Source organism: Streptomyces sp. A01, from assembly GCF_059026195.1.
In genome coordinates, this window is record NZ_JBWLKN010000011.1 from 57672 (window position 1) to 172096 (window position 114425).

100 protein-coding genes, 3 tRNA genes and 2 pseudogenes (2 of these 105 cut by a window edge) are annotated in these 114425 nt (G+C 71.5%); 65 read left to right on the forward strand and 40 right to left on the reverse strand.

Annotated features, from left to right (window positions below; translation table 11 throughout):
* Positions 1 to 203, forward strand: partial view of a 2-isopropylmalate synthase gene (gene leuA, locus AC5P1B_RS16830; protein ID WP_493887991.1) — the 3' portion only. Its footprint begins 1591 nt before the window's first position; 203 of the gene's 1794 nt are visible here — the last part of the coding sequence; the start codon falls outside the window, past its left edge; it ends in the stop codon at positions 201 to 203.
* Positions 204 to 517: 314 nt separating this feature from the next.
* Positions 518 to 1252, forward strand: coding sequence for a TerB family tellurite resistance protein (locus tag AC5P1B_RS16835; RefSeq protein ID WP_493888216.1), 735 nt, complete (start codon positions 518 to 520; stop codon positions 1250 to 1252).
* Positions 1253 to 1380: 128 nt separating this feature from the next.
* On the opposite strand, the gene AC5P1B_RS16840 is transcribed toward AC5P1B_RS16835, so the two are convergent.
* Entirely contained in the window at positions 1381 to 1986 is a 606-nt protein-coding gene (locus AC5P1B_RS16840; protein ID WP_493887993.1) for an acyl-CoA-like ligand-binding transcription factor, read from the reverse strand.
* 82 nt (positions 1987 to 2068) lie between these two features.
* On the opposite strand from AC5P1B_RS16840, the gene AC5P1B_RS16845 reads away from it, so the two are divergent.
* From AC5P1B_RS16845 to AC5P1B_RS16865, 5 genes are all read left to right on the forward strand, one after another.
* Complete coding sequence (locus AC5P1B_RS16845) at positions 2069 to 3007, forward strand: oxidoreductase (protein WP_493887994.1); 939 nt, start codon at positions 2069 to 2071, stop codon at positions 3005 to 3007.
* Positions 3008 to 3352: 345 nt separating this feature from the next.
* Positions 3353 to 5461 carry an MMPL family transporter gene (locus AC5P1B_RS16850; protein WP_493888217.1) on the forward strand — a complete coding sequence of 703 codons (2109 nt, stop codon included), beginning with the start codon at positions 3353 to 3355 and terminating at the stop codon, positions 5459 to 5461.
* Between the two features lie 142 nt (positions 5462 to 5603).
* Positions 5604 to 6989 carry a sensor histidine kinase gene (locus tag AC5P1B_RS16855; RefSeq protein ID WP_493887995.1) on the forward strand — a complete coding sequence of 462 codons (1386 nt, stop codon included), beginning with the start codon at positions 5604 to 5606 and terminating at the stop codon, positions 6987 to 6989.
* Entirely contained in the window at positions 6986 to 7684 is a 699-nt protein-coding gene (locus AC5P1B_RS16860) for a response regulator (RefSeq protein ID WP_493887996.1), read from the forward strand. The genes AC5P1B_RS16855 and AC5P1B_RS16860 overlap by 4 nt, the downstream gene beginning before the upstream one ends.
* A 167-nt stretch (positions 7685 to 7851) precedes the next feature.
* Complete coding sequence (locus AC5P1B_RS16865) at positions 7852 to 8100, forward strand: SCO4226 family nickel-binding protein (RefSeq protein WP_493887998.1); 249 nt, start codon at positions 7852 to 7854, stop codon at positions 8098 to 8100.
* Positions 8101 to 8207: 107 nt separating this feature from the next.
* Here AC5P1B_RS16865 and AC5P1B_RS16870 read toward each other — a convergent pair whose 3' ends face one another.
* Complete coding sequence (locus AC5P1B_RS16870; protein WP_493887999.1) at positions 8208 to 8795, reverse strand: hypothetical protein; 588 nt, start codon at positions 8793 to 8795, stop codon at positions 8208 to 8210.
* A gap of 460 nt (positions 8796 to 9255) precedes the next feature.
* Between AC5P1B_RS16870 and AC5P1B_RS16875 the strand changes: the two genes are divergently transcribed.
* The 3 genes from AC5P1B_RS16875 (at position 9256) to AC5P1B_RS16885 (ending at position 11918) form a co-directional block, all read left to right on the forward strand.
* Entirely contained in the window at positions 9256 to 10194 is a 939-nt protein-coding gene (locus AC5P1B_RS16875; protein ID WP_493888000.1) for a serine/threonine dehydratase, read from the forward strand.
* 72 nt (positions 10195 to 10266) lie between these two features.
* Positions 10267 to 11013 carry a DNA repair protein RecO gene (gene recO, locus AC5P1B_RS16880; protein ID WP_493888001.1) on the forward strand — a complete coding sequence of 249 codons (747 nt, stop codon included), beginning with the start codon at positions 10267 to 10269 and terminating at the stop codon, positions 11011 to 11013.
* 62 nt (positions 11014 to 11075) lie between these two features.
* The gene (locus tag AC5P1B_RS16885; protein ID WP_493888218.1) at positions 11076 to 11918 is read left to right on the forward strand and encodes an isoprenyl transferase; all 843 of its coding nucleotides are present in this window, start codon (positions 11076 to 11078) and stop codon (positions 11916 to 11918) included.
* Between the two features lie 124 nt (positions 11919 to 12042).
* On the opposite strand, the gene AC5P1B_RS16890 is transcribed toward AC5P1B_RS16885, so the two are convergent.
* The 4 genes from AC5P1B_RS16890 to AC5P1B_RS16905 form a co-directional block, all read right to left on the reverse strand.
* Positions 12043 to 12459 (reverse strand): Fur family transcriptional regulator, encoded by a 417-nt coding sequence (locus AC5P1B_RS16890; protein WP_493888002.1) that lies wholly within the window; start codon positions 12457 to 12459, stop codon positions 12043 to 12045.
* Positions 12460 to 12638: 179 nt separating this feature from the next.
* Positions 12639 to 13532 (reverse strand): metal ABC transporter permease, encoded by an 894-nt coding sequence (locus AC5P1B_RS16895; protein ID WP_493888003.1) that lies wholly within the window; start codon positions 13530 to 13532, stop codon positions 12639 to 12641.
* The gene (locus tag AC5P1B_RS16900; RefSeq protein ID WP_493888004.1) at positions 13532 to 14452 is read right to left on the reverse strand and encodes a metal ABC transporter ATP-binding protein; all 921 of its coding nucleotides are present in this window, start codon (positions 14450 to 14452) and stop codon (positions 13532 to 13534) included. The genes AC5P1B_RS16895 and AC5P1B_RS16900 overlap by 1 nt, the downstream gene beginning before the upstream one ends.
* Before the next feature lie 92 nt (positions 14453 to 14544).
* A complete protein-coding gene (locus AC5P1B_RS16905) occupies positions 14545 to 15531 on the reverse strand; it encodes a metal ABC transporter substrate-binding protein (protein WP_493888006.1) in 987 nt (328 codons plus the stop codon).
* A gap of 183 nt (positions 15532 to 15714) precedes the next feature.
* Between AC5P1B_RS16905 and AC5P1B_RS16910 the strand changes: the two genes are divergently transcribed.
* Complete coding sequence (locus tag AC5P1B_RS16910) at positions 15715 to 17097, forward strand: glycine--tRNA ligase (protein WP_493888007.1); 1383 nt, start codon at positions 15715 to 15717, stop codon at positions 17095 to 17097.
* A gap of 589 nt (positions 17098 to 17686) precedes the next feature.
* On the opposite strand, the gene AC5P1B_RS16915 is transcribed toward AC5P1B_RS16910, so the two are convergent.
* A complete protein-coding gene (locus AC5P1B_RS16915) occupies positions 17687 to 19219 on the reverse strand; it encodes an MFS transporter (protein WP_493888219.1) in 1533 nt (510 codons plus the stop codon).
* A 53-nt stretch (positions 19220 to 19272) separates the two neighbouring features.
* Between AC5P1B_RS16915 and AC5P1B_RS16920 the strand changes: the two genes are divergently transcribed.
* The 4 genes from AC5P1B_RS16920 (at position 19273) to AC5P1B_RS16935 (ending at position 26396) form a co-directional block, all read left to right on the forward strand.
* Positions 19273 to 20172, forward strand: coding sequence for a helix-turn-helix transcriptional regulator (locus tag AC5P1B_RS16920; RefSeq protein ID WP_493888008.1), 900 nt, complete (start codon positions 19273 to 19275; stop codon positions 20170 to 20172).
* Between the two features lie 231 nt (positions 20173 to 20403).
* Positions 20404 to 21669 carry a tRNA dihydrouridine synthase DusB gene (gene dusB, locus AC5P1B_RS16925; RefSeq protein ID WP_493888010.1) on the forward strand — a complete coding sequence of 422 codons (1266 nt, stop codon included), beginning with the start codon at positions 20404 to 20406 and terminating at the stop codon, positions 21667 to 21669.
* Between the two features lie 440 nt (positions 21670 to 22109).
* Positions 22110 to 24845 carry a pyruvate, phosphate dikinase gene (gene ppdK, locus AC5P1B_RS16930; RefSeq protein WP_493888011.1) on the forward strand — a complete coding sequence of 912 codons (2736 nt, stop codon included), beginning with the start codon at positions 22110 to 22112 and terminating at the stop codon, positions 24843 to 24845.
* Positions 24846 to 25562: 717 nt separating this feature from the next.
* The gene (locus AC5P1B_RS16935; protein ID WP_493888013.1) at positions 25563 to 26396 is read left to right on the forward strand and encodes an ArsR/SmtB family transcription factor; all 834 of its coding nucleotides are present in this window, start codon (positions 25563 to 25565) and stop codon (positions 26394 to 26396) included.
* Here AC5P1B_RS16935 and AC5P1B_RS16940 read toward each other — a convergent pair.
* The 6 genes from AC5P1B_RS16940 to AC5P1B_RS16965 form a co-directional block, all read right to left on the reverse strand.
* Positions 26362 to 27522: a PhoX family protein gene (locus AC5P1B_RS16940; RefSeq protein ID WP_493888014.1), complete on the reverse strand. Its 1161-nt coding sequence runs from the start codon at positions 27520 to 27522 to the stop codon at positions 26362 to 26364. The two genes, AC5P1B_RS16935 and AC5P1B_RS16940, sit on opposite strands and share 35 nt — an antisense overlap.
* Before the next feature lie 376 nt (positions 27523 to 27898).
* Entirely contained in the window at positions 27899 to 28837 is a 939-nt protein-coding gene (locus tag AC5P1B_RS16945) for an oxidoreductase (protein WP_493888015.1), read from the reverse strand.
* Positions 28838 to 29095: 258 nt separating this feature from the next.
* A complete protein-coding gene (nirD, locus tag AC5P1B_RS16950) occupies positions 29096 to 29482 on the reverse strand; it encodes a nitrite reductase small subunit NirD (RefSeq protein WP_493888016.1) in 387 nt (128 codons plus the stop codon).
* Positions 29482 to 32088: a nitrite reductase large subunit NirB gene (gene nirB / locus AC5P1B_RS16955; RefSeq protein ID WP_493888220.1), complete on the reverse strand. Its 2607-nt coding sequence runs from the start codon at positions 32086 to 32088 to the stop codon at positions 29482 to 29484. The genes nirD and nirB overlap by 1 nt, the downstream gene beginning before the upstream one ends.
* A 40-nt stretch (positions 32089 to 32128) precedes the next feature.
* The gene (locus AC5P1B_RS16960; RefSeq protein ID WP_493888017.1) at positions 32129 to 33640 is read right to left on the reverse strand and encodes an NAD(P)/FAD-dependent oxidoreductase; all 1512 of its coding nucleotides are present in this window, start codon (positions 33638 to 33640) and stop codon (positions 32129 to 32131) included.
* 68 nt (positions 33641 to 33708) lie between these two features.
* On the reverse strand, positions 33709 to 34974 hold the full coding sequence (locus AC5P1B_RS16965) for a cytochrome P450 family protein (protein WP_493888018.1): 1266 nt from the start codon (positions 34972 to 34974) through the stop codon (positions 33709 to 33711).
* 305 nt (positions 34975 to 35279) lie between these two features.
* Here AC5P1B_RS16965 and AC5P1B_RS16970 point away from each other — a divergent pair, with 305 nt between their 5' ends.
* The 8 genes from AC5P1B_RS16970 (at position 35280) to AC5P1B_RS17005 (ending at position 40227) form a co-directional block, all read left to right on the forward strand.
* Positions 35280 to 36227 (forward strand): TauD/TfdA family dioxygenase, encoded by a 948-nt coding sequence (locus AC5P1B_RS16970; RefSeq protein WP_493888019.1) that lies wholly within the window; start codon positions 35280 to 35282, stop codon positions 36225 to 36227.
* Positions 36228 to 36325: 98 nt separating this feature from the next.
* Positions 36326 to 37105 (forward strand): sulfite exporter TauE/SafE family protein, encoded by a 780-nt coding sequence (locus AC5P1B_RS16975; RefSeq protein WP_493888020.1) that lies wholly within the window; start codon positions 36326 to 36328, stop codon positions 37103 to 37105.
* 138 nt (positions 37106 to 37243) lie between these two features.
* Positions 37244 to 37453 (forward strand): hypothetical protein, encoded by a 210-nt coding sequence (locus AC5P1B_RS16980; RefSeq protein ID WP_493888021.1) that lies wholly within the window; start codon positions 37244 to 37246, stop codon positions 37451 to 37453.
* Positions 37446 to 37970 (forward strand): DUF6879 family protein, encoded by a 525-nt coding sequence (locus AC5P1B_RS16985; protein ID WP_493888022.1) that lies wholly within the window; start codon positions 37446 to 37448, stop codon positions 37968 to 37970. Before AC5P1B_RS16980 ends, AC5P1B_RS16985 begins: the two co-directional genes overlap by 8 nt.
* A gap of 29 nt (positions 37971 to 37999) precedes the next feature.
* Entirely contained in the window at positions 38000 to 38845 is an 846-nt protein-coding gene (locus tag AC5P1B_RS16990) for a helix-turn-helix domain-containing protein (RefSeq protein WP_493888023.1), read from the forward strand.
* A 25-nt stretch (positions 38846 to 38870) separates the two neighbouring features.
* A complete protein-coding gene (locus AC5P1B_RS16995; protein ID WP_493888024.1) occupies positions 38871 to 39473 on the forward strand; it encodes a DUF5753 domain-containing protein in 603 nt (200 codons plus the stop codon).
* 107 nt (positions 39474 to 39580) lie between these two features.
* On the forward strand, positions 39581 to 39823 hold the full coding sequence (locus AC5P1B_RS17000) for a DUF397 domain-containing protein (protein WP_493888025.1): 243 nt from the start codon (positions 39581 to 39583) through the stop codon (positions 39821 to 39823).
* Positions 39824 to 39837: 14 nt separating this feature from the next.
* Complete coding sequence (locus tag AC5P1B_RS17005; RefSeq protein WP_493888026.1) at positions 39838 to 40227, forward strand: hypothetical protein; 390 nt, start codon at positions 39838 to 39840, stop codon at positions 40225 to 40227.
* 177 nt (positions 40228 to 40404) lie between these two features.
* Here the strand turns inward: AC5P1B_RS17005 and AC5P1B_RS17010 are convergent, their stop codons facing one another.
* On the reverse strand, positions 40405 to 41346 hold the full coding sequence (locus AC5P1B_RS17010; protein ID WP_493888027.1) for an NADP-dependent oxidoreductase: 942 nt from the start codon (positions 41344 to 41346) through the stop codon (positions 40405 to 40407).
* A 67-nt stretch (positions 41347 to 41413) separates the two neighbouring features.
* On the opposite strand from AC5P1B_RS17010, the gene AC5P1B_RS17015 reads away from it, so the two are divergent.
* Positions 41414 to 41821 (forward strand): winged helix-turn-helix transcriptional regulator, encoded by a 408-nt coding sequence (locus tag AC5P1B_RS17015; protein WP_493888028.1) that lies wholly within the window; start codon positions 41414 to 41416, stop codon positions 41819 to 41821.
* Between the two features lie 25 nt (positions 41822 to 41846).
* On the opposite strand, the gene AC5P1B_RS17020 is transcribed toward AC5P1B_RS17015, so the two are convergent.
* A complete protein-coding gene (locus AC5P1B_RS17020; RefSeq protein WP_493888029.1) occupies positions 41847 to 42317 on the reverse strand; it encodes a cupin domain-containing protein in 471 nt (156 codons plus the stop codon).
* Between the two features lie 75 nt (positions 42318 to 42392).
* Positions 42393 to 43373: a winged helix-turn-helix domain-containing protein gene (locus tag AC5P1B_RS17025; RefSeq protein ID WP_493888030.1), complete on the reverse strand. Its 981-nt coding sequence runs from the start codon at positions 43371 to 43373 to the stop codon at positions 42393 to 42395.
* Between the two features lie 85 nt (positions 43374 to 43458).
* On the opposite strand from AC5P1B_RS17025, the gene AC5P1B_RS17030 reads away from it, so the two are divergent.
* Positions 43459 to 44763 (forward strand): alpha/beta hydrolase family protein, encoded by a 1305-nt coding sequence (locus AC5P1B_RS17030; protein ID WP_493888031.1) that lies wholly within the window; start codon positions 43459 to 43461, stop codon positions 44761 to 44763.
* Positions 44764 to 44816: 53 nt separating this feature from the next.
* Here AC5P1B_RS17030 and AC5P1B_RS17035 read toward each other — a convergent pair whose 3' ends face one another.
* The 3 genes from AC5P1B_RS17035 to AC5P1B_RS17045 are packed head-to-tail and all read right to left on the reverse strand — an operon-like array spanning position 44817 to position 46047.
* Entirely contained in the window at positions 44817 to 45005 is a 189-nt protein-coding gene (locus tag AC5P1B_RS17035) for a DUF397 domain-containing protein (RefSeq protein WP_493888032.1), read from the reverse strand.
* Positions 45002 to 45193, reverse strand: a complete 192-nt coding sequence (locus AC5P1B_RS17040; RefSeq protein ID WP_493888033.1) for a DUF397 domain-containing protein — start codon at positions 45191 to 45193, stop codon at positions 45002 to 45004. The genes AC5P1B_RS17035 and AC5P1B_RS17040 overlap by 4 nt, the downstream gene beginning before the upstream one ends.
* Positions 45194 to 45195: 2 nt before the next feature.
* Positions 45196 to 46047 carry a helix-turn-helix domain-containing protein gene (locus AC5P1B_RS17045; protein ID WP_493888034.1) on the reverse strand — a complete coding sequence of 284 codons (852 nt, stop codon included), beginning with the start codon at positions 46045 to 46047 and terminating at the stop codon, positions 45196 to 45198.
* 268 nt (positions 46048 to 46315) lie between these two features.
* Between AC5P1B_RS17045 and AC5P1B_RS17050 the strand changes: the two genes are divergently transcribed.
* Both AC5P1B_RS17050 and AC5P1B_RS17055 read left to right on the forward strand, forming a co-directional pair.
* On the forward strand, positions 46316 to 46783 hold the full coding sequence (locus AC5P1B_RS17050; protein ID WP_493888035.1) for an ATP-binding protein: 468 nt from the start codon (positions 46316 to 46318) through the stop codon (positions 46781 to 46783).
* A 126-nt stretch (positions 46784 to 46909) separates the two neighbouring features.
* A complete protein-coding gene (locus AC5P1B_RS17055; protein WP_493888036.1) occupies positions 46910 to 47296 on the forward strand; it encodes a VOC family protein in 387 nt (128 codons plus the stop codon).
* Between the two features lie 5 nt (positions 47297 to 47301).
* Here AC5P1B_RS17055 and AC5P1B_RS17060 read toward each other — a convergent pair whose 3' ends face one another.
* On the reverse strand, positions 47302 to 48321 hold the full coding sequence (locus tag AC5P1B_RS17060; protein ID WP_493888037.1) for a helix-turn-helix domain-containing protein: 1020 nt from the start codon (positions 48319 to 48321) through the stop codon (positions 47302 to 47304).
* 71 nt (positions 48322 to 48392) lie between these two features.
* Between AC5P1B_RS17060 and AC5P1B_RS17065 the strand changes: the two genes are divergently transcribed.
* Positions 48393 to 48758, forward strand: a complete 366-nt coding sequence (locus tag AC5P1B_RS17065) for a cupin domain-containing protein (protein ID WP_493888038.1) — start codon at positions 48393 to 48395, stop codon at positions 48756 to 48758.
* Positions 48759 to 48837: 79 nt separating this feature from the next.
* On the opposite strand, the gene AC5P1B_RS17070 is transcribed toward AC5P1B_RS17065, so the two are convergent.
* Positions 48838 to 49680 (reverse strand): NAD(P)H-binding protein, encoded by an 843-nt coding sequence (locus AC5P1B_RS17070; RefSeq protein WP_493888039.1) that lies wholly within the window; start codon positions 49678 to 49680, stop codon positions 48838 to 48840.
* A gap of 114 nt (positions 49681 to 49794) precedes the next feature.
* Here AC5P1B_RS17070 and AC5P1B_RS17075 point away from each other — a divergent pair, with 114 nt between their 5' ends.
* Together AC5P1B_RS17075 and AC5P1B_RS17080 are read left to right on the forward strand one after the other, a co-directional pair.
* Entirely contained in the window at positions 49795 to 50754 is a 960-nt protein-coding gene (locus AC5P1B_RS17075) for an AraC family transcriptional regulator (protein WP_493888040.1), read from the forward strand.
* A gap of 270 nt (positions 50755 to 51024) precedes the next feature.
* Entirely contained in the window at positions 51025 to 51450 is a 426-nt protein-coding gene (locus AC5P1B_RS17080) for a nuclear transport factor 2 family protein (RefSeq protein ID WP_493888221.1), read from the forward strand.
* Between the two features lie 84 nt (positions 51451 to 51534).
* On the opposite strand, the gene AC5P1B_RS17085 is transcribed toward AC5P1B_RS17080, so the two are convergent.
* Complete coding sequence (locus AC5P1B_RS17085; RefSeq protein WP_493888041.1) at positions 51535 to 51885, reverse strand: cupin domain-containing protein; 351 nt, start codon at positions 51883 to 51885, stop codon at positions 51535 to 51537.
* Between the two features lie 335 nt (positions 51886 to 52220).
* Between AC5P1B_RS17085 and AC5P1B_RS17090 the strand changes: the two genes are divergently transcribed.
* The 3 genes from AC5P1B_RS17090 to AC5P1B_RS17100 all read left to right on the forward strand — a co-directional run bounded on the left by AC5P1B_RS17090 (position 52221) and on the right by AC5P1B_RS17100 (position 55051).
* Positions 52221 to 52799, forward strand: a complete 579-nt coding sequence (locus AC5P1B_RS17090) for a gamma-glutamylcyclotransferase family protein (RefSeq protein WP_493888042.1) — start codon at positions 52221 to 52223, stop codon at positions 52797 to 52799.
* Positions 52800 to 53393: 594 nt separating this feature from the next.
* Positions 53394 to 54380 carry an adenosine deaminase gene (locus tag AC5P1B_RS17095; RefSeq protein WP_493888043.1) on the forward strand — a complete coding sequence of 329 codons (987 nt, stop codon included), beginning with the start codon at positions 53394 to 53396 and terminating at the stop codon, positions 54378 to 54380.
* Between the two features lie 221 nt (positions 54381 to 54601).
* Positions 54602 to 55051 carry a MarR family winged helix-turn-helix transcriptional regulator gene (locus AC5P1B_RS17100; protein ID WP_493888044.1) on the forward strand — a complete coding sequence of 150 codons (450 nt, stop codon included), beginning with the start codon at positions 54602 to 54604 and terminating at the stop codon, positions 55049 to 55051.
* 52 nt (positions 55052 to 55103) lie between these two features.
* Here AC5P1B_RS17100 and AC5P1B_RS17105 read toward each other — a convergent pair whose 3' ends face one another.
* Entirely contained in the window at positions 55104 to 57506 is a 2403-nt protein-coding gene (locus tag AC5P1B_RS17105) for a molybdopterin oxidoreductase family protein (RefSeq protein ID WP_493888045.1), read from the reverse strand.
* Positions 57507 to 57927: 421 nt separating this feature from the next.
* Here AC5P1B_RS17105 and AC5P1B_RS17110 point away from each other — a divergent pair, with 421 nt between their 5' ends.
* The 6 genes from AC5P1B_RS17110 to AC5P1B_RS17135 all read left to right on the forward strand — a co-directional run bounded on the left by AC5P1B_RS17110 (position 57928) and on the right by AC5P1B_RS17135 (position 66333).
* Positions 57928 to 59136, forward strand: a complete 1209-nt coding sequence (locus AC5P1B_RS17110) for a CbiX/SirB N-terminal domain-containing protein (protein ID WP_493888046.1) — start codon at positions 57928 to 57930, stop codon at positions 59134 to 59136.
* Positions 59133 to 60554 carry a deoxyguanosinetriphosphate triphosphohydrolase gene (locus AC5P1B_RS17115; RefSeq protein WP_493888047.1) on the forward strand — a complete coding sequence of 474 codons (1422 nt, stop codon included), beginning with the start codon at positions 59133 to 59135 and terminating at the stop codon, positions 60552 to 60554. Before AC5P1B_RS17110 ends, AC5P1B_RS17115 begins: the two co-directional genes overlap by 4 nt.
* Positions 60555 to 60846: 292 nt before the next feature.
* Positions 60847 to 62136 carry an NAD(P)/FAD-dependent oxidoreductase gene (locus AC5P1B_RS17120; protein WP_493888048.1) on the forward strand — a complete coding sequence of 430 codons (1290 nt, stop codon included), beginning with the start codon at positions 60847 to 60849 and terminating at the stop codon, positions 62134 to 62136.
* Between the two features lie 86 nt (positions 62137 to 62222).
* The gene (locus tag AC5P1B_RS17125) at positions 62223 to 62762 is read left to right on the forward strand and encodes a GNAT family N-acetyltransferase (RefSeq protein WP_493888049.1); all 540 of its coding nucleotides are present in this window, start codon (positions 62223 to 62225) and stop codon (positions 62760 to 62762) included.
* Between the two features lie 214 nt (positions 62763 to 62976).
* The gene (dnaG, locus tag AC5P1B_RS17130; RefSeq protein WP_493888050.1) at positions 62977 to 64935 is read left to right on the forward strand and encodes a DNA primase; all 1959 of its coding nucleotides are present in this window, start codon (positions 62977 to 62979) and stop codon (positions 64933 to 64935) included.
* Between the two features lie 54 nt (positions 64936 to 64989).
* Positions 64990 to 66333 (forward strand): RNA polymerase sigma factor, encoded by a 1344-nt coding sequence (locus AC5P1B_RS17135; RefSeq protein ID WP_493888051.1) that lies wholly within the window; start codon positions 64990 to 64992, stop codon positions 66331 to 66333.
* Here AC5P1B_RS17135 and AC5P1B_RS17140 read toward each other — a convergent pair.
* Entirely contained in the window at positions 66330 to 67775 is a 1446-nt protein-coding gene (locus AC5P1B_RS17140) for an FGGY family carbohydrate kinase (protein ID WP_493888052.1), read from the reverse strand. The two genes, AC5P1B_RS17135 and AC5P1B_RS17140, sit on opposite strands and share 4 nt — an antisense overlap.
* 103 nt (positions 67776 to 67878) lie before the next feature.
* Positions 67879 to 68178, reverse strand: coding sequence for a YtxH domain-containing protein (locus AC5P1B_RS17145; protein WP_493888053.1), 300 nt, complete (start codon positions 68176 to 68178; stop codon positions 67879 to 67881).
* A 203-nt stretch (positions 68179 to 68381) separates the two neighbouring features.
* On the opposite strand from AC5P1B_RS17145, the gene AC5P1B_RS17150 reads away from it, so the two are divergent.
* The 5 genes from AC5P1B_RS17150 to AC5P1B_RS17170 all read left to right on the forward strand — a co-directional run bounded on the left by AC5P1B_RS17150 (position 68382) and on the right by AC5P1B_RS17170 (position 69779).
* Positions 68382 to 68454, forward strand: a tRNA-Asn gene (locus tag AC5P1B_RS17150).
* Positions 68455 to 68459: 5 nt separating this feature from the next.
* Positions 68460 to 68532 (forward strand) — tRNA-Asn (locus tag AC5P1B_RS17155).
* Positions 68533 to 68718: 186 nt separating this feature from the next.
* Positions 68719 to 68792 (forward strand) — tRNA-Ile (locus tag AC5P1B_RS17160).
* Between the two features lie 343 nt (positions 68793 to 69135).
* Positions 69136 to 69369 carry a type II toxin-antitoxin system VapB family antitoxin gene (locus tag AC5P1B_RS17165; RefSeq protein ID WP_493888054.1) on the forward strand — a complete coding sequence of 78 codons (234 nt, stop codon included), beginning with the start codon at positions 69136 to 69138 and terminating at the stop codon, positions 69367 to 69369.
* Entirely contained in the window at positions 69366 to 69779 is a 414-nt protein-coding gene (locus AC5P1B_RS17170) for a PIN domain nuclease (protein ID WP_493888055.1), read from the forward strand. The genes AC5P1B_RS17165 and AC5P1B_RS17170 overlap by 4 nt, the downstream gene beginning before the upstream one ends.
* A gap of 103 nt (positions 69780 to 69882) precedes the next feature.
* On the opposite strand, the gene AC5P1B_RS17175 is transcribed toward AC5P1B_RS17170, so the two are convergent.
* The 4 genes from AC5P1B_RS17175 to AC5P1B_RS17190 form a co-directional block, all read right to left on the reverse strand.
* On the reverse strand, positions 69883 to 70290 hold the full coding sequence (locus AC5P1B_RS17175) for a PIN domain nuclease (RefSeq protein ID WP_493888056.1): 408 nt from the start codon (positions 70288 to 70290) through the stop codon (positions 69883 to 69885).
* Positions 70287 to 70514, reverse strand: a complete 228-nt coding sequence (locus tag AC5P1B_RS17180) for a type II toxin-antitoxin system VapB family antitoxin (protein WP_493888057.1) — start codon at positions 70512 to 70514, stop codon at positions 70287 to 70289. The genes AC5P1B_RS17175 and AC5P1B_RS17180 overlap by 4 nt, the downstream gene beginning before the upstream one ends.
* Before the next feature lie 151 nt (positions 70515 to 70665).
* A complete protein-coding gene (locus AC5P1B_RS17185) occupies positions 70666 to 71310 on the reverse strand; it encodes a LysE family translocator (protein WP_493888058.1) in 645 nt (214 codons plus the stop codon).
* Between the two features lie 253 nt (positions 71311 to 71563).
* Entirely contained in the window at positions 71564 to 71926 is a 363-nt protein-coding gene (locus AC5P1B_RS17190; RefSeq protein WP_493888060.1) for a cupin domain-containing protein, read from the reverse strand.
* A 2177-nt stretch (positions 71927 to 74103) separates the two neighbouring features.
* On the opposite strand from AC5P1B_RS17190, the gene AC5P1B_RS17195 reads away from it, so the two are divergent.
* The 15 genes from AC5P1B_RS17195 to AC5P1B_RS17265 all read left to right on the forward strand — a co-directional run bounded on the left by AC5P1B_RS17195 (position 74104) and on the right by AC5P1B_RS17265 (position 95111).
* A complete protein-coding gene (locus tag AC5P1B_RS17195) occupies positions 74104 to 76116 on the forward strand; it encodes an AfsR/SARP family transcriptional regulator (protein WP_493888061.1) in 2013 nt (670 codons plus the stop codon).
* 170 nt (positions 76117 to 76286) lie between these two features.
* Positions 76287 to 76460 carry a hypothetical protein gene (locus AC5P1B_RS17200; protein ID WP_493888063.1) on the forward strand — a complete coding sequence of 58 codons (174 nt, stop codon included), beginning with the start codon at positions 76287 to 76289 and terminating at the stop codon, positions 76458 to 76460.
* A 113-nt stretch (positions 76461 to 76573) separates the two neighbouring features.
* Positions 76574 to 77452 carry an alpha/beta fold hydrolase gene (locus AC5P1B_RS17205; RefSeq protein ID WP_493888065.1) on the forward strand — a complete coding sequence of 293 codons (879 nt, stop codon included), beginning with the start codon at positions 76574 to 76576 and terminating at the stop codon, positions 77450 to 77452.
* A gap of 187 nt (positions 77453 to 77639) precedes the next feature.
* The gene (locus tag AC5P1B_RS17210) at positions 77640 to 78803 is read left to right on the forward strand and encodes an SDR family oxidoreductase (RefSeq protein WP_493888067.1); all 1164 of its coding nucleotides are present in this window, start codon (positions 77640 to 77642) and stop codon (positions 78801 to 78803) included.
* A gap of 102 nt (positions 78804 to 78905) precedes the next feature.
* The gene (locus tag AC5P1B_RS17215; RefSeq protein ID WP_493888068.1) at positions 78906 to 79193 is read left to right on the forward strand and encodes a hypothetical protein; all 288 of its coding nucleotides are present in this window, start codon (positions 78906 to 78908) and stop codon (positions 79191 to 79193) included.
* A complete protein-coding gene (locus tag AC5P1B_RS17220; protein ID WP_493888069.1) occupies positions 79190 to 80740 on the forward strand; it encodes a class I adenylate-forming enzyme family protein in 1551 nt (516 codons plus the stop codon). Before AC5P1B_RS17215 ends, AC5P1B_RS17220 begins: the two co-directional genes overlap by 4 nt.
* A 13-nt stretch (positions 80741 to 80753) precedes the next feature.
* A complete protein-coding gene (locus AC5P1B_RS17225) occupies positions 80754 to 81740 on the forward strand; it encodes a transglutaminase domain-containing protein (RefSeq protein ID WP_493888071.1) in 987 nt (328 codons plus the stop codon).
* 72 nt (positions 81741 to 81812) lie between these two features.
* Positions 81813 to 84056, forward strand: coding sequence for an MMPL family transporter (locus tag AC5P1B_RS17230; protein ID WP_493888072.1), 2244 nt, complete (start codon positions 81813 to 81815; stop codon positions 84054 to 84056).
* A gap of 281 nt (positions 84057 to 84337) precedes the next feature.
* Positions 84338 to 84604: a phosphopantetheine-binding protein gene (locus AC5P1B_RS17235; protein ID WP_493888073.1), complete on the forward strand. Its 267-nt coding sequence runs from the start codon at positions 84338 to 84340 to the stop codon at positions 84602 to 84604.
* Positions 84605 to 84609: 5 nt separating this feature from the next.
* Positions 84610 to 86139, forward strand: a complete 1530-nt coding sequence (locus tag AC5P1B_RS17240; RefSeq protein ID WP_493888074.1) for a class I adenylate-forming enzyme family protein — start codon at positions 84610 to 84612, stop codon at positions 86137 to 86139.
* Between the two features lie 6 nt (positions 86140 to 86145).
* Positions 86146 to 87786 (forward strand): FAD-dependent monooxygenase, encoded by a 1641-nt coding sequence (locus AC5P1B_RS17245; RefSeq protein WP_493888075.1) that lies wholly within the window; start codon positions 86146 to 86148, stop codon positions 87784 to 87786.
* A 52-nt stretch (positions 87787 to 87838) separates the two neighbouring features.
* Complete coding sequence (locus AC5P1B_RS17250; RefSeq protein ID WP_493888076.1) at positions 87839 to 90067, forward strand: anthranilate synthase component I; 2229 nt, start codon at positions 87839 to 87841, stop codon at positions 90065 to 90067.
* 283 nt (positions 90068 to 90350) lie between these two features.
* Entirely contained in the window at positions 90351 to 92351 is a 2001-nt protein-coding gene (locus AC5P1B_RS17255; protein ID WP_493888077.1) for an FAD/NAD(P)-binding protein, read from the forward strand.
* Between the two features lie 26 nt (positions 92352 to 92377).
* Positions 92378 to 93856 (forward strand): nitrosuccinate lyase, encoded by a 1479-nt coding sequence (locus tag AC5P1B_RS17260; RefSeq protein ID WP_493888078.1) that lies wholly within the window; start codon positions 92378 to 92380, stop codon positions 93854 to 93856.
* A gap of 28 nt (positions 93857 to 93884) precedes the next feature.
* Positions 93885 to 95111 (forward strand): acyltransferase family protein, encoded by a 1227-nt coding sequence (locus tag AC5P1B_RS17265; protein ID WP_493888079.1) that lies wholly within the window; start codon positions 93885 to 93887, stop codon positions 95109 to 95111.
* A gap of 376 nt (positions 95112 to 95487) precedes the next feature.
* On the opposite strand, the gene AC5P1B_RS17270 is transcribed toward AC5P1B_RS17265, so the two are convergent.
* Complete coding sequence (locus AC5P1B_RS17270) at positions 95488 to 95931, reverse strand: FAS1-like dehydratase domain-containing protein (RefSeq protein ID WP_493888222.1); 444 nt, start codon at positions 95929 to 95931, stop codon at positions 95488 to 95490.
* Positions 95932 to 96612: 681 nt separating this feature from the next.
* Here AC5P1B_RS17270 and AC5P1B_RS17275 point away from each other — a divergent pair.
* The 6 genes and pseudogenes from AC5P1B_RS17275 to AC5P1B_RS17300 form a co-directional block, all read left to right on the forward strand.
* A pseudogene (locus tag AC5P1B_RS17275) lies at positions 96613 to 96873 on the forward strand (potassium transporter TrkA); the annotation flags it as partial.
* A gap of 360 nt (positions 96874 to 97233) precedes the next feature.
* A complete protein-coding gene (locus AC5P1B_RS17280; RefSeq protein ID WP_493888080.1) occupies positions 97234 to 98148 on the forward strand; it encodes a LysR family transcriptional regulator in 915 nt (304 codons plus the stop codon).
* Positions 98149 to 98192: 44 nt separating this feature from the next.
* Positions 98193 to 98330: a hypothetical protein gene (locus AC5P1B_RS17285; protein ID WP_493888081.1), complete on the forward strand. Its 138-nt coding sequence runs from the start codon at positions 98193 to 98195 to the stop codon at positions 98328 to 98330.
* A gap of 463 nt (positions 98331 to 98793) precedes the next feature.
* On the forward strand, positions 98794 to 99177 hold the full coding sequence (trxA, locus tag AC5P1B_RS17290; RefSeq protein ID WP_493888082.1) for a thioredoxin: 384 nt from the start codon (positions 98794 to 98796) through the stop codon (positions 99175 to 99177).
* Positions 99170 to 99823, forward strand: coding sequence for a histidine phosphatase family protein (locus tag AC5P1B_RS17295; protein WP_493888083.1), 654 nt, complete (start codon positions 99170 to 99172; stop codon positions 99821 to 99823). Before trxA ends, AC5P1B_RS17295 begins: the two co-directional genes overlap by 8 nt.
* Positions 99824 to 100089: 266 nt before the next feature.
* Positions 100090 to 100710, forward strand: a complete 621-nt coding sequence (locus AC5P1B_RS17300; protein WP_493888084.1) for a helix-turn-helix domain-containing protein — start codon at positions 100090 to 100092, stop codon at positions 100708 to 100710.
* Positions 100711 to 100796: 86 nt separating this feature from the next.
* Here the strand turns inward: AC5P1B_RS17300 and AC5P1B_RS17305 are convergent, their stop codons facing one another.
* From AC5P1B_RS17305 to pgfA, 10 genes and pseudogenes are all read right to left on the reverse strand, one after another.
* A complete protein-coding gene (locus AC5P1B_RS17305) occupies positions 100797 to 101531 on the reverse strand; it encodes a hypothetical protein (RefSeq protein WP_493888085.1) in 735 nt (244 codons plus the stop codon).
* Positions 101515 to 102318 (reverse strand): FkbM family methyltransferase, encoded by an 804-nt coding sequence (locus AC5P1B_RS17310; RefSeq protein WP_493888086.1) that lies wholly within the window; start codon positions 102316 to 102318, stop codon positions 101515 to 101517. Before AC5P1B_RS17310 ends, AC5P1B_RS17305 begins: the two co-directional genes overlap by 17 nt.
* 200 nt (positions 102319 to 102518) lie before the next feature.
* Positions 102519 to 102725 (reverse strand): annotated as a pseudogene (locus tag AC5P1B_RS17315) (Trm112 family protein); the annotation flags it as partial.
* On the reverse strand, positions 102712 to 103827 hold the full coding sequence (locus AC5P1B_RS17320; RefSeq protein WP_493888087.1) for a hypothetical protein: 1116 nt from the start codon (positions 103825 to 103827) through the stop codon (positions 102712 to 102714). The pseudogene AC5P1B_RS17315 and the gene AC5P1B_RS17320, both read right to left, overlap by 14 nt.
* A gap of 4 nt (positions 103828 to 103831) precedes the next feature.
* A complete protein-coding gene (locus tag AC5P1B_RS17325; protein WP_493888088.1) occupies positions 103832 to 104671 on the reverse strand; it encodes a class I SAM-dependent methyltransferase in 840 nt (279 codons plus the stop codon).
* Positions 104668 to 106386 (reverse strand): condensation protein, encoded by a 1719-nt coding sequence (locus AC5P1B_RS17330; protein WP_493888089.1) that lies wholly within the window; start codon positions 106384 to 106386, stop codon positions 104668 to 104670. Before AC5P1B_RS17330 ends, AC5P1B_RS17325 begins: the two co-directional genes overlap by 4 nt.
* 308 nt (positions 106387 to 106694) lie before the next feature.
* Positions 106695 to 111212, reverse strand: a complete 4518-nt coding sequence (locus AC5P1B_RS17335; protein ID WP_493888090.1) for an alpha-(1->3)-arabinofuranosyltransferase domain-containing protein — start codon at positions 111210 to 111212, stop codon at positions 106695 to 106697.
* A 225-nt stretch (positions 111213 to 111437) separates the two neighbouring features.
* Positions 111438 to 112163 (reverse strand): class I SAM-dependent methyltransferase, encoded by a 726-nt coding sequence (locus tag AC5P1B_RS17340; RefSeq protein ID WP_493888091.1) that lies wholly within the window; start codon positions 112161 to 112163, stop codon positions 111438 to 111440.
* A gap of 7 nt (positions 112164 to 112170) precedes the next feature.
* Positions 112171 to 113508 carry a glycosyltransferase family 4 protein gene (locus tag AC5P1B_RS17345; protein ID WP_493888223.1) on the reverse strand — a complete coding sequence of 446 codons (1338 nt, stop codon included), beginning with the start codon at positions 113506 to 113508 and terminating at the stop codon, positions 112171 to 112173.
* Between the two features lie 475 nt (positions 113509 to 113983).
* Positions 113984 to 114425, reverse strand: the final stretch of a protein-coding gene (gene pgfA / locus AC5P1B_RS17350; RefSeq protein ID WP_493888092.1) for a cell envelope lipid trafficking protein PgfA. 512 nt of this gene lie beyond the right edge of the window; 442 of the gene's 954 nt are visible here — the last part of the coding sequence; its start codon lies off the right edge, out of view; it ends in the stop codon at positions 113984 to 113986.

Genomic DNA, 114425 nt, shown 5'->3' on the forward strand with positions numbered 1-114425 from the left:
ACGCGCTGCAGGCCATCGGCATCGACGTACGGCTGCTGGACTACCAGGAGCACACGATGAGCGAGGGCGCGAGCGCGCAGGCGGCCTCGTACATCGAGTGCGCCATCGACGGCCAGGTGCTGTGGGGCATCGGCATCGACGCCAACACCACGCGCGCCTCGCTGCAGGCGGTCGTCTCCGCGGTCAACCGCGCCGCCCGCTGACCGCACGTGTCGATTCCGGTGCGCCCGGCCGGACATTCTCCGACGTTCTTCGGACATCGTTTCCGGCCTCGGCCGACGCGCTGACGGGGCCCCGCCCGCCGTTTTGGCAGGCGGGGCCCCGTATGCGTACCCCGGTAGGCGTACGCCGCGGGGCGTAGCCGGACTTGCCTCCCTACGGGGTACTGACGCCGCCTCCCGGATGTGGCTAACATCACGTCAACGCAACGACTCTGCGTCAATGTTCTCCAGCGGGAGCACAGCGGCGCGGCGGAGCGCAACGGAGCGCTGCCGAAGCGTGAGGGAGGTGCGACGTGATGCACACGCGAGACCGGCGTGGGCGGAACCTGTGCGTCGTCGGCGTCCGCACCGTGTGGAACACGGTCGGCGACGGCGAGTTCTTCTGTACCGACTGCGGAGGCGACCGCAACTACCGCCGCCGCACCGGCCGCCGCCGCTTCGTCGTGCTCGGCCTCCCCCTCCTGCCGCGTGGTGCCGTGGCGCCGGTCGTCGAATGCACCGCGTGCCACTCCCAGTTCGGTACCGAGGCTCTCGACCACCCCACGACCACGCGCTTCTCGGGAATGCTGCGGGACGCCGTCCACACCGTCGCCCTCGCCGTGCTCGCGGCGGGCGGCACCGAGGCCAGACCGGTGCGTCAGGCGGCGGTCGGCGCGGTGCGCGCCGCCGGGTACGCCGACTGTGACGAGGAGCAGCTGCTCACGCTCATCGAGGCGCTGGCCGCCGACACCGGCCGCCTGCCGGGCGCGCAGCGCGGCGGCGACGGCTTCGAAGCCGCCCCCGCCTTTGGCATGGGTGATCCCAGCACCGCGCTCGCCATCGAGCTGCACGAGGCACTGGAGCCGCTGGCTCCGCATCTGGCCCCGGCCGGGCGCGAGAGCATCCTGCTCCAGGGCGCCAGGATCGCCATCGCCGACGGCCCGTACTGCGCGGCTGAGCGCGCCGTCCTCGAAACGGTCGGCCGGGCGCTGACGATCTGCCCCGACGACACCGCCCGCCTGCTGCTGGCCGCGCCGCGCGCCTCGTGGTGAGACCGGGTCTCGCGGACGACGCGGACGGCGGGGGCGTGTCATCGTGAGGTCCCTGGCGGACGGACCTCGGCGGCTGTAGCGGCGGTTCCCTCAGCTACCACGACGCACGCGTGCCAGAGGCCCGCGGTTCAGACGGCGTCCAGCGCCGGGGCGATGACGGCGAAGGCCCGGTCGAGCAGTTCGGCGGGGTCCTCGGCGCCGTCACTGTCGCTCCACCGGCGCAGCACGGTGTTGAACGCGGTGAGCGCCATCCCGGCGGCCAGCTGCGGGTACAGATCGGTGTCGGGGGTGAGCCCCTGGCGGCCTGCCAGCTCCGCCGTCAGGTCATCGCGCCACTGCGCCTGGCGCTCCAGGAAGCGAGCGGCCAGGGCGGGCGTACGCAGAATCAGCTGCACCACGCGCAGTGCCCGGTCGGGGTGGTCGGCGCAGGCGGCGATGGGGACGGAGACGGCGTGCCGCAGCGCCACGGAGGGCCGCTCCTCGCCGGGGCGGGCCGCCAGCTCCGCGCGCATGCCGGTGCCCATGTCGGCCAGGAACTGGACGACCACGTCCTCCTTGGACGCGAAGTACCGGAAGAACGTCCGCTTGGACACCCCGGCGGTGGTCGCGATCTCGTCGATGGTGACCACGTCGAACCCCTTCAGCGCCAGCAACTGCAGGGCCGCCTCGCTCAGTTCGTCCGAGACGAGCTGACGTTTGCGCTGGGCCAGGCTGACTTCGGGGCGGGAGCTCACCGGGTCATGGTACACGCCATGCCTTGCATGGCACTCGGCAGCTTTCTTGACACCGAGTGACACCGACGGCAATGTACGCCACATGACACGACAGCAGCACTGGACCGCCGAGCAGATCCCGGACCAGACCGAGCGGGTTTTCCTCGTCACCGGAGCCAACAGCGGCCTCGGCCTGGCGACGACCCGGGCGCTCGCCCGCCGGGGCGGGCATGTGATCCTCGCCGTACGGGACGAGGAAAAGGGCCACCGGGCGGTCGCGGAGATCACCGCCGAGCAGCCGGGCGCCCGCCTTGAGGTGCGCCACCTCGACCTGGCCGACCTCGACTCGGTCCGGGCGTTCGCCCACCGATTGCGTACGGACCATCCACGCCTCGACGTGCTCGTCAACAACGCGGGCATCATGGCGCCGCCCCGGTCGCTCAGCGCGCGGGGCCACGAGTCGCAGTTCGCCTGCAACCATCTCGGCCACTTCGCACTCACCGGGCTGCTGTTCGACCTGCTGTCCGCCGGGCGCGACCCCCGCGTGGTCACAGTGAGTTCGGTCAACCACCGCAAGGGCCGTCTCCGCTTCGACGACCTCACCGGCGAGCGCGGCTACTCACCCATGGCCTTCTACAACCAGTCGAAGTTCGCCAACGCCGTCTTCGGACGGGAACTCCACCGGCGGCTGACCGAGGCCGGCAGCCCGGTGCGCAGCGTGCTCGCCCATCCCGGCTATACCGCCACCAACCTCCAGACGAGTGCGCCGATCGGCCTGTGGCGCGTGGTGTTCGGCCGCATCGGCAATCCGCTCCTCGCCCAGACTCCGGCCCGTGGCGCGCTGCCGCAGTTGTACGCGGCGATCGACCCGAGTGTGGAGGGCGGTGAGTTCATCGGGCCGGACGGCCCGGCCGAGCTGCGCGGCGGGCCGACGCGGGTGCGGCTGTCTTCCGCGGCCGCCGATGCCGGGACCGGCCGCCGTCTGTGGGAGGTCTCGGAAGAACTGACCGACGTACGCTTCGTGTTCCCGTCCCCCGTCTGACCGGCCGTTTCACTTCCGCCCGCCCCGGCGCCGCGCCCCGCCCCGGCGCCCCGGTCCGCGCTCTGCCGGAAGGAGACGCGGGGAGTACTCCCCCGGGAGTAATGGGCCTCCGGAGCACCCCGCGCAGTAGCCGTGATCTCCCTCGCCGTGCTGACGATTCCCCCGCTCCCCGCCGGAAGTCTGGGATGAGACACGACAGTCGGCACGAGAGGGGAGGCCTGGATGGCGGTCACACCGACCACCAAGGGCGCTGCGGTCACGGGGGCCGCGCGGGACCCGCGAAGTGAAGCGGGGGCGGGGGGCGATGTGGGCGGGGGTCCAGGGGGCGGCGCGGCGCGGCGGGTCATGCCGTGGGCGCTTGTCGCGCTGTGGATCGCGGTACTGGTGGTCGCCATGCCGTTCGCGGGCAAGCTCAGCGGCGTCCAGGATGACAAGGCCGTCAACTACCTGCCCGCGAGCGCGGATTCGACGCGGGTCGCCGAGTTGCAGGAGAGCCTGCCCGGAGGCGACACCACCGACCTGATCCTCGTCTACCACCGGGACGGCGGCCTGACGGCCGACGACCGGGCCGTCGCCGGCGAGCGGATGGCGGAGTTGGCCGGCACGTATGAGTTCGCCGGTGGCGAGCGGCCGAAGGCGGTGCACTCCAAGGACGGCACCACCGTGATGTACGGCATGTCGCTCAGCGGCCTGCCCGACGCGGACGGCCAGGTCCAGGCGGTCGACGACATACGCGACGCCGTCGCTGACCACCCGGACGGGCTGAGTGTGGAAGTCGGCGGAGCCGGTGGCATATCCGCCGACGCGAACAAGGTCTTCGAGGCCGTCGACGGCACGCTGATGTACGCCACAGCGGCCGTGGTCGCCCTCCTGCTGATCCTGACGTACCGCAGCCCGTTCCTGTGGCTGGTGCCGCTGGTCGTCGTCGGCTTCGCCACCATGACAGCGATGGCCGTCGTCTACGGCCTCTCGCAGGCGTTCGACCTGACGATCACCGGCATGAGTTCGGCCGTGATGACCGTCCTCGTCTTCGGCGCGGGAACCGATTACGCCCTGCTGATCACCGCCAGATACCGCGAGGAACTACGCCGTCACCCACGCCCCTACGACGCGATGGCCGCCGCCCTGCGTGGCTGCGGCCCCGCCGTGATCGCCTCGTCGGGGACGGTCGCCGCCGGACTGCTGTGCCTGCTCGCCGCCGACCTGAGCAGCAGCAAGGGGCTCGGTCCCGTGGGTGCGGTGGGTGTGGTGTGCGCGCTGGCGGCGATGATGACGCTGCTGCCCGCCATCCTCGTCCTGCTCGGCCGCAAGGTCTTCTGGCCGCTGATCCCCGCGTACGGCAGCGAGCCCGCCAAGCGGCGCAGCGTGTTCGCCGCCATGGGGGGATCGGTCAGCCGACGCCCCGTCACGTTCCTCGCCAGCGGGCTGCTGCTGCTCGGCGCGCTCGCCCTCGGGGCGCTGAACATGCCGGGCGACCTCAAGCAGGAGGACGCCTTCACGGACAAGCCCGAGTCGGTCTCCGCGATGGAGACCGTGGCTTCCGCCTACCCGGAGCGCGGCAGTCAGCCCATCACGATCCTCGCCCCCTCCGGCAGCGCGGACGCCGTGCTCGCCAAGACCCGAGCCGTGGACGGCATAGCCGGGGCCGAGCGCGGCCGGAGCGCCCACGGCTGGACCGAGATCAACGCGTTCGCGAAGAACGCCCCGGAGTCGGCGGGTGAGAACCGCGCCATCAAGGAACTGCGCTCCCGAGTAGGCGACATCGACGGGGAGAAGGCCCTGGTCGGCGGCGTCAGCGCGGAGCAGATCGACCTGGAGACGACGAACTCCGACGACCGGAAGGTCGTCATCCCCCTGGTGCTGGTCGCCGTGCTGCTGATTCTGATAGCCCTGCTGCGCAGCCTGGTCGCGCCGCTGATGCTGGTGTTCGCCGTGGTCGCCGTATGGGGAGCGGCGACAGGTCTTGGCGGGCTGGTCTTCGAGCCGCTCTTCGGCCTGGACGGCATCGACCCTGGCCTGCCGCTGATCACCTTCGTCTTCCTGGTCGCTCTCGGCGTCGACTACGGCATCTTCCTGATGCACCGGATGAGGGAGGAGGCCGTGGCGGGCGCGAGCACCCCCCAGGCGGCGCTGACCGCACTGCACAAGACGGGTGGCGTCATCGCGTCGGCCGGGCTCGTACTGGCAGCGACGTTCGTGGTCCTCGGGAGCATGCCGCTGACGATGATGCTCGAAATGGGCTTCATCATCGCTGTCGGCGTGCTGCTCGACACCTTCCTTGTCCGCACCTACCTGGTGACTTCGGCCAGCTTGCTGCTGGACCGCTGGGTGTGGTGGCCGGGCAAGCTGTTCCGCCGCCAGTCGGCACGGGACGCGGGTGCGGACGGCGGAAGCGGCGCGGACGACGCGGCGGCCGTCACCGACACGAAGCAGGTCAGCCCCGCCAACACGTAAGCCCGCAGAGAAGGAATCCCGCAGGGCCCAGCGGAGAGGCCGCCGAAAAGGCGAACCGGCAACGCGCGGGGCAGCAGATGGGTCCGGCACCTGGTGAGCACTCTCGCTTCCCGGTGCCGGGCCCGTACCGCACGATGGGAGCGTGCAGTTGACCGGAATCACCGCAGCCGTCCCCAGAGTTGGCCTCGTACCGCGCGGGCTCGCCCTTCCCAAGCCGACCGGCCGGGATGTCGCGCTCGCCCTTGTCGTGCTCGTCACCCAGGCCGCGCTGGCCGTGGTGGTGCGAGGCGACGGCGAGACACCGGACGCCCTGGGCTGGGCGCTGCTCATCCTCAGCGCCCTGTTCCTCGTGACCCGCCGCGGGGCCCCGATGACCACGGCCGTGCTCGTCATCCTCGCCGTCGGCCCGTACCACTCCCTGGACTACGCGCACACGGCGACGGTGCCCGCCGGGGTGGTCGCGCTGTACGCGCTGGCCGTGGGGGCGCCCCCGCTCAGGTCGCTGCTCGCTCTCACGGTGATCGTCGGGGCGATGGCCGCGGCGATGTCGAAGTCACCCGACGAGCGCGCCGTCCCGGAGATGCTGCGCGGCTCGGGCTGGCTGCTCGCGGTCGTCCTGGTCGGCATTGCGATCAGGATTCACCGCAACTACGTGGCCGCGATCGTCGAGCGCGCCGAACGCGCGGAGCGCACCCGTGAGGAGGAGGCCGCCCGGCGTGTGGCGGAGGAGCGGCTGCGCATCGCCCGCGACCTGCACGATCTGCTCGCGCACAGCATCACCCTGATCGGCGTGCAGACGTCGGTGGCGGCGCATGTCCTGGTCGCCGACCCGGACCGGCTCGACCGGGACACCCTCGCCAAGGCGCTCGACTCCATCGCCGATACCTGCCGCGACGCCCGCGCCGAACTCCGCACCACCCTGCGCGTCTTGCGGGCGGGTGAGAGCGAGGCGGCGTCCGACGCGACCGGACCACCGCCGGGTCTGGCGGGCCTTCCGGACCTGGCCAAGTCAGCGGAGGCGGCGGGCGCGCACGTCACGCTGTCCCTCGCGATCCCCCCTGACGCCGCGGCCGCGATCCCCCCGGCCGTGGGTGCGGCAGCGTACCGCATCGTCCAGGAGGCGCTGACCAACGCCGTGCGCCACGCCGGCCGCGACGTTCTCACCCGTGCCGCCGTCGAGCCCATACCCAACCCGTGGGCGGAGGGGCACGCGCTGCGCGTGACCGTCGTGGACGACGGCCCCCCACCCGCGCACGCCACGCGCCGCGGTAAGCAGCCCGCGCCCGCGGTGGCGGCGGCCCGGGAGGCTCCGGTCCCCACCGACGGCTACGGCATCGCGGGAATGCGCGAACGCGCCCGCAGCGTCGGCGGCTCGGTCACCGCGCGCAGGCGCGTCGACGCGCCGGGTTTCGTCGTCACCGCGATCCTGCCGCTCAACGGCGACACGACCACGATCCGCACCGATCCGGCGGGCTCCCCGCGCGACGCCCAGGGAGCCCCCGCGAAAGCCAAGGAGAACACGCCATGAGCGCGCAGGAGCCCATCCGCGTACTGCTCGCCGACGACCAGAACCTGGTCCGTGCCGCCTTCGCGATGCTGGTCGAGTCGGCCCGCGACATGGAGGTCGTCGGCCAGGCCGCCAACGGCAGAGAGGCCGTCGAACTGGCCCGTACGGTCGGCGCCGACCTCATCGTCATGGACATCCGCATGCCCGACCTCGACGGCATCGAGGCGACCCGCCGCATCGCCGAGGACAAGACCCTCAGCGAGGTCAAAGTCCTCGTGCTGACCACCTACGACTCCGACGAGTGCATCGTCGACGCACTGCGGGCGGGCGCGTCCGGCTTCCTGGTCAAGGACACCAAGCCCGCCGAACTCCTCGACGCCATCCGCACCGTGGCGGCGGGCGAGGCCCTCCTCTCCCCAGGCCCCACCGCCCGCCTGATCGCCCGCGTCCTCCGGCTCCCCCCAGCCCCCTCGCCCACGGCCCCACTCCCCAGCACCCTCACCACCCTGTCCGACCGCGAACGCCAGGTCCTCACCCTCGTAGGCCACGGCCTGAACAACGCGGAAATCGCCGAAGCTCTGGTCCTCAGCCCCCTCACAGCCAAGACCCACGTAAGCCGCATCATGGGCAAACTAGCCGCCCGCGACCGGGCCCAACTGGTCGTCGTCGCCTACGAATCGGGCCTGGTGACGCCGTCGCGATCGGAGGTGCCGTGACGGTGACGGGGGCCTGGGGGGCGGGCGCGCGACGGCTGCGGCTGGTTCGATGTCGCTCACGCGGCGTGACGAGAGTGGCGGCGAGGACCGGCGCTGGCAGGTCGTGGCCGAGCGGCGCAGCATGGAGGTATACGGCAGGGTCGAAAGCGTGTGGAGGTGCGAAAGCGATGACGAAGTTCATGGACGTTCACCATGGCATGGTCGGGATCACGCCTGAGCAGTTCATGGAGGCGCACAAGGCGGACATGGCGATCGAGGCAGAGGAAGGGGTGCGCTTCGAGCACGCGTGGGCCGACCCGGACTCCGGGACGGTGTACTGCCTTTCCGAAGGACCGTCCGCGGAGGCGGTGCTGCGCACCCACGAGCGCGCGGGCCACCCCGCGCAGGAGATCCACCCGGTGCCGCTCTCGGTGTGAGACCGCCGGCTAGCGAAGATTCACAGAACCCGCGCCCAAGCCCCCCTCAGAGACGCTGCCCGACAGCGTCTGGCGGTCGCGAGGCGTCCCACACCGGTCGTCGTCGCCTATGAGTCGGGGCTGGTGACTCCGTCGTGGCCGTGGGTGCCGTGAGCGGGTCCTCTTCGTGGGGCGGAGGTGGACGTGTTCCTGGGTGTGACGTACACCGGTGGCTGGTTGGTCTTCACCGGTCGCAGGTCTTGCCGGACGTAGCCCTGCCACAGCAGGACCCCGTGCTGCCGCTCCCAGCGGGCCGTGCGCTCGGCGCGCATCAGCGATTCCACCGACCACAGGAGCGGCATGAAGATGAGGGGCGGTGCGCAGACGATGAGTGCCGTGGTCGTCGCGGCCATGAAGACGAGGAGCGTGCTGTAACGCCGTACGAGGTGGTGCCGTGATGCGTCCGGCGCGGCGCGTGCGACGACAGGGTCGAGGATGGGCACGGCAGCCTCGAAGAGGGGGATATCGCCCATCGTCTTCGACCTCGATGTGGCGACGAAGCCGTACGCGACCGACATGGCGAACATCGCGGCCATCCACTTCCAGCCGGGCAGATCGATGGGTCCCCGCACGGCGATCGTCACGCCTCCGGCGATGATCGCTGTCAGCACGATCGCCAGGCCGTACGCCAGCTGCTTGTGGACGAACCTGAGCATTGCCGTGCCCCCGTGACTCACTCCCCGCTACGCCTGGCGGGTGGTGCGGGGAGTGTGACCGGCGAGGGTGGCCGGTCGCTGTCAGGCGGATGAGCGGCGGGTGTACATCTCGGCCGGGGGCCGGCGCGCCTGCTGCCGCTGCCGGGCTGGTGCCGCGGTTGGATACCGTGCGGTTCGTCGCAACCACGGGTATGTCGTTCCGAACCACCGGAAGGGCCTGGACCGGACGGAGGAGCTCTCCCTTTCTCTCCCCGGCGACGCGCGTGATCCCGTCACGCGGTCGCCCATCGACTCCGAAGGCGCAGGAGATGTCCGCAACGCTGTCCGCATCGATGTCTGAAACAACGTGGCAGGTTTTTTCCTCCGCGTGGGAAGTCCCCGAAAACGCCTGCCCGGGACCCGCCCGCCCCGCGGCCATCGCGGCGGCCAAGTCCGGCACCTTCGACCGGCCGGGCCGCCGATGACGGCCACCCAGCTGTCGTACGACGACGTCAAGACCGCCGTCGACCGCGTCGCCGGGCTCATCCGGCCGGTGACCGTGGCGCAGGTCGGTGACAGTCGGTGGCTCGCGCTGGAGTACATGCAGCACACCGGGAGTTTCAAGGCGCGGGGTGCGGCCAACTTCGTCGCCGCGCATGTGGAGGCGGGCACGATGCCCGAGTCCGGGGTTGTGATCGCCTCCGGGGGGAACGCCGGGCTTGCCTGCGCCTGGGCGGCCGCTCAGTACGGCGTTCCGGCCACCGTGTTCACGCCGACGACCGCGCCGGCCGTGAAGGTGGACCGGATTCGGGCGCTGGGCGCGGACACGCGGCTTGTCGGGGTCGAGTATGACGAGGCGCTGGCCGCGTCCCGGGTGTACGCCGCTGAGACGGGGGCGCTGCTCTCGCACGCGTACGACCTGCCGTTGGTCGCCGCCGGGGCGGGGACGCTGCTGGAGGAGATCCATCAGGTCGTGCCCGAGGTGGACACCGTGATCGTCGCTTGTGGTGGCGGGGGGCTGTTCGCCGGCGTGGCGGCGGCCGCGTACGAGCATGGGGTACGGGTGACCGCCGTCGAGCCGGTCGGCTGCCCGACGCTGCACGCCGCGGTCGAGGCGGGAGAGGCCGTGGAGGTGGGCGTGGAATCGGTCGCCTCCGACGCGCTGGGCGCGCGGCTGGTCACCGGCGCCGCGCTGCACTGGGCGCGGCGCGGTGGCAACCGTGCCCTCCTCGTGAGTGACGAAGCGATCATCGCCGCGCGGCGCGCGCTGTGGGAGGAGCGCAGGATCGTCGTCGAGCACTCGGCCGCCGCCGCGTTCGCCGCCCTGCGTTCAGGGGCCTACACGGCGGCGCCCGGTGAGAGGGTCTGCGCCGTGCTGTGCGGCGCGAACACCGATCCGTCCGATCTTGTGACCTCGTGACCCCCGGCGGCCCTCGGCCGGAGGCCGGGAACCCCGGGTCGGTGGCCGCCGCGCGTACGGGACAATGGAGCCATGAGTCTGTTCCGCGACGACGGCATTGTGCTGCGCACCCAGAAGCTGGGTGAGGCGGACCGGATCATCACGCTGCTCACCCGAGGGCACGGCCGGGTGCGGGCCGTGGCCCGGGGGGTGCGGCGGACGAAGTCGAAGTTCGGGGCGCGGCTGGAGCCGTTCTCGCATGTCGATGTGCAGTTCTTCGCGCGCGGGAGTGAGCTGATCGGCCGGGGGCTGCCGCTGTGTACGCAGAGCGAGACGATCGCTCCGTACGGCAGTTCCATCGTCACCGACTACGACCGGTACACCGCCGGGACGGCCATGCTGGAGACCGCCGAGCGGTTCACCGATCATGAGGGTGAGCCCTCCGTGCAGCAGTATCTGCTGCTGGTCGGGGGGCTGCGGACGCTCGCCGCGGGGGAGCATGAGGCGCGGCTGGTCCTCGACGCCTTCCTGCTGCGGTCGCTGGCCGTCAACGGTTACGCGCCGAGCTTCGGGGACTGCGCGAAGTGCGGGATGCCAGGGCCCAACCGGTTCTTCTCGATGGGGGCGGGCGGGGTGGTCTGCGCGGAGTGCCGGGTCCCCGGGAGCGTCGTACCCTCCTCGGAGTCACTGGTGCTGCTGGGCGCGCTGCTGACGGGGGACTGGGCGACGGCGGACGCCTGTGAGGCGCGCCATGTCCGGGAGGGCAGCGGGCTCGTGGCGGCGTATCTGCACTGGCACCTGGAGCGAGGGCTGCGCTCGCTCCGGTACGTGGAGAAGTGACGAAACCGGCTCAGCCCGGACGGCTGACACTCGGCTAAGCGAGATTTGGAGACGTGGCACGCATGGCACGACGCGGATTTATGGGCCGTTCCCGACGCGAGTACCGGGTTCCGGACCCGCACCCGTCCGGCGCGCGGCCGCCGAAGATCCCCGGCGAGCTGGTGCCCAAGCATGTGGCGGTCGTCATGGACGGCAACGGCCGGTGGGCGAAGGAGCGCGGGCTGCCGCGCACCGAGGGGCACAAGGTCGGTGAGGGCGTCGTCCTCGACGTGCTCAAGGGCTGCCTGGAGATGGGCGTCAAGAACCTTTCGCTGTACGCCTTCTCCACCGAGAACTGGAAGCGCTCGCCCGATGAGGTGCGCTTCCTGATGAACTTCAACCGCGATGTCATCCGCCGCCGCCGGGACGAGATGGACGAGCTGGGCATCCGTATCCGGTGGACGGGCCGGATGCCGAAGTTGTGGAAGTCGGTCGTCCAGGAACTCCAGGTCGCACAGGAGCAGACCAAGGACAACGACGCCATGACGCTGTACTTCTGCGTCAACTACGGCGGTCGGGCGGAGATCGCGGACGCGGCGGCGGCGATGGCCGTGGACGTCAAGGCGGGGCGGCTGGACCCGTCGAAGGTCAACGAGAAGACACTGGCGAAGTACCTGTACTACCCGGACATGCCGGATGTGGATCTTTTCGTGCGACCGTCCGGCGAGCAGCGGACATCGAATTACCTGATCTGGCAGAGCGCGTACGCCGAGATGGTGTTCCAGGACGTTCTGTGGCCGGATTTCGATCGCCGTGATCTGTGGCGCGCGTGTCTGGAATTCGCCCAGCGGGACCGGCGGTTCGGCGCGGCCGAGCCGGTTTCCCCTGCTGAGCCGGTTTCCCCTGAGGGCGGCGACGCGCGGTAGGCGCTCGCCCGCGCGGTGGCCGCCCGGTCCCGGTCCTGATCCCGGTCCGGGACCGAGACGGCGAGCGCCGGGCGGACTGGAGATCCAGCCCGCCCGGCGCTCGCGGACGCGGGAAGGCCGGGGTTCAGGCGCGGGCCGCCGCGCAGTCGCCGCAGGTGCCGAAGATCTCGATCGTGTGGGCCACGTCGACGAAGCCGTGCTCCGCGGCGATCGAATCGGCCCACTTCTCCACGGCCGGGCCCTCGACCTCGACCGCCTTGCCGCAGGAGCGGCACACCAGATGGTGATGGTGGTCGTCGGTGCTGCACCGGCGGTACACGGACTCGCCCTCGTCCGTGCGCAGGACATCGACCTCGCCCGCGTCGGCGAGGGACTGAAGCGTGCGGTACACCGTCGTCAGGCCGACTGAATCGCCACGGTGCTTGAGCATGTCGTGGAGTTCCTGCGCGCTCCTGAACTCCTCCACCTCGTCAAGAGCCGCCGCCACCGCGGCGCGCTGCCTGGTGGACCGGCCGCGTACTGGGGGACCAGCGGTCACCACAGTTGCCTCCTCAATCGCCTGCTCGCCTGTCCGCACATCTGGCGGCACATTGTGCCAGTGTGCCAGGTGGTGCTGTGGGCACTAAGGCGCCTTCTCGCCCCTTACATCAGACCCGGTCGACCATCAGTCCGGGAAGAGGTCCGGAAACAGGTCCCGCGAGACCTCAGACCCGGACGTCGTCAGACCCGGACGTCGTCGGCTGGGCCGCGGCTGGCGGGGATCTCCAGCGCGCACTGCTCCTCGGCCACCGCGGCCAGCCGGGCTCTCCTTCGGCTCAGTGGCGCGGCCAGCACGGTGATCACGGCGAACACCCCGATGGCCAGGACGACGATGCTCGCGCCCGGCGGCACGTCCTCGTAGTAGGAGTACGTCGTCCCCGACAAGGTCACCAGCAGTCCGATGACGACCGACATCGCCAGCGTCATCGCGAAGCTGCGGGTGGCCTGCTGGGCGGCGGCGACGGGGACCACCATCAGCGCGCTGACCAGCAGCAGGCCGACCACGCGCATGGCCACGGTGACGGTCACGGCCGCGGTGACCGCGAGGAGCAGGTTCAGCAGCCGCACCGGGAGGCCGGTGACGCGGGCGAACTCCTCGTCCTGGCAGACCGCGAACAGCTGCCGCCGCAGCCCCAGTGTGATCGCGATCACGAAGGCGGCCAGCACGCAGATGGTGTGTACGTCCTCTTCGGAGACCGTCGTGATGGAGCCGAAGAGGTACGAGGTGAGGTTGGCGTTGGAGCCGGTGTCGGACATGTTGATCAGCAGGACGCCACCCGCCATGCCGCCGTAGAACAGCATCGCCAGCGCGAGATCGCCGCGCGCCTTGCCGTACCAGCGGATCAGCTCCATCAGTACGGCGCCGAGCGAGGCGACGCCGACGGCGGTCCACACCGGGTTCGTGCCGGTGAGGAAGCCGAGCGCGACGCCGGTCAGGGCGACGTGCCCGATGCCGTCGCCCATGATCGCCTGGCGGCGCTGGACGAGGTAGATGCCCACGGCGGGGGCGGTGATCCCGACGAGGACGGCGGCGAGCAGCGCCCGCTGCATGAAGGCGTAATCGAGCATTTCCATCAGGTCAGCAGTCCCGTCCTGATCGGTTCCGCGTGAGGCGCGGCGTGCGGGTGTACGTGGTCGTGGCCCGGCAGCGCGTGCTGCCCGACGGCCTTCGGCGGCGGCCCGTCGTGGACCACGCAGCCGTCGCGCAGCACCACGGCCCGGTCGATCAGGGGCTCAAGCGGCCCGAGCTCGTGGAGGACGAGGAGCACCGTGGTGCCTGCGGCGACCTGCTGGCGCAGGGCCTCGGCGAGCACTTCCTGGCTGGCCAGGTCCACCCCGGCCATCGGCTCGTCCATGATCAGCAATTCGGGTTCGCCCGCCAGGGCGCGGGCGATCAGCACCCGCTGGTGCTGGCCGCCGGACAGCGCGTTGACCGAGCCCTTGGCGCGGTCGGCCATCCCCACGAGGTCCAGGGCGCGGTCCACGGCGGCCCTGTCGGCCTTGCGGGGCCAGCCCAGCCGGGTGTGGGCGAGGCGGCCGGAGGAGACCACCTCGCGCACGGTCGCGGGGACGCCGCTGGCCGCGGTGGTGCGCTGCGGCACGTAGCCGACGCGCGCCCACTGCCGGAAGCGGCGCCGGGGCGTGCCGAACAGCGTCAGCTCGCCGCCGGTGAGCGGGACCTGGCCGACGATGGCGCGAACGGCTGTGGACTTGCCCGAGCCGTTGGCGCCGAGCAGCGCGACGACCTCGCCGCGCCGCACGGTGAGGTCCACGCCGCGCAGCACGGGCCGGGAGCCGAGCGAGGCGGTCGCCCCGCGGACGGTGATGACCGGCTCGCCGGGGGGGTGCGGCGCACTCGCCGCCGAGGCCCCGGTCGCCGGGCCGGCTATGAGCGGGTCGCCCTGCTCAGCCATGGCCGCTGCCCCGTCCTTGGCCCCGCCCTCGGCCTCGTCGCGTATGACGTCGGCGGGCCCTTCGCTTCGCTTGCTCGCCATGCCTGCCTCCGGTACTCGTGCTGCCCGCCGCCCGCCCCGTACGGTGGGCGCCGGTTGATCCCGCGCGTCAACTCGGCGCGCTGCCCCGCGTGTTACTTGGCGCCGAGTGCCTTCTGTAGGGCGCTGAGGTTCGCTCGCATGACCGCGAGGTAGTCATCGCCCTTGGACTTGTCGTTGATGCCCTCGATCGGGTCCAGGACGTCGGTCTTCAGGCCGGTGTCCGCCGAGACGGTCTTCGCGGCCTTGTTGCTGCCGAGGGTCTCGAAGAAGACGGTGGTGGCCTTCTCCTTCTTCGCGATCTCCTGGATGTCCTTGATCCGGGACGGGCTCGCCTCGGCCTCGGGGGAGAGGCCGGTGATGCCCTCTTGATCCAGACCGTACCGCTCGGCGAGGTAACCGAACGCCGTGTGGGTGGTGATGAAGGTGTCCGTGGTACGGCTCTTCAGGCCGCTCTTGAACTCCGTGTCCAGCGCGGTCAGCTTCTTGACCAGCACGTCGGTGTTCTTCTGGAAGTCGGCCTTGTGGTCGGGGTCCGCCTTCGCGAGTGCCTTGTTCACGCCCTTCGCGACCTCGGCGTACTTCACGGGGTCGAGCCAGATGTGCGGGTCGGTGCCCGACTCGGCCTCGTCGTGGCCGTGCTCTTCTTCTTCGTGCCCGTGCTCTTCCGCGCCGCCGTGGTCGTGGCCGTCGCCGCCGGAGCCGTGGTCTTCGAGGGAGGTCAGGGACGTGGCTTCGGCGGTGTTGTCCACGCCGGACTGCTTGACGGCCTCGTCCACGGCGGGCTGGAGGCCCTTCAGGTACACAATGAGGTCGGCTTCACTCAGTTCGGCGACCTGGCGCGGCTTGAGCTCCAGATCGTGCGGCTCTACGCCGGGCTTGGTGAGGCCGCTGACGTGGACGTGCTCGCCGCCGATCTGCTTGGCGAGGTACTCCATGGGATAGAACGACGCTACGACCTGCGGTTTTCCGTCCTTGCTGCCGCCGCCGGGGCCGCCGGAGCAGGCGGAGAGCGTGGCCAGGGTGATGGCGGTCGCTCCGGCGATGGCAGCGGCGGGTATCAGGCGTCGTCGTACGTTCATGACACTCATTTTCAACTAAAGTGGAAACGATTGTCAACTAGGCTGGTTGAAGGCTGTCATATCAGAACCGATTTGATCCCAGGGGTGTCGCCGCCGGTAATCTGGGTCATTCGCTGGGGCGCGCGGGCGAGTACCGGCGGACCCCCGCACTGACCGCTTCGTCGTCGTAATGAAGAGAGCACCGTGGCCGCCGACAAGATCGACACCATCGTCAGCCTGAGCAAGCGCCGTGGCTTTGTCTATCCGTGCAGCGAGATTTACGGCGGCCAGCGGGCCGCTTGGGACTACGGACCGCTCGGCGTGGAGCTGAAGGAGAACATCAAGCGCCAGTGGTGGCGCTCGATGGTCACCTCGCGCGACGACGTCGTCGGTCTCGACTCGTCCGTGATCCTCGCTCGCGAGGTCTGGGAGGCGTCCGGTCACGTCGCCACCTTCACGGACCCGCTGACCGAGTGCACCTCCTGTCACAAGCGCTTCCGCGTCGACCACCTGGAAGAGGCGTACGAGGCGAAGCACGGCCACCTTCCGGCCAATGGCCTCGCCGACCTGAACTGCCCGCACTGCGGCAACAAGGGCACCTTCACCGAGCCCAAGCTGTTCTCGGGTCTGCTCTCCACGCACCTCGGCCCCACGCAGGACGCGGGCTCGCTCGCGTACCTGCGCCCCGAGACCGCGCAGGGCATCTTCACCAACTTCGCCTCCGTGCAGCAGACCTCGCGCAAGAAGCCGCCGTTCGGCATCGCGCAGCTCGGCAAGTCCTTCCGTAACGAGATCACGCCGGGCAACTTCATCTTCCGGACCCGCGAGTTCGAGCAGATGGAGATGGAGTTCTTCGTCAAGCCGGGCGAGGACGAGCAGTGGCACGAGTACTGGATGGAGCAGCGCTGGAACTGGTACCTGGACCTCGGTCTCCGCGAGGAGAACATCCGCTGGTTCGACCACCCGGCTGAGAAGCTGTCGCACTACTCCAAGCGCACCACCGACATCGAGTACCGCTTCAACTTCGGCGGCACCGAGTTCTCCGAGCTCGAAGGCGTGGCCAACCGCACCGACTTCGACCTCAAGGCGCACTCCAAGGCGTCCGGCCAGGACCTGTCGTACTTCGACCAGGAGGCGGGCGAGCGCTGGACCCCGTACGTCATCGAGCCCGCGGCCGGTGTCAACCGCGCCATGCTCGCCTTCATGCTCGACGCGTACATCGAGGACGAGGCGCCCAACGCCAAGGGCAAGCTGGAGAAGCGCACCGTGATGCGGCTCGACCCGCGCCTCGCGCCGGTCAAGGTCGCCGTGCTGCCGCTGTCGCGCAACCCGCAGCTGTCGCCGAAGGCGAAGGGGCTGGCGACCGACCTGCGGAAGAACTGGAACATCGAGTTCGACGACGCCGGTGCGATCGGGCGGCGTTACCGCCGCCAGGACGAGATCGGTACGCCGTTCTGCGTCACGGTCGACTTCGACACGCTCGACGACAACGCGGTGACGGTGCGCTCGCGCGACACGATGGCGCAGGAGCGGGTGTCCCTGGACCAGATCCAGGCGTACCTGGGGAGCCGACTGCTCGGCTGCTAGGCGCCGTCCGGCGGAGCGGCGTGCTGGGGGCGGCCCCTGTGCGTGTGTCCGCGGGGTGCGGGTGTGTTGTGGCTGGTCGCCCAGTTCCCCGCGCCCCTGATGGGGCACCCGTGTGCCGCTGGGGCAGGGCTGGTTCTTCTGGGCCTGGGGGCTGGGCGGCCCGTGCGCGGCCTGCTGTCGGGCATGGTTCGCCAGGAGTGGGGCCAGGCCGTCGTCCGGCGGAGCGCGTGCTGAGGGAGTCCCTGTGCGTGCATCGCGGGGTGCGGGTGTGTTGTGGCTGGTCGCGCAGTTCCCCGCGCCCCTGATGGGGCACACTCCTGCGTCGCTGGACCTGGACCGGGGCTGGTGCGCTCCGCCGGGGTGTATGCGTGGCATGGAGCGCCGGGCGGACTCAGCACGCGAGTCCGCCCGGCGCTCCTTCGCTTTTCGGGCGGGCTGGCGGGGCGGCGCGTCGGCGGGTCGGCGCGCCAGCGCGGTGTGCGGACGTAGGCGTGCGGGGGGCGGCCGCCGTGCGCGCGCCGGTGTCCGTGCGCTGGTGCCTGTGCGCCGGTGTCCGCGTGCTGGTGCCCGCGCGCCCCGCCAGGGCGTCTCACCGCACCGTGCGCGGCAGCCGCAGGCTGAGCAGCACCGTCACCGCGATCCCGGCGAGCTGCACCAGCAGCGTGGTGACGAGCGCGTCCCGCATGCCCACCGACGCGGCGCGCGACAGGAACAGCGTGCCGAGCGTCGCCACGCCCAGCGCCAGCGCCGACTGCTGGGTCGTGATCATCACGCCGCTGCCGACCCCGGCCCGCTCGCCGGGCACGTCGGCCAGCACGATCCGGAACAGCACCGGCAGCTGCATGGCCTGCCCGACCCCCGCCAGCGCGACGCTCGGCGCCAGCTCAAGCACGCTGAGGTCGGGCCAGCCGCGCAGCACGGTCAGGGTGAACAGCACGACGCCGAGCCCCTGGATGACGCCTCCGGCGGTCACCACCCGGCTGCCGTACCGGCGGATCAGGCGCGGCCCGGCCAGCGAGATCGCGAAGAACGCCGCAGCCATCGGCACCAGGGCCATCCCGGCGGCGATCGGCCCGTAGCCCAGCCCCTGCTGGAGCGCCACGGCGATGACGAACATGAAGCCGCCGAAGCCGACGGAGAACGGCACGAGCAGCACGAGACCCCGGCTCAGCCCCGGCAGCGCGAACAGGCTCGGCGGCACCAGCGGCGTCTTCCCCGCCCGCTCGGCCCGGCGCTCCACCAGGTAGAAAGCGGCCGCGGCGAAGGGGAAGGTGCCGAGCGAGAGCCAGGTCCACAGCGGCCAGCCCGCCGCCCGGCCCTCGGTCAGCGGCAGCAGCAGGGTGACCAGCGAGACGGCCAGCAGCAGGGTGCCGGACACGTCGATGGTGGCAGGGCGGTCCGAACGGGTCTCGGGCACCGAACGGAACGCCAGCACCAGGCCGATCAGCACCACCGGCACGTTGACCAGGAACACCGCGCGCCAGCCGGTGCCCGCGATGTCGGCGGCGACGAGCACGCCGCCGAGGATCTGCCCGGCGACCATGGACAGGCCCGCCGTCGCCCCGTACAGGCTGACGGCGCGGGCCCGCCGCTGTCCGGTGGTCGAGGAGTGGATGGTGGCGAGCACCTGCGGCAGCATCAGCGCGGAGGCGGCGCCCTGCGCCACCCGGGCCGCGACCAGCGACCAGGCGTCCGGCGCGAGCCCGCAGGCCAGCGACGTCAGCCCGAAGGCCGCCATCCCGGCCAGGAACAGCTTGCGGCGGCCGAACATGTCGCCGAGACGCCCGCCGAGCACGAGCAGTACGGCGTACGCGACGCCGTATCCGGCCACGACCAGTTCCAGCACGGCCGGGCTGGCGTCCAGGTCGTGCTCCATCGTGGACAGGGCGACGTTGACGATGAAGAAGTCGATCAGCGGCAGGGCGGCACCGAGCAGGACGGTGAACAGGCCGAGCCCGCCGAGCAGCGAGGCGGCGGCGCCGGATGGCGCCCTCTTCCCCGCCGTGCCGGACGCACCGGCGGCAGGGGTGATCGGGGATGGGGGGACGATGGTTCGCACACGGGTCTGACTCACAGGTACGACATTCGTCGTACTTGGAGACTGGTACCAGAGTCTCTTTATCCTGGTACCAGCAGTACCTGGCAACAGGCTCCGCGATGCCGCACCCTGGGGGCATGACGATCACGGCACACAGTGTGGAAGCCGGCGTGCGGCGCGATGAGCTGGCCGGTTTCCTGCGCAGCCGTCGCGAGCGGATCACCCCCGAGCAGGTCGGACTGCCGCGTGGCAACCGCCGCCGCACCCCGGGCCTGCGCCGCGAGGAGGTGGCGCAGCTCTCGGCGGTCGGTGTCACCTGGTACACGTGGCTGGAACAGGCCCGCGACATCCAGGTCTCGGCGCAGGTGCTCGACGCTATCGCCGGAGCGCTGCTCCTCGACCCCAACGAGCGCGCTCATCTGTTCACCCTGGCCGGGGTGGCCGACCCGTCGCCTGGCAGGGAGTGCCCCAGCATCTCCGAGCCGATCCGGCAGATGCTGCGACGGCTTGAGCCGTTTCCGGCCACCGTGCAGAACAGCCGCTACGACCTGAGCGCGTACAACAGGACGTACGGGCACCTGTTCGGCGACCTCGACGCGCTGCCGCAGGCCGACCGCAACTGCATGTGGCTGGCCTTCACCAACCCCGACTGGGCGGCGGCGCTGGTGGACCGGGAGGAGGTGATCCGCTCGATGGCGGGCAAGTTCCGTTCATCCATGGCCGAGCACATCGCAGAGCCCGCGTGGAAGCACCTGCTCAAGCGGCTCCAGCAGGCTTCGCCCGAGTTCCGGGAGATCTGGGAGCGGCACGAGGTGATGCGGGCGGGGGACCGGACCAAGAGGTTCCGTAACGCCCACGTCGGGCTGCTGCACCTCAACTTCACGACCATGTGGCTGGGCCCGCGCCAGGGCCCGCGCATGATCACCTACGTACCGGCGGACGCGGAGACCGCCGAGCGCCTGGAGCGGCTCCAGGAGCTCGTGGTCTCCGGCGCGCTGACGTCCGGCGCGGCCTCCGGGGCACCGGCCATGGCCTGACCGGCCGACCGCCTGATCAACTGCCTGGCCGGCCGACTGCCTGGCCGGCCGCCCCTGATCAACTGTCCGGTCGACCGCCTGACCGGCCGGGCCGCGCGGCCGTACGGCGGCCGTACGCCCCCGTAGACCGTCTGCGGCGTCCGCTGTCATGGAGGCCACACCGGGGCGTGGCGCCGATGGGGGACAATGAGAGGTCTGCCCCACCCGCGAATTCCGAAGGACGCGACCTCCATGACCGGTGACCCCAGGCCGCTGTACATCGGCACGCACGCGGTGCGGCCGCCGGTGATCCTCGCCCCGATGGCGGGCATCACCAACGCGCCGTTCCGCACCCTGTGCCGGGAGTTCTCCGGCGGCAAGGGGCTGTTCGTCAGCGAGATGATCACCACCCGGGCACTGGTCGAGCGGGACGCCAAGACCATGCGGCTGATCCACTTCGACGGCAGCGAGAAGCCGCGCTCCATCCAGCTGTACGGGGTGGACCCGGTCACCGTCGGCAAGGCGGTCCGCATGATCGTCGAAGAGGACCTGGCCGACCACATCGACCTGAACTTCGGCTGCCCGGTGCCGAAGGTGACCCGCAAGGGCGGCGGGTCGGCTCTCCCGTACAAGCGCAACCTGCTGCGCTCGATCCTGCGGGAGGCGGTCGCCGGAGCTGGTGACCTGCCGGTGACGATGAAGATGCGCAAGGGCATCGACGACGACCATCTGACGTATCTCGACGCCGGGCGGATCGCGGTGGAGGAGGGCGTACGGGCCATCGCGCTGCACGGGCGCACGGCGGCGCAGCACTACGGGGGCGAGGCCGACTGGTCGGCCATCGCCCGGCTGAAGGAAGCGGTGCCGGAGATCCCGGTGCTGGGCAACGGCGACATCTGGTCGGCGGACGACGCGCTGCGGATGATGCGGAAGACGGGCTGCGACGGGGTCGTGGTGGGCCGTGGCTGCCTGGGACGGCCCTGGCTGTTCGCCGATCTGGTGGCCGCCTTCGAGCAGACGGCGACACCCGGTGCCATGCGGGAGGGCGCCGTACGGCAGCCGGCCGCCTCCGACGGGGCCGGGAGCGCGTACCCGGGCGGACAGGGCGTGCCCTCCGAGCGCGCCTGGGTCTCCGGCGGGGGCCAGGCCGGGTATGCCGCGCCCACGCTCAGGGATGTCTCCAGGGTCATGCTGCGGCACGCGGAGCTGCTGGCGGAGTGGCTGGCTGACGAGCAGCGGGGCGTTATCGACTTCCGTAAGCACGTCGCCTGGTACACCAAGGGCTTCTCTGTCGGCTCGGAGATGCGCAAGCGGCTCGCTATCGCCTCATCCCTGGGCGAACTGGGCGCTCTGATGAGCGAACTGGACCTTGACCAGCCCTGGCCGGTGGGTGCGGACGGTCCGCGCGGCCGGACCTCTGGCCGAAACAGGGTGGTTCTTCCGGAGGGGTGGCTCGATGACCCCTACGACCGCGCGGCCGTCGGCGCGGAAGCCGAGCTGGACACCTCAGGCGGGTGATTTCGCCGCAGGGCGGGCGTGATTCTCGCCACGCCTGATCGCTAGTTTGCTCATATGAGCACGCTCATTTGATGATCCGATGTGCCGTCTGAGCGGGCACACCTCTCCAATGCGTGGCACTCAGTGCCACTCCTTGTTCGTTCGACATGTCAACGCATGGCCGCGCTCCGCATGCGCATCCTCGCCATCCGTAGTCACAATCGGGCATTACGGGCGCGATGTTGTCAGGAAGTGTGGTCATGGCGAAGGGGTGTGGTTTCTCTATGGATCACAGGTCTCGTGGCCTGGATCACTTTCGATCTCGTGGCGGCCGGTGAGTTACGTCCGAATGACGGCGGAGTGGACGTACCCATGCGCCTTCGATCTGGGTACGCTCCCCGCCGTCAGGGCAGCCTCCCCTGGACATTGTCCGGGGGTACCTCAGCGAGGTGTTGAGAACCGTGTCGGAAAACAACGATCCCCACGTATCCCAGCCTGGGTCACAGAAGTTCGTCTACGACTTCACCGAGGGCAACAGGGACCTCAAGGATCTGCTGGGCGGGAAGGGCGCCAACCTCGCCGAGATGACCAATCTCGGACTGCCCGTCCCGCCGGGGTTCACCATCACCACCGAGGCGTGCAAGGTCTACCTGGACAGCGGCGACGAGCCACCCGCGCTGCGCGAAGAGGTGAGCGCGCACCTCGACGCCCTCGAAGCGAAGATGGGCAAGAAGCTCGGCCAGGCGGACGATCCCCTCCTGGTCTCGGTGCGCTCGGGTGCCAAGTTCTCGATGCCCGGGATGATGGACACCGTCCTCAACATCGGGCTCTCCGACGCCTCGGTCGCCGGGCTCGCCGAGCAGTCGGGCAGCGAGCGGTTCGCGTGGGACTCCTACCGGCGCCTGATCCAGATGTTCGGCAAGACCGTGCTCGACGTCGACGGTGAGCTGTTCGAAGAGGCGCTGGAGAACGCCAAGCAGGCCAAGGGCGTACGCGTCGATGTCGATCTCGACGCGGCCGACCTGAAGAACCTCGTGGACGAGTTCAAGGGCATCGTGGCCAAGCACACCGGCCGCGACTTCCCGCAGGACCCGCGCGAGCAGATGGACCTCGCTGTCCGGGCCGTCTTCGACTCGTGGAACACCGACCGCGCCAAGCTCTACCGCCGCCAGGAGCGCATCCCCGGCGACCTGGGCACCGCCGTCAACGTCTGCTCGATGGTCTTCGGCAACCTCGGCCCCGACTCCGGCACCGGCGTCGCCTTCACCCGCGACCCCGCCAGCGGCCACCAGGGTGTCTACGGCGACTACCTCCAGGACGCGCAGGGCGAGGACGTCGTGGCCGGTATCCGCAACACGGTGCCGCTCGCCGACCTTGAGGGCATCGACAAGGCGTCGTACGACCAGCTGATGCAGATCATGGAGACGCTGGAGACGCACTACAAGGACCTCTGCGACATCGAGTTCACCATCGAGCGCGGCAAGCTGTGGATGCTCCAGACCCGGGTCGGCAAGCGCACCGCCGGTGCCGCCTTCCGGATCGCCACCCAGCTCGTGGACCAGGGCCTGATCGACGAGGCCGAGGCCCTGCAGCGGGTCAACGGCGCGCAGCTCGCGCAGCTGATGTTCCCCCGCTTCGACGAGAGCGCCGCCGCGGAGAAGATCGGTCGCGGCATCGCCGCCTCGCCCGGCGCCGCCGTCGGCAAGGCCGTCTTCGACTCGTACACCGCCGTCAAGTGGTCCCGCTCCGGCGAGAAGGTCATCCTGATCCGCCGGGAGACCAATCCGGACGACCTCAACGGCATGATCGCGGCCGAGGGCATCCTGACCTCGCGCGGCGGCAAGACCTCGCACGCCGCCGTCGTCGCGCGCGGCATGGGCAAGACCTGCGTCTGCGGTGCCGAGGAGCTTGAGGTCGACACCAAGCGCCGGTGCCTGACGACGAAGGACGGCACCGTGGTCGAGGAGGGCGACGTCGTCTCCATCGACGGCTCGTCCGGCAAGGTCTACCTCGGTGAGGTGCCGGTCGTCCCCTCGCCGGTCGTCGAGTACTTCGAGGGCCGCATGCACGCGGGCGCCGACGACGCCGACGAGCTGGTCAAGGCCGTGCACCGGGTCATGGCGTACGCGGACCGGGTGCGCAGGCTGCGCGTACGGGCCAACGCGGACAACGCCGAGGACGCCGCACGCGCCCGCCGCTTCGGCGCGCAGGGCATCGGCCTGTGCCGCACCGAGCACATGTTCCTCGGTGAGCGCCGCGAGCTGGTCGAGCGGCTGATCCTCGCCGACACCGACGACGACAGGGACGCCGCCCTCGGCGCCCTGATGCCGCTCCAGAAGAGCGACTTCGTGGAACTGTTCGAGGCGATGGACGGGCTGCCGGTGACGGTGCGGCTGCTGGACCCGCCGCTCCACGAGTTCCTGCCCGACATCACCGAGCTGTCCGTACGCGTCGCGCTCGCCGAGTCCCGCAAGGACGCCAACGAGAACGACCTGCGGCTGCTCCAGGCCGTGCACAAGCTGCACGAGCAGAACCCGATGCTGGGCCTGCGCGGCGTGCGCCTCGGCCTGGTCATCCCCGGCCTGTTCGCGATGCAGGTACGGGCCATCGCCGAGGCCGCCGCCGACCGCAAGGACGCCAAGGGCGACCCGCGCGCGGAGATCATGATCCCGCTCGTGGGCACCGTCCAGGAGCTGGAGATCGTCCGCGAGGAAGCCGAGCGGGTCATCGCCGAGGTCGAGCAGGCCCGTGGCGTCAGCCTGAAGCTCACCCTCGGCACGATGATCGAGCTGCCGCGCGCCGCCCTCACCGCCGGTCAGATCGCGGAATCCGCCGACTTCTTCTCGTTCGGCACCAACGACCTCACCCAGACGGTGTGGGGCTTCTCCCGCGACGACGTGGAGGCGAGCTTCTTCACCGCGTACCTGGAGAAGGGCATCTTCGGCGTCAGCCCCTTCGAGACGATCGACCGGGACGGCGTGGGCGCGCTCGTGCGCTCCGCCGCCGAGGCCGGGCGCGCCACGCGGCCCGACCTCAAGCTCGGCGTCTGCGGTGAGCACGGCGGCGACCCGGACTCGGTCCACTTCTTCCACGAGGTGGGGCTCGACTACGTCTCCTGCTCGCCGTTCCGGATTCCGGTGGCGCGCCTTGAGGCGGGCCGGGCGGCGGCGGAGAGCCGCGGCAGCGACAGCCGCTGACGTAGCGGCCCGCGGGTGCCGGACGGTCTGGGCCCCTGGCCCGGCCCGCCGGCGCCGCACGGGCGGCGCGTGACACGAGAGAGACCACCCAGAGACCACCGGAGCCGCTTCCTCGCCCCGGGTGGGGATCTCGGCCGGGACACCCCGACCCTCAGTTCCGGCAGAGGTCCCCTCGCCGACGGCGACCGGCGGCGGGGGAGCGGTTCCGGCGTACGAAAGGGGGCGGCGCCTGTGCGGGGCGCCGCCCCCTATAACTCCCCCCACGGGAGCCGTTGCCGCCTGCCAGAAGCGGCGGCAACAGATGCTCAGTAGCCGTACGGGCACTCGCTACCCCCCACGGGAACGAGCTATCCGGACTGAGCACCCACCGGGAAAATGCCCCTGCCTTTTCCCGCTGCACAGCATTCCTCTTGGACATGTTGGCGCGCGACCCGTTTCAACTGTGGCCAAAAGGGCGTGGTAACTGCACGTGTTGGCATGCATACTCAGGGATCGGGGGGAACTACGGATGCCACATGTGGGGGTTTGGTGCTGCGCGTCCATTTCACGGGCGTAGATCTCGCGCGGCTGAGGATGGCCGTGCGACCAGACGCGCTCTGGGAAACCGTTTTAAGTTTCCACCGATTGCGAGAGAAACAGGCGGAGCTGGTCTTCGGTGAATGGCGTTCACAAACGCGTGCCCGACTCAATTCAGAGACCCGGTTACTTGCGCCTCTGGTGCCCCAACGCGGCTATTTCCCCGACTTCCTGACGCCACCCGAAGGGGTGCTCGGTGTCGAGGAGGCGATGGAGGCCGTACGGGCCACGCCGGCCGCACGGCTGCGCGCGGAGCTCCTCCGGCTGCCCGCCGGGCGCGCGCTCCCGGCGTGGATGAGGCCGATGGCCGAGGGGGAGGGCGAGGACCGGGCGCTGGCCCGGCTCGTGGACACGCTGCGGGACTACCACCGGGCCGCCGTCGCCCCGTACTGGTCGCATCTGCACGCCCGCGTGGAGGCCGACAGGGCCGCGCGCGGCCGGGCCCTGCTCGACGGCGGCGTGGACGGGCTGCTGGCCTCGCTGCCCCCGACGATGCGCTGGCGCGCGCCGGTGCTCGAAGTGGACTACCCGGTCGACAGGGATCTCTACCTGGAGGGGCGGGGGCTGTTGCTGCTGCCGTCGTTCTTCTGCCGCCGCACCCCGGTCACCTTCCACAACCCGGCGCTCACGCCGGTGCTGGTCTACCCGCTGAACCACGCGCCGGGCTCCGCGCTCATCGCCCCCGCGCGCTCGCTCGTCAAGCTCGTCGGCTCCACACGTTCCGCCGTGCTCCAGGGCATAGGCGCCGGATGCACCACCAGCGAACTCGCCCGCCGCGTCGGCGTATCGCTCGCCTCGGCCAGCCAGCACGCCACCGTGCTGCGCGACGCCGGACTGCTCGTGACGCTGCGCCAGGGCAGCGCCGTGCTGCACACGCTGACCCCGCTGGGGGCCGCCTTGCTGCGCGGCGGCGGCACCCCAGCGGACCGTCCGTCGGTGGTTACGAGCGGAACGGGCCCGTCACCTCATACGTGATGCCGCCCGAGGAACTGCCCGACGTGCCGCGCTGGCTGGAGAAGTACAGCCGCTTCCCGTCGGGCGAGAAGGCCGGGCCGGTGATCTCCGAGCCGGACTGGCCGCCTATCCGCAGGAACGGTGCCACCACGTCATCCGGGGTGATCAGACAGATCTCCATGGTGCCGCCGTCCTCGGCGATGTAGAGATCGCCGGAGGCGGTGCCCGTCACGTTGTCCACGCCGGTCAGCGGGGCGCTGCCGCTCACCAGCGAGTCGTCGTAGGCCAGTTCGTAGGTGCTCGTGGCCAGATTCAGCCGCCACACGCGGTTGTCCCCCTTGGTGGTGAACCAGACGGTGTCGTTCGCGTAGTGGCAGCCCTCCCCGCCGCTGAACCTCTTGGCGCCCGAGACCTGGTCCCGGGTCGCGGTCGGGGAGCCGTCCGGGTCGGGCACCGTGGCCCAGGTGAACGAGCCGGACGTGCCGCTGCCCGCCTTGAGTACCTGGAGGGTGCCGGAGGACAGGTCGCCCCAGATGGCCGGAACGAAGCGGTAGAGGCAGCCGTTGGACTCGTCCTCGGTCAGGTAGACCACCTTGCGCACCGGGTCGGCGGCGGCCGCCTCGTGCTTGAAGCGGCCCATCGCGTCGCGGCGGGTGGCGGCGTTCACGCCCCACGGGTCGGTCTCGTAGACGTAGCCGAGGCTCACCTCCTCGCAGGAGAGCCAGGTGTTCCACGGGGTCTTGCCGCCCGCGCAGTTCTGCCGGGTGCCCGAGAGCACGCGGTGCGCTCCGGTGATGGTGCCCGCCGCGTCGAACTTCACGGCGCCGGCGCCACCACCGGGGTTGATCTCCGAGTTGGAGACGTAGATCCAGCCTCCCCCACTCTCGGCGAAACAGGCGCCGCCGTCGGGAGCGTTGTGCCAGGTGTAGGAGGTGCCGGAGACCTGCTGCCCGGAACGGGCTATGACGCGGCTGGTGAAGCCCTGCGGCAGTTGGATGCCGTTGCCGTTGGCCGGGCCGAGCGCGCCGTACGGGCCGGGGCCCGGCTGCGCCGGGGCGGCGTAGGCGGCTCCGCGCATGAGGGTGCCGCCGAAGGTCGCTGCTGAGGTGCCGATGATCGCGCCGCGTAGGAAAGTACGTCGTTCCACGAGCCACTCCACGGGTTCGGTGAAGGCCGACGGACCGGGTGGCCCACCGGTCTGACACCCCCGGCGCCCTGGCTGTCTGGCCGGGGCGGTACGTCCGGGGATGCCTTCAGCGCGCGGAGACTATAGGCGGCAAATTGACAGTACAGCAACAACCGGTGACGGGCGGTGGGCGGTGCGTGCGCCACCGTGCGCCGGGTGCGCCGGGTGTCGGCCGGGCGCGGGCCCGCGCCGGGGCGTAGGCCGTGTCCGGCGGGTCATGCCAGGGAGGGGGAGCCGCTGTCCGTGCGTCGCGGGCTGCGGGTGCGTTGTGGTTGGTCGCGCGGTTCCCCGCGCCCCTGGTGGGGCGCGCCTCTGCGCTGGGCCAGGGCTGCTTCGCCTAGCCCTGGCCCTCCAGTGCCTCGTAGGTCACCCCGGTCAGCCGGGACGACGCCTCCCACAGGCGTTCGCCCGCCGGGTCGCTGAGGGTCCACTTCGCCCGCCAGGAGCGGGTGGGGGCGCCGCGCCACAGCTGGAGGCGGGGCCCGATGAACTCGTCAGGGCGTACACCCGGCGCCGTCGCCGCGTACAAGGTGGGCAGCGCGCCGTTCTCGGCGCTCTGCGCCACGACGCTGTTGCCCAGCTGCACCACCCGCTCGGCGATCCGGCGGTTCTCCATCTTCGCGCCCCGGGTCTGGAGGTTGGTCGAGGCGTAGCCGGGCTGGGCGGCGGCAGCGACGACCTCGGAGCCGGCCGCCCGCAGCCGGCGGGCCAGCTCGTGGATGAACAGCAGGTTCGCGCTCTTGGAGCGGGCGTAGGCGACCCAGCGCCGGTAGCGGCGGTCCATGTTGAGGTCGGTCACATCGACGTTGCCCGCGAAGTGCAGACCGCTGGAGACGCTCACCACCCGGGCGCCGCGCCCCGCCGCGAGCAGTTTCGGCAGCAGCAGCCCGGTCAGGGCGAAGTGGCCGAGGTGGTTGGTGCCGATCTGCATCTCGAACCCGTCGGCGGTGCGGCGCTGCGGCAGTGCCATCACGCCCGCGTTGTTCACCAGCAGGTCGAGCCGGTCGCCGGACAGCTGCACGGTGTCCGCGAAGTCCCGTACGGACGCGAGGTCGGCGAGGTCGAGGGACGCGGTGGACACCTGCGCGCCGGGCACCTCGCGCCTGATCCGCTCCTCGGCTTCCCGGGCGCGGGAGGCCGACCGGCAGGCGAGCACGGTGTACGCGCCCTTGCGGGCCAGCTCCCGGGCGGTGACGAGCCCGATGCCGCTGTTGGCGCCGGTCACGATGGCCGTGCGACCGGTCTGGTCGGGGATGTCACGTGAGGTCCAGCCCATCGGAATCGCACTCCTCGGCATTCGCACCGCTGTCCGCGTGCCATGGCCCAGCCGCCACGGCGCACGTGCCCTGACGCACGTGCCACGGCGCCGTACCGCACCATCCGGTACCCGCCGGTAACGCTGTCGGGCCCAGGTTAGGCCAGCGGGCGCGCGCGGTGAAGAGGCGACGGGTGACACGCGTGACACGGACCGGCCGTCCCCCTGACGGATGCGGCCGGTCCGTGTCGCCGGGCCGTGCGGGGCGGCGGCGCCGGGTCACCGCGTCCGGACGGTGTAGGCGGGGACGCTCACCGACGAGTCGTCAAGGCATGCCCCCGTCGTCAGGTCGAACCGCTGCTTGAGCAGCGGTGACGCCACGAAAGGGCGGCCTTCGGCCGAGCCGAGCAGCCCCCGGGAGAGCACGTAGGCGCCGGTGAACGGGTCCTGGTTGCCGATCGCGTACGCCCGGCCCGCGCGGTCCAGGAAGACGGCGACCTGGTGGCCGTCGGGGAGCAGCGCGGCGACGCCCCGGCCCGGGATGAGGTCGGCCAGCGCGCACAGCGCGTACCAACGCTGCTCAAGCCGGATCTCGACGCGGGCGGTGGAGTCCTCCCCGGCCGGGCTGAGCGGGCGGGAAGCGGTCGTTTCGGGTGCCAGGGACATCAGGCGTTGCTCCCTTCGAGCGTGCGGACGGGGATGGCCGGTCCTGACAGCAGCGGCAGGTCGGGCTTGACCTGGTCGCGTTCGGCGACGAAGCGGACCGAGGGGTCGGGCGCGTCGGGGGCGTTGACGAAGGAGACGAAGCGGCGCAGCCGCTCCGGGTCCTCCAGGGTGGCCGCCCACTCGTCGTGGTAGTGCGAGACGTGCTCGGCCATCAGCGACTCCAGTTCGGCACAGATCCCGAGTGAGTCGTGGACGACGACGTCCCGTACGTGGTCGAGCCCGCCGTCGATCCGCTCCAGCCAGGCCGAGGTGCGCTCCAGGCGGTCGGCGGTGCGGATGTAGAACATCAGGAAGCGGTCGATGAGCTGGATCAGGCCCTCGTCGTCGAGGTCCTGGGCGAGCAGGTCGGCGTGGCGGGGGTCGGCGCCGCCGTTGCCGCCGACGTAGAGGTTCCAGCCGTTGGAGGTGGCGATGACACCGAAGTCCTTGCCGCGTGCCTCCGCGCACTCGCGGGCGCAACCGGAGACGGCGGACTTCAGCTTGTGCGGCGAGCGCAGGCCCCGGTAGCGCAGCTCCAGGTCGATGGCCATCCGGACCGAGTCCTGCACGCCGTAGCGGCACCACGTCTGCCCCACGCACGACTTCACGGTGCGCAGCGACTTCCCGTACGCGTGCCCCGACTCGAACCCGGCCTCCACCAGCCGCGACCAGATCAGCGGCAGCTGGTCGACGCGGGCGCCGAACATGTCGATCCGCTGCCCACCGGTGATCTTCGTGTAGAGGCCGAAGTCGCGCGCCACCTCGCCGATGACGATCAGCTTCTCCGGGGTGATCTCGCCGCCGGGGATGCGCGGCACGATCGAGTACGAGCCATTGCGCTGGAGGTTGGCGAGGAAGTGGTCGTTGGTGTCCTGGAGGGCCGCCTGCTCACCGTCGAGCACGTAGCCGCTGGCGCCCAGCGTCGGTGCGAGGGAGGCGATGATGGAGCCGATCGCCGGCTTGCAGACCTCGCAGCCCTCCCCGCTGCGGGCGGCCTCGCGGCCGTGGCTGTCGAGGAGTTCGGCGTAGCTGCTGATACGCAGCGTGCGGACGACCTCGTACAGCTCGGAGCGGGTGTACGCGAAGCAGCCGCACAGCCCCTTGTCCACGCTGACCCCGGACGCCTCCAGCTCGTCATTGACGAGTGTGGTGAGCGCCTTGACGCAACTGCCGCAGCCGGTGCCCGCCTTGGTGCACTTCTTCACCTCGGGGACGGTCGCGCACTGGTGGTCGGTGACGGCGGCGCGGATGCTGCCCTTCGTGACGCCGTGGCAGTTGCAGATCACCGCTTCGTCGGGCAGTGCGGAGGGGCCGAGCGCGGCGGGCGCCCCGGCACCGGCGGGAATCACCAGCTGCTCGGGCGCGACGGGCGGCACCGAGCCGGTGAGCGGACGCAGCGTGCCGTACGCGTCGGCGTCACCGACCAGCACACCGCCGAGCAGCACCCCGTCCGGGCTGACGACCAGCTTCTTGTAGATGCCCGAGCGGGAGTCGGAGTAGACGACGTCGAGACAGCCGTCGGCGGCGCCGTGCGCGTCGCCGAAGCTCGCCACGTCCACGCCGAGCAGCTTCAGCTTGGTGGACAGGTCGGCCCCGGTGAACGCGCCCTCCTGGCCCGGCTCGGCGAGGCATCCCGCGACCGTCTGCGCCATCTCGTACCCGGGGGCGACCAGCCCGTACACCCGGCCGTCGGCGGCCAGCGCGCACTCGCCGATCGCGAACACGGCGGGGTCGGACGTACGGCAGCGCTCGTCGACCACGATGCCGCCGCGCTCGCCGACGTCGAGGCCGCAGTCCCTGGCGAGCTGGTCCCGGGGGCGTACGCCCGCCGAGAAGACGACCAGGTCGGTCGCGAGCGCCGAACCGTCCGACAGCGCCATGCCGTCGACCGCGCCGTCCTCGCCGGTGGTGACCTCCTGTGTGCCGACCCCGGTGTGGACCGTCAGGCCCATGCCCTCGATGGTGCGCAGCAGCGCGGCGCCACCGCCCTCGTCCACCTGCACCGGCATCAGCCGGGGCGCGAACTCCACGATGTGCGTGTCCAGGCCGAGCCCCTTCAGCGCCCCCGCCGCCTCAAGCCCCAGCAGCCCGCCGCCGACGACCGCTCCGACGCGGGCGTTCTTCGCGTACTCCTCGATGGCCAGCAGGTCCTCGATGGTGCGGTAGACGAAGCAGCCCGTGGCGTCCTTCCCCGGCACCGGCGGTACGAAGGGGTACGAACCGGTGGCGAGGACGAGCGAGTCGTACGTGAACGTCAGCCCGGCGCGCGAGGTGACGGTGCGCGCCGCGCGGTCCACGGCGACCGCCGGGTCGCCCAGACGCAGCTCGATGCCGTGCCGCGCCATGAACCCGTCCTCGACGAGGGAGAGGTCATCGGCGCCGCGCCCGGAGAAGTACGAGGTCAGCTGCACCCGGTCGTAGGCGGGGCGGGGCTCCTCGCAGAGCACGACGACCCGCGCGCGACGCGTGACGCCCTGGTCGGCGAGGGCTTCGAGGAAGCGCTGGCCGACCATGCCGTGACCGACGAGGACGATGGTGGGCGGGGACGTGTCAGCCATCTCCGGCATCCGTGACGCCTCTGACGATTCCGGGGTCTCGGTGGGCATCTCAGCAGCCTCCATCGTTGGTGAGCAGGTGGAGCAGGGGGGCGGAGGGCAGCGGCTCGTCGCCCTCCCAGGTACGGGCGAGGGCGCCGACGGCGCCGAGATCGCCGAGCAGGATGCCGCCGACGAGCCGGTCACCGCGCACGATGACCTTGCGGTACGCGCCGCGCGTGGCATCGGCGAGCCGCACCACGTCGTCACCCGGCGCGGGCGAGGTCTCGCCGAAGACGGCCAGGTCGAGGGCGCCGGCCCCGTCGGAGCCCGGCGGCCCCAGGTCGGTCAGGGTGAGCCGGGTCAGCGCCCGGGTGCCGGTGTAGCGGGGCGGCACATCACCGGTGGCGGTCGCGGGTCCGGCCGCCGCGTCGTCGGCCGTGCGGGGATCGTCCTCCGCTGTGCGGGGGTCGTCTTCCGCGCGGGGCGCGGGCACGGCGGAGCCGCTGGGCGCGGGAGTCGCGCTGGGGGTGGGAGCCGCGCCCCGCGCGGGGGCTGGCCGCTGCCGCAGCAGCCGGGCCGCCAGCAGGTCGGCCTGCTCCAGCGCGGGACCGGCGAGCCCGTAGACCACCCCGTCGTGCTCGGCGCAGTCGCCGATCGCGTACACCCGCGGGTCCTCGGTGCGCAGCGCGTCGTCGACGACGATGCCGCGCTCCACCCGCAGCCCGGCCGCGCGGGCCAGGCCGACGCGCGGGCGCACCCCGCAGGCCAGCACCACCAGCTCGGCGGTCAGCTCGAAGCCGTCGGCGAGGGTGACGGCGCGCACGCCGTCAGGCCCGGTCAGCAGCCCCCGCGCCCGGCAGTGGGTGTGGACCTCCACGCCGAGCTGTTCGAGGTGGCGGCGGAGCAGCCCGGCCGAGTCCGTGTCGAGCTGGCGCTCCATGAGATCCTCGCCCTGGTGGGTCAGCACCACCTGGGCCCCCAGCTGGGCCAGGGCGCGGGCCGCCGAGACGCCGAGCAGTCCGCCGCCGATGACGACGGCCCGTGGGGCGCCGCCGTGGGCGCGTACCGCCTCGGCGAGCCCCTGGCAGTCGTCCATGGTGCGGAAGGCCCACACGCCGTCGGGCAGTTCGCGGGCCCCGCCGATGCCGGTGCCGGGCGCGGCGGCCGTCGGGAACAGGCCGCGCAGCGGCGGCAGCACCGGGTTGGAGCCGGTGGCCAGCACCAGCGTGTCGTACGGCACCCGCTGCCCGCCGTCGCACACCACCTCGGCCGGGCCACGGTCCACGCGTACGGCGCGCACCCCGCGCAGGTGCCGGACGGCGGCGGGCGCCGGAAGCTCGATGACCTCGGGGGCGTACCGTCCGGCGAGGACCTCCGCGAGCAGCACCCGGTTGTACGGGGCGCACGGCTCCTCACCGATGACGGTGACGGCGAACCCGTCCGCCGCCCCCGGGGCGGCGGAGGCCGGGGCGACGGGCCCGGCGGCCGTCAGCTGCTGGACGAACCGCGCGCCCGCCATGCCTCCGCCGATCACCACCACCCGGTGGCGACGGTCCCGCTGTGGCTCCGTTCGCGACTTCATGCCTCGCAGCGTGCGCTGCCGCTGTTACCCGACCGCATCACCGTCGTTTCCCCCAGGCAACGCTGCCCTCAGCGCGGGCGGCCGCCGCCTGTGAGCCGGACCGGAAGCGTCTCCGTGCTGTTGCCGATGAAGCTCGCATGCGGCGGCAGCTCCGCCTCGGGCACCGCCAGCTCAAGACCGGGGAACCGCCCGAACAGCGCCTCCAGCGCGATCGTGGCCTCCATACGGGCCAGGGGAGCACCGAGGCAGAAGTGCGCCCCGTGTCCGAAGGACAGATGCCGCACGTTGGTGTCGCGCGTCACATCGAACCGGTCGGCGCCTGGCCCGTACGCCAGCGGATCACGCCCGGCGGCGCTGTACGAGGCCAGCACCGGGGCCCCGCGCGGAATGACCGCGTCGCCGACCGGCACATCGGCGGTGGGGTAGCGGAAGGGGAAGAAGCCGACCGGGCTGTCGTAACGCAGCGTCTCCTCGACCACGGCGCCCCAGCCGACCGCCCCTGACACGACGAGCGCGAGCTGATCGCGGTGGCCGCACAGGGCACGGACCGCGTTGCTGATCAGATGCAGCGTGGTCTCGTGCCCGGCGATGACCAGCAACAGCAGGGTGGCGACCAGCTCCTCTTCGCTGAGCCGGTCATCATCCTCCTCGCGGGCGGCGATCAGCGCGCTGGTCAGATCGTCCCCCGGCGCGGCCCTGCGGTCGGCCGCCACCCGCGACAGGATGCCGACCATTCCCTGATTCGCGGCCTTGGCCCGCTCCGGGGTGGACGTGGTGCTGACGACGTCGTGCGACAGTTCGTGCAGCCGGGCCTCATAGTCCGGATCGATCCCGAGGAGTTCGCAGATCACGCCGAGCGGCAGCGGCAGGGCGAAGTGCTCCCGCAGATCGACCACCCCCTCCGGTGCCGAGGCCGCCGCCGAGGCCAGAGCGTCGAGCAACCGTCGGGCGCGCTCAGCGACGCGTGGACGCAGCGCGTCCACGCGGCGCGGCGTGAGCACCCTGGTCACCAGGCCGCGCAGCCGCCGGTGGTCGGCACCGTCAGCGGTACTCATGCCCGGCGCGACGGCGAACGCGGCCAGCGGCCAGCCCCGGGGGAGCTCCCCGTTCCGCATCGCCGCGAAGTGGCAGACGTCCTTCGCCACGGCGGGGTCACCGAGGAACTCCCTCAGCGCCTCATGCCGGACGACGGCGTACGCGCCCACCTCACCGGGCAGCACCACCGGCACGGCGGCACCGTGGTCGCGCAGCCGGGCGTTGACGCCGTGCTGGTCGGCGCCGCCGGGGTCGAGACGGTGCGGGAGAGGCAGCGGGACGGGGCAGCGTTCGGTCATCGATGGCCTCCGTATACGGCGCTGACGCGTTGCGGAACCGGCAGGGCCAGCGTAACGGGGGCGTACCGGCGCGGAGTTGACCAAAATCGGGCAGAAGAGGAAGCGGCAACCGGGGTCGCGCCGAGCCGGACGGAAGCCGGATCGAAGCCGGACGGAAGCCGGGCAGAAGCCGGGCAGAAGCGGGACGGAAGCCGGGCAGAAGCGGGACAGACAGGACGCCGGAGGGAGTAAGGCGAACCTCAGAACTAGCTCAAGAGTTCCACGGTTCGCGAACGCGGCGCTCCCGCGTTCCTACGCTCGTGATCATGACTGCCATACCGGCCGGGTCCCTCGACACGCTAAGCCCCGCCGCGACCCCCCACGCCCCGTACCCGCCCGTCCCCGACGCGGACCCGGAGCACTACCTGGAGCACGGTGCCCGCATGCTCCGCGCCCAGTTGCCCGCCGAGACCCTGGAACAGCTCGCCCAGTGGCGCAGCGCGCCCGCCCCCTGGCTGGCACTCGCCGACCTCCCGCAGATGGCGCGCCCCGTGCCCACACCACGCCACGGCTTCTGCGACGAGTCCCAGCTGACCATCCCCAACCTCGTCCACTTCGGCCTGCTGCGGCTCCTGGGCCTGGCCCCCGTCGCGTACCGGTGGGAGAACGACGGCCGCCTCATCCGCAACGTCGCCCCCCGCGCCGACTCGGCCCGCACCCAGACCTCCTGGGGTTACGCGCAGGGCCTCGGCTGGCACACGGACGACTCGGTACTCGACCACCGCCCGGGCGCCGCCCCCGCCGAGGCCATCCCGCACTTCCTCTCCTTCTACGGCATGCGCAACACGGAGCGCGTGCCGACCGGGCTCCTGTCGGTGGACACGGTGCTCGCCGCACTCCCCGCCGACACGGTCGAGGAGCTGCGGCGGCCGAGGTTCGACGTCAGCGCCCCCGAGTCGTACGCGGCGGGAGACAGCGGAAAGCCCCTGGCGCGTACGGGCGTCCCCATGCTGTGGACCCTCCCCGACGGAAACACCGGCCTGCGCTACGGCCCCGGCCGAGTCACCGGCCGGACGGCGACGGCGCACGCGGCGCTGGCCCAGTTCGAGGAGTGCGTGGCGGGCATGGAAGGCGTGCCGGTCACGGTGGAGGCGGGCGGCTTCCAGATCTTCGACAACCGTAGGGTGATGCACCGGCGGCTCCCCTTCGAGCCCGCCGCGCCCGACAACGCGCGCTGGCTGCGCCGTTGCTACGCGCGCGAGACCAACGGCTGACGCCTGGCCTCCGGCCAGGGCCGCGTCGTCCTCGCTCCCGGGCTCCCGGGCTCCCGGGCTGGATCGACGACGGTCGGACGACCGCCGGAAAGGCGACGATGCACGACATATCCCTGCTGACGCTGGCCGCGCTGTGCCTGGCGGCGGCCGCTGCCGGCTGGATCGACGCGGTGGTGGGCGGCGGCGGCCTCCTCCAGCTCCCGGCCCTGCTGGTGGGCCTCCCGCACGTACCCGCCGCCCATGTCCTCGGCACGAACAAGGCGGTCGCCATCGTCGGCACCTCGGCGGCGGCCGTCACGTACGTACGCAAAGCCCCGGTGGACGTGCCGACCGCCATCCGCATCGGCCTGGCGGCCGTAGCGGGCTCGCTGGGCGGCGCGTTCTTCGCCGCAGGCATCAACAGCGATGTGCTGCGCCCGCTGATCATGGTGATCCTGCTGGCCGTCCTCGCCTTCGTCCTCTTCCGCCCGGCCTTCGGCGCGGCCCCCGGCACCGGCCCGGTGACCCGGCGGCGCGTCCTGCTGGCCATCGGCGTGGCGGGCCTGGGCATCGGCTTCTACGACGGCCTGATCGGCCCGGGCACCGGCACGTTCCTGGTCATCGCCCTGGCCGCGATCCTCCACATGGACCTGGTCACCGCCTCCGCCACGACGAAGGTCGTCAACACCTGCACCAACCTGGGCGCCCTGATCATGTTCACCGCCCAGGGCGCCGTGATCTGGTCCATCGCCGCCCCGATGGCCTGCTTCAACCTGGCGGGCGGCATGGTCGGCGCACGGATGGCACTGAAGCGGGGGAGCGGTTTCGTACGGGGCGTGCTGGTGGTGGTCGTGGTGACGCTGGTCTGCAAGCTGGGGTACGACCAGTGGGGGGCTTGAGGGGGCTTGAGCTGGCGGGTGGCTTGATTTCGCGGCTGTGGTGATCTTCGTGGCGCAAGTTTCCGCAAGTCGGTGGCGGTGACTGTGCGTTGTCGGCAAGTGTGTCCTCGGTGATCGCCGACTGAGCGGGAGGCTCGCATGGCTATGACGTTCTTGGGCAAGGACCCGGAGAGTCCTGTCAATGGATCTCCGACGGTGTGGGATGACGGCGACACTTACGTCATCCAGGGGTGGCGGATCACCGATCAGCAGGCGCTGGCCGAGGTTGGCGACGTACCCGCGCACGAGACCGTGCTGCGCATCCCGAAGCGCATGATGCAGTTCTTCCCGGAGGTCGACGGTGGCTGAGGTACCGGCGTTCGAGGAGTTGTTCCGCGACTGTCAGAGGTCGGCGCTGCACTTGGAAATGCGCGACGGCTATATGCGAAGCGACCCCATGTTCATCGCCTGGCAGAAGGACAGCGGCATTGACCATGCGGCTGATCCTGAGTGGCAGCCGTGGCTGGACCTCATGGGAGAGGCCACCGGCCGAGGGGTCGAGGTGCGGCGCGCTCGTATCGTGTCCGAACCGGTGAGTGAGTACATCCGCTTTGAATACGAGGTCACGGACATGAATGTCGGTGCGGGGGAGCAAGTGCGCTGGCTCCCCCGGCGTCGGGCCACCGATCTGGCGCTTCCCGGGAACGACTTCTGGTTGTTCGACGGGGAAACTCTGCTCGTCAACCATTTCAACGGAGACGGCGAGTGGACGCCGGGGCACGATAAGGAACTGATCACCGACCCGGCAGTGGTGAAGCTGTGCGCGACGGCGTTCGAGTCCGTATGGGAGAGGGCGACACCGCACGCTGAGTACCATCCGGTCTGACGGGCGCGGGGAACCAGCAAACTAGGACCGTGTCGTCTCCATCATCCAGTGTCCAAGCCGCAAGGCAGGCCCTCGGTCAGCGTCTCCGCGAGGTCCGGAAGGAATCCGGGCTCACCGCGCGAGCACTGGCCGAGCGCGCGGGTTGGCATGAGTCGAAGTGTTCCCGCGTCGAGAACGGCAGAGCCGCGCCGTCGGAGGACGACATCCGCGTCTGGACCTCGCTATGTGGAGCGCAGGATCAGGCCGCTGACCTCATCGCCACAGCTCGGGGCGTTGAGGGTATGTACATCGAGTGGCAGCGGATGGAGCAGTCGGGGCTGAGGAGAGCTCAGGAGTCGGTACTCCCCCTGTGGCAGCGGACGAAGCAGTTCCGTGCTTACGCCTCTTGGTTGATTCCCGGGCCGTTGCAAACGACCGATTACATCCGGGCCGTGCTGTCATCGATCAGGGACCGCAGAGAGCTGCCCGATGACCTTGACGCGGCCGTGCGTGTTCGCGTCGAGAAGCGACACGTCATTTACGAGGGAGATCACCGTTTCGCCATCCTCCTGGAAGAGAGCGTTCTGCGCAGCCGGATCGGCGGAGCCGAAACGATGGCCGCGCAGCTCGGCCACCTTCTTGTCGCGGCGTCGTTACCGTCGATCAGTTTGGGGATTATTCCGCAGCATGTCGATCGGACCGCCCACTGGCCGGTTGAGGACTTCTGGATCTATGACGAAGCGCAAGTCAACGTGGAACTGGTGTCGGCATACCTGACGATCACCCAGCCCCGCGAAATCGCCATGTACGCACAGACGTTCCGCGCGCTGAGCACATTCGCTGTGTACGGGGCAGAGGCCCGTACCGTCATCACCTCAGCTATCAACGCCTTGTAGTGAGGCACGAAAGAGGGGCATTGCGATGAATGAAACGTACTCGGCCTGGTCGCTCAAGACGAAGCAGGGCCTGCGCCCACTACAGGAAGCCCTGGCCCCGAAGGAGCAACAGACCAAGCTGTTCCGCTGTTATCAGTCACACCTCGTGCCGGGACTGCTCCAAACGCCCGCGTACGCCACTGCGGTGATGGGCGCGATCATCGCCTTCGAGGGCATGCATGACGACACCGAGGAAGCGGTGGTCGCCCGGATGGACCGGCAACGTGTCCTGCATGAAGGGGACCGTCAGTTCACGCTGCTCATTGAGGAGTGGGTGCTGCGCGCTCGCATCGGTGGGGCGGAGGTCATGGCCGGGCAGCTCGACCACCTCGCGGTGTCCGCGTCCCTGCCGCGTGTGACGTTCGGGATCATCCCGATGAACGCCGACCGCCCTATGCGACCACTGGCCGGGTTCTGGATCTTCGACGAGAGCGAGGTGACACACGAACTGATCACAGGGAAGGTCACCGTCACCGAGCCGACCGAGATCGCCATCTACGCCCGTACCCACGCCGAACTCGCCAAGATGGCCGTCTACGACGAGCGCGCGCGTGCGCTCATCGAGGACGCGCGCACCGCACTCGGGTGAACCCCGCGCAAGTTCCCGCAAACCGGTAGAAGCCCATCGTTTCTGCTTCGTACCTTCCTGTTCAACGCGGCGCGGACGAGCGACCGCCGAGCAGGAAGGTCACCCTCATGGCACCTCTCGACCTCTACGAACTCGACCTGACGGGCGCCAGGTTCAGCGGCCCGCACGCCTGCGGCGGCAACCCGCCCGACGCGCCGGAGACCTGTGTGACGCTGGCGCCGATTCCCGGCGTGGATGGTGCGTACGCCCTCGGCGACAGCAAGCGGCCCGGCGCTGCGCCGCTGCGCTTCACCGCTGAGGAGTTGCTTCTCGCCGGTATCGAGCCCGCCCGGTTCGGCCTCTCCGCCTGACCGGCGGCGGGGCCGTGCACTACCACGCCTATGCGTGGGCCGGGCAGAAGTCGGACTACGACCGGGAAGGCGACCGCCGCCCGGAGAGCCCGGCATTCGCCGCGTCGGAGCTTCCGCCGCTCCAGGTCGCGCACTGGCTGCGTAAGCCCGCGCGGCTGATCCGCACCACCCGCGACGAACCGCGCGAGGCGGCGGCGTGGCTGGCGGAACGGGTGGAGGAGAGCGTCGCGGTGGACCGGCTTCAACCGCCGCTGGAGACGCGCACCATCTTGGCGGCGGAGACGCTGGGCTGGGGTGGTGACGTCTCGTTGGGGTTCTACCTCGGGGGGACGCGGTTCCTCTCGCTGGCCCTGGTGTCCTGCCCGAACCGGGCCGACCCCGGCATCCCGTGTCCGTTGCGGTAGTTGCCCCCTCCCCGCGACAGGCAAGCGGGGAACGGCTTTCCGCACCGGGTGAGCGAATGACCCGACGACCGGATGAGGGGGCCCGGGGGTGGTTCCCTGGGCCCCTGCTCATCCACGCCGCCTGACGTGACCGAAGGTGGCCACGGGGCGGTGGGCCGTCGCCCGGGCATGACCGGATCAGAGGGTCAGGACGATCTTCCCGGTCGTACGGTTGCTCTCGCCCAGCTCGTGCGCCTTCGCCACGTCCGCGAGCGGGAACGTCTCGGCGATCAGAGGCCGCAGCTTGCCCTCGTCCACGAGTGCGGCGATCTGCTCCAACGCGGTGTGGTCCGGCGCCACGAGGACCGCGCTGCCCCGCGCGCCCGCCGCAGCGGCCTTCGCCGCGGTCTCCTCGACCCCGAACGGGTTCGGGACGTTGATGAGAAGACCTCCCGCACGCAGGGTCCGCACGGAACGGTCCTCGTACTCGCCGCCGATCAGGTCAAGAACAACGTCTACGTCCCGTACGACCTCGGCGAAGTCCTGCGATGTGTAGTCGATCAGCTCGTCCGCCCCGAGCTGCCGCAGCACCTCGTGCTTGCCCGCGCTGGCCGTGCCGATGACGTACGCCCCATGGGCCTTGGCGATCTGGATCGCCAGGTGCCCGACGCCACCGGCCGCGGCGTGGATGAGCACCCGCTGCCCCGGGCGTATCCGCGCGATGTCCACCAGCGCCTGCCAGGCCGTCAGCGCGGCGAGCGGCAGAGCGGCGGCCGCAACGTGGTCCAGGCTCTTCGGCTTCAGCGCGAAGTGGCGTGAGGGCCCCACGACATACTCGGCGTAACCACCGGCGGCGGCCGGGAAGCGCGGCATCCCGTAGACCTCGTCACCGACCGAGAAGCGGCTCTCGCCCGGCGCCACCGCCGCCACCACGCCGGAGACGTCCCAGCCGACGGAGAAGGGCGGGGTGAGCCAGTGCCCGTCCTGCCGGATCTTCCAGTCGACGGGATTGACGCCCGCGGCACGTACGTCGACCAGGATCTCGGTCGCGTCGGGGGTGGGGCGTTCGGTCTCGATCAGGCGCAGGACTTCCGGGCCGCCGAGGGTTTCCTGCTGCACACTTCGCATGGTCGCTGTCATGTGATCAAGGATCGTGGGCGGTGGTATCCCTTGCATAGAAGGCACCTGATTGGTATCTAGGTACCTCATGGATACCATCCCTGACCTGCGGTCCTACGGTGGCGCTGACGCGTACCTCCGCGACTGTGCCTCCCGTGCGGTCCTTGACTTCCTCGCCAGCAAATGGGTCTGCCTGACCATCGGCGCTTTGCGCCCCGGCACCAAGCGGTTCGGTGAACTGCGCCGCCGGCTGGACGGCATCACCCAGAAAATGCTCACGCGGACGCTGCGCGAGCTGGAGCGCAACGGGCTGGTCCACCGGGCGGTCTACCCGAGCGTTCCGCCCCGGGTGGAGTACAGCCTCACCGAACTCGGCGAGAACGTCGCGGGACTGATGGACGCGATCCGCGCCTGGTCCGAGACGCACATGACCGACATCCAGTCCGCACAGGGGCGCTACGACGAGCGGGCGGCCCGTGAGCTGAAGCCGGTCTGAACGGGTCGGCTCACGTCCGGTTGGCTCACGCCGGGTGCGCGGTGGTGTCGTAGCGGCTGCGGAACTCGACGAGGAGTTCGTCGGTGATCTCCGCGCCCGCCGCCATGGCGGCGTGCACGTCACGGAAGTAGCCCTCGTATCCGGCGGGGGTGTAGAGGCACAGGCCCCGCACGGTCTTCTCGCTGGCGTTACGGAAACCGTGTGGCGTCCCGCGCGCGGCGGCCAGCAGGTGCCCTGCCCCTACGCTGATCTCCCCGTCCCCGTTGTGAAGGGTCAGCTCACCCTCCAGGACGTAGAAGTACTCGTCGTGCGCCCCGTGTACATGCGGCCGGGCGCCGACGATGCCCGGCGCCAGGGTGAACTCCTCCATGGCGAAGTGACCTTCGGTGTGCTCGGCGGTCAGCCGGAAGAAGTGCTGCACTCCCGCGACGTCGATCAGCTCACCGTCCTCGGGACGGTGGAGCAACGGGCGTGGTTCGGGGCTCTGTTCGATCATTCCTCGATCTTGCCAGAGCGCCCGGCGGACGCGCGCTTAACCGGGTCGGCGAACGTACGCCACGCGCCTGCGCTGTCAGCCTCCCGCGTCCCACGTACGTCGCTGAACGAGCAAGCTCCCCAGGGCGGTGCGCTGGTGCAGGACCGCCCGTCCGGCGCGGACCGTGGTGATCAGGCCCGCGCCGCGCAGTGCGGTGGCGTGGGTGGAGGCGGTGGCGTTGCTGACGCGCAGCCGTCGGGCGAGCTCGCTGGTCGTGTGCTCCTCCGCGAGCAGGAGCAACATGTCGCGGCGGGTCCGCCCGAGCACCCCGGCCAGGGCGTCGTTCGTGCCGCCCGCCCCGGTCGGCAGGGGCGGCAGCCCTGGACCGGCCGGGTAGGTCAGGAACAGGGGGCTGCCGGGCTGGTCCGAGATGAGGGGATGGCCGGTCCAGTGGAAGGTGGGCACAAGCACCATGCCGCGTCCGCGCAGGGTGATGTCCCGCTCGCCGGGTGCGTCGAGTGTCCAGACGCCGTCGCGCAGCCGGGCACCGGGAAGGAGCCGGGTCAGTGCGGAGCCGATGCCGTGCTCGGCCACGGTCAGCGCGTGGCGGGTGAACTCCGCCTGGTGCAGGTCCTGCACCAGGGACCACACAGGCCGTACGACCGTCTCGAACGCCGCGTGCTGGGCGCGGAGGAGGGGCTGCCACGCGTCAGCGTCGCCTCGGTGCAGATCACGGACCCACAGCGGCGCGGGGGCCGTGTGCCTGGCGTACACGCGCTCGATCTCGGAGCGGACCAGCTCCGGGTTCGCAGACCGGACGTTGTCCAATCCGTCCTGCAAAGTGTCGCTGAACTCGTCGATGAAACAGGGGGGTTCCGCCGCCGGTACGAGGTCCGCCAGCGGCAGGGCGGTGACCGGCAGGGAACGGAGTACGCGCCGTCTCCACCGGCCGAAAAGCAGCTCGTCGCGGGGCTGGACCATCATCATCAGCGCTGTGTTCAGCGCTTGCAGCGGAGCGGGACGGGGCGCGAACCGGACTCGGGCGAAGTCGGCGGCCGTGAAATGTATCCGGATCACTACTCTCCCCGGCGGTGCTTCGCCATCGTTTCGGACGAGCCCTAAACCATCGCCCGTCCTCCCCCCGACCGCCAGCATTCAGCGCATGGCATATCCCCTCATTCACTCAGGGGTTGCCGGAAGGCGCAAGGACATCGATCACAGCGGCACAGGGGAGAGCGAGACCATGATTCCACGGCGGACCGTCACTAAATCGGCCGTGCTGGCCACTGCGCTGCTGCTCGGCGGCGGAGGCGGTGGTACGCAGGCATGGGCTGCGGGCGACCGCACCCTGCGGTTGCCGGTGCCGACCGGGCCGCACAGGACCGGGGTCGCCACGCTGTATCTGGTCGACCAGTGCAGACGCGACCCGTGGAGCCGGTTTCCCGTCCGGGAACTGATGGTCACGGTGTTCTATCCGGCCCGCACCGTGCACGGCTTTCCGGTCGCTCACCAGATGACCCCGGGCGCGGCCGCGTCGTTCGGTGACATCGACGTCCACGTGCACGACCTGCCGAAATCCGGCGTCGACTGGGCAGCCACCACAACCCATTCGTACGCGAACGCGCCCGCCCAGGCCGTCCGGCGACCGGTGCTGCTGTACAGCCCGGGAGGTCTTGACCCGCGCACTCTCGGCACGGGACTCGCCGAAGATCTGGCCAGTCACGGCTATGTCGTGGTGAGCATCGATCACCCCGGTGACGCCAGTGCCGTCGAGTTTCCCGTCACCACGGCCTTCCGCCCCGACAAGGTCCGCGAGACCGTCTTCCGGGGAGACCCCCGGGCGGACGCGAGCCAGTTCCGCACCGCGATCGAAACGCGGATCGCGGACACCCGGTTCGTACTGGACCAGTTGGCGGAACTGGCGGCCGGGCGAAACCCGGACGCGGCGGGACGCGCCGTGCCGCAGCACCTCGGCCGGGCGCTGGACCTGCGGCGGGTGGGCGTCTACGGCCACTCGGCAGGCGGTACGACGGCGGCCGAGGCCATGTACGAGGACCGCCGCATTCACGCGGTGGTCAATATGGAGGGCTATCTGGACTACACGCCGCAGACGCCCGGCAAGGTCGGCGAGTTGTTCCCGGTCGCCCGCTACGGGGTGGACCGTCCCTTGCTCCTGCTGGAAAGCGAGGGCTTCATCGGCAAGGAAGCGGAGAAGAAAGCGTTGGATCTCTCCTGGTCGGCCATGCTCTCCCATCGGCGGGGGCGCGCCCGCCGATGGGGGATCGACCATGCCATGCACTGGGTCTTCACCGACTACGCCGCCATGGCCCCGCAATTGCAGGCCGCCGGTCTCATGAGCGAGGACGCCCGCAACAGGCTCGTGGGCACGGTCGCCCCGGACATCGCGGTGGCCGAGGTCCGCGACCAGGTGCGCGCGTTCTTTGGCCGCCAGTTGGCGCTTTGCTGACCAGCTTGTGCTGGCTCACGGCAGAGGGGTCCTCGTGAGGGCCCCTCTTCGCCCTACTCGAACCGGCCCGCCGCGACGTCGGCGGCGAATGCCGCCCAGGCGGCAGGCTCGAAGTGGAGCGCTGGACCCTGCGGGTCCTTGGAGTCGCGCACGGCGACGGTGTGGGGGATGTTGGTGGCTACCTCGACGCATTCGTGGTCCGGGGTGCTGTAGCTGGACTTGCGGAACCCAAAGGACGTCATACGCCGAACCGTCCTTCCGAAATCGCTTCGGTGAAGTCCGCCCAGGCGCTCGGATTGAAGCGGAGTGCTGGGCCGCGCGGGTCCTTGGAGTCGCGTACGGCGATGGTGTGGGGAATGTTGGTGGCCACCTCGACGCACTCGCGGACGCCGTCGCTGTAGCTGGACTTGTGGTACTCGAACTCAGGCATGGTCACAGGTCTTTCTTCATGTCGGCGATGAACGTTCGAGATTCGCCCTCATCAAGAGCTCCATGAGCAATCGATTCGAATAGCTCATCGTGTAGGGCGGCTCCCTTCTTGTCCTCGATCCACAGATGAGTGGAGGGGACTTCCACGTAGGCCACGTCCAGGGCCCCGGGCTCGGCAAGCGAGAGGATGTTGAACGAGCCAGACAGCATGGGGTGGCCCCCGGAGGTGAAGGGGCGCACGTGGACACTGACGTTCGGTCTCTGGGAGACGGCATCCAGGTGCTCCAACTGCTCCCGCATTACTTCCGCGCCGCCGACAACATTCCGAAGAGCAGCCTCGGAGATCACAGCTCGCACCAACAGCGGAGGGTCGTCGGCAAGCCGCCTTTGCCGTGCGATCCTCGTCATGACGAACTGCTCGTCACTGTTCAGTGCGCGCACATAATCGGCCGTCTGTAGCAAGCCAGGAATGTACGAAAGCTGCCATGCTCTAATGATCGTTGCCGCGTTCTCCAGGGGCACATACTCCCTCATGGTCGGAGTGAGAGGTACGTCATTCCACCAGCCCTTCGCCTTGCGCAGCTCACGATCGAGTTTGGCTAACTCCAGCAACTCCTTGGCAGCTGAGGAGCCGTGCAAGCCGTAGAGCTCGCACAGGGCGCGTACGTCGAGATCGCGCATGGGTACCCAACCGCGTTCCATCTTCGCGACTTTGGCAATGGAAGAGCCCAAAGCTTCTGCCGCGTGAGGCTGCTTTAGCCCGCACCCCTCGCGGAGACGGAGTAGTTCGCCGCCCAGCCTTCGGCCAAGAACTGTCGACACCGAAACACCTCGGCTTGATCGACTGTCCGTCATCGTTCCATCACCTTCCCGAGAGTCGCCTCAGTCTGCCGCCGAGCGTCTCCGTATCACAAGCAGTGCTGGCGGAAAGATTTCTGGCAGTTGGGGTTGATGGAAGCCGAAGAGGGGCGCTACGTTCGGTAGCGAACCGCTCGCACAGTGGCGTCGACAGACGGAAGTGCACCGCTACCGCCATGCCTAGGCCCAGGCCCGGCATGGCGTACGCGGCAACGCCACCAGGACGTATCACCGCGCGAGCACCGGCCGATCCCGGAGGTGTGCGATGACGCTCGCGCCCCAAGACCCGCAAGGTTCCGACGGTCCCCCCAGCGCGGACGGCGAACCCGATCAACCCGCCCTTGCCACCGACCGCCTCAACTACACGCCCGTGCCGGGCAGTGTGCGGATCGCCCGCAAGCGCACGGCGCGGCTTGTCGCCGAGTGGGGCTTTCCCGCGCTCGCGGATGACGCGGCGCTGGTCGTCTGCGAGTTGGGGAGCAACGCCATACGGCATGGGGTGATCCGGGGGCGGCTCTTCCGGGTTCAGCTCACGCTCACCAAGACGACGTTACGGATCGCCGTGACCGACCCGAGGGGTGAACGTCTTCCGCGTCCGCGCACGCCCTCGCCCAGTGACAAGCACGGGCGGGGGCTGGTCATCGTCGCGGCGCTCGCGACCCGTTGGGGCGTACGGGAGCGGACCATCGGCAAGGAGGTGTGGGCCGAGTTCGACCTCGGGACTGGTCGCTGACCGGCCACGTCGGCCCGCGTAGGCCAAGCGTGGCAGCCGCGTGCGGCTCCATAGAATGCCCAGGCCAGAGGGCCGCACGTACGCGTCCCGTAAGCCATTGAGCCCTTGAACTCCCCCGGAGGAACCATGCGCGTGATCGGCTTCGACCACCTTGTCCTCAACGTCACCGACGTCGAGCGCTCCCTCGACTTCTACTGCGGGCCCCTCGGGCTTGAGCCGGTCCGCGTTGATGAGTGGCGCGCGGGCAAGGTGCCGTTCCCCTCGGTGCGGGTGAGCCCGACGATGATCATCGACCTCGTGCGGGCGCCGGACGGCTCGCCGCAGGGCTCCAACGTCGATCACATCTGTCTGGTGGTCGAGCCGCTGGACTGGCAGGAGGTCATCGACTCCGGCACGTTCACGGTCGTTGACGGGCCGGGGGAGCGCTTCGGGGCGCAGGGGACCGCCGTGTCCCTGTATGTGACCGACCCCGACAGCAACACCGTCGAGCTGCGCTGGTATCCGGCGGCTTGAGGCGCCTACCCGCGCGCGTGCGCGCGGGAAAGCTCCGGCCTCGGCGCGGCCCCGGTCCCTGTGCCGGTCTCGGCTTCGGTTCCGCCGAAGATCCGGCGGTACGCGCCGGGGGTGGTGCCCAGGGCGGCCCGGAAGCGGCGCCGCAGGTTGACGGCGGAGGCGAGCCCGACGCGGGTGGCGATGGCTTCGACCGGAAGGGCGGTCTGTTCGAGCAGGGCGCGTGCCGCGTCGGTGCGCTGGCCCAGCAGCCACTGTCCGGGGCTGGTGCCAAGTTGCTCGGCGAACCGGCGGGTGAGGGTGCGGCCCGACACACCGGCGCGCTCGGCGAGCCGGTCCACGGTCAGCGGTGTGCCGAGTCTGGCGGTGGCCCAGTCCAGCAGTGGGGCCAGTGACTCGTCCACCCTGGCGGGCGCGGGCTGCGTGGCGTACTGGAGTTGGCTGCCCTCGCGGTGTGGCGGCAGGACCATGTGCCGGGCGATCTGGGCGGCATACGCGGCGCCGTGATCGGCGCGTACGAGGTGCAGGCACAGGTCGATACCGGCGCCGGTACCCGCGCTGGTGGCCACGTCGCCGTGGTCCACGTACAGCACGTCCGCGTCGACCCGCACCTGGGGGAAGGCGGCGGCCAGCTGGGCGGTCCGCCGCCAGTGGGTGGTGGCGCTTCGCCCGTCGAGCAGTCCGGCTTGCGCCAGGACGAAGGCGCCGGTGCAGATGGCGGCGATCCGCGCCCCGCGCCTGTGCGCGGCCCGCAGCTCGTCCAGGACGCCCGCCGGTACCGGCGCGCCGGGCGGCTGCCAGCCCGGGACGATGACGGTGTGCGCCGTCCGTAGGGCAGACAGCCCCGCGTCGACGAGCATCGAGTAGCCGACCGTGGTCCGCAGCGGGCCGGGGTGCTCGGCGCACACCTGGAAGTCGTCGTGGACGGGAAGTTCCAGCCGGGGAGTGCCGAAGACCTCAGCGGCGCAGGCGAGTTCGAAGGGCGACTGCGGCTCGTTGAGCAGCGCCACCACCCGACGACGAGTCATGGCAGGAATATACCTCTGGGTGTCTTTCCAGACTTTCGCCTGTGTGTCAGCACCGGACCCACAGTGGCCTCATGAGCGACATCACCGATACGAGCATGACGAGCAAGACGAGCAAGCTGAAGACCGTCGTCCAGGCTGACGAGGTCGAACCCGCCGAGGTGGCTCCCGGGATCGTGCGCCGCAGGCTGCCGGGGACCGCGTACGCCCGTGGCTGGCTGATCGACTTCGCGGCGGCCACCGAGTGGCCCGAAGTCGACGTGCACGCGACCGAGGAGCGGTACTACGTCCTCAGCGGGGAGGTGATCGAGGACGGGGAACGCCACGGCCCCGGCGCGTATGTGGTGTTCGCCCCGGGCAGTCGGCACCGGCCGCGCACCGAGACGGGCGCGCGGATGCTCGGCATCACCGTGCTGGCCGGTCCAGCTGAGACGGGCTGAGCCGGGGCAGGGGCGGGTTCTGAGCCGCGAATGGGCCCTCGTCACCGCGACGAGGGCCCGTTGACGCGCGCGCGGCGCGCTACTTCGGTTCCGCCCAGACGCCGGACGCCGCCGTCGTCTTCACGTAGTCGCTGATGTCGCGCGGCTCGCGGCCCAGCGCCCGCTGGACACCGTCCGAGAGGTAGTCGGTCTTGCCGTCCCTGGTCACCGCGAACAGCCGCAGCAGCATCGCGATGAACTCCGGCGGTACTCCGGCCGCCGTCATGTCAGCGGTGAACCGCTCGTCGGTGACCGGGGTGTAGCGGATGTCCCGGCCGCTCGCGGCGGCGATCTCGGCGACCACGTCGCCGAAGGTCATGAGGCGGGGCCCGGAGAGGTCGTAGACCTGCCCGCCGTGACCGTCCTCCGTCAGCGCGGCCACCGCGACGTCCGCGATGTCCTCTACGTCGATGAACGCCTCCCGGCCGCTACCGGTCGTCAGGCGCAGCTCGCCGCCGAGGACGGGCCCCAGGAGGAAGTCCTCGCTGAAGTTCTGCGCGAACCAACTCGGCCGCAGCACCGTCCAGCTGGCGACCCCCGACTCCCTCACCGCCCGCGCGTCCACGATTTCCAGCTCTTCCTCGCGCGCCGACAGCAGCACGAGCCGCCGCACGCCACCGGCCACCGCCCGCTTGGTGAAGGCGCGCACCGCCGCCATCGACTCCGGGCTGGTCAGCTCGCCAGGGGGTACGACGTAGACGGCGTCCACCCCGGCAAGCGCGGGCCCCCACGTCTTCTCGTCCTCCCACACGAACGGCTGCCGCCCGCCCTCTGCGGACCGCGACGCGACCCGCACGGTCTTGCCCCGCGCTGTCAGGCGCTCTGCCACCCGGCGGCCGGTCTTGCCGGTGCCGCCCAGGACCAGGATGTCTTTCTCTGTCATGGCTCCAGTCAAGCCTCGCCGCCCGGCCCGGACCATGGCTGACAGGCTCTCGCGCATGTTCGTGCGTCTACGCGGACGCCGCGACCGGCGCCTCCGTCCGTCTACGCTGACGCCATGGACGCGCTAGCCGATCTGCTGGACGGGGCCCGGGCACGGGGGGCCGTGTTCCATCAGTCGATCCTGACTCCCCCCTGGTCGCTCCGGTTTCTGCGCGGCGCACCGCTCGTCCTGGTGACGATGGTGCGGGGCGAGGGATGGATCGAGCTGGACGGCGCGGCACCCGTGCGGCTGCGCGCCGGCGACATCGCCATCGTGCGCGGACCGCAGCCGTACACCATCGCCCACCAGCCCGGGACCCCACCGCATGTGCTGATTCACAGCACCGACCACTGCACGACACCGAGCGGCGAGGACATCAGCGAGTCGATGACGCTCGGGGTCTGTACGTACGGCCAGAGCATGGACGGCTCGGCCCTGATGCTCAGTGGTGAGTACCAACTCCTCAGCGACGTCGGCGAACGGCTGCTCGCCACGCTGCCGCCGCTGCTCGTCCTCACCGAGGACTGCTGGGACTGCCCGCTGATGCCGGTCATCGCCGAGGAGATCGTCCGGGACGCGCCGGGCCAGCAGATCGTTCTCGACCGGCTGCTCGACCTGCTGCTCATCTCGACGCTGCGCGCTTGGTTCGCCCGCCCCGGAGCTGAGGCACCTGCCTGGTACCGGGCGCAGAGCGATCCCGTCGTCGGGCGTGCCCTGCGGCTGCTGCACGACAACCCGGCACACAGCTGGACCGTCTCCAGCCTCGCCACCAAGACCGGCGTCTCCCGCGCCGCCCTGGCCCGGCGCTTCACGCGGCTGGTGGGGGAGCCGCCGATGGCGTATCTGACGGGCTGGCGGATGACGCTGGCCGCTGAGCTGCTGCGCGAACCGCACGCGACGGTGGCTTCGGTCGCCCGGCGGGTGGGGTACGCGAACGCCTTCGCGCTGAGTGTGGCGTTCAAGCGCATACGGGGCGTCAGCCCGAGCGAACACCGGAACGTGGCGCTGAGGCCCGTCACGAGCCGCGCGAGCTGACTTGTCATCGCCGGTGGCGGGCTGGGCCGGTGGCGGCCGGGATGCGGTGTGGGACTCGGTGCGGGATTCGATGTCCGTTGACCGCCAGCGCTGTCCGCCTCCGACGGCCACGCTGATCACATGACAGCGACACCCATAACGCCTCCGTCACCCGCGTCACCCGCGTCACCCGCGACGCCCTTGGCATCCGTCCCTTCCGTCCCTTCCGTCCTTTCCGAGCCTTCCGCACCGTCCACCACCGGCTCCGCCTCCGTGGCCGTCCTCACCGGCATGTACGCGGCCGAGGCCGAGTATCTGGCGGCCGGGGGCCCGGGCAGGGCCTCGTTCGACCTGCTCGCGCCCTTCTTCTCGCCCGATGTCGTGCTGCATCAGGCCGAGTCGCTGCCGTACGGCGGAACATGGCACGGGCACGCGGGCATGGCGCGCTTCTTCCTCGCGATGAGCGAGGCGTGGGAGACCTTCGACATGGTGGAGCAGGAGTTCCTGGCGACGGGGGAGACGCTGGTGATCCTCACCCAGGTCCGGGCCCGCGCCCGGGCGACCGGCCGCGAACTCATCTTCCCGATCCTCCAGACCATCGTCGTCAAGGACGGGCGGATCGCCGAGGTCCACCCCTTCTACTGGGACACCGATGCCGTCACCCGAGCCTGCGCGCAGTGGGCACCTGACGGGGAACGCGCGCCCGCGGGCGCGTAGAGCCCCGGCCGGACCCGGATCTGCGGCTTGGGCTCTGTCCCTTCGGCGCGACGGCTTCAGCTGTGTGGTTTCAGCTATGCGGCTTCAGCTGCGCGGATTCGGTTCGCAGTCCGGTGTGGCCGTGACCGCCGTCAGCAGGACCACCGCGTCCTCCACGGCCAGCAGACTGTGCCGGGTCTGCGGGATGGAGTGCACCTGCCCGGCGATCAGATCCTGGTCGGAGCCGTCGGCCGCGGTCAGCCGCACATGGCCGTGCAGCACCTGCAAGCTCGCCGCGGGGGGCGCGTTGTGTTCGTCGAGCACGGTGCCGGAGACCAGGGCGATGAGGCTCTGCCGCAGTGGACCGTCGTGCAGAAAGAGCTGTGTGCTGCGCCCGTGGGGGTCGGTCCTGGCCTTGTCCAGGTGCTCACGGGCCAGAGCGGTGAGGTCGTCCATGAGGCCGTCCTGCCTTTCGCCGTGCTCCAGCTATCCATTCTGACCGTATTCCGGGGCCTCGCAGCCCGGGCCGCACGAGGCCGTGCCCCGGCCCGGGCAGGTGACCGGGGGCGGCTGATGGCGGCCCCGTCACCGGCCCCGGCAGCTCCGGTCACCCCCAGTCACCCCGGGCACGCGGTCGGGGAGCGGGGGCCCGGCTACCGTGTTCCCCGCGTTTCTCCAGACATTCCGTAGGAGAAACACGAAGCGTGAAGCGGCCACCTGCGACGTGAGTCCCGCAGGTTTCGCCAGATACTGGGTGGGTCGGCGAGGAGACGACGGTGAGGCAGCGACGGATGAGCACTGATCCCCGGCCCGCCCAGCCTCCTCGGCCCGCGATCCGCTCAGAGGCCGGGCCGGAGACGCAGCCCCAGCCGCTCGCCGAGGCCGGCCGCACCGAGGGTGACCGGCTGCCCTTCTTCGTGTACGGGACGCTGCGCCCCGGCGAGCGCAACCACCGCTGGGCGCTGCACGGCCGTACGCGGGCGGAGCGGCCCGCGTACATGCCGGGCCTCACTCTCTACGCGGGACCCGGGTACCCCTATGCCGTCGAGGTTGAGGACGCGCATGAGCGCCCCTCCGTCCACGGTGAGCTGATCCACCCCACGGTTGGGCAGTACGCCGCGGTGACGGTCACACTCGACGCGCTGGAGGAGTACCGGCCCGGTCGTGGCGACAACCTCTACGAGCGCGTCGTACGGGACGCGCTCCGCGCGGACGGCAGCACCGTCCGCGCCTGGGTCTATGTTGCCGCCGCCCCGCTCGCGACCCGGCTCAGAGCCTCGGGCCGCGTCATCGACAGCGGGGACTGGCTACGTTTCCGGGCCGCGCCAGAAGGGTCTTCGCACAGCTCAGAGCACGGACAGTCGCCTTGACGCGAGAGAACTGGAGAGAACTGGAGAGAAGCCGGGAGGACCTGGGAGAAGCCCCGCGATGCCGTCTCAGTCTGCCCAGGCACGTGCCGATCACGCACCGATCTCCTCGCTGGCGGCGCGCAGGATGCGACCGGCCTCACTCGCCGCGCGGCGGGCTTCCTCGGGGTCCGCCTCGGGGTCCGCCGCCAACTCCTCACAGGCGTGGAAGTGAGCCGCGCTCCGGCCGGCGCTCCATGCTGACGATGGCTTCCCAGTGGGCTGTGAAAGCCACCAACGGGCCGATCCCACTCGCGCGCTGCGCGCTGGTCGCCGCGCTCGCGAGGTGCCGATCCAGCTCGTGGAGACGGCTCGGAACGATCTGGGCGACCGCGGCGCGAAGCGCCTCGGGGGCGAGCGGGGGCATCGGGATGAGAGGGCCGCTCACTTCAGGTGGCTGACTAGTCATGGTGACCTGGTGACCTCCGCTGTCACTGCGGGCGCTGCTGAGGCGAGCCTACGGTTCCGTCCGGACGGAACCGTGATTCCGTCCGGACGGCATCGCCCCGTTACGCTGGATCAGCACTCCTATCAGCGAAATCAGCAGGTGAACGCGTTGTGAGCCCGATCCCCAAAGCAGAACTCCACCTCCACATCGAGGGCACTCTGGAGCCGGAGCTGGCGTTCGCGCTCGCCGAGCGCAACGGCGTCACGCTGCCCTACGCGTCGGAGGACGAGCTGCGCGCCGCGTACTCCTTCGACGACCTCCAGTCGTTCCTGAACCTGTACTACGCGCTGATGGCGGTGCTGCGCACCGAGGACGACTTCGCCGAGCTGGCGCACGCCTACCTCGCGCGGGCCAAGGAGCAGGGCGTACGGCACGCCGAGATCTTCTTCGACCCGCAGGCCCACACCTCCCGTGGGGTGCCCATCGGCACGGTGGTGGAGGGCCTGTCGCGCGCCCTGGACGCGGCGCCCGAGGCGTACGGCATCACCACCCGCCTGATCATGTGCTTCCTGCGCGACGAGAGCCCGGAGTCGGCGCTCACGACGTTCGAGGCCGCCCGCCCCCACCTGCATCGGATCGCGGCCGTGGGCCTGGACTCCGCCGAGGCCGGCAACCCGCCGTCGAAATTCCGCGCGGTCTACGAGCGGGCCCGCGCCGCCGGGCTGAAGTGTGTGGCGCACGCGGGGGAGGAGGGCCCGCCCGGATACGTGTGGGAGGCCCTGGACGTCCTCGGCGTGGACCGGATCGACCACGGCGTGCGCTGCCTGGAAGACGAGGCGCTGGTGGCTCGGCTGGTCGCCGAGCAGGTGCCGCTGACGCTCTGCCCGCTGTCCAACGTACGGCTGCGGGTGTTCGAGCGGCTGGAGGACCATCCGCTGCCCGCCATGCTGGAGGCGGGGCTGCTGGTGACGGTCAACTCCGACGACCCGGCGTACTTCGGAGGCTATGTGCACGACAACTTCACCGCCGTACGGGACGCGCTCGGACTCGATGACGCGGCGCTGCGCACGCTCGCTCGCAACTCGTTCACCGCGGCGTTCCTGGACGAGGAGACCCGCGCCGGGTATCTGAAGGAAGTGGACGCGCACCAGGCGTGAAGTCCGCCGCTGACCTCAACCCCTGGCCTCACCCCTTGACTGCACTCGTGACGTCGACTCCTGATCTCACCGCTTGACTTCAACCATTGTTCAACTCCTACGTTCGTCCCCAAGAGACAGCGACCGCGTCGCGAGCCGCGCAGGAAGCTGCCCCTCCGGCCAGCCGGAGGGGCGGTTCCCGGCGGCCGCGGGCGCGGCGAACCGGGGAAGAGGACAGCGTGATGGAGTACTCGCACAGCGACGCCGAACTGGTCAACCAGCCCATCGGCTACTGGAGCTGGGCCGCGCACAAGGCCGTGGTCACGTACATCCGGGCCAGCCTGCGGACGGTCGGCCTCAGCCAGCCGCAGTGGTGGACGCTGAACCAGGTGACGGAGGGCGGCAAGACCCGTGCGGAGGTGACGGCGGTCCTCCGGGGCTACCTGGACGTCGGCATGTCCCTCGACCCGGAGATCGATGACCTGCTGGAACGGGAACTGCTCGTCGTCGATGAGGACAAGCGGCTCCAGCTGACGGCCGAGGGGCGTTCCCTCTACGCGCGCGCCGCCGCGATTCAGCGGGACAACCGCGACGCGATCCACGGCGGTGTCCCGGACGAGGAGTACCTGGCCACGCTCAAGGTGCTCCAGCGGATGATCCACAACACGGGTGGAGAGGCGTGGCACCACTGACGCGCCCGCCGGACGCTCGCGCGGTGTCCCGCCCGGCGACCGGCGCGGCGTGCTACCTCCCGCCGGACGCCGCCAGCTCCACCCGCACCGCGCACACCTTGAACTCCGGCATCTTGGATGTCGGGTCAAGCGCCGGATTGGTCAGGGAGTTGGCGCGGCCCTCACCGGCCCAGTGGAACGGCATGAAGACCGTGTCGGGCCGGATGTCACGGCTGATCCGCGCCGGGGCGACGGCCCGGCCCCGCCGCGAGACCACGGCCAAGGCGTCGCCCTCGGCCGCGCCGAGCCGCTCAGCGAGCAGTGGATGCAGCTGGACGAACGGGCCGGGCGCGGCGGTGTTCAGCTCGGCGACGCGGCGGGTCTGCGCGCCCGACTGGTACTGGGCGAGCACCCGCCCCGTCGTGAGCAGCACCGGGTAGTCGGCGTCGGTCTCCTCGGCGGCGGGGCGGTGGGTGACGGGCACGAAGCGGGCCCGGCCGTCCTCCGTGGCGAACCGGTCGAGGAAGAGGCGTGGCGTGCCGGGGTGGGGGACTGCCGTCACTTGGCGGGCCGCCGCCGCCTGCCGGGCGGTGGCCGACTCTGCTGAGCCGACCACCGAAGTGCCTGCCGGGTCGCCTGCGGCGGTGCCCGCCGGGCCGTCCTCGGGGGACCCTGCCGGGCCGTCCGCCGGACCGCTTGCGGAGCTTTCCGGTCCGGTCTCCGACTCGCTCTCCGGGCCGGTCTCCGGGCAGGGCCAGAAGACGCCGTCCTCCTCGGCGATCCTGCGGTAGGTGATCCCGGAGTAGTCGGCGAGCCCGCCCGCGGAGGCGCGCCGCAGCTCGTCGAACACCTCCTCCGGGTCGACCGGAAAGCCCTTCTCCAGGCCAAGCCGGGCCGCCAGCTCGTGAAGGACCTCCAGGTCACTCCGTACGCCGGGCGGAGCCGACACCGCCTTGCGGCGCAGGATCACCCGTCCTTCCAGGTTGGTCGTGGTCCCGCTCTCCTCCGCCCACTGGGTGACCGGCAGCACCACATCCGCCAGAGCGGCGGTCTCCGAGAGCACCACATCGGCGACGGCGAGGAAGTCCACCGACCGCAGTCGGTCCTCGATATGCGAGGCGTGCGGAGCGGAGACCACCGGGTTGGAGCCCATCAGCAGCAGGGCCCGGACATCGCCGCCAAGCGCGTCAAGCAGCTCGTACGCGCTGCGCCCGGGGCCCGGCAGGTCATCCGGATCGACCCCCCACACCGCCGCGACATGGGCCCGCGCCGCCGGGTCGTCCAGCTTGCGGTAGCCGGGCAGCTGGTCGGCCTTCTGGCCGTGCTCGCGGCCGCCCTGCCCGTTGCCCTGGCCCGTCAGGCAGCCGTATCCGGACAGCGGGCGGCCCGCCCGGCCTGTCGCGAGACACAGGTTGATCCACGCGCCGACCGTGTCGGTGCCCTTCGCCTGCTGCTCGGGACCGCGTGCCGTCAGCACCATCGACTCGGCCGCGTCACAGAACATCGCCACCGCCGCGCGCAACTGGGGCACCGGCACGCCCGTGATCCGCTCGACCAGCTCCGGCCAGTGCGCCATCGCCGCGGCCCGCGCCTCGGGCCAGCCGCTCGTACGGCCCTCGATGAACGCCTCATCCACCCGTCCCTCCGCCACCACCAGATGCAGCAGCCCGAGGGCGAGCGCGAGGTCGGTGCCGGGGCGCGGGGTGAGATGGAGGTCGGCGTGCTCGGCGGTACGGGTGCGGCGCGGATCGATGACGATCAGCTTGCCGCCGTTCTCGCGCAGCTCGGTCAGATAGCGCAGCGCGGGCGGCATCGTCTCGGCGAGGTTGGAGCCGACGAGGATCACGCATCCGGTGCGGGCCACGTCCGCGAGGGGGAAGGGCAGCCCGCGGTCGAGGCCGAAGGACCTGTTCAGCGCGGCGGCGGCCGAGGACATGCAGAACCGGCCGTTGTAGTCGATCTGCGAGGTACGCAGCGCGACCCGCGCGAATTTCCCGAGCGCGTACGCCTTCTCGTTCGTCAGCCCGCCACCGCCGAAGACGCCCACCGCGTCACGGCCGTACGTCCGCTGCGTCGCCTTGAGCCCGGAGGCGATCCGGTCCAGCGCCTCGTCCCAGCTCGCGGGCACCAGTCGGCCCGACTCGGCGTCCCGTACCAGCGGCTCGGTCAGCCGCACAGCGGAGGAGAGCACGGCGGGCGCGGTCCGTCCCTTGCCGCACAGCGCCCCGCGATTGACGGGGAAGGACGGGCGCTCGACGACTTCGAGGACCGGGGCGGACCCACCGGCGGGCTCGGCTGCTTCGGCGGCTCGCGCGGTGTCGGCTGCTTCGGCGCGGGAGGTATGGCGCGATTCCGCGCCAGGGGCGGTGCCGGGACGGGACTGCGGACCAAGGCGGCTGCCGCTTCCGGGCGCCACGCGCAGCGCCATCCCGCATTGCAGTGAGCAGTACGGGCAGTGCGTATCAACGGCGTCCATGTGCCTCAGCGTGCGTCGGCGGTGTTACGAAGGACGCGCGGGCACGTTACATGCCGGGTAACCGGGGCTCAGTGAGCGCCGTGGCCTGCGGTGAAGTAGCCGTAATACGCCGTCATCGCCACGCAACGGGCAGGCAACGCGACGCTGACAGCATCGGTTCATGACGGCGTCGATACCGAACCCCGGACCCCAGCCCCGGCCGCCGCGCCACGCGCGGCCCGCATCGACCCCCTGCGCACCGACCCCCCACGAACAGTGCGAAGGGCTCACCCGTCCCGACGGCGAGTCCAGCACGGCCGACGCACCGCAGGCATCCCTTGCCTTCCCCGCGTGTGCCCTCCCCGCATGCGGCTTCCCAGCGTGCGGAGCACCCGGTGGGTCCGGCAGCCCGCATGCCGGCTTCGACACGACGGCTCACCTCATGAACGAGATCACCGCACAACTCAGCCGCCAGCTCCGCCGCGTCACCCTGCGCGGCACGGCCCGCGAGGCGGTGGCCCACGCCGCCCCGGGAGCACCGGACGAGCGGCGGGCACCCAGCGTCGAGCCGACGGCCCCTGACCAGCGGCCGGGCAGCGTCCCGCCGCCGGGCGGGCGCCGCCGCACGCGGGCCCGTCACACGGTGGGGAGCAGGCTGCCCGCGCTGGTCGCCGTCGCCCACGGCAGCCGTGACCTGGCAGCGCCGCGCACCGTCAGGGCGCTGCTCGACCGGGTCCGCGCCCTGCGCCCCGACCTGCCCGTGCACCTCGGTCACCTGGAGCTGAACGAGCCCCTGCTGAGCGACACGCTCGCCGGGCTGCGCGGCGAGGCCGTGCTGGTGCCGCTGCTCCTCGGCCGTGGTTACCACGTCAAGCAGGACATCCCCGCGGCCGCTGCGGCAGCGCCCTGGCTGCGGACACACGTCGCGGCGCCGCTCGGCCCGCACCCTTTGCTCGTCGACGCGCTGCACGCCCGGCTGTGTGCGGCGGGCTGGCCGCAGGTCCCCCCGCGCCAGGCGGGCGTGGTCCTCGCCGCGGCGGGCTCCCGCGACCCGGACGCGGCCGTGGACACGGCCCGGGTGGCCGCCATGCTCAGTGCCCGGCTCGGCGGCGTCCCCGTACTGCCCGGCTACGCGAGCACGCCCCCCAGCAGCACCACGAAACCGGCCACGCCGGAACCCACAGCCAGCACGGGCACCGCCAGCACAAGCACCACCAGCACAGGCACAGGCACCACCAGCACAGGCACCGGCACCACCAGCACAGGCACCGGCGCGGGCGCCGCCAGCACAAGCACCGTCGCCGCCAGCACAAGGACCACCAGCGCGGGCACACCGTCACCCGCCACCCTCTCCGTCCCCACGGGCCCCGCCGTCCCGGCGCCGGGGAAGGGCGCGCCCGCTGCCGTCTCCGTGCCCGACGCGCTGTGGGCCCTTACCGCGCACGGCTGCGAGCGGATCGCCATCGCCTCGTACTTCACCGCGCCCGGGCGCTTCGCGAGCCAGAGCGCCGCTGCCGCGCCGTGGATCGCGGCGGCGCCACTCGGTGACCAGGACGCCATGGCGCGGCTGGTTCTGCGGAGGTACGACGAGGCGCTGGCGTCCGGCCTGCCGACCCTCTCGTCATACCCGGCGGTTACCGTCGGGGTATGAACGGCACAGCACCTACCGCACCCGGCGAACCTGGCGGACCAGACGAAACAGCCCGTCCCGAGGGCCTGGACCGGACTGGTGACCCCGGTGGTTCCGGCCGCCCCGGCGGCCCGTCCGGGGAGCTGTCCTCGTCCAGTGAGCTCAGCGTGCCCGGCTACACGACGGGCGATCTGGAGCGCTGGGCGTCAGAGCCCGACAAGCGGCCGGGGCGTACCGCGTTCCAGCGGGACCGGGCGCGGGTGCTGCACTCCGCCGCGCTGCGCAGGCTCGCGGGCAAGACACAGGTGGTCACGCCGGGCGTCACCGCCCAGGCATGGGACGCCAGCCCTCGTACGCGATTGACGCACTCCCTCGAATGCGCCCAGGTCGGCAGAGAGCTGGGCGCCGCCCTCGGTTGTGACCCGGATCTGGTGGAGGTGGCCTGCCTGGCGCACGACCTCGGCCACCCGCCGTTCGGGCACAACGGTGAACAAGCGCTGGACGAGGTGGCCCAGCCGTGCGGCGGCTTCGAGGGCAACGCCCAGTCGCTGCGGCTGCTCTCCCGGCTGGAGCCGAAGCGGTTCGTGCCCGGACCCGACTCCGGCGAGCCCGTCAGCGTCGGCCTCAACCTCACCCGTGCCGTCCTCGACGCCGCCACCAAATACCCCTGGCCGCGCGGCGGACACCCCAGTAACCCGGCGTCCCCCAAGTGCGGGGTGTACGAGGATGACCTGCCGGTCTTCCACTGGTTCCGGCAGGGCGCCCCCGACGACCGCACGTGTTTCGAAGCCCAGATCATGGACTGGTCCGACGATGTCGCCTACTCCGTGCACGACGTGGAGGACGGCCTGCACGCCGGGCACCTCGACCCGGGGATGCTGCTCGCCGAGCCCGAGCGCCGTGAGGTGTTCGCCGTCGCGGCCGACCGGTACGCGCCGGGCGCCGAGCACGACGAGCTGGCGGAGGCCCTGGACCGGCTGCTCGACCAGGCTTGGTGGCCGCACGGCTATGACGGCTCCGCCATCGCGCAGGCGCGGCTGAAGGACGCCACCAGCCAGCTCATCGGCCGCTTCTGCCAGGCGGCCGAGGAGGCGACCCGCGCCAGGTACGGCCCGGGGCGGCTCAGCCGCTACCGCGCCGAGCTGGTCGTCCCGCACCGTACGCGGCTGGAATGCGCGGTGCTGAAGGCCGTCGCCGACCGGTATGTGATGCAGAGACCGGACCAGGAGCTGCTGCGGGCCGACCAGCGCGTCGTCATCGCCGAGCTGGCCGACGCCCTGATCGCCCGCGCCCCGCACGGGCTCGACCCGCAGTTCCGGTCGCTGTTCGCCTCGGCCGAGGACGACGCGGCGAGGCTGCGCGTGATCGTCGACCAGATCTCGGCCCTGACGGACGCGTCCGCCCGCTCCCTGCGCGCCCGCCTCAGCGCCCGGATCTGAGTCGCCGTCACACACCACCCGCACGCCGTTCCGTACGCTCCCTCCCGTACACACTCCCGCGTACGAGGCCACGTTCGGCCCCGCCTGCCGGGCGCACGCTGAACGCCCGCTCCCCGCCCGCCGACCGGGCTTCGGCTGGCCCGTCCGGCGTAGTGCCTCTTCCCGCGACACGTTCGGTGCGGGACGCTCCCTGTGGCTAGTACGACCGGGTGGTGTACACCAGGCATTCACTTCGGCTGTACCCATGGCGTACGCGTACACAGGCGTACCGGCGCGAGCGAGGAGGCAACAAGTGGTCGACGCACATCGGACGTTCGTCATCGTCGGAGGGGGCCTGGCGGGGGCGAAAGCCGCCGAGACCCTTCGGGCCGAGGGTTTCACCGGCCGGGTGATCCTCATTTGTGATGAGCGCGACCACCCGTATGAACGCCCGCCCCTGTCCAAGGGGTTCCTCACCGGCACCGACCAGCGCGACAGCGTCTTCGTCCACGAACCCGGCTGGTACGCGCAGGCCGACATCGAACTCCACCTCGGCCAGCCCGCCGTCCACCTGGACCGGGCCGCGAAGTCCATTCGCCTCGGCGACGGCACCCGCGTCCACTACGACCAGCTGCTGCTCGCCACCGGCGCCGAACCACGGCGGCTGGACGTCCCCGGCACCGACCTGGCCGGGGTCCACCACCTGCGGCGCCTCGCGCACGCCGAGCGGCTGCGCGGCGTCCTGGCCTCCCTCGGCCGTGACAACGGTCACATCGTCATCGCGGGGGCGGGCTGGATCGGCCTCGAAGTGGCCGCCGCCGCGCGCGGTTACGGCGCCGAGGTGACGGTCGTCGAGCGCGAGCCCAACCCGCTCCACTCCGTCGTCGGCCCCGAGCTCGGCTCCGTCTTCACCGACCTGCACAGGCAGCACGGCGTCCGTTTCCACTTCGGCGCCCAGCTGACCGAGATCATCGGCCAGGACGGCATGGTGCTGGCGGCCCGTACCGACGACGGTGAGGAGCACCCGGCCCACGACGTGCTCGCCGCGATCGGCGCCGCGCCGCGTACCGCGCTCGCCGAGGCCGCCGGTCTGGAGATCGCACCGAGCACCGGACCCTCCAGCGGCGGCATCGCCGTGGACGCCGGGATGCGCACCTCCGATCCGGACATCTTCGCCGCGGGCGACGCGGCCGCCACCCCCTTCACCTTCTTCCAGGACGGACCGCCGTCCGGCTCCCGGCTGCGCGTCGAGCACTGGGCGAACGCCCTCAACGGCGGCCCGGCGGCCGCCCGCGCCATGCTCGGCCAGGACGTCACGTACGACCGGGTGCCGTACTTCTTCTCCGACCAGTACGACGTCGGCCTGGAGTACTCCGGCTACGCGCCTCCCGGCACGTACGACCAGGTCGTGTGCAGGGGAGACATCGGCAAGCGCGAGTTCATCGCCTTCTGGCTGTCCGCCGAGAGGCGGCTGCTCGCCGGGATGAACGTCAACGTCTGGGATGTCACCGACCCCATCCAGAAGCTGATCCGCTCCGGCGCCCCCCTCGACCCGGAAGCCCTCGCCGACCCGTCCGTCCCCCTGACCTCTCTGCTCACGTAAGGCCCCCGCCGAGGCGGGGCCCGGCCGCTCGCGCGGGGTCGTCACCCACACGAAAACGGCTGGTCCCGCTGACGTAGCGTGTCCGCATGCCGACCCGTATGCCCATCCGTACAGCCGTCGTCCCGGTGGCGGAGATCTTCGACCTGCGCTGGTCGGTCCTCCGCCCCGGGCTGCCCCGCGAGGCCGCCGTCTACCCGGAGGACAGCGACCCCGGCGTCTTCCACGTGGCGGCGTACGGGGACGACTCTCAGGTGGACGACCCGCGCGAGGCACCCGACGGGCACGCGGCGCGGGGCACCGGCATCGGCGGTGGCCCGCTCGCCTGCGCGACGTTCTTCCCCGATCCGCTCCCGGAGGCGGCGGCCGGGTACGCCGGGGTGGGCCCGGCCTACCGGTTCCGCGGCATGGCCAGCGCCCCGTCCGCGCGCGGGCTGGGATACGGCGTGACCGTGCTGCGCGCGGGCCTCGCCGAGGCGGCGGCGCGCGGGGCGCGCTGGGTCTGGTGCAACGGTCGTACGAGCGCCCGCGGCTTCTACGAGCGCCAGGGCTTCACGGCCGTGGGGGAGGAGTTCGACCTTGAACCCAGCGGCCTCCACCACGTCTTCGTGATCAAGCTCGCGGCGTGAGCCTGAGGCCGCCCAGACGTCACCCGGACCCGAGCCGCCCACGCACAGGACACCAGCCGCCGACGAACCAGCCATGATCCGGACGGCCGCCGGAGGTGAGCCGAACGCGATCCGGACGTGGTCAGGGACACGATCCGGACGTGATCCGGGGGCGAGGGAGAGGGCGACGCGGCACGTGACGAGGAGTGTCGGTGGGCGGCCGTAGAATTCACGCGTGGCAGGCAGGATCAATGACGACGACGTGAAGGCGGTCCGGGACGCGGTCCCGATCGACGCCGTCGTTTCTGAGTACCTCCAGCTGCGCAACGGCGGCGGGGGGAACCTGAAGGGCCTGTGCCCCTTCCATGACGAGAAGTCCCCGTCCTTCCAGGTCAGCCCGAGTAAGGGGCTCTTTTACTGCTTCGGCTGCCAAGAGGGTGGCGACACCGTCGACTTCATCATGAAGATCGACCACCTCTCCTTCGCCGAGACCATCGAGCGGCTCGCCTCCCTCGCGGGCATCACCCTGCGCTACGAGGAAGGCGGCTATACGCCCGGCCGCCAGCAGGGCGAGCGCACCCGGCTGGTCGAGGCGCACAAGGTGGCCGCGCGGTTCTACGTCGAGCAGCTCGACAGCCCCGAGGCGGAGATCGGCCGCAAGTTCCTCGCCGAGCGCGGGTTCGACCAGGCGGCCGCCGCGCACTTCAGCGTCGGCTACAGCCCGGCGGGCTGGGACCACCTGATCCGCTTCCTGCGCGGCCGGGGCTTCAGCGACCAGGAGCTGCTGCTCTCCGGGCTGGCCCAGGAGGGCCGCCGCGGGCCCATCGACCGCTTCCGCGGCCGCCTGATGTGGCCCATTCGCGACATCACCGGCGAGGTCATCGGCTTCGGCGCCCGCAAGCTCCGCGACGACGACAACGGCCCGAAGTACCTGAACACGCCCGAGACCCCGCTGTACCGCAAGTCCCATGTGCTGTACGGGATCGACCTCGCGAAGAAGGACATCGCCAAGAGCAACCGGGCGGTGGTCGTCGAGGGCTACACCGATGTCATGGCGTGCCATCTCGCCGGGGTGACCACGGCCATCGCGACCTGCGGAACGTCCTTCGCCGGTGACCACATCAAGATCCTCCGCCGGCTGCTGATGGACAACTCCGGCTCCGAGGTCGTCTTCACCTTCGATGGCGACGCGGCGGGGCAGAAGGCGGCGCTGCGGGCGTTCGAGGACGACCAGAAGTTCGCCGCCGAGACGTCGATCGCCATCACCCCCGGCGGCATGGACCCGTGCGAGCTGCGGCTCGCCGAGGGCGACGAGGCCGTGGCGCAGCTCGTCGACAACCGCACGCCGCTGTTCGCCTTCGCCATCCGGCATGTGGTGGGCCGCCACAACCTCGACACGGCCGAGGGGCGCGCCGCCGCGCTGGAGGCCGCCGCCCCGATCGTCGCCGGGATCAAGAACAGCTCGATCCAGCATGAGTACGCCGTCACCCTCGCCGGGATGCTCGGCATCCTCGACACGCAGTTCGTGGTCCACCGGGTCGGCCAGCTCGCCCGGTGGAACAGGGAGCGGGGCCAGCGCGGCGGCCCGCCCGGCCGCTCAGGAGGCCAGGGCGGCCCCGGGCGCCCAGGCCCCGGTCAGAACGGCCGCGCGGACCAGCGCGGCATGCCCGGCGGGCGGCAGCAGCCCGCCGGTGCGCCCGCCCCGCGTGGCCCGGCGCTCAACCTGCGCAGCCCCGCCCACCGCGTCGAGCGCGAGCTGCTCAAGCTCGCCTTGCAGCGTCCCGACCTGGTCTCCCCGGCGTTCGACGCGTACGGTGAGGACGAGTTCACCGCGCCGCCGTACGCCATGGTCCGCAACGTCATCGAGCAGGCCGGGGGCGTGGCGTCGGCCGATGCGGAGTATCTGGCGCGCGTGCGGGAGACCGCGCCCGACGACACGGTGCGGGCCCTGGTGACCGAGCTTGCCGTGGAGCCGCTGCACACCCGCCGCGACCCCGACGAGATGTACGCGGGGGTTCAGCTGGTGGCGGTCCGTCTCGCCGCGGTGAACCAGCGGGTGACGGAGATCCGCGGCAGCCTCCAGCGCCTCGGCCAGCAGGCCGACCCGGCTCATGTCGCCGCCGTACAGAACGAGCTGTGGGTTCTCCAGCAGTACGGCCAGTCGCTGCGCGAGCGCGGAGCCGCCGCGCTGTAGCCGACCGGTCACGCACTGGTCTCAGAAAGTGCTCGCACGCCCCTCGTGGCGGGCATGTGTCGTGCCCCACACTGGATTGCGGTGCCTGAGCCTTCGGAGCGCGGCGATGCTGGCCAGGTAGGCCCGGAATCCCCCGCAGATCCACTCATGACGTACGGGACGGATGGCGGAACGGCCGCAACCCTCCCGCTGCCGAACGCCGCCCACGATCCGGCGGCGATCACCCTGGAGGTCGCCCCCGTGCAGACCCAGACCCTCACCGACGCGGTGCCCGTGGTGCCCCCACAGGGCCTCGCGACCCGCCATCCGGAGACCGGCTCCATCAGGCCGGTTCCCGGCGTCATGGAGCCGGTCGACCCCGCGGAACAGGCGGGCTCCGCTGAGCCCGCCGGGCCTGAGGACCCCGCCGAGTCCGGCGCGGAGCCCGCCGAGGTGGCCCAAGCGCGGGACGCCGAACCGGAGGCACCGCCACGGCCCGACACCAGCGGCCCGTCATCCGATCTCTTCCGCCAGTATCTGCGGGAGATCGGCCGCATCTCGCTCCTCTCCGCAGCCGAGGAAGTGGAGCTGGCCCGCCGCGTCGAGGCCGGTCTCTTCGCCGAGGAGAAGCTGGCGAACACCCCGCATCTCGACAGCCAACACGCCCTGGACCTGGACAAGTTAGTCGTCCTCGGCCGGATGGCGAAGCGCCGTCTGATCGAGGCCAACCTGCGCCTGGTCGTCTCCGTGGCCAAACGCTACGTCGGCCGCGGCCTGACCATGCTCGACCTTGTCCAAGAGGGAAACCTCGGACTGATCCGCGCCGTGGAGAAGTTCGACTACGCGCGCGGCTACAAGTTCTCCACGTACGCGACCTGGTGGATTCGCCAGGCCATGTCCCGCGCCCTCGCCGACCAGGCCCGCACGATCCGGGTCCCGGTCCACGTCGTCGAGCTGATCAACCGCGTCGTCCGCGTCCAGCGCCGCATGCTCCAGGAGCGCGGCTACGAGCCCACCCCCGCCGAGGTCGCCGACCAGCTCGGCCTCCCCCCTGAGCGGGTCAGCGAGGTCCTCCGGCTCGCGCAGGAGCCCGTATCACTGCACGCACCGGTCGGCGAGGAGGACGACGTAGCACTGGGCGACCTCATCGAGGACGGCGACGCCGCCTCGCCCGTGGAATCCGCCGCCTTCCTGCTGCTGCGCGAACACCTGGAAGCGGTGCTCTCCACCCTCGGCGAACGCGAACGCAAGGTCGTCCAGCTGCGCTACGGCCTCGCCGACGGCCGCCCCCGCACGCTGGAGGAGATCGGCCGGATCTTCGGCGTCACCCGCGAACGCATCCGCCAGATCGAGTCCAAGACCCTCAACAAGCTGCGCGACCACGCCTTCGCGGACCAGCTCCGCGGCTATCTGGACTAGGCCCCCATCGGGTTCCACGTGAACGCGTCCGGATGGGTCTGCTCGCGGACCGTCCCGTACTGCTGGCGTATCGACTGGCCCACGGGCAGGTCGTCGCCCGGGTCGAGCACCTGGCTGGCAGCCGAGGGCCATACCGGAGGGCTGTGCGGCGACAGCGTGCCGTGCGCGACGCCGAGCGCCCACGCCGCCTGCCGGGCCGCTCCGATCGCCGCGTAGTCGGCGGGCTCCGGCACCACGACCTGGGCGGCGAGCAGTGAGGGCGCGATGGCCTGGACGGCCGGGAGGCCGGCGGCCGGGCCCAGCAGGAACACCCGGCGCACCTCCACGCCGCGTCCGCGCAGTACGTCCAGCGCGTCCGCGAGCCCGCACAGCATGCCCTCGAAGGACGCCCGCGCCAGGTGCTCGGGCTTCATGCTCTCCCGGCGCAGGCCCGACAGTGTGCCGGCCGCGTGCGGGAGGTGGGGTGTGCGCTCGCCCTCCAGGTAGGGGAGCAGCACCAGGCCGTGTGAGCCGGGAGTGGACTTCAGGGCCAGTTCGGAGAGCCCTTCGAGATCGGTGCTCAGCAGGTCGGCCGTGCCGCGCAGGGCCCGTACCGCGTTGAGCGTGTGCACCACCGGCAGGTGCATCCCGGTGGCGTCCGCGTACGAGGTGATGGTGCCCGTGGGGTCGGCGAGCGCCTCGTGGTGGACGGCGAAGACCGAACCCGAGGCGCCCAGGGAGACCACCGCGTCCCCCATGGAGACGCCGAGGCCGAAGGCCGCCGCCATGGTCTCGCCCGTACCGGCGGATATCAGCAGGCCCTCGGGGGTGTGCCCGGCGGGCTCGGCGGGGGCGATGACCTCAGGCAGCCGCACCGGGTGGCCGAGAGCGAGCTCCACGAGGTCGGAGCGGTACTGGGCGGTCGCCGCCGACCAGAAGCCGGTGCCGGACGCGGCCCCCCGGTCCGTGGTGCGGCGCGCGGGCCGCCCCAGCAGCTGCCACACCAGCCAGTCGTGCGGCTGCATCACCTCGGCGGTGCGCCGCGCCGCCTCGGGCTCGGTGCGCGCCAGCCAGCGCAGCTTCGTTATCGCCTGGGCCGACTGCGGAACGGAACCCACGGCCTCGGCCCACGCCGCGCGCCCGCCGAGCGCGTCGACCAGGTCGGCGGCCGCCGACTGGGCGCGCTTGTCGTTCCCGACCAGGGCCGGCCGTACGAGCACGCCGCCCGCGTCCAGTGCGAGCAAACCATTCTGCTGCGCCGAGACACCGATGGCCTGCACGCCTTCGAGCAGCCCGCCCTCGGCGGCCTCACCCAGCGACAACAGCCACGCCTGCGGATCGACATCGCTCCCGCTCGCGGGATGCGGCGCGTATCCCTGTTTGAGTACGGCGCCTGTGTCGGTGTCGCAGACGACGACGCGTGTGCTCTCAGACGAACTGTCCAACCCGGCGACTATCCCCATGGGTCCCGATAATGCCTTATCGCTCGCGTGATGCGGCCAACCGGGAAGCAGGGAGGAGGCCCGGGGCGCTGCCCCGGGCCTCCTCCGTGGTGCTGGGCGGGGGCTACGTGTTGCTGGTGCCCCAGTCGTCCTCTGTGAGATTGCGCTGCTCCCGCAGCGACTGGACCCGCTCCGAGACGGAGTCCGGCAGCCGGTCGCCGAGCTTGGCGCTGACCGCGTCGAACGCCTTCCCCGCGGCGTCCCGCCCGCTCTGCGCGGCGGCCTCCGCCGTATTGCGGACCGCCGGATTCTGGGAGACCCGCTGCGCGCTCTTGCGCAGCTGCTCGTACCGCTCGCGACCGGCTCGTGCGCCGAGCACGTACCCGACGGCTACTCCGGTGATGAACGTCAGCCGGTAGCGCATCACTCCACCTTCCCTGGCTCCTCCGCTGCTGGGACACAACAGACCCGCTGGGTCGTGCTGCCCGCCTACCCACCAGGGCCGCTTCTCACCCGCGGGGGAACCGATTGGCGGAGCACCCCCCTGCTTGCGCTAATGTATGTGTCGCAGAGAGCGCGCGCCCTCCGGGAAGCCGGGGGGAGGCGCAATCGACGCACACGGAGCAATCCCCTGTAGCTCAATTGGCAGAGCAGCCGGCTGTTAACCGGCAGGTTACTGGTTCGAGTCCAGTCGGGGGAGCTCGGTCCCCTGTAGCTCAATTGGCAGAGCATTCGGCTGTTAACCGGAGGGTTACTGGTTCGAGTCCAGTCGGGGGAGCAGAAGAAAGGGCCCCGTCAGGGGCTTTTTTCATGCGCCCACGCACGGATTCCCGATCTTCGGGAACCATGCGCGGACGCCCGCAGTCCTCATGGTTGCGCGATGCGGCCCCTCAGGGGCAGCAGATCGTATGAGCGGCTATGCTGCGGCAGACGGCGCGCACAGATGTGCGCGACGCGCCGTTACGGGGCGGTAGCTCAGCCGGTTAGAGCAGCGGACTCATAATCCGTCGGTCGTGGGTTCGAGTCCCACCCGCCCCACTCTGCCGCTCGCGAGAAGAATCGTTCTGAGCTGCACGACCGCGGTGCCGAGTGCTCTCGCGACAGTGGTGGTGGCCTTGGGTTCGGGGCCGGATGAAGGTCCAGTGGCTCGGTGGTGGCCCGCGTGCCCGCCCTGCAAGACACCACCCCACCAGACGCGATCGATGTGTCCTTCGCAGTGCCAGGCGTGACCTGTGAAGCCATGGCTCGTGCAGCACATGCTGGAGCCTGGCCATCGCCGACGGGGGCTGCCTGCGTGGTAGGCGCGAGCGCTGATGTGGGAGCGATGTTGGCGATGTACGCTGGTTATGTACATCGTGTACCCAAGGGTGGGTGGTCCGACATGTCCGTAACCCAGATCGATCTCGACGACGAGGCGCTGGCTGAGGCGATGCGCCTCATGGGCTCGTCGACGAAGAAGGACACCGTGAATTCGGCCCTGAGGGACTACGTCGCCCGGGTCAAGAGACTTGAGGCGGCGGAGAAGCTGGCCGAGCGGGGCGAGCGCGGTGAGTTCGAAGCGGCCGCGGCCGCCCATGACGCCGCCAAGCGCGGGCGGCGGGCGGCCTTCGAGTGATCACGTATCTCCTCGATGCTTCCGCTTTGTGGCATCTCTTCCGTACGCCGGGGGCGCTGCGGTCCTGGGAGGGACACATCGCCGCCGGCGTGTTCCGGATCTGCGAGCCCACGCGCACCGAGTTCCTGTACTCCGCCACCAGTCCGGCCCATCGCGACGAGCTGGCTGACGAGCTGGACGCTCTGTGCCCGCTTTCGCCGGTCCCCAAGAACGCCTGGCGCTGGGTCGACACCGCTCAGTACAAGCTCACGCAACAAGGACAACACCGATCCGCGGGAGCCATCGACCTCCTGGTGTGCGCGACGGCGGTGCACCACGACCACACGGTGCTCCACGTGGACAACGACTATGTGACCGTGGCGGCGGTGCTCAAGGAAGTGCGGCAGCGCGACGTCCGCACCGCCGGCTGACAGCTGGTCGTGCTGGTGGGAGTCGGGGCGTGCGAATCTCGGATGAGCCGCGCTCCGGGTTCGCGCCCGTCCTGCACGCAGACGTCGTGCGGCGCGTGCGCGCCTACTTGAGGTCGATCATCCGAACGGGCTGGCCGGTGATGCGGGCGATGGTGTCGAAGTCGCGGTCGTGGTGCAGCAGTGTCAGCCCGGACTGCTCGGCGACCGCGGCCAGGAGGAGATCGACGGCCCCGGCGCTGCGGTGTTCGCCCTTGGTGGTGAGCTGTTCTTGCACGACGCGGGCGCGCCGGTAGACGCCCTCCGGCATGGGGCACCAGGCGAACCAGGCCAGGCGCTCCTGGATGATCTCGCGGTCCTTGGCGGAACGGGTGGAGTAGAGCAGTTCCAGCTCGGTCAGATCGCACAGGGCGACGAGACCGGCGCCGATGCGACGTTCCCACTCCTCGGTGGCCTGGCGCAGCAGGACGCGCGCGAGTGCCGAGGTGTCGATGAGGTAGTCCGGGACACTCACAGGGCGGGCCTGCCCCGGTAGTTGCGCTTGTCGAAGAGGAGTTCCACATCGAGAGCGCCGTCTTGGGCGAGGTCTTGCAGCTCGTGCAGCGCGCGCAGTCGGCGGTTGCGGTCGACGATCTCGCGCAGCGCGGTGTTGATCGTGTCCCGCTTGGTCGTGGTGCCGAGTTCCCTGGCGGCCGCCTCAAGCGCTTCGTCGTCGAGATCGATGACGGTTCGGCTCATGTTCTCCACCTCTCGATATACCTGATCGCATGTATCAATATACCTGCTCGAATGTATCAGGGGAGGGTGGGTTCCCCGGAAGCCCGTCTGGCCGGAGGGTTCGCCGGTCCGGCAAGACGGTTATCGCGCCGGGGGTGCTGTCGGCCTCCGCTCAGTCCCCGCGGCCCGTCGCCGCCACCGTCACGCCCAGGCCGATCATCGCGAAGCCGCCCGCGCCGCCGATCATCGACAGGCGGCGGTCGGAGCGGGCGAACCAGGTGCGGGCGGCCGACGCGGTCAAACCCCACAGGGTGTCCGTGATCAGGCCGATGGTGATCGGGACCAGACCGAGCAGGAGCATCTGCGCGGGCAGTCGGCCCGCCGAGTGGTCGACGAACTGGGGGAGTACGGCGGCGAAGAAGACGATCCCCTTGGGGTTGGTGATGCCGACCACGATGCCTTCTGCGATGGTGCGCAGGTCACCGCGGGCCGGTTGCTCCGACGGGGTGGGGGAGCCCATCGTCAGCTCGCCGCGGCGGCGGAACGCCTGGACGCCGAGGAAGACCAGATACGCGGCTCCCGCGAGTTTCACGGTAAGGAAGACGGCCGCCGAGCGTTCGACCAGTGAGCCCACCCCGAGCGCAACGGCTACGACCAAGAGATACGAGCCGAATACGTTGCCCAGGACGGTCGCCAGTGCCGTCCGGCGGCCATGGGCCAGCGCACGGCCGATGACGAAGAGCACGCTGGGCCCTGGCACCACGATCACCAGCAGCGACATTACGGCGAACGCGAGCAAACGGTCGGTGGACACCATGTCCCTCACCCCTACGGCATTGAACCAGGTGGTGCCCGGCGGTGTCCGGTGGTGTCCAGTGGTGTCCGAGTGGTCGGAGAAACTCAGAGGTGCCAGGCGAGGCTTTTGGTTCGTAGGGTTCGTACGGTTTCGGCAATCTTCTGTGATGTCCTGTGCTGTCCAGGGAAGCGGAAGGTCCGTTCTCGGCCGGTGGGGCGAAGCCGTGGCCGATGGGGAATGCCGGAACGCGGTGCGGCTGGGAGGTCACTCCTTGTTATGGCACTCGGTAACCGGGGACGGACGGCCAGCGCACGGTCAGTACGACCGACTCCTCCTCCGCGAGCCAGGAGTGGTCCACGCCGTGGCCCCAGACGACGTAGTCGCCCTCCTGGGACAGCAGCACGCTGCGGCCGGGCAGTTCGACGCGGAAGCGGCCCCTGATCAGGACGAGCAGGGCGGTGCGCTCCTCGCCGGTCACCCACTGGGCGCGTGCGTCACCGGGCGGGTGGACGCCCCACTTGATCTCCACGGCCTCGCTGTGGCGGGGGTCGTCGGCGTCCTTGAAATGGCCGAGGAGCCACCCTCGGTCCAGTGCCGCGTCCCGGCCCGCGTTACCCACATAGACACTGTCAGTCACGGGAGCGGACGCTAGCAGCCGGTCCCGTTCCGGGTGTTTGCGCGTGCGCCGGATGCCCGCGCTGGATGGCCGGGCCGGGCCCGTGTGCCGGTGACCGGTGGCGTTCTTCTGTGTTCTTCCGCGTTCTCCGGCAGTCCGTAGGGCGATCTTTGGCGCCGGTTTCCAGTGCGCTGGGCGGGCGTTGATTTCCTCCTGCCCTTTGCGCGTGGTGGAAAGGCGTGGACGTGGGGCGGGTGTGCGGTGGGGACCGTTCCGTGGGGGGTGAGGAAAGCGTATGGGGATGTCACCTACGGGGAATTCGCGGGTTTGCGGGGGAGGGGGAGTGCGTGGGGTCTGAGCTGCCGCGACCGTTCGAGGGTTCGCTGGGTTCAGCGCATCCCTCTTCCCTATAGGGGCGGGTCGCTCTTGCGGTGTCGGTGCGGGTGGGGTGGAAAGGGAACGGTGGCACTCCAGCAGCTCCTTCCGGGTCATGGGAGATAGCGAGGGAATTCCGTGGCGAATAGAGGCCGTTGTCGGATCGCTTAGGGGTGTCTAGGGGTTGACAGGAAAGGGTGGAGGGCGCTCGGACCTGGTAAGCGGACAGGGGGCTCGTGGCGCCCGGGCGGCGTGCGCGGCGTTATCGCGGGCGGCCATTCCGGTGTGGGAGGACCAGTCCGGAGGTCATCGGGAATTCACCGGACACGAGCGCGGGGCGGGCCGTGGGCCAGCGCGTGGCGTGGTGCGGGGCCCGGGCCGCCCGCCAGGGCTGGTGCGGGGCCCGACGGTGGCCGCCGCGCCGCCCTGGGCCGCTTCGGCGCTGGTGGAGCGTGCCGCGCGCCGGGCGGTGGCGATCAGGGCGCGGCTCTCCGCCGGCCGCGTCGGCCCCGTTGGAGGACGGGGCCGGTGCCCTGGGGATTCTCTTCGATCATGAGCTGGGAAAAATCTTCCGGCAGGTGTTCCGTCGCGCTCCGTGTCGGTGTTCGCGGCAAGAGCGGCATGCGGATAACAGGGTAGGGACCGGCAATACGCGCAGTGTTGGTCGTGACGTTCCGTGATCGTCTACGCGAATATGCGTGGTAACCCGTGGGGCGGGTGTGTAATGATTCCCCGGCCCGACGCACTAGGCTCCGCTCGAACAGCCCGCCGGCCATCGGGGCCGTTGGGGCATTACTCGACAGCTGAGACATGGAGGCTTCAGGGATGCGTGTCGCCGCACTGAGCGCGCACCTTTCTCCTTTCTCTCTTCCGCAATCTCTGCCGACGCCCGATCGCGCGGTGCGACCTGATCGCCGCCCCCCGGATCGCGGCGGGCCCGACCCCGGTCGGCGGTGCGCCGCGCCGGGCACCGGAAGATCAGGCCGGAACGGCACCGGCCATTTCTGCCAGTCCCCCCGGCACGGATATGACAAGGTGCCCGGATACAACGGCAGGTTCCTGCTAGTGAGGCGATTGTCGTTGAGCTGCGTCGAACCTCTCGGCGCCGTACGGTCGGCTCTATGAGGACCCAGCCATTTCGCCCGCGGTTAGCGGGTCCCGCCCCGAGGGAGCACGGCGCTCCGCACGGCGCGCCGTCGCTCGGCCCGGCGAACGGCAGGGGAGCACACGGCCGCAGCGGACGCGGTGTCCCGCGCAGAGAGGCGGCTGGGCGGAACGCGACCGCGTGGAAGGCCCGTCCGCGGCGATCAGCCGGCCCGGGGTCGGTCATCCCGGCGACGGCTGAGCGGACATCAGCCGACGGGGACACCGTCGGCGGCCGTATCACCAGCACGACCAGCCGCGAGACAGCCGGCCGCAAGTCGGTCAGCTGTGAAACGACCAGCCGCAGAGCAGTCCATCAGGAGACGGCCACGGGACGGCCGACGGAGTACGGGGCCGTCGGCGCGGGTCGGGCCACGCCACCGAACACGCCACCGGAGTGGGTCATGACCGGCTCACGGACAACCACCGGGGCGCCACTGCGGGGCGGCATCACGGTGGCGGCGAGGCGCAGGCCACGGAGCCGGGCCGAAGCCGGTCCCGGGGCGGTCGGGGAGCGGGGAAGCCGTCACAACGGCGGCGCCCGCCCTCAGCGGCACCGCCTCGCGGAGCGGCTGAAACGGCGCCACCCAGGCGGCCCGGCGGGGCGTTGAGCCCGGCCCGGTCCAGCGGTGCGCGCCACACGTAGGTGCAGGCGTAAAGAAACGCAACGGGGGATCACCATGAAAGACGCCGCGCTGTCCAGCACGGGCGTGTCCGATACCGAGCCATCCACGCTGCGCATCGGGGTACTCGGCCCCATGGAGGTCAGGGCGCGAGGAGAGAACCGTACGCCCTCGGCGCCCATGGCCCGGCGCGCGCTGGCCGTTCTGCTCATCCACGCCAACCGGCTGGTGACGACGTCAGCGCTGATCGAGGAGCTGTGGGAGGAGGAGCCTCCCAGGCTCGCCCGTAAGACCGTGCAGACCTACGTCTACCAGCTGCGCAGGGCGTTGCAGAGCCCGTCGGGCCCCTCCGACCGGCTGGAGACGTGCCCCAACGGGTACCGGATCAACCTGCTCGTGGACGAGCTCGACCTGTGGGAGTTCGAGCGGCGGGTCACGCAGGCGCGGCGGGCCCTGGGCAAGGGAGACGCCCTCAACGTGGTGGCGACGCTGCGTTCCGCGCTGGCGCTGTGGCGCGGTGACCCCTTCGCCGGGCTGGAGGCCGGTCCGGTGCTCGCGGCGCGGATCACGCAGATCTCCGAGGCGCGGATCAGCGCGCTGGAACTGCGGATCGAGGCGGAGCTCCAGCTCGGCCGCCACCGCGGCCTGCTGGGTGAGCTGCGGCAACTGACCGCGGCGCACCCCGTGCACGAGGAGTTCACCGCGCAGCTGATGCGCGCGGCCTACCGGGCCGACCAGCGCAGCATGGCCCTTGACGCGTTCACCAGGCTGCGCAGGAACCTCGTCGAAGATCTGGGCATCGACCCGTCGGAGCGGTTGCAGAAGCTCCAGTGGGACGTCCTGAACGAGTCCCTCGAACTCGATCTGCCGCCCGCCAGGGCCGGGGCGGTCACGCTGACCCCGCAGGCCCCGGCCGAGCCGGGCCAGCCCGCCGCGGCCGCTCCCCTCGCTCCGGCCGCGCCGCCCGCCCTCGCCTACACGCCCCCGGCGACCCGCGCGCCCGCTCAGCTCCCCGTCGACACGGCCGACTTCACCGGCCGCCATGAGGAGCTGGAGCGGGTGGCCGAGCTGGCCAGGCCCCGAGGTGAGGCGCGCACCGCGCCCCGGCTGATCACCGTGCTCGGTGGCGCCGGTACGGGGAAGTCCGCGCTCGTGGTGCGCGCCGCGCACGCCCTGCGGGGCCAGTTCCCCGACGGGCAGCTGTACGCACGGCTGCACGACCGCGAGGACCGGCCGGTGCGGCCGGCGACCGTGCTGCGTTCGCTGCTGCGCGACCTGGGGCACCCGGTCCCCGAACTGCCCGAGGACACCGATGAACTGGCGCGCGTCTTCCGCAGCTGGAGCGCGGAGAAGCGGCTGCTGGTCCTGCTGGACGACGCGGACTCCGCCGACCAGGTCCTGCCGCTGCTGCCCGGCGGGGGGAACAGCACCGTGCTGATCACCTCACGGGTGCGGCTCCCCGGCCTGCCCGGCGCGGCCACCGTGGAGCTGGGCCCGATGGACACCGACGACGCGGCCGACCTGTTCGCCGCGCTCGCCGGTCCCGAGCGGGTGGGCGCCGACTCGGCGGTGGCCCGCCAGGTGGTGCGGCTGACCGGGAACCTGCCCCTGGCGGTGCGCGCGGCGGGCGAGAAGCTGGCCGCACGGCCCATGTGGTCGGTCACCGACCTCGCCGCGCGGCTGGCCGAAGAGGACCAGCGGATCGCCCAGTTGCGCACCGGTTCGTTCGATGTGCTGGCCCGGCTTGCCAGCGCTTGTGCGCGCCTTGACCGCACCGCGTACCAGGCGTTGACGCTGCTCGCCACCGCCGGCGCCGAGCCGTTCAGCATCGAGCGGGCGGCGCAGCTGCTCGGCGTGGACGTCTGGACCGCTGAAACGCTGGTCGGGCAGCTTCTCGACCACTGTGTAGCGGAGATGACCGGGACCGGCGGGGACCACGCGCCGCTGTTCCGTATCCCTGTGTTGATCCGTTTGTCAGTGCCCGCACACGAACCGGCCACCGCCGAGCTGCATGTGCTGCCCGGAGCGCGGGAGCGGACCGTCGTCGCCACCGCCGGGTCCTCCGCCTAGCGCTAAACCCGCCCTTTTCCCAGCCTTGAACACGCCTTGGACGCGGGGCCCGAGGATCGTCCTGGAGCGTCGGACAGTGCTCCGGCCTGCCACCTCCTGACCGCACACCGACCGCGATGGAGCGGCCGGCGGGCAATCAGGGGGCCGGGCAGGGAGAAGGGGGGTGCCTTATGGGGAGCAGCGGATGGCCGCTCATACCCGCAGGGCTTGACGTGGAGGTCGTCGCGGCGGGCCTCAGCGAGATCGGCGGATGTCGCTTCGAGGTCCACAGCGCCGCTGACCGTGGCACGGACTCCGGTTCTCACGCCGGGGTCCGTTCCGACCCGGCCCACGACCGGGACTGACGCCGCTACGCCACGTACAGCCACCAAGCCACGCGGCGGACAAGCCGCCACGGTCCACCAGGACCACTGCGCGCGTCGCGCGATCACGCACTGACAACGGAGGACGAACCAACATGCCAGATCTGGAGTTCGGACAGCTCGACGTCCGGTACGCCGACCACTCCACGCTGGAGCTTTCCGGCGGTGTGGAGCTGTCGTACGAGGTCCGCGGTGAGGGCCCGGCCGTGACCATGCTCAACAACTTCGCCATGGTCAGCCCCTTCTGGCATGGTTTCACCACCCAGTTCGAGGACGACTTCCAGCTCATCAACTACGACCTGCGCAACCAGGGAAACTCCAAGCCGGGCCCGGAGCCGGTCCGCTTCGTGGACCACGTCGAGGACCTGAAGGCGCTCCTGGACCACCTGAAGATCGAGAAGACGTACCTCATCGGTACCTCGATCTCCACGCTCATCGTCCGGGACTTCGCCCTGAAGTACCCCGAGCGCGTCGCCGGGCTGGTCCTGGTGGGTCCCGCCTTCTCGCCCAACGGCGGGCTGCGCCGCGAGCTGGTCACCCGCTCCTGGGTGGCGAGCCTCGACTCGGGCGGCATCCCGCAGTTCTTCAACCACCTGTACGCGATGTCCTTCTGCGACCAGACGATCAACGGCGGTGGGCTGCCCGCCTACCTGGCGCTGCGTGACAGCTTCGCGTCGCTGTTCACCGCCGAGGGCATCAAGGAGAACTTCCTCGCCTCGCTCAAGCTCGACGACAGCCCCGACCTGCTGAACCAGCTGACAGCCCCGACGCTCCTCATCCTCGGCGACGGCGACTTCTCCTGGAGCGACTCGGTCATCGAGGACGCGCTGGCCCGTATCCCCGACTCCCGCGCCGTGACCCTGCCCCGCGCCGGTCACGTGCCGTTCTTCGACGCCCCGGACGGATTCCAGAAGGCGGCGGGCGAGTTCCTGCGCGAGCTGGTGGCGGCCGACACGGCCACGCCCCCGGCTTGATCCTTCATCTGGCGGGGGAACGAGTGGCGCGGCCCGGCCCCGCGCGCGGCACGCATCGCGGCGGACCCCTGAAGCCCGCGTGCACCGGCGCGGTTCGTTCCCCCCGCCGCCCCATCGCGACCATCCGACAGTCTCCGCCGTTACGGGCGGGCTGCCCGCACTGTCAAAAACCCTGGGAGAAGCACTCATGACGATACGTCTGCTGACCGGGGCCACCGGCTTTGTCGGCGGCACCGTGGTCCTGGAACTGCTGGAGCGCACCGAAGGCGTGATCTACGCCATGGTGCGCGGCAGCGACGACGAGGTGGCACAGAAGCGGCTGCACGAGGCGCTGAACGGCCTGGCTGAGGGCTACGGACGGCCGGACCTGGCCACGGCGATCCATGAGCGTACCCGGGCCGTCCGCGGCGACATGACCGTCGAGGGCGGCGGCGTCGACCTGAGCACGGCACCGCGCGTCGACGAGCTGTGGCACTGCGCGGCCTCCCTGCGGTACGAGGAGGAGTACCGCGAGGAGATCGAGGCGCAGAACATCGGCGGCACCCGGAACATCCTCCAGCTCGCGAAGAGCCTCGGCGCCACGACGTTCAACTACGTCAGCACGTCCTACGTCGCCGGTGCCAAGCGCGGCGTGGTCTTCGAGGAGCGGGCGACCGACACCGAGGTCGCCAACAACAGCTACGAGCGGTCGAAGATCCAGGCCGAGCAGCTGGTCCTGGCCGCCGCCGACGAGATGCGTGTCCGCGTCCTGCGCCCCAGCATCGTCATCGGGCACAGCGTCACGCGGCACGGCATCAACTGGTCGGGCATGTACGGCTTCGCCCGCCAGGTGCTGCTGTTCAAGCGGATCGCCGGGCGCAGGCTCGGTGTCGAGATGATGCCCGACACCCAGGTGCGGCTGCTCGCCGACCCCGACTCGCGGCTGAACTTCGTGCCGGTCGACATGGTGGCCCGCAACGCCGTCAGCATCGCGCTGTCCGACTCGCCCGAGACGTTCTTCCATCTCGCCAACTTCGAGCAGCCCACCACCAGCGACATCATCTGCACCGTCATGGACCTGGTGGGGCTCCCGAGCCCGATCTGGGCGGCGGACGACACCGACTTCACCCCGGTGGACGAGATCTTCGACAAGGGCATGGACTTCTACCGCCCGCACATGAAGAACAGCAAGACCTTCGACCTGACCCACACCGACGCCGTGTGCGGTGAGGACGCCTCACGCGCACCGATGGGCATCGAGGACCTGGCCGAGTACGTCCTCTACTTCCTGCGGCAGCAGCGGGGATTCGACGAGAGCGCCGGTCTGGGACGTGTGGTCAAGCCCACGTCCAAGCGACTGCGCGTGGCCTGAACCGCGGCGGCCGCGCCCTGCGACACGGCGGTCGCGGCCGCCGCATCCCCCGTACAGACGAGCTGAGCCTGCGGACACATGCGGGCAGTGAATGGAGGACCAATGCACAGCCCGGAAGCAGTCGCTGAGAAACTGCGCATCCTGCTGGAGGACATCGTCGGCGGCGCCGTGCCGCTGGACGAACCGGGTGCCCGCACGGTGCCGTTGTGGAACCTCGGCCTGACCTCCAGCGGGTTCATGCGCCTGCTGGACGCCATCGACGAGTCCTTCGGCGTGGAGTGGGACCTGCTGGACTCGGTGGACGCCGTGTCGTCGTTCGACAACCTCGTCGCGCACATCGCCGCCGAGCCCGACAAGCGCCAGGTCGCGCGGCAGGGCGGACAGCAGTGAGCCGCCGCAGGATGGCGCTCGCCACCGCCCCCGCGGAGGCCGCGCGCAGACACCCCTCCGTCTCCATCCACCTCGACCGCCCGCTCGACCTGTTCCCCGACGCCGGGACGCAGCTGAGCTTCGCCCAGTTCCACCAGCGCGTGGAGCGGGCCGCCGCGCTGCTCGCCGACGCGGGGGTCACCAGCGGCGGTCGGGTGCTGATCGTCAAGCAGCCCAACTTCGACGTGCCGCTGCTGGCCTTCGCCTGCGCCCGGATCGGTGCCGTACCCGTCCTCGTCCACGAGGCCGTCGGCGCCAAGTCGCTGGGCTCGCTGGTCACGACGGGTGAGCCGGTCGCCATCATCACCGACGCCAAGACCGAGGCCGACGGCACGCTGGACGAGGTGGCGTACGATGTCGCGCCGCGCTGGTACGTGGGGGAGAAGGGGTCCTACGGCGGTTCCCTGGGCGACCTGGCCGGTACGGAGCTGCCGGAACTGGTCCTTCCGCCGCAGGACTCACCTCAGCTGGTCACGCACAGCTCGGGCACCACCGGCGTGCCGAAGCTCGTCGTGCACTCGGTCAAGAGCTTCGCCGGACACGCCAAGCCGCAGGTCATGATCGGCCGGGTGCTGCGCGTCAGCGACCCGCTGCTGATGTGCCTGTCACCCGTGCACGCCCGCAGCATGTCCGGGATGCTCGCGATCCTCGCCCTCGGCGTGCCGCTGGGCTTCATGGTCGACCCCGAGCCGTCGAACGCCGCGAAGATGATGGCCCGGGTGCGCCCCGGCCTCCTGGAGACCGTGCCCAACGTCTTCATCCGTTGGGAGGAGATCGCCGAGCGGCAGCCGGAACTCTTCGCCCGGATACGCCTGTTCCTCAGCTCCTTCGACGCCGCGCACCCCCGGACGATCCGGGCGCTGCTGAGCGTCGCGCGCCCCAAGGCCCGCTACCTCCAGGCGTACGGCCAGTCGGAGACGGGGCCCGTCACCGTCAAGCTGCACCGGCTCGGCGCCGGATGCGAGGACGGCCGCTGCGTGGGCAAACCGGTCATCGGCCACACGAAGATCCGCATCTCCGGCGACGAGGGCGCCACCACCCTTCCCAAGGAGACCCCCGGCGCCATCTTCGCCCGCTCCGGCGGCATCACCCCCAGCTACATCGGCTACCCCGACCAGCGCAAGAACGGCTGGTGGGCGATGGGGGACTACGGGATGGTCAGCAAGAAGGGCTGTCTGCACCTGTACGACCGGCTGGTGGACCGCAGCAGCGGCGTGGACAGCCTGCTCGCCACCGAGGACCACATCCTGGAGAGCATCAGGGAGCTGACCGAGGCCGTGCTGATCCCGGTCGACGACGGCCCGCCGGTGCCCCTGGTGTGCACCCGGGGCGATCTGCCACTGGACCCGGTGGCCTGGTCGGCGGCCGTCGAGGGGCTGCCGCCGCTCGCCGAGCCCGTGCACTGCAGCTGGGACGACATCCCGCACACCGCCACCTGGAAGGTCAAGCGCCTTGAGGTGTCGCGCCGCCTCGCCACCGGCGAGCTGACCCGTCTCGCGGAACGGTAAGAAGGAGCACGAGATGACGACCGATCACCGAAGCGCCGCCGACGACCCGCACGCGGCGCGGCTGGCCGCGATGACACGCGGCGTGGAGAGGATGATCCCCGTCCCGGCGGGGCACCGCGCCCCCAGGCTCAACGCCACCGAGGCGGCCCACGAGCTCGGCTGTGCCGAGCCCATGGTCCAGCTGCTCGTGGACGCCGGCTTCCCGGCCGAGGAGACCCCGGACGGGCCGCGGTTCGACTACCACGACGTGATGAACCTGGGCCTGCAGTCCGGCACCGGCCGGTCGGTGGCCGAGCTCGGTGAGCGGTCGTGCATGCGGCTGGCGACCGGGCAGGTGAGCGCCTGGACGGCCGAGCGCCACTGGCGGGTGCGGCTGGCCGCTTCGTGCGACGCCTGCCCGGACACCGTGCTGACGCCGGTGCCGCCCGCGCCGAAGGTGATCGGCGGGGATCTCCAGGAGTGGCAGCCGGGCGCCGACGGGCCGCACACCGCTGAGGCGTTGCTCACAACGCGGGGCTCCCAGAGCAGTCCGCGCACCGATGCCGTACGGGACATTCACGACCAACTGCTTGACGAACTCGCCACCGGCACCTACCAGTACGGCTGGATTCCCGGCACGCTCCGCGCGGACCCCCGCGCGGCGCTGGCGCACCGCATGGCCGACTGCGTGGTCTCCGCGTGGCTGATGCGCGAGCGTGCCCAGGAGGCAGGACTCAGGGCGCGCACACGAAAGGGCTTTCTCCTAGGGCTTATCGGGGTCGAGCACGCCTGGACCGAGGTGTACGAGGAGGGGCGCTGGCTTGTTCTCGACCCCGTCCTCGCGTACCTCGGCGGACGCCAGCGCAACACCAGTCCGGAGTTCGCCGACTTCTGCCGCGGCTCGGTCCACAATCGTGTGCTCGCGTGGGACAGGACAGCAGAGGAGCCGCTGGCCGATCACGTCTGCGCCAATGGTGGGCGAATTTTGGTCGATTGCCGCCCACTGCCTCTCACAAGCTGATCTGATCTTCTCCGACACACCCCCGTCGGGGCCGTTACCGCTGGCTCTGAAAGCACCAACCAGGAGGATCTGATGTTCAACAAGCTGGCAGCGCTGGCGACGAATCGCAGAAAGCTGGTACTCATACTGTGCCTGTTTTTCTGCGTGGTCGCCGGAGGGCTGGGTGGCAGCGTCAGCAGCAAGCTGTCGTCCGGCGGCTATGAGGTGCCCGACGCGGAATCAAGCAAGGCGAGTAAGGCGCTGACCGACCGCTTCGGTACGGGCGAGCCCAACCTGGTGCTGCTGGTCAAGACCCCCAAGGGCGTCGACGAGGCGGAGACCGCCCGCAAGGGCGCCGAGCTCACCAGGAAGATGAGCGGCGAGGACGGTGTCCAGTCGGCCGCCTCGTACTGGACGGCCGGCAAGGACCCCTCACTGCGCAGTGAGAAGTCGGACTCCGCGCTCCTCCTGGCCCACCTGGAGGGCGACGAGGACGAGGCCGAGGACTACCTGGAGAAGCTCCTCCCGCACTACGAGGACGGCTTCCAGGGGCTGAAGATCGAGTTCGGTGGGAAGGCTGAGGCCTACCGCGAGCTCACCGTGCAGACGCAGGACGACTTGCTCATCGCTGAGATGATCGTCCTGCCCGTCACCTTGATTCTGCTGATCCTCATCTTCCGTGGCGTCATCGCCGCGCTCTTGCCACTCGCTCTTGGAATCGTCTCCATCATCGGCACGCTGGTGGTGCTGCAGATCCTCGTATCGTTCACCGACGTCTCGGTGTTCGCTATGAATTTGACCACAGGGCTCGGCCTGGGGCTAGGGATTGACTACAGCCTTTTCGTGGTCAATCGATACAGAGAGGAGCTCCGCAAGGGCGCGACGGTCGAGGAAGCCGTTTCGACCAGTTTGCGTACTGCCGGGCGCACGGTCCTCTATTCGGCCATTACCGTCATGCTGTCGCTGTCCGCGCTGCTGCTGTTCCCGATGTACTTCCTGCGGTCCTTCGCCTACGCGGGTATCGCGGTGGTCGCCTTCGCCGCTCTCGCCACACTGGTGATGCTCCCGGCGCTGCTCGCCGTCATCGGGCTGCGTATCAACAAGTGGTCCTGGACCAGGAACAAGAAGGCCAAGACGGTCGAGGAGGGCTTCTGGCACCGCGTCGCCACCAAGGTGATGCGCCGCCCGATCCCCTTCGCCACCGGCGTCATGATCATCCTGCTGGTGCTCGGCGGTCCGTTCCTCGGCATCAAGTTCAACCTCTCCGACGAGCGCACCCTGCCCGAGGACGCCGAGGCTCACCGGGTGGGCACCACGATCTCGCAGGACTACTCGGCGAAGGAGATGGAGCCGGTCATGGTCGTCGCCGAGGGAATCGGCGACCCCAAGGCGAAGAGCGCCCAGATCAGCGAGTACGCCACGGCGCTCTCCCAGCTCGACAACGTCTCCCGCGTGGACTCGCTGACCGGCTCGTACGCCAAGGGCCGCCAGGTCGGCAAGCCGGGCGACGAGTCCGCCAAGTACGCCAACACCAGCGGCACCTGGCTCTCGGTCGTGCCCTCGGTCGGCGCCTACAGCGACGCGGGCCAGGACGTGGTCCGCGATGTCAGGGCCCAGGACGCGCCGTTCGACGTCAAGGTGGGCGGCATAGCGCCGGCGTTCCGGGACACCATGGACTCGCTCACCGACCGGATGCCGTACAGCATCGGTCTGATCGCCATCTCCACGTTCGTCCTGCTGTTCCTGCTGACCGGTAGCGTGGTGGTGCCGATCAAGGCGCTGGTGCTGAACCTGTTCAGTCTCACCGCCACCTTCGGCGCCATGGTCTGGATCTTCCAGGACGGCCACCTGAAGTGGCTGGTCGGTGACTTCACGGTCACCGGGGGCATCGTCGCCACCACACCCATCATGATGTTCTGTGTGGCGTTCGGCCTCTCCATGGACTACGAGGTGTTCCTGCTCTCCCGCATCAAGGAGGAGTACGACGCCACCGGCGACAACACCCGCTCCGTGGCCCTCGGCCTGGAGCGCACCGGTGGCATCGTCACCGCGGCCGCCCTGCTGATCGGCATCGTGTTCGCGTCCTTCGCGATCTCCGGCATCACCTATATGAAGATCCTCGGCGTGGGCATGGCGCTGGCCGTGCTCATGGACGCCACGCTCGTGCGGGGTGTCCTCGTCCCGGCCTTCATGCGGCTCGCGGGCAAGTGGAACTGGTGGGCGCCCGCCCCGATGGTGCGCCTGCACAAGCGGATCGGACTCAAGGAGGGCGGCGACGACCCGGTCGTCACGCCCCAGGCGGACAACTCCGCCGAAGAAGCGGAAGTCCGCCGCTGACCGCGGGCTGTCACCGCTGACCCGCGCCGGTGGGGCCCACGAGGCCCGTGGGCCCCACCGGCGCCGGCACCACCCTCATCTCCGCACCCAGACACCGTACGAACACGCGGGCTCCGTACGACGGCGTACGCACCGCATGACCACGTACGCACGGTATGACCACGTGCGCACGGCATCACCACACGCACGGCATCACCACATACGCACTGTACGAGCACGCCGCGTCACGCGCGCACACGTGCACGCGCGGACACACGTCCGCAGATCACCAGGGGGAAACCGTGAGCGACCAGCCGACACCGGGTCACCGACTGCTGCTTGAGTTCATCGACATGCCGGAACTCCTGGACTCCGTCGGCCGCGACGCCGACCTGACCGCGGCGGGCCTGAACTCCGGCGACCTGATCCGGCTGGCCCTGGCCATCGAGGACCGCACCGGCGAACCGCTCGGGGACGACGAGCTGGCCGAGCTGCACACCCTCGACGGCATCGACCGCGTCCTCGTCGCCCGCGGCGCGGAGTCAGCCGTCACCGAGGGGGCCCACTGATGTGGATGGCCAACTTCGTCAAGCGGCACCGGCAGCGGCGCCCCGACGCGCTGGCCGTGGCGGCCGCCGACCACCAGCTGACCTGGCGCGAGCTGGACGACCGCACCGACTCGTTGGCCTGCGCGCTGCTCGACCGCGGCGTCCGCAGCGGCGAGCGCGTCGTGGTCAGCTCCCGCAACCGCGCCGAGGTACTTGAGCTGTACATCGCCGCGGGGAAGGCGGGCATCGTCGTCTGCCCCGTCAACCACACCTTCCCGGCCCCCGAAGTCGAGCACGTGGTCGCGAACGTCGATCCCGTAGCGGTCTTCGCCGAACAAGCGGTCCTCGACCGGCTCGGCGACGCGTTCGGCGACGCCTGGCAGATCGCCCTGGAGTCGCCCGCCTACCAGACCATGGCCACGGGCCCCGTCCGGACCCTGCCGCTGCCCCTCCAGGACGACATCTACGCCATCCTGCACACCTCGGCCACCACAGGCCGGGCCAAGGGCGTCGTGGTCACCCACCGCTCCGTCTCCGCCTGCTACACGGGCCTCGCCGCCGAGACCGGGCTCTGTGCCGACGACGTCATGATCAACCCGTGCCCGCTGTTCCACGGCAGCGTGGTCATCGGGCTCGCCGTCCTCGCCGCGGGCGGCACCCTCGTCCTCCAGCAGGACTTCACTCCGCAGCGGTTCCTCGCCGACGTGGCACGCCACCGCGCGACCCGCGCGTTCCTGGTGCCTTCCATGGTCCGTTTCGCGCTGCGCACCAAGGCGTTCGCCTCCGCCGACCTGTCCTCCCTCACCGACGTCATGTTCGGCGGCGCGCCGATGCCGGAGGACCTGCTCCGGGAGGCACTTGAGCGCTTCCCCTGCCCCTTCCGCAGCATTTACGGCATCACCGAGGGCGGCGGCCCCATCGCCACCATGGCCTTCGACACCAGCCACCTCGCCGAGGGCACCGACGAACTGCGGCTGCGCTCCGCCGGGCAGATGCTGCCCGGCTGCCACATCGAGATCCAGGACTCGGCCGGACGCCGGGTGCCGCCCGGTGAGATCGGCGAGCTGTGCGTACGCGGCGACGGCCGGATGCTCGGCTACTGGCGCGACGACGCGGCCACCGCCGCCACCGTCAGAAACGGCTGGCTGCGCACCGGCGACGTCGCCTACGCCGACCCCGAGGGCTACCTCTACCTCGTGGACCGGCTGGGTGACGTGCTCATCCGCGGCGGCCAGAACGTCTACCCCGCCGAGATCGAACGCGTCCTCGCCACCCAGCCCGGCGTGCGGGACGTCGCCGTCGTCGGCGCCCCCTCCGAGGAGTGGGGCGAGGTGCCGGTGGCGTTCGTCGCCGCCGGGCCCCAGCCACCCGAGGCGTCCGCCCTGCTCGCCGCCTGCGTCGCCGAACTCGCCAGCTACAAGCGCCCGGTGCGGGTCGTCCTCGTGCCGGAGATCCCGCGCAGCACGGCGGGCAAGGTGCTGCGCCGGGTGCTGCGCGACCAGCTCGCCCAGGAGTCGGCAGCCGCCGTCGCCGCCGTCCGGACCAAGGGGGTGTGAGGCGCTGTGCGAGTCGCATGCGTGGGCGCGGGCCCCGGCGGGCTGATGCTCGCCCTGCTGCTGCGCCGGTACGGAGACCACGAGGTCGACGTCTTCGAACGCAGCCCGGCCGACGCCACCTTCGGGTTCGGCGTGGTCTTCTCCCGGCTGAGCCTGGCCCGGCTGCGCCAGGCCGCCCCCGACGTGGTCGCCGCCCTCCTCGACCAGGGCGCGCGCTGGGACGACGTGGAGGTCAGGCGCGACGGCCGGCGGGTGCGCTCGTCGGGCCACGGCTTCGCCGCCGTGGAGCGCCGCGCGCTGCTCGCCAGCCTGCGCCGCCTCACCGAGGAGTCCGGCGCCCGGGTGACGTACGAGTCGGAGGCCGACGCCACCGCACTCCTCGACAGCTACGACGTTGTTGTCGCCGCCGACGGAGCGGGCAGCCGCACCCGCACGGCCCTCACGGGGCAGTGGGGCGCGCGGGTGGTCACCGGGGAGAGCCGGTACGCCTGGTTCGGCGTCGAGCGCGCGTTTGACGCCATGACGTTCCTGTTCGGCAACGGCGGCTACGGCCCCGTCGGCGCGCACGTCTACCCGTACGCCGAGGACAAGTCCACGTTCCTCGTGGAGATCAGCGCGGACACCTTCCGGGCCGGTGGCTTCACCGACGGGCACACCCGGCCGCCGGGCTGGAACGACGAAGAAGCCATGGACTACTGCGCCAAGGTCTTCGCCGACGACCTGGAGGGCGCCCGGCTCATCGGCAACGGCTCCCGCTGGCTGACGTTCTCCCACATCGAGGCCGAACGCTGGTCCACAGGCCGCCTGGTGGGCATCGGCGACGCCGTGCACACCGCGCACTTCTCCGTCGGCTCGGGGACCACCATGGCCCTGGAGGACGCCGCCGAACTCGCCCGCTGCCTCGACAAGGCCGACGAGACCGGGCTCGACGCGGCGCTCGCCGCGTACGAGAAGGCCCGCCGCCCCATCGTGCAGGGCATCCAGCGGGCCGCCTGGGCGAGCCGCCGGATGTGGGAGCACCAGCACGAACACGCCGACCTGGACGTCGGGACGCTGATGCTGCGCCTGCTCAGCCGCAGCGGGCAGTCCCCGGCGGACCTGCTGCTGCGGCTCGACAAGGGACTGGCCGAGCGCTGCGGGCGCGAGCTGACCGGCCTGCCGCCCGAACCGGTCGCCCGGCTCGTCACGGCGGGCGAGCCCGTACAGCCGGGGGACGCCGTCCTGCTCGGGGCGGCCTGCGCCCCGGGTCCCGTGCCCGCCGACGCGGAGACCGTCCTGCTGGAACTGGCCTCCCCCGCCGAGGACGCCACTCTCGTACGGCACCTGCGGGAATGCCGCGCCATGGTGCCCACCGCCCGCGTGGGAGTCCTGCTGCGCGCCACCGAGCCCGCCGAGGACCCCGTAGGGGAGACCGTCGACCGGATCGCCCGGCTGGTGCGCGACATCGCCCTCGACGTGGTCGCCGTGGCGCCGGGCGGCGGCAGCCCGGCCGACAACCGCACCGCGCAGATGGCCCTGAGCGAGCGGGTCCGCGCCGTGACCGGCACGCCCACCGCGTATGTGTGCGGCCGCGGCGAGCTCGGCCAGGGCTGGACCCATGTGCAGTCGGCGCGGGCGGACTTCGTATGGACCGACGCCACCGGGTGACCGGGTGTCGAGTCGGCGTGCCCGGGACGCCCGGGCGTGAAAGGAGCTGGGAATGACCCTGCTTGAAACCGCCGGGTCCCGCGCCGCCCCAACGGCGGAGACCACGCGGTGGACCACCCCGGCCGGTGTGGAGATCTCCCGCACCAGCGAGTACGCGGGCAGCGCCGCCGCCGTCCGCACCGTGCTTGAGGACGCGCTCTGCGACCGCAGGGGCATGCTCCAGTTCCGGGACGGCGACCGGGCCGTCGGCTACCTCGACCCGCCGGTGGAGGTCACCGCCACCGGCCCCCGGGTGGAGTTCCGCGCGCTCAACGACCGGGGCCGCGTCCTCCTCCCCGTGCTCGGCGGCCTGCTCGCCGGAGTGCCCTTCCTCTCCGGCTTCACCGCCAGCTGTGACGTCGTACGCGTCCACGGCGAGCCGCCCAGCGGGCTGTTCGCCGAGGAGGACCGCACCCGGCAGGTCGGGGTGTTCGCCGCCGTACGCGCCCTGGTCGACGGCATGGCGGGAGCCGACCCGCTGCTCGGCCTGTACGGCGCCTTCGGCTACGACCTGATCTTCCGGGTCGACCCCATGGAGCTGCGCCAGCGGCGCGCGCCGGGCGACCGCGACATGGTGCTGCACCTGCCGGACGCCGTCTACGAACTCGACCTGCACAGCGACGAGGCGGTCAGGCACACCTACGAGTTCCGGGCGCTGGGCAGGAGCACGGAGGGCCTGGAGCGCGCCACGCCCCCCTGCCCGGCCCCCGGCGGGCGGCGCCCGGCACGCGAACGCGACCACGAACCCGGCGAGTACGCCCGGGTGGTGGACGCCGCCATGCCGCTCTTCCGGTCAGGCGCGCTCTTCGAGACCGTGCCGGGGCAGGTCTTCCGCCGGGCCGCCACCAGCACCCCGGCGCAGCTCTTCCGCCGCCTGCGGCACCGCAACCCGGCCCCCCGCAGCCTGCTGATGAACCTCGCCGAAGGCGAACACCTCGTCGGCGCCTCCCCGGAGATGTTCGTCCGGGTACGCCGCGATATCGGCTCCGACGGCACCCGCACCCTGGTCGAGTCCGCGCCCATCAGCGGCACCATCCGGCGCGGCGGCAACGCCCTGGAGGACGCCGAGCACATCCGTACCCTGCTCAACTCGGCCAAGGACGAGAACGAGCTGACGATGTGCACGGACGTCGACCGCAACGACAAGTCCCGGGTGTGCGTGCCAGGCACCGTGCGGGTCACCGCGCGGCGCCGCATCGAGATGTACTCGACCCTGATCCACACCGTCGACCACGTCGAGGGCGAACTGCGGCCGGGGCTCGACGCGCTGGACGCGTTCATGGCCCACCTGTGGGCGGTCACCGTCACCGGCGCGCCCAAGCTGGCCGCGGTGGAGTTCATCGAGCGGCACGAGCGCTCACCCCGCCGCTGGTACGGCGGAGCCGTCGGCCGCGTCGGCTTCGACGGCGGCCTCGACACCGTGCTGACGCTGCGCACCATCCACCTCGACAACGGGGTGGCCACCGTGCGCGTCGGCGCGACACTGCTGCACGACTCCCGGCCCGAGGACGAGGAACAGGAGACCGAACTCAAGGCCAAGGCGCTGCTCGACGTGCTGGACGAGGCCGTCGACAAGCCTCTTCCCAGCAGCGGGCGGCTGACGGTGCGGGAAGCCCCGGGCGAGGGCCGCAGCGTCCTGATCGTCGACCACCGCGACTCCTTCGTGCACTGCCTCGCCGGGTACTTCCGGGAGACCGGCGCCGCTGTCGGCACCTACCGCAGCGGCGGGCACCTGCCGCTGCTGGAGGAGCAGCGGCCCGACCTGGTGGTGCTCTCGCCAGGCCCGGGGACACCCTCCGACTTCGCGACAGCCGCCACCCTGGCCGAGGCGGAACGGCTCGGCATCCCCGTGTTCGGGGTGTGCCTGGGCCTCCAGGGCCTGGTGGAGTACTTCGGCGGCCGCCTCGCCACGCTGCCCGCGCCCATCCACGGCAAGCGGTCCAGGATCTTGCGGACCACCACCGACTCGGTACTGCTCGACGGCCTGCCACCCGCCTTCGAGGCGGGCCGGTACCACTCGCTGTACGCGGTCCCCGAGCTGATGCCCGAGCCGCTGAAGGTCACGGCGACGACCGAGGAGGGCCGGGTGGCCATGGCGGTGGAGGCCCAGGACGGGGGCTTCGCCGCGGTGCAGTTCCACCCGGAGTCGATCCTCACCGTCGCCGGGCGCACCGGACGTACCGTCATCGCCAACGCGGTGACCCACCTGATGCGCCGCAACCCCCCGAGAGCCGGCCGATGAGCGCGCCCGCGCCCGCCGTCACCCCCGGCCGCCCCGGCGCGTGCCGCGCGCGGCGAGCGCCCCGCACGGCGCCGCCCGCGGCGCCGCCGGACGACGCGGACTCCCGGCACCGCGCACCCCGCGGGACCGATGAGCCAGCTCACCACCGCACCCCCGCGGTGCGATCCGTGTTCAGCGGGCCGGCGGCCCGGGCCAGGACCTGGCCCGCGGTGCCCGGCCCCCACATCGTGGCGGCGGCGACCATGCCGACCCCATCCCACCTCTACCCGCAGGACGGACGCGCATGACCTCCAGGCACCTAGCCGTGTGCGTAGTAGGCGCGGGGCCGCGTGGCCTCTCCGTGCTTGAGCGCCTTTGCGCCGCCGCGCGTGACGCGGCCGGTGGCACCGGCACCCGGCTCCATGTCCATCTCGTCGACCCGCACCCGCCGGGCCCAGGCGGCGTCTGGCGCGTCGATCAGTCGCGGCAGCTGCTGATGAACACCGTGGCCGGTCAGATATCCCTGTTCACCGACGCCAGCGTGGATCTCCAGGGCCCACTGGAGCCAGGCCCCAGCCTCTACCAGTGGGCGCGGTCACTGCTCGCGCCCGGCGGCGAGGCCGACTGCGGCGCCGACGCCTACCGCGAGGCGACCCTGGCCGAGGCCAGGGAGCTGGGCCCCGACTCGTACCCCACCCGCGCCTTCTACGGCCAGTACCTGACGTGGGTCTTCCAGCGGGTGGTCGCCGGCGCCCCGGACTCGGTGACCGTCACCGTGCACGCCACCCGGGCCGTGGCACTCGACGACAAGGCGGCGGACCTGGGCGACGCCGCCCTCGGCACGCCGCGCCAGACCGTCACGCTGGAGAACGGCACCGTGCTGGAGGACCTGGACGCCGTCGTCCTCGCCCTCGGCCATCTGCCCGCCGACCCCAGCCCCGGAGAGCGGGCGCTGGCCGACCGCGCCGCCGCGCTCGGCCTCGGCTACATCGCGCCCGCCAACCCGGCCGATGTGGACCTCAGCGCCATCCAGCCGGGCCGGACGGTGTTGCTGCGCGGCCTCGGGCTCAACTTCTTCGACTACATGACGCTGCTGACGGCAGGCCGCGGCGGCACCTTCGCCCGCGAGGACGGCCGCCTGGTCTACCAGCCTTCGGGCCGCGAACCCGTGCTGGTCGCCGGGTCGCGGCGGGGCATCCCGTACCAGGCCAGAGGCGAGAACGAGAAGGGCCCGCACGGCAGGCACGAACCGCTGCTGCTCACCCCCGAGCGGATAGCCGCCCTGCACCGCAGGCCCGAGGACAAGCCCGGCGTGGACTTCCGCACCGACGTGTGGCCGCTGGTCGCCAAGGAAGCGGAAGCCGTCTACTACAGCACGCTGCTCACCTCCCAGGGCGGGCCCGCCGACGCCGAACGCTTCCTCAAGGAGTTCCTCGACCAGCCCTGGCACAGCGCCGGGGAGAGCGGGGTGCTCGACAGCTACGGCGTCGCCGCGGGCGACCGGTGGGACTGGGACGCCATCGCCTACCCCTACCGGGGCCAGGACTTCACCAGCCCCGCGCACTTCCAGAGCTGGCTGCTCGACCACCTGAGCGAGGACGTCGCCGACGCCCACCAGGGCAACGTCAGCGGCCCGCTGAAGGCCGCCCTCGACGTGCTGCGCGACCTGCGCAACGAGATCCGGCTCGTCGTGGACCACGCGGGGCTGCACGGCGACTCACACCGCGACGACCTCGACCGCTGGTACACCCCGCTCAACGCGTTCCTGTCCATCGGCCCGCCCGCCCGGCGCACCGAGGAGATGATGGCGCTCATCGAGGCCGGAGTGCTGCGCGTCGTCGGGCCCGACATGCGGATCGACACCGCCAGTGCCGAGGGTTGCTACACGGCCGCCTCCCCGCTGGTGCCGGGCTCCACCGTCCGGGCCACCTTCCTGATCGAGGCCAGGCTGCCCGACATCACCCTGCGCCGCACCGGTGACGGACTGCTGCGCTACCTGCGGGAGACCGGGCAGTGCCGCGCGCACCGCATCGCCAACCGCAGCGACGGCTGGTACGAGACCGACGGACTCGCCGTCACCGCCCGGCCGTTCAACGTCCTGGACACCGCCGACCGGCCGCACCCGCGCCGCTTCGCCTTCGGTGTGCCCACCGAATCCGTGCACTGGGTGACGGCCGCGGGCATCAGGCCGGGCGTCAACTCCGTGACCCTGACGGACTCCGACGCCATCGCCCTGGCGGCACTGGCGTGCGGCGCGCACGCGGCCGTGGAGCCCAAGCCCGACTTCACGGAGACCGCGGCGTAGGGCGCCTGCGAGTAAGGACCGACGAGATGACTGCCTTCCCCACGCAATCCCCGGCGCCGCAGGACACGGGCGCCCGCCCCGCCCTGCCACTGGACGCGGGACTGCTGTCCCCGGTCCGGGCCGCCACGCCCGTCGAAGCGGAGGTCGACGATCTGGCGTGGCTGCGCGCGATGGTCGAGGCGGAGGTCGCACTCGCCCGCGCCCAGGCGCGGCTGGGCACGGTACCGGTCGAAGCGGCCGAGGCCATCGCCGGCGCCGCCGCCGCTGCCGACCTGGACCTGGTGGCCCTGGCGCACGCCGCCCGGGAGACCGCCAACCCGGTCGTCGGCTTCGTGGCGGCGCTCACCGCCCAGGTCGCCGACCGGGACGCGGTCGCGGCGGAGTACGTCCACCGCGGCTCCACCAGCCAGGACGTGCTGGACACCGCCGCCATGCTCGTCACCCGCCGCGCCGTGCGGGTGACGCTGGACGCCCTCGGGCGGTGCGTCACCGCGCTGGAGCGGCTGGCACGCGAGCACCGGGACGTCCCGATGGCCGGACGCACGCTCGCCCTCCACGCGGTGCCCACCACGTTCGGGCTCAAGGCGGCCGGGTGGCTCGACCTGGTGCGCCAGGCCAGCCGCCGCCTGACGGCACTGGAGGCGGGTCTGCCGGTGCAACTCGGCGGCGCGGCGGGCACCCTGGCCGGATACCTGGAGTACGCGGGCCACGGCCAGACCGGCGACGGGCCCACCGAGGAGGCCGGGCGGTACGCCGAGCGGCTGACCGACGCCTACGCGGACGAACTCGGCCTGGCCGCCCCGCTGCTGCCATGGCATGTGCTGCGCACCCCGCTGGCCGACATCGCGGCGGCGACCTCGTTCCTCGCCGGAGCGCTCGGCAAGATCGCCGTCGATGTGCAGTCGCTGGCCCGTACCGAGGTCGGCGAGGTCAGCGAGCCCGGCGCCGCGGGGCGCGGCGCCTCGTCCGCGATGCCGCACAAGCGCAACCCGGTGCTCGCCACCCTCATCCGGTCGGCGGCGATGCAGTTGCCGCCGGTCGCCTCGGGCCTGTACGCGTGCATGCTCGCCGAAGACGAGCGCTCCGGCGGCGCCTGGCACGCGGAGTGGCAGCCGCTGCGGGAGTGCCTGCGGCTGGCGGGCGGCGCCGCGTACACGGCCGCCGAACTGCTGGAGGGCCTGGAGGTCCACCCGGAGCGGATGCGCGCCAACCTCGGCCTGACGGGTGGCCAGATCGTCTCCGAGCGGGTCTCGGCCGCCCTGACCCCCTTCCTCGGCAAGGCCGGGGCGAAGGCCCTGCTGACCGCCGCCTCGCTCACCGCCGCCGAACGCGGATGCCGGCTCGGTGACGTACTCGCGGAACTGCCCGACGTCACCGCCCATCTCGACAAGGAGGCCATCCAAGGGCTGCTCGACCCCGCCCGCTACACCGGGGCGGCGTCGGCTCTCACCGACCGGGCCCTGCGGGAGTCCGGCGGAGCACGACCGTCACACCGAGCCGGCTGAACGCCGGGCCTCAGAGGAGCACCGCACCATGACCCCCACGCAACACCGCCCATCCCGGCTGCCCTCGCTGACCGGTATGCGCTTCATCGCCGCTCTGATGGTGTTCGCCTTCCACGCCGCCTGGGAGCGGTTCTTCCGCGACGTGGACGTGCAGACCGATTTCGCCGATGTGGTGAACAAAGCCGGATGGATCGGCGTTTCGTTCTTCTTCGTACTGAGTGGCTTCGTGCTCGCCTGGTCGCGCCGCCCGGGTGACAGCGCGCCGAACTTCTGGCGCAGGCGCGTCGCCAAGATCTACCCCGGGCACTTCGTCACCGCGCTGGTGGCGTTCTGGCTCATCTCGCGCACCGACGGTCTGCTGGCCGCCGCGGGCACGGTCTCCATCGACGAGGCGATCCCCAACCTGCTGCTCATCCACGCCTGGTGGCCGCAGTTCGAGGTCTTCCTCAGCGCCAACGCGGTGAGCTGGTCACTCGCCTGCGAACTGTTCTTCTACCTGGCGTTCCCGGTGATCTGGATGGGCATCTCGCGCATCCGCGCCTCGCAGCTGTGGCTGTGGGCCGTGGGTGTCACCGCCGCGATCATCTGCATGCCGCTGGTCGCCGAGCTGATCACCGAAGAACCCGTCATGATGCTGCCCGACGGCACCGCCGGTCTGAAGCAGTACTGGTTCGTGTACATCTTCCCGCCGGTCCGCGCCCTGGAGTTCGTCCTCGGCATGCTGCTCGCCCGCGTCGTCGCCGAGGGCAAGTGGGTGCGGATGCCCCTCATCGCCCCGATCGCGCTGTTCGGTGCCGGCTACTACCTGGCCTCGCAGGAACTGCCGTACCTCTACAGCCTCGTCGCCGCCACGATCATCCCGATCGCCCTGCTGATCCCGGCCGCCGCCGACGCCGACGTGCGCGGCAAGGGCAGCTGGTTCGCCAGCAAGCCGATGATCTGGCTCGGGGAGCGTTCCTTCGCCTTCTACCTCGTGCATCTGCTGGTGCTCATCTACGGGCACGACTGGCTCGGCCGGGGCAAGAACTGGTCGACCACCGAGGCCGTGTTCGTCATCCTCGGCTTCCTCGTCGTGAGCGTGGCACTGTCCGCCGTGCTCTACGAGCTGGTGGAGAAGCCCGGCACCCGCTACCTCGGCGGCTCCCGGCCGCGGACCGGCGCCGGGCCCGGAACGGCGGCCGGAGGCAAGGACGCCGCCGGTCCCGCCGCCGAGACCCCGGACGCGTCCGGGGACCGGGTCACCAGCAAGACCTGAGCCGCCGGCGCGGCCACGCGAGAAGCGGCGTACCCACGAGCAGTACGGGTACGCCGCTTCGGCGTTGCCCGCCGCGTCACACGCGCCCGGCACCGGGCTGAGCAGGGCCCCGCCAGGGGCGCGGGGAACCGCGCGACCGGCCACAACACCCCCGCGGTCCGCGACGCACAGGCAGACGCACGGACAGGGGCTCCCCGCTACCGGGCCGCGAGGCCCAGAGGGGGAGTAGCCCTGGCGCAGCGCAGGGGTGTGCCCAGCTAGGGGCGCGGGGAACTGCGCGATCAGCCACAACACACCCGCGGTCCGCGACGCACGGACAGCCGCACAGACAGGGGCTCCCCGCTCCGGGCCGCCAGGCCCACCCGCCGGACACGGCCTACGCCGCCCGGGACACCAGGGTCAGATACACCGTGACGACATGCTCGCCCTTGTCGGTGTCCACCTCACCGCGCAGTTCCACCACGTCATTGCCTGCCAGTGCCTTGATGCCGTCGACATGCACCACCACCGTGAGCCGGTCGCCCGCGAGAATGGGGCGGCTGTACTCGAAACTCTGGTCGCGGTGGACCACCCGGTCGTAGTCCAGGCCGAGTTCGGGATCGTGCACGACCTGGTCGGTGGCGCGCTGGGCCAGCGTGAAGATGAACGTCGGCGGGGCGATCACATCGGCGTGCCCGTGGGCCCTCGCCGCTTCCGGGTCGGTAAAGACGGGGTTATCGTCCCCCACGGCCGCCGCGAACTCGCGGATCTTCTCGCGTCCCACCTCATAAGGCGCAGTGGGCGGATAAACCCGTCCGACGTAAGAGGTGTCGAGAGGCATGCGTGCTCCTAGCGGAAGAAAAGGGAAGGCAGGCGGGACGGGGTTCCTGGCGCCATCGTCGGGAACGTGATCGACAGTACACACAGGGGCGCTGGGTGACGAGGTCCCGCCAGGCCCTGCCACCGCCCGCGAACGGCGAACTGCCCCCGCCGCCTGGGACTTTACGGCTGAACGCGGACGGCGTGACCAGTCGGGCCGTATTCTCTCACGGTCGTACGGGAAAGGCCCAGGAAAGGCGGGCCGCACCAGCTCCCCGCCTTTCCAGCCGGTGTGCCGGATGTTCCCGCATTCACCGCCGCGCGGTCCGTGAGCGGAACGCGGCCCGTAAATCACCCGGTTCGCGTTTCCTGTCCGGAAGGGAGAATTCCCGCTGGAATCCATCCGCCGCTCAACCGGAGTGCACGCGACAGCGGTGACGATGGCGATCCGCTGGCCGGAAAGGGCCCGTGGCCCCGTACGGTGAGCGGGAGGAGCAGCGAACCGGGATCGGTGGGGCGGCCACTGACGATCCGTGGGAGAACCGCCGGAGCGGGCACGGCACTCTGTACGGTGTGTCCTCACTTCGCCCTCCGACCCCCTACGTCCCACTCGCCGGACACATGATCGTCTGCGGCGACGACGCCCTGGCGCACCGGCTCGCCACCGAGCTGCGCGGGGTCTACCGGCAACGGGTCACGCTCCACGGGCGACCATCCGCCGCACGCCGTCCACCTCGCCCTGCTCGACCTGTTCGCCATCGGTGACCCGGCGATCGGCGAGAGCGCCAGTCGCCAGGTGATGCAACTGCTGTCCGGATTGATCGGGTTGCTGCTGCTGCCGGTGATGGTCGCCGCCGTACTGGAGGCGCTCGGCACCTTCCGTACCGCCTCGGCCCTCCGCCGCCCGCCCCGCGGCCTGTCCGGCCACGTCGTGCTGCTCGGCCTGGGGAAGATCGGCACCCGGGGAGCGCGCGGCGGACCTGAGCGCTGCCGGCCACGCCGGCGGGGGAGCCGACGGGGAGGCGCCCGCCGCGCGCCTGGTCCGGGAACTGGGCCCGGCCTGCGCGCTGCGCGCGGAGGACCGGGTCCTCGTGGTCGCCACCCGCAGGGGCCTGGCCGAACTCCTGGACCGCGCCCCGGCAGGTGCGGCGCGCGCCACGGTGTCGTGAGCCGGGAGCCAGCAGCTGAGGCCGGGAGCCGGGCACGGGGCCGGGCGGAGCTCGGCGAGGTGTGGCTGATGTGACGCGTGTGACGCGTGTGAGGGCTGGGTATCCGGGACGGACGCCTTCCTGGTGACGCGGAAGAACGATAGGTTGCGTGACCTATGGAACTGGAGTTGCGTCACCTGCGGACCCTGGTGGCGATCGCCGACGCGGGAAGTCTGACCAGGGCCGCCGCCTCGCTGATGCTCTCCCAGCCGGCGGTGTCCACCCAGCTCAAGCGCATCGAGGCGGCGCTCGGCCAGCCCGTCTTCCTGCGGGAGGTCACGGGGGTGCGGCCGACCCGCTTCGGCGACGAGGTGCTGTCCCACGCCCGTAGCGCGGTCGCCAGCGCCGACCGCATCAGGGAGACCCGGCTCAGCGCGGCGAGCGAGGCGGAAACGGTGCGGCTGGGCGGATCGCCGGGGCCGGTGTTCTCGCATCTGGCGACGCGGCTCTCCGCTCTGGTCGAAGCGCCGGTGGCCTCGCACCAGTTCCCCTACGCGGCCTGGGCGCTGGACCGCCTGGCCAACGACCAGCTCGACGTCGCAGCCGTCACCGATGTGTCCGGCTACGAGTCCAAGCCGCAGGCCGGTGTCGTCCACGCGGTCATCGGCGTCGAGCCCGCCCTGGTGCTGCTTCCCGTAGGGCACAAGCTGGCGCACCAGGACCGGGTGGACCTCACCGACCTGGCCGACGAGAGCTGGACGATGCCGCCTCTCGAACGGGACGGCGGAGACCGCGCCGCGTTCATCGCCACCTGCCTGGCCGCCGGGTTCACGCCCCGTATCGACCACGACATCACGGACGCGGGGACCGCCTTCGACCTGGTGATCCAGGGTGCGGCCATCGCACTCGCGCAGGGCGGGGTGCGGATGCGCGAGGGGACGACGGCCAAACGGCTGACGGGTGACCCCATCCGCGTACGGCACGTGCTGGCCTGGCGCGATCCCGGCCGTCTCACCGGTCGCCAGGAAGCGATGATCTCCGCGGCCAAGGCCGGTTTCGCCGCGCGGCGGCTCGCCGCCGACCTGGAGTAGGCGGCACGGCGAACCGACGCTGAGCGGCCAACGGAACCCGCCTGGTGAGCGGGACCGAGCGGGCGAAACCGGCCTGGGCCGCCGAGCGGGCCGCCGCTGGCACCGGCCCTGACGGTGCGGCTGGAGTGGCGCTGGACTGGAGCCGCGCCGGTGTGGCGGGCGCGGGCGGGAGGCAGGCGTAGCGCGGGCGCGCGGCGCGGCGGCCCAGCGGGAACGCGGGCGGACGGCGGGTCACGGCGGGCCGTGCACCGCCCCTGGGCCCAACAACCGGCAACCGTGAGGTCACGGCTGCCGGCTGCTGGAGTCTTGCGTGGGGGGTGGCTACCAGTCGCAGAGCCCCGCGACCGCACCGGGTTACCGCTCCCCAAGAGCTGACGGCTTGCGAACAACCCGGCCGCGTCTTCACTATCCCCCGCCCGCTCGCGTCGCCACCAATGCCAAAAGCCCATAACGTCAGGTGTTATGGATGGCGGAGCTGGGCAGCCGACACAGGGCCGTCCGGGTGCGGCCGTCCGGCGGGCGCGTCTGCCCCGCTGCCCACGGCACGCGGTGACCTGGAGGAATACGGTGTGCCCGGGGCCCGTTACGGTGGCGGGGTAGCCGGACCGGAAGCAACAGCCAACAGTGGGAAGCAGGTAGTCGCAGATGAGCACGGTGGAACTCACCAAGGACAACTTCGACGAGGTCGTCTCCGGGAATGGGTTCGTCCTGATCGACTTCTGGGCTTCCTGGTGCGGCCCATGCCGCACGTTCGCCCCGGTGTACGAGAAGGCCGCCGAGAAGCACGACGATCTTGTCTTCGCCAAGGTGGACACCGAGGCGCAGCCCGAGCTGGCCGCCGCCTTCGAGATCCAGTCGATCCCGACCCTGATGATCGTGCGCGACAACATCGCGGTGTTCTCCCAGCCCGGCGCGCTGCCCGCGGCGGCCCTTGAGGACGTCATCGGCCAGGCCCGGGGCCTGGACATGGAAGAGGTGCGCGCCTCTGTCGCCGAAGCCGCGGCCAAGGAGCAGGGCGAACGTGGCTGAACTGCTGCTGATCCGGCACGGCGAGACGGAGTGGAGCCGGTCCGGCCGGCACACGAGCTGGACGGACCTGCCGCTCACCGAGCGCGGTGTGGAGCAGGCTCGCGCGCTCCGTCCGCTGCTGGAAAGCAGTGACTTCGGGCTGGTCCTGGTCAGCCCGCTGGAGCGGGCCAGGGAGACGGCGCGGCTGGCCGGTCTGCTCGACCGCGCCGAGACCGAGCCCGGGCTGCGGGAGTGGGACTACGGCGGCTACGAGGGCATCACCTCCGCCGACATCCACCGCACCCGGCCGGACTGGTCGCTGTGGACCGACGGAGTGACGCCCGGCAGCCCCGAACACCCGGGGGAGAGCCCCGAAGAGGTCGGCGCCCGCGCCGACAAGGTGCTCGCGCGCCTCGCCCCGCTGCTGGACGGCCGAGCGGGCGCCGGTGCCCGCGCCGGTGCGGACGCTGGACCGGGCGCTGCGGCGGGCGATGTGGTGCTGGTCGCGCACTCGCACTTCCTGCGCGTCCTGGCAGCGCGACGGCTCGGGCTGCCGCCGTCGGCCGGTGCCCTCTTCCGGCTGGACACGGCCTCCGTGAGCCGGATCGGCATCGAGCACGGCCGCCCGGTCATCACCGCGTGGAACGTCCCCCCGACTGCCGCGTAGGCCGGGGGGCCCGCGGCGCGGCGCGGCGTGACCGACGGCGTTCCGATCGATGGCGTGGTGAGGGGGCGTCGTGACGGGCGTCGTGAAGGGGCGTCGCGAGGGGTGGCGCTGTGATGGGTGACGCCGTGGCGGATGGCGTGGTGATGGCCGGGGCTCTGGCGGTGCGGCTACGGTCCTGAGCGGCGGCGCCCGTCCCGATCCGCCCCGATCCGTCCCGGCAGCAATCCTCATTGCCATTTCCGGGACAAGCGCGGTGCAATGGCCGAGTGAACCACTCACCCGCCATCGCCCGGGCCCTGACCGAGACCGGCCCCCGCCTCAAGCGCCTGCGCGTCGAGCGCGGCGTCACGCTGGCCGCGCTGGCCGAGGCCACCGGCATCTCCAAGAGCACCCTGTCCCGCCTGGAGTCCGGCCAGCGCCGCCCCAGCCTGGAACTCCTGCTGCCCATCTCCCAGGCCCACCAGGTGCCGCTGGACGAACTGGTCGGCGCGCCGGAGGTGGGCGATCCCCGGGTCCGCCTCACGCCCATGCGGTTGCACGGCAACTCCGTGGTGCCCCTGACCCGGCAGCCAGGGCCGCTCCAGACCTTCAAAATGGTCCTCCCGGCCACGCGGAGCACACCGGATCTCTGCACCCACGAGGGCTACGAATGGCTCTACGTCCTGTCCGGACGCCTGCGGCTGCGGCTGGCCGACCACGACCTGGTCATGGGCCCTGGGGAAGCCGCGGAATTCGACACCCGGCTGCCCCACTGGTTCGGCAGCACCGGTGAGGGCTCCGTCGAAGTCCTCAGCCTCTTCGGCCGCCAGGGCGAACGCATGCACGTCCGCGCCGCGCCCCGTTCCCGCCGTGACCAGCGACCACCGGCGGAGGAGGAGGCCGGGTAGCCGACGCGAGCGGTCCAGCGGCCCGCGGCGCGGCGTGCCCGCCCCGACCGGCCGCTGGGTTCTGGTGCCGTGCCGCAGCGCGGTGTTCAGTCCTGCCCGGCCGCCGGACCCGTCTCCTCCAGGCGCTGGAGCAGCCCCCAGGTGAACTCGGCGACGTAGTGCGCGCGAAAGCCCGGGGCGCCCGGCGCGCCGGGTCCGGCCGGGGCGCTGAACGCCAGCCGCCAGCGGGTGGGAGCCGTGCCCTCCATGGGCCGCGCCGGAGCGAACGCGCGGGCCACCTCGTCCACCGTGCACGACCACGGCACCAGGTCCAGCGCCGTACGCAGGACGGGGCCCTGCGCGTGCGGCGCGCGCACCAGCCACTCGTTCCACACGCTGCCGCCCGGCCCCGTCAGCACCTCGAACCGCAGCTCCGGCCACAGCGGCACCGGCCAGCTCAGCGCCTCGCAGGCCAGATCCCCGACGCGCCGTGCGGCCACGGACTCGGCGGGCCCAAGCACCGAGCGGTAGCGGCGTACGGCGCCGTGCCGGCTCGGGGAGCGCACCATCGCCTGCCACCGGCGGTTGGCCTCGCGCAGGTCGGCCCGCCCCACGCCCAGCTCGCGCAGCGCGTCCTCGACTCTTCCCGGCTGGTGGTCGGCCATTCTGCGCAGGAGGACGAGCTGGAAGTGCAGCAGCCCGAAGGCGGGGCCGAGCCTGGCGGGCGCGCCGAGACCGGAGTCGGCGAACGCGTCCGGGCGGGGGTCGGGGCCGGTCGGCTCGGTGGGGCCGGAGGGCGTGGGCGGGTCGGCCGGGCCGTCGGAGTCAGACGCGGAGCTCATGGCTCCCATCGTCGCGCACCCAGGGCGCCCCGGGCCGCCGGGTCCCGGGAAGGAAGAGCACCGAGTTGACGTACCTGCGGCGGCGCGGCGGCAGCGTTCGGCGCAGCAGCCCGTGGTCGGCGACGTGCTCCGTACGGGACTGGTGGGCGGCCAGGTCGAAGTCGTCCAGCGGCAACCACTGCCGCCCGGGCAGCACCCACCCCCGGTACGCGCAGCCGGACAGCAGCTCAAGGACGGGCGCCAGGGGCTGGATGCGGACCTCCAGCTCCACGAAGAGCGCGGGCCGGTCGCGGAGCAGGGTGCGCATGGCGCCCCGCAGCACGGCGAGTTCGCCGCCGTCCACGTCCACTTTCAGCAGCGTCACGTCCGTCAGCCGTAACTCGTCCAGGGTCAGGCAGCGCACGTCGAGGGCGGTGCCGTGCACGGAGCGCCGCACCAGCGACGACACGCCCCGGTCGCCGCGCCCGCCGGACGGCAGCCAGAGCGTGGCGGTTCCCGAGTGGTCGGCGGCGGCCGCCTGTACGACGCGTACGTTGGCGGGGGCGGTGGTCAGCAGGGCGCGGGCGAGGTGCGGTACGGGTTCGACCGTGACCACCCGCTCGGCCCGCCGGGCCAGCCGCCGTGACCACGGGCCGTACCAGCCGCCGACGTCCACCGCCGTGCCACCCGGTGGGCAGAAGTCGGCCAGCCGCCGCAGCTCCGGCTCGAAGCGCGGATAGAGCCGGGCGGCCGCCCCGGCGATGACACGGGGCGGGAGCAGAGGTCCGAGCCGGGCGGCGAGCGTCACGGGTGCGGCTCCCGGGCAGTGTCCGGAACGGCCGTTTCCGGGCCGGTACCGGAGACGTCCCCCGCTCCGTCGGCGGAGCCAGCCGGGCCCGCCGTGCCCGCCCCGTCGGCCGGTGGCTCGCTGCCCGGCTCCGCACCGGCAGCGCTCACATCGGCCGGTCCTTCACCGGCCGGTTTCTCGTCGGCCGGTTTCTCGTCGGCCGGGCCGAGCAGGGGCAGCAGCCTGCGGTGCTCGGCGTCGGAGACCTGCTCACCGGAGGACGGCAGCAGCTGGGGGATGCCGTCCACGATCGGGTAGCGGCGCCGCAGCCTCGGGTTGTAGAGCGCGTCCTCCGGCGTGAGGAGCGACAGCGGGCCCTTGTCGAGCGGGCAGGCGAGGATCTGGAGCAGTGGGTCATCGGGCTTCATGGCTCACGTCCCTTGTGAGTGGGGCTGTGGGTGGGTGGGTGGGCGTGGACGGATGGGACTGGGGGTGCCCGGCGGGTTCCGGCCCGGGGCGGGCCGGGGATTCCGGCGGCTGGCGGGCCGTGACACCGATCACCGGACCGGCCGCGAACTCGGCCGGTGGCTTGTCAGCGGGGCCGGTCCCGGGCCCGCCGCCCGCCTCCGGCTCCTGCTCCGTCGTGGGTGACGGCTCGTCATGCCGGGGCAGGGCCAGCAGCACACCGACGGCCAAGGCCGTACCGCCCAGCCGCAAAGCCAGCCGCACCGGCTCGTCCGGCAGCGGCTCCCCGAAGGCGACGGTGCCGCAGGCGACGGTGTAGACGCAGGTCACCGTGGTGCACACGGGCACGATCAGCGAAGCACGGCAGCGCTGGAGCGCGGTCTGCGACAGAACGAGCCCGGTGGCGCCCGTGAAGACCAGCAGATACGGATACGGCGACAACGCCAGGTCGCGGACCGCGCCGGCGATGTCGTCCGTGGTCAGCAGCCCGGACACGCCCTTGATCGCGAGCGAACTCACCCCGTACAGCAGCCCGACGGCGACCCCGTACTCGACGCCCGCCGTGGGCCTGCGGTGACGGCTGCGCACGCGGCGCCGTTCGCTGCGTCCGAAGAGCAGCAGCCCGGCGGCCAGCGAGGGCAGGCAGATGCCGAGCAGGGGCAGTGCGGGAGCGGTACGGCTGATGTCCTCCGAACTCCGGTGCAACGAGGCGACCACCATCAGCAGCGCCACCAGGATCACCGCCACACTCACCCGCTCGGCGCCGGTCGTACGCTCCCCGAGCACCACCGACGACAGCAGAACGAGCAGCACGAGGCCGGACACGAACAGGCCCTGCGCCGCAGCGATCGGCAAGGTGCGATAGACGGCCAACTGGGCCGCGAAACCCAGCGCGAGGGCGATCGAGCCACCGATCCACAGCGGACTGCCCAGCAGCAGCCGCAGCACCCGGGCGGGCCGTGCCGCGCTCAGCGGCGGCAGCGCGGACAGGGCACGCTTCTCCAGGACGAAGCCGGTGCTGTAGAGGACGTTGGCGAGCAGCGCGGCGGCCACACCCCACAGCACGGCTCTACACCCGCTTCGCGTGCGCCAGGAGGATGGAGGAGAGGGAGGGAGCCGCGCAGGCGACCCGGTCCAGCGGCCGCAGTGGACGCGGCACACCGTGGAACGGGGCGCCCGCCAGCCGCACGACCGCGAACCCGGAGGCGGTGAGGAACTCGCGGAGCGCCCGCGCGGTGTACAGCCGCAGATGGCCGACGACCTGGCTGCCCGGGCGGCCGTGCACGCCGCGCAGGCTCACCTCGGAGAAGACGGGCTGTACCCCGGCGAGGAGGAGGCCGCGGTTGTACCAGGCGGCGAGGTTGGGGGTGGAGAGCAGCAGATGCCCGCCCGGCCGCAGGACGCGGCGCAGCTCGTCGAGCGCGGCGTCCGGGTCCACCAGATGCTCGATCACCTCGCTGAACAGCACCGCGTCGGCGCTCGCCGACGCGAACGGCAGCCCGCCACCGGTCAGTTCGCCCCGCACCACGCCGGGCACCCGGGGCGCCGCGCGGCGCAGCGCGTCCTGCGACCAGTCCACGCCGATGAGCGTGTCGTGGCCGGGCGTCCTGTGCTGGTCGAGCACCCGGCGGACGATGGCCGCCGCCGAGCCGTCGCCGCAGCCGATGTCGAGCACGGTCGCCGGTGGCCCGCCGTCACGCGCGGGGCCCAGCGCGCGGGCGAGCATGACGGCCTGGCGGCGGCTGCGGTCGGCGCCGGAGGCGACGGGGACCGAGGGGTCCTCGTAGAAGTCGCGCAGCGAGGCGGGCGCGGAACCGGACTCGGCGGCGTGCGCGCCGGGAGCGGCGCCCCCGGAGCCATGGCGGTCGGCAGGGCCGGCAGGGCTGACGGGCGGGGCCTTGAACGTCATGGAGTGCCTCCGCTCGGCGAAGGGTCGGCGGGGGGTGCCGATGGGCCGGGCGGCGGCGAAGCCGGGGCCGGTGGCGCGGGCGGCGGCGTGCCTTCTTCGAGCGTGCCGGTGCCGGTGCCTTTGCCGGTGCCGGTGTCTGCGCCCGCGCTCGCGCTCGCGCGCGTGCCTGCCTCCCTGGCTGTGCCTGTGTCCGTGCCTGCGTCCGCGTTCGTGCCTGTGCCCGTGTTCGTGTCGGTTGGCGGTACGGGGACGGCGGTTGCCAGGGCTTCGGCGAACAGGGCGGCGAGCTTCGTGCCCGCCCCGTCGCCGAGCAGTTCGTGTGACCAGCGCAGCGTCAGATGCACCCGGCCCGCGATCGAGGCAGTGGTCACCGTCAGCCCGCGTGGCATCCGCGCCGGAGCGGAGAACCAGACGGCGGTGGCCCGCCCCGCGTCGCCGAAGTCCAGCGGGTAGGGGACCCGGCCGATGTTGCTGAGCAGCGTCGTGGACGTCCAGGGCGCTGCGAGTCGCCGCAGGCCGCGGGTCACGGCGGCGCGCAGCCCCACGGGCAGGACGGGCAGGGTGAGCACGGTGCCCGTCAGGCCCAGTTGAGCGCCGGGAACGGACTTGAGCGCACGGGTGCGTTCGGCGGTACGGCGCAGCAGGCGCGCCACGGCCCTCGGGTCGGGCTGGTCGGCTGTCAGCGCCTCGGCGTCGGTCCGCTCCTCCGGGCCGAAGCCGACGCTGACCAGGCGGGTGCCGTTGCCGATGGGCATCTCCCGGTCGCGCGTCCGGTCGTCGACGGGCATGGTGACCTGGACCGGGTACGTCGGGCGGCCGTGCTGCCGGTTCCAGCGGGCCACCATCAGGCAGGTGGCGACCAGGAGTTGGTCGTTGACGGTGTACGGGGCGGGGCCGCCGTCCGTACGCCGGGGCGGCCGTGGCGGTACGGGCAGCTCGGCGATCAGCATGCCGTTGCCGCCGCCGGAAGCGGCGCTGATGACGGCACCGCCGGTCGTGAGGGGGCTGCTGACGCCGGTGGCGCTGGGAGGCGCGCTCCCACCGGGGCCACCCCGCCGCGCGTCACCGGTCGCCGCCGCCCCGGCGGGCGGCGCGGCGGCGGTGTCGTGCGCGATGCGTACCGGGCGCGCGAACCAGGACCCGACGTCGGGGGGCGCGAGTTCCGTCTCGTCCGGCGCGGCGGCCGGGGCCCGGAGCGGGGCGGGGGCGGGGGAGTTGTCGACTCCGCCGTACAGCTCGGCGGCGGTCGCGAGGACGCGCAGACAGGCGGGCCCGTCCAGAGCGGTGTGGTTGATGGTGAGGAGGAGAGCCGTGGTCGCCGGGCCGGGGGCCTCCGCACGCGCGGGCGTGTCGCCCGGCTGGAGTGGCACGACGGCCAGCCGGACCGGCGGTGAGGCGTCGAGCGGGGGGCACTCGGCCAGGGCACGCGCGCGTGCCCTGTCGAGTGCGCCGGGCACGGCCGCCTCGAAGCTGACCGGGTCGACGTCGGGTCCCTCGGTCAGCTCCCACGCGTAGCGCCGCCGCCACCAGCGGCCGGGGGCCTCCCGTTGCAGGATGCGGGGATGGCGGCGCAGCGCCTCGTGGAAGGCGGCCCGCAGTCGTTCGGGGTCGGGCTTGCCCGGCAGGTGGACCTCGATGTGGACGGTCTCCGGCTCCTCGTCCGTAAGGCAGTGCCGGGAGACCTCATCGACGGTGGGGAAGGGGATACGGCGCACGGCGCGCGCCCGAGCGGCGCCTCGCGCCGCTCCCGTACCCCTGCCCGCCTCCGCCCTGGCGTCCGCCCCGGCCGCCTCCCGGGGAGCCTGGTCCTTCGGCCCCCCAGACGTGGACGGCGCGGACGGTTCGGACGCCGCGGGCGGTTCGGACGCTGCGGACGGTTCGTCCGGCGCGCTCGCCGCCCTGCGTACGGGCGGCACACTTCGTACAGTCGCTGTGCTTGGTGTGCTTGGCGCAGTGGACGTGGCTGGTCCGGGCACCTTCGTCTCGCCGGTTTCCGGAGCCGGTCCACCCTGGTCGAGCGTTGTCATCGGTCGTTGTCCTCCCCCGTGTGCTTCCGCCACCCGTCGCCCGGACCCGCGCCCGGGTCCCGCTCCGGGGCGGCCGGTCCGGCCGGTCCAGGCGGTCCGGCCGGGGGGCCGGCTGGTCGAGCCGGACCCGCCGGGCCGTCGGTGCCCACGACAGGCAGCGGTGTGGTGTGACCCTCGGCCGTCGGCCGGGGCTGTGCGCTGATGGTCCTGGCCGGACTCGGCTCCGTACCCGGCCCCGGCTCATCCGGTGCCCTGGACGGTCCGGGGGCGACGAACCCGACGCCAGTGGCTGTTCCGGGCGTCCCGTCCGGCTCCGGCTCTCCCGCCGTGCGCGGCGCTCGCGGCGGGACCGTGACGACCGCCGCTGTCAGGCCGACGATGGCCAGCAGCTGTGCCGCCTTGCTGAACGCGCCCTCGTCCATGGCGATCGGCTCTCCCGCTCCCGTGGCGGCGGCGATTCCCGCCCCTGCCATGGCCAATAGCGCTGTTGGCACGAGAAGTCCAGGCTGCCACCACGCGACGACGGCCAGCACCGGCACGACCACGGCGAGCGGCCCCGCCACCACCGCGACGACCACCGTCAGGGCGACCGCCCCGAGGACCCAGCCGGGCGCCGGGGGCACCAGCGGCTGCGCTTCCTCGGCGGGCGGGGCGCTCGCGCGGCGGCGTACGAGGGCGAGCAGTGCCAGCAGCAGGATGCCGCCCGCGCCGCCGATGAGCCCCGCGTCGTACGTCGTCGCGGGTTCGTACTCCAGCTTGACGGTGCCGCCTTCACCGGCCGGGATGAGGAAGCCCTGCTGCCAGCCGTCGATGCGCAGCGCGGTCAGCTCGCGGCCGTTGAGGGTGGCCTTCCAGCCCTCGTTCTCGTTCTCGTACGTCTGGAGGTAGGCGGCCTGCCCCTTGCCGACGCTGACGGAGCGGCTGTCGCCGCCCCAGTCCGTGGTCTTGAGCGTACGGACGTCCGTCCCGCTGGACGCGGACGACGCCTCGGTGCGGGGCAGCTGCGCGCCGCCCCTGGTCAGGGTGACATCGGTCAGTGCCAGCGGTCCCGCGTCACCGGCTTCGACCGTGTGCCGGCCGCTGTCCAGGTCGAGCGTGCCGTCCTCGGCCTCGTCGGCGCACAACTGGACGTTGACGGGGCGGCGTTCGGTCAGGTCGCGGACGCGCCCCTCGGCCTTGGTCGCGTGCAGCGTGCCGTCCACGGCGAGCGCCGGGCCCGCGCCGCAGGGCAGCGAGAAGCGGTCCGCCGGATCGGGCGCGGGCGCGCGGAGGTCGTCGAGCGCCGGTATGTAGACCTCGCTGAGCCCGACGGGCAGCTGCAACTGCTGGTCGGCGAGCGGGTTGTGGATGGTCAGCGGCTTCGTCTGGCTGATGGTGATGTCGAGCCGGTCGGTGGTGATGGGGTCGAAGCGGGCCTGGCCGTTGGCGTCCACCCCGGCCGTCGTGGCGCCGTCCGGCGAGCTGATGAGCACCTCCTCCGGGCGGGTGGACAGGCCACCGGCGGCGGCGAACACGATCTCGTCGATCCGCTGCTTGCCCGGCCAGCGCAGATGCAGCACCGGCCGGTCACCGGCGACCCACGCCGTGGTCAGGTCGCCGTCGACCAGGTTGCGCGGGCTGAGGGTGGTGCCGGTGTTGCTCGTGGAGTCGGCGGTCGCGGTGATCCGCTTCCGCTGTTCCGGGGCGATCCGGTCGAGCAGCCGGTCCAGTTCCTCGCCGGGCACGGCGAGTGCCTTCCCGGCGACCGTGTACTCCCCGGAGCTGCCCGTCGTGGTGAACTGCCGGTGCAGTCCCACCTCGGCGGAGGCCGGGGAGAGGCCGCCGGGGTCGCTGCCCCGGTGCAAGGAGACGACCTGGGTCGGGGCGTCGCCGCCCTGGGAGTCGGCGGGCAGTTCCAGCATCCGGGTGACCTGCACACCCGGCACGCTCACCTCGGAGAACCCGGCGCCGGAGAGACCGGGGCGGGGCTCCTGCGAGCCCGTCACCGTGATCTTGACCCACTTGGCGGCGCCCGCCGGTGCCTTGACCGTCTGCCGCGCGCCGTTCGGCTGCAGCGGGCTCTCGGCCGAGCCCCGGTCGGTCTCCACGCGTACCGATGTGGGCGCGGCGCGCGTTCCGTCGCCGGGCAGCGGGGTCAGGGCGATCGAGTCGGGCATCGTCACCGGCGCGTTGAACTCGGCGCGCAGCCACTGGCCGACCGGTTCGCCCGCGCTGCCCTCGGCCCACGCGGTGTCGGGGTTGCCGTCGAAGGCGTTCACCGGGTCGTACTGCGGCAGATGGAACAGCCAGTTGCCGCTGCTGGAGGCCGTCACCGACTTCGCGCCGCGCAGCACCGCCGTCGTCTGGTGCTCGGTGCCCTTCGTCGGCAGGATCTGCCGCGGCCCCCGGCCCTTGTCCTGCACGCTGTCGGAGTGGTTCCGCTCGTCGGCGGTGTAGGTGTAGGAGACGTTGGAGTTGACGAGGCCGAAGCGGGTGTCGGCGCGCCGCAGGCCGTCGGCGGCCAGCTGGAGCGGGGGCGTCCCGAGGCCGGGGTGGTTGTCTCCCGTGAGGACGGCGGGGCGGTCACGGAGCGCGGGGTCGGCGGACAGTTGCAGCAGCGCCTCGGGACCGCCGCTGACGACGGCGGTGTCGGAGACCGGCTTCACGGCGGCGCGGCCGGGCCGCTCCGTACCCACCGGCCGGTAGATCTCCACCGCGCGCTGGCGCGGGATGATGCCCTGCACCTGGACCGGGGTGTCGGCGGGGATGCGGCCGCTGGTCATCAGCGGACCGAAGGAAGCGGCCTTGCGGTAGCCGGACGCTTCCAGGGTGCGCTTGACGGTGTGCGGCGGCACGTAGCCGATCTGGTCGGGGTCGAGGTCGTTGCGTACGACGACGTCGTACAGACCGGCGCGCGCCAGGTAGTCCCGCAGCCCGGGCACCTGGCCGCCCGTCATGAGGGCCTGCTCCACGGCGTCCATCGCGCGGCGGGACCCCGGCGTGCCGAAGGGCACGTAGTCGCGCTGCGCCCACCGTGACTCGGCGAGCACGTCGAACGGCTGGTCGATGGGGTCGCCCCAGGTGTACAGGCCGTGCGAGGTGGCAGGGACGACCAGGGCGCGGCTGTCGGGGGAGCGTTCCTCCAGCCAGTCGGCGGCGTTCTCCCAGTGGCTGGGCAGCTTGTCGAAGGCGCCCCGCTGGAGCACCGTGCCGTTCAGATACGGCAAGGCCAGACCCGGCAGGATCAGCAGCGCGGCGATCGCGGGCACGTACCGGCGGCCCGGCACAGGCCGGATGCCGCGCCACCGCCAGCGTGAGGCGAAGGCGGTGAGGTGGGCGACACCGAAGGCGAGCGCGAGGGCGAGCCCCGGCTGGAACTTGTAGATGTTGCGGAACGGCTTCAGCCAGCCGTCCAGCCAGCCGCGTACGGTGCCGTCGAAGGGCGCGCCGAACGTCCCGCCGTACCCGGCGAGGGTGATGAGCGCGACGCTCAGCACGATCAGCAGCAGCCAGCGCCGCTCCGGCAGGTCGCGCCGGGCCAGCCCGGCGAGTCCCAGGGCGGCGGCTGCCGCGCTGCCGAGGACGGCGAGGAGGTAGGTGGCCGCGGTCCAGCCGCCTGGCAGCCAGGGGTCGTTGAAGTTGAGGTAGGCGACCCAGTTGCCCGCGCCGCGCAGCAGCTCCGTCGCGGACATGGTGCTCGTGGTGGTGTTCGCCTGCTCGATGTACGGCATGAAGTCCTCGCCGTACACGCCGAGCAGCAGCAGCGGTACCACCCACCACGCGGTCGCGAGGATCACGCCAGGCAGCCACCAGGCCAGCAGCGCCCGCTGCCGCCGTCCGGCGGGGCGGCTCAGCAGATACAGCCCTACGGGGAGCAGCGAGGCGAGGGTGGACGCCGCGTTGACGCCGCCCATGAAGGGGATCAGCAGCGCGGAGCGTGCCGCGGCGACCCGGGCCGCCACGTGCGGATTGGTCAGCGGGAGCAGCACCCAGGGCAGCATCGCGCCGGGCAGCGCGGCGGCGGAGGTAGAGCCGACGACGATGGTGAACGTGGGCCACAGCGCGTACGCGGTGGCGGCGAGCAGCCGGGTCGCTGACGTGCCGACCCGCAGCCGCTCCGTCAGCCGCAGCGCGCCCCAGAAGGCGACGGTGATGATGATCGAGAGCCACAGCCGCTCGGCGAGCCACACCGGGAGGTGGACGAGGTCGGCGAGCGCGTAGTAGGGCAGCATCGGGAACGCGTAGCCGATGTACTGGTCGGCGATGCCGCCGAAGCCCGCCTGGTCGTGCCAGAGGCTGCCGAGGTCGCTGAGGAAGCCGAACGGGTCGGTGGCCACGGCCAGTTTGGTGTCGAACGTCATCTTGCCCGGCGACGGCGCGAGGAACGCCACGAAGAGCAGCGCCCAGAACCCGAACAGCCACCGTCTGCCGCGTGGCCGTTCGGGTGCGGGGTCTGCCTCGGGGCCGGCCGCCCTCCCTCCGGAGTGCGGGGCCCCTGGCGCCGCGGGGGTCAGGGAGAGCGTGGTGTCAGCCATGACTGCCTCCTGCGGCTCGGTACGGCTTGCGGCGGATGGTCTCTGACGTGCTGGTCTTTGCCCTGCTGGTCTTCGCGGTGCTGGTCTCTGACGTGCTGGTCTCTGCCGTGCTCCGGGCCGGTGCCCTGGCGCTGCGCCGAGGGGGTGGACCTGGCCGGGCGTAGGGCCCGTCGTACGGGAATGGCGGGTACGGCCGACAGGGCGGTAAGGGGCGCGGGCCGCTGTTCATGGGCGCCGCCGCAGCACCAGCAGCAGGTTCCACGTGATCACCTCGCGCAGCCCGGGGACCCGGGTGACGGCCCCGGCGAGGAAGGGCCAGTAGCGCGAGCGCGCGGAGAGCACCGTGACGTCGTCCCGTTCTCTGACGTGGCGCAGGGTGGGGCCGATGTGCAGGGCGAACAGGTTCTCGCCGAGGGTGTGTTTGGCGTGGTGCCCGGTGCGCCGCAGATAGCGGGCGCGGGCCCGGTCGGCGCCGAGGTAGTGCCAGGGGGCGGTCTCGTGCCCGCCCCAGGGGGAGAGCCAGTTGGTGAACGAGACGTAGATCAGCCCGCCGGGCCTGGTGACCCGGACCATCTCGCTGAGGAAGGTGTACGGGTCCGCCACGTGTTCCAGCACGTTGGAGGAGAAGCAGACGTCGGCGACGCCGTCGGCGAGCGGCAGCAGGTAGCCGTCGGCGACGACCGAGCCGGACGGTGCGCGGCCCCGCGCGCCCAGCTCGCCGGAGTCGGGCTCGAAGAGGTAGCTGCGGGCACCCCGGCGCCGGAACTCCTCGGTGAAGTGCCCGCTGCCGCCGCCGACATCGACGACCAGCTTCCCCGGCAGCCGCTCGTACCGCTCGACCTGGGACGCGGCGTCCCGAGCGAGCAGCGAGTAGCAGTGTTCGGGGTCGGTCTGCTCGCGGAGGAAGGCACGGAAGAGGGCTACCGACCGACGGAGGGAGGGGTCCCGCACAGCTGCGTCACCGCCCCGGAAGGTGGGTGACGGGGGAGATCCCGGAGGAGCGTGCGGCGGAGCCGTCGGGCGGGGCGGCGCGCGGTCCGCTGACCGGCCGCGCGTCGCCGTCCGCACTGGCGGCGGTGGTGCGGTCGTCCGCCTGGCGTGGTCCGCCGGTGTCCGCGGGGCCGGGGCCGTGCGCCAGGTACGCCTCGGCGGCGACGGCCCGGAAGCGGTTGACCGTGGAGCTCCAGCGGAAGCGGGTGGCGCGCGCCTCGGCCGCCCGGCCGAGCTCCGTGCGGCGCTCCGTGCTGAGCGCGAGGGTGCACCAGGCCGCGGCGAACGAGCTCTCGCCCTGGGCCAGGACGCCGGTGACGCCGTTGTCCACGGAGTCCCGCAGGCCGGGTATGTCGAAGCCGACGGCGGGCGTCGCACGGGCGGCGGCCTCCATGACCACCAGGCCCCAGCCCTCGACGAGCGAGGGATGCAGCAGCAGCCACGCCTGGCACAGCAGCCGGTGCTTGGCCTCTTCCGAGATCCGCCCGGTGAAGATCACGTCTGGTCCGGCCATGGCCTCAAGCGGGCCGCGTTCGGGGCCGTCGCCGACGATGACGAGCCGGCCCCCGGTCACCGGTCTCACGCGTTCCCACAGCCGCAGCAGCAGGTCGATGCGCTTGTACTCCACGAGTCTGCCCATGGCCAGGAACAGCGGTGTGCGGGACTTCGGCAGGAGTGGGGCGGGTTCCTCGACCCCGTTGTGCACCAGCCGGATGCGGTCACCGGCGACACCGAGGCTCCGGAGCGCGCCGGCTGTGGAACCGGAGACGGCGACCATGAGGTTGCCCCGGCCGGTCCCGGCGAGGGCCCAGTGTTCGAGCCGCGCGCCCAGCCTGGCGGCGGGCCCGGGGAAACGCATGCGCCACAGGTCGGTGTGGACGTGGTTGACCAGGCACAGGGTGGGCCCCCGGTGCCACAACGGGGCCAGGTAGGGCATGCCGTTGCAGACCTCGACCAGCAGGTCGCAGCCGCCGATCTGCCGGGCGAAGGCGCGGGGGGCGCGCAGGAAGTGACCCGCGTCGCCGCCCGCTGACACCACCCGGTAGCCGCGGCTGGCCACGGGTCCGCCGCACAGCAGGGTCACCTCGTGGCCCTGCGCGGTCAGCCCCTCGGCGATCCGGTCCACGAGCAGCTCGGAGCCGCCCGCCGCCGGGTTGCCGAGGTCGCGGCGGGCGAGGAAGACGATCCGGCGGGGCACGGGCCCCGCCTGCCGCACCGCCGCACCGGGTGGTGCGGCGGTGCGGGGGCGCGGCACACCGGTGGTGCGGCTCGCGGGGGAGGCCGCGAGGGATGGTGTGCCGGGCACGGCTGCCGCCGCGAGCGGCAAGGCCGCCGTGCCATAGGTGCCGTAGGCCTCGTACACCTCGTGAGCCTCATCTGCGTGGCGAGTGACCGGCGCTCCGGGTGGTTCGTACGCCATGGGTACCTCGTACGCGGCATGCGAGCTGGAAGGGACAGGGGTGTCGTGGGCGGCGTGAGGGACCTGCGCGGTGCGCGAGCCGTATGCGTCGTATGGCGCGTCCGGCGTGGAAGCCGGGTGGGGGCGCGCTGCGTGCGGTCGTACGTGCTGGGGCATGGGCGCTCCAACTCGTCTCGGGGAAAGGAGCTGTGTGGGGAGTCGTCGTGCGGGCCGGTGGTGCGCGTGCGGAGCGATTCTTCGGGGTGGTACGCGTCACAAGGACACGGTGTTGGCCCGCTAGTTTTCGCTGCCGGGTTCCTGGCGGCTACTCACCGAAGTGACAATTTCCGCCGCAATTTCAACTGACGGCTCGTCACTTCACTCACCTTTCGTCAACACGAGTCCTTCCGCGCACCACCAGCAACACTCCGGTTACCGTGAGTACGGCTCCGAGCGCGCCACCGGCGATCGGCGCGACCTCTCCGACGAGCCGGAGTTTCTTCCCGTCGTCCTTGGCCAGGTCCACCTGAGTGCGCTGGGTGGCGTCGGTGAACTCGATCCCCTTGCCGTGCAGCAGGGTCACCTTGTCGCTCTCGCCACCGGGCGCCCGCAGCGCGAGGCGGGGCGAGATCTTCGCGTTGATGATGCGCCCCGTACGGCGGTCGGCGACCAGCTCGATGCCCGCGTTGGAGTACCACTCCTCGGCGATCACCTGTCCCGACTTCGGGCGGTCCACCAGGCGCCCCGGCACCTGCCTGGTGCCGACCTCGGTGGCCTTCACCGTGCCCGTGAAGCGGTATCCCTCATGGCCCTGGATCTTCTGC

Coding starts and splice junctions, on each gene's coding strand:
- AC5P1B_RS17200 (WP_493888063.1), top strand. CDS start 76,287: ATGGGGAGCAGCGGATGGCCGCTCATACCCGCAGGGCTTGACGTGGAG.
- AC5P1B_RS17210 (WP_493888067.1), top strand. CDS start 77,640: ATGACGATACGTCTGCTGACCGGGGCCACCGGCTTTGTCGGCGGCACC.
- AC5P1B_RS16975 (WP_493888020.1), top strand. CDS start 36,326: ATGCACGACATATCCCTGCTGACGCTGGCCGCGCTGTGCCTGGCGGCG.
- AC5P1B_RS17305 (WP_493888085.1), bottom strand. CDS start 101,531: ATGAGCTCCGCGTCTGACTCCGACGGCCCGGCCGACCCGCCCACGCCC.
- AC5P1B_RS17145 (WP_493888053.1), bottom strand. CDS start 68,178: ATGCGCTACCGGCTGACGTTCATCACCGGAGTAGCCGTCGGGTACGTG.
- AC5P1B_RS16920 (WP_493888008.1), top strand. CDS start 19,273: ATGACGATCACGGCACACAGTGTGGAAGCCGGCGTGCGGCGCGATGAG.
- AC5P1B_RS17230 (WP_493888072.1), top strand. CDS start 81,813: ATGTTCAACAAGCTGGCAGCGCTGGCGACGAATCGCAGAAAGCTGGTA.
- AC5P1B_RS17165 (WP_493888054.1), top strand. CDS start 69,136: ATGTCCGTAACCCAGATCGATCTCGACGACGAGGCGCTGGCTGAGGCG.
- AC5P1B_RS17100 (WP_493888044.1), top strand. CDS start 54,602: ATGGAGTACTCGCACAGCGACGCCGAACTGGTCAACCAGCCCATCGGC.
- AC5P1B_RS17110 (WP_493888046.1), top strand. CDS start 57,928: ATGAACGAGATCACCGCACAACTCAGCCGCCAGCTCCGCCGCGTCACC.
- AC5P1B_RS17205 (WP_493888065.1), top strand. CDS start 76,574: ATGCCAGATCTGGAGTTCGGACAGCTCGACGTCCGGTACGCCGACCAC.
- nirB (WP_493888220.1), bottom strand. CDS start 32,088: ATGCCGGAGATGGCTGACACGTCCCCGCCCACCATCGTCCTCGTCGGT.
- AC5P1B_RS17055 (WP_493888036.1), top strand. CDS start 46,910: ATGCGCGTGATCGGCTTCGACCACCTTGTCCTCAACGTCACCGACGTC.
- AC5P1B_RS17010 (WP_493888027.1), bottom strand. CDS start 41,346: ATGACAGCGACCATGCGAAGTGTGCAGCAGGAAACCCTCGGCGGCCCG.
- AC5P1B_RS17125 (WP_493888049.1), top strand. CDS start 62,223: ATGCCGACCCGTATGCCCATCCGTACAGCCGTCGTCCCGGTGGCGGAG.
- AC5P1B_RS17050 (WP_493888035.1), top strand. CDS start 46,316: ATGACGCTCGCGCCCCAAGACCCGCAAGGTTCCGACGGTCCCCCCAGC.
- AC5P1B_RS17195 (WP_493888061.1), top strand. CDS start 74,104: ATGAAAGACGCCGCGCTGTCCAGCACGGGCGTGTCCGATACCGAGCCA.
- AC5P1B_RS17040 (WP_493888033.1), bottom strand. CDS start 45,193: ATGCCTGAGTTCGAGTACCACAAGTCCAGCTACAGCGACGGCGTCCGC.
- AC5P1B_RS17030 (WP_493888031.1), top strand. CDS start 43,459: ATGGCATATCCCCTCATTCACTCAGGGGTTGCCGGAAGGCGCAAGGAC.
- AC5P1B_RS17075 (WP_493888040.1), top strand. CDS start 49,795: ATGGACGCGCTAGCCGATCTGCTGGACGGGGCCCGGGCACGGGGGGCC.
- AC5P1B_RS17240 (WP_493888074.1), top strand. CDS start 84,610: ATGGCCAACTTCGTCAAGCGGCACCGGCAGCGGCGCCCCGACGCGCTG.
- AC5P1B_RS16995 (WP_493888024.1), top strand. CDS start 38,871: ATGAATGAAACGTACTCGGCCTGGTCGCTCAAGACGAAGCAGGGCCTG.
- AC5P1B_RS17185 (WP_493888058.1), bottom strand. CDS start 71,310: ATGGTGTCCACCGACCGTTTGCTCGCGTTCGCCGTAATGTCGCTGCTG.
- AC5P1B_RS16945 (WP_493888015.1), bottom strand. CDS start 28,837: ATGGGCTGGACCTCACGTGACATCCCCGACCAGACCGGTCGCACGGCC.
- AC5P1B_RS17135 (WP_493888051.1), top strand. CDS start 64,990: ATGTGTCGTGCCCCACACTGGATTGCGGTGCCTGAGCCTTCGGAGCGC.
- AC5P1B_RS16865 (WP_493887998.1), top strand. CDS start 7,852: ATGACGAAGTTCATGGACGTTCACCATGGCATGGTCGGGATCACGCCT.
- AC5P1B_RS16970 (WP_493888019.1), top strand. CDS start 35,280: ATGACTGCCATACCGGCCGGGTCCCTCGACACGCTAAGCCCCGCCGCG.
- AC5P1B_RS17180 (WP_493888057.1), bottom strand. CDS start 70,514: ATGAGCCGAACCGTCATCGATCTCGACGACGAAGCGCTTGAGGCGGCC.
- dusB (WP_493888010.1), top strand. CDS start 20,404: ATGACCGGTGACCCCAGGCCGCTGTACATCGGCACGCACGCGGTGCGG.
- AC5P1B_RS17115 (WP_493888047.1), top strand. CDS start 59,133: ATGAACGGCACAGCACCTACCGCACCCGGCGAACCTGGCGGACCAGAC.
- AC5P1B_RS17045 (WP_493888034.1), bottom strand. CDS start 46,047: ATGACGGACAGTCGATCAAGCCGAGGTGTTTCGGTGTCGACAGTTCTT.
- AC5P1B_RS16900 (WP_493888004.1), bottom strand. CDS start 14,452: ATGGCGAGCAAGCGAAGCGAAGGGCCCGCCGACGTCATACGCGACGAG.
- AC5P1B_RS16965 (WP_493888018.1), bottom strand. CDS start 34,974: ATGACCGAACGCTGCCCCGTCCCGCTGCCTCTCCCGCACCGTCTCGAC.
- AC5P1B_RS17060 (WP_493888037.1), bottom strand. CDS start 48,321: ATGACTCGTCGTCGGGTGGTGGCGCTGCTCAACGAGCCGCAGTCGCCC.
- AC5P1B_RS17270 (WP_493888222.1), bottom strand. CDS start 95,931: ATGCCTCTCGACACCTCTTACGTCGGACGGGTTTATCCGCCCACTGCG.
- AC5P1B_RS16980 (WP_493888021.1), top strand. CDS start 37,244: ATGGCTATGACGTTCTTGGGCAAGGACCCGGAGAGTCCTGTCAATGGA.
- AC5P1B_RS17255 (WP_493888077.1), top strand. CDS start 90,351: ATGACCTCCAGGCACCTAGCCGTGTGCGTAGTAGGCGCGGGGCCGCGT.
- AC5P1B_RS17035 (WP_493888032.1), bottom strand. CDS start 45,005: ATGACGTCCTTTGGGTTCCGCAAGTCCAGCTACAGCACCCCGGACCAC.
- trxA (WP_493888082.1), top strand. CDS start 98,794: ATGAGCACGGTGGAACTCACCAAGGACAACTTCGACGAGGTCGTCTCC.
- AC5P1B_RS16905 (WP_493888006.1), bottom strand. CDS start 15,531: ATGAACGTACGACGACGCCTGATACCCGCCGCTGCCATCGCCGGAGCG.
- AC5P1B_RS17065 (WP_493888038.1), top strand. CDS start 48,393: ATGAGCGACATCACCGATACGAGCATGACGAGCAAGACGAGCAAGCTG.
- AC5P1B_RS17325 (WP_493888088.1), bottom strand. CDS start 104,671: ATGACGTTCAAGGCCCCGCCCGTCAGCCCTGCCGGCCCTGCCGACCGC.
- AC5P1B_RS17000 (WP_493888025.1), top strand. CDS start 39,581: ATGGCACCTCTCGACCTCTACGAACTCGACCTGACGGGCGCCAGGTTC.
- AC5P1B_RS16850 (WP_493888217.1), top strand. CDS start 3,353: ATGCCGTGGGCGCTTGTCGCGCTGTGGATCGCGGTACTGGTGGTCGCC.
- AC5P1B_RS17105 (WP_493888045.1), bottom strand. CDS start 57,506: ATGGACGCCGTTGATACGCACTGCCCGTACTGCTCACTGCAATGCGGG.
- AC5P1B_RS16885 (WP_493888218.1), top strand. CDS start 11,076: ATGGCACGACGCGGATTTATGGGCCGTTCCCGACGCGAGTACCGGGTT.
- AC5P1B_RS16960 (WP_493888017.1), bottom strand. CDS start 33,640: ATGAAGTCGCGAACGGAGCCACAGCGGGACCGTCGCCACCGGGTGGTG.
- AC5P1B_RS17225 (WP_493888071.1), top strand. CDS start 80,754: ATGACGACCGATCACCGAAGCGCCGCCGACGACCCGCACGCGGCGCGG.
- AC5P1B_RS16895 (WP_493888003.1), bottom strand. CDS start 13,532: ATGGAAATGCTCGATTACGCCTTCATGCAGCGGGCGCTGCTCGCCGCC.
- AC5P1B_RS17080 (WP_493888221.1), top strand. CDS start 51,025: ATGTACGCGGCCGAGGCCGAGTATCTGGCGGCCGGGGGCCCGGGCAGG.
- recO (WP_493888001.1), top strand. CDS start 10,267: ATGAGTCTGTTCCGCGACGACGGCATTGTGCTGCGCACCCAGAAGCTG.
- AC5P1B_RS17015 (WP_493888028.1), top strand. CDS start 41,414: ATGGATACCATCCCTGACCTGCGGTCCTACGGTGGCGCTGACGCGTAC.
- AC5P1B_RS16875 (WP_493888000.1), top strand. CDS start 9,256: ATGACGGCCACCCAGCTGTCGTACGACGACGTCAAGACCGCCGTCGAC.
- AC5P1B_RS16835 (WP_493888216.1), top strand. CDS start 518: ATGCACACGCGAGACCGGCGTGGGCGGAACCTGTGCGTCGTCGGCGTC.
- AC5P1B_RS17090 (WP_493888042.1), top strand. CDS start 52,221: ATGAGCACTGATCCCCGGCCCGCCCAGCCTCCTCGGCCCGCGATCCGC.
- AC5P1B_RS17140 (WP_493888052.1), bottom strand. CDS start 67,775: ATGGGGATAGTCGCCGGGTTGGACAGTTCGTCTGAGAGCACACGCGTC.
- AC5P1B_RS16860 (WP_493887996.1), top strand. CDS start 6,986: ATGAGCGCGCAGGAGCCCATCCGCGTACTGCTCGCCGACGACCAGAAC.
- AC5P1B_RS16870 (WP_493887999.1), bottom strand. CDS start 8,795: ATGCTCAGGTTCGTCCACAAGCAGCTGGCGTACGGCCTGGCGATCGTG.
- nirD (WP_493888016.1), bottom strand. CDS start 29,482: ATGTCCCTGGCACCCGAAACGACCGCTTCCCGCCCGCTCAGCCCGGCC.
- AC5P1B_RS17250 (WP_493888076.1), top strand. CDS start 87,839: ATGACCCTGCTTGAAACCGCCGGGTCCCGCGCCGCCCCAACGGCGGAG.
- AC5P1B_RS17020 (WP_493888029.1), bottom strand. CDS start 42,317: ATGATCGAACAGAGCCCCGAACCACGCCCGTTGCTCCACCGTCCCGAG.
- AC5P1B_RS16845 (WP_493887994.1), top strand. CDS start 2,069: ATGACACGACAGCAGCACTGGACCGCCGAGCAGATCCCGGACCAGACC.
- AC5P1B_RS17070 (WP_493888039.1), bottom strand. CDS start 49,680: ATGACAGAGAAAGACATCCTGGTCCTGGGCGGCACCGGCAAGACCGGC.
- AC5P1B_RS17215 (WP_493888068.1), top strand. CDS start 78,906: ATGCACAGCCCGGAAGCAGTCGCTGAGAAACTGCGCATCCTGCTGGAG.
- AC5P1B_RS17280 (WP_493888080.1), top strand. CDS start 97,234: ATGGAACTGGAGTTGCGTCACCTGCGGACCCTGGTGGCGATCGCCGAC.
- AC5P1B_RS17085 (WP_493888041.1), bottom strand. CDS start 51,885: ATGGACGACCTCACCGCTCTGGCCCGTGAGCACCTGGACAAGGCCAGG.
- AC5P1B_RS17335 (WP_493888090.1), bottom strand. CDS start 111,212: ATGGCTGACACCACGCTCTCCCTGACCCCCGCGGCGCCAGGGGCCCCG.
- AC5P1B_RS17260 (WP_493888078.1), top strand. CDS start 92,378: ATGACTGCCTTCCCCACGCAATCCCCGGCGCCGCAGGACACGGGCGCC.
- AC5P1B_RS17265 (WP_493888079.1), top strand. CDS start 93,885: ATGACCCCCACGCAACACCGCCCATCCCGGCTGCCCTCGCTGACCGGT.